The organism is Geothrix edaphica (assembly GCF_030268045.1).
Lineage (GTDB): Bacteria > Acidobacteriota > Holophagae > Holophagales > Holophagaceae > Geothrix > Geothrix edaphica.
Map to the genome: position 1 here is coordinate 390948 of NZ_BSDC01000003.1, position 114166 is coordinate 505113.

General features: G+C 69.6%; 99 protein-coding genes and 1 tRNA gene (2 of these 100 only partly in view). 54 read left to right on the plus strand and 46 right to left on the minus strand.

Annotated features, from left to right (window positions below; all coding sequences use genetic code 11):
• The 9 genes from QSJ30_RS12580 to QSJ30_RS12620 form a co-directional block, all read left to right on the plus strand.
• On the plus strand, positions 1-526 hold the end of the coding sequence (locus QSJ30_RS12580) for a hypothetical protein (RefSeq protein ID WP_285609772.1). 788 nt of this gene lie to the left of the window's left edge; 526 of the gene's 1314 nt are visible here — the last part of the coding sequence; its start codon lies off the left edge, out of view; it ends in the stop codon at positions 524-526.
• Positions 527-626: 100 nt separating this feature from the next.
• Positions 627-1196, plus strand: a complete 570-nt coding sequence (locus QSJ30_RS12585) for a hypothetical protein (RefSeq protein ID WP_285609774.1) — start codon at positions 627-629, stop codon at positions 1194-1196.
• Positions 1197-1201: 5 nt separating this feature from the next.
• A complete protein-coding gene (locus QSJ30_RS12590) occupies positions 1202-1693 on the plus strand; it encodes a GNAT family N-acetyltransferase (RefSeq protein ID WP_285609777.1) in 492 nt (163 codons plus the stop codon).
• Positions 1680-2051: a YraN family protein gene (locus tag QSJ30_RS12595; RefSeq protein WP_285609779.1), complete on the plus strand. Its 372-nt coding sequence runs from the start codon at positions 1680-1682 to the stop codon at positions 2049-2051. The genes QSJ30_RS12590 and QSJ30_RS12595 overlap by 14 nt, the downstream gene beginning before the upstream one ends.
• Positions 2052-2215: 164 nt before the next feature.
• Positions 2216-3085 carry a MinD/ParA family protein gene (locus QSJ30_RS12600; RefSeq protein ID WP_285609781.1) on the plus strand — a complete coding sequence of 290 codons (870 nt, stop codon included), beginning with the start codon at positions 2216-2218 and terminating at the stop codon, positions 3083-3085.
• 8 nt (positions 3086-3093) lie between these two features.
• Complete coding sequence (locus QSJ30_RS12605) at positions 3094-3984, plus strand: FliA/WhiG family RNA polymerase sigma factor (RefSeq protein WP_285609783.1); 891 nt, start codon at positions 3094-3096, stop codon at positions 3982-3984.
• Between the two features lie 122 nt (positions 3985-4106).
• On the plus strand, positions 4107-5939 hold the full coding sequence (gene glmS, locus QSJ30_RS12610; RefSeq protein ID WP_285609785.1) for a glutamine--fructose-6-phosphate transaminase (isomerizing): 1833 nt from the start codon (positions 4107-4109) through the stop codon (positions 5937-5939).
• A gap of 298 nt (positions 5940-6237) precedes the next feature.
• Entirely contained in the window at positions 6238-6396 is a 159-nt protein-coding gene (locus tag QSJ30_RS12615; RefSeq protein ID WP_285609788.1) for a hypothetical protein, read from the plus strand.
• A gap of 66 nt (positions 6397-6462) precedes the next feature.
• Positions 6463-6537: transfer RNA gene (locus tag QSJ30_RS12620), tRNA-Val, on the plus strand.
• Positions 6538-6808: 271 nt separating this feature from the next.
• Here QSJ30_RS12620 and QSJ30_RS12625 read toward each other — a convergent pair.
• The 3 genes from QSJ30_RS12625 to QSJ30_RS12635 form a co-directional block, all read right to left on the minus strand.
• Positions 6809-7033: a hypothetical protein gene (locus tag QSJ30_RS12625; protein ID WP_285609790.1), complete on the minus strand. Its 225-nt coding sequence runs from the start codon at positions 7031-7033 to the stop codon at positions 6809-6811.
• 278 nt (positions 7034-7311) lie between these two features.
• On the minus strand, positions 7312-10362 hold the full coding sequence (locus QSJ30_RS12630) for a BamA/TamA family outer membrane protein (RefSeq protein WP_285609792.1): 3051 nt from the start codon (positions 10360-10362) through the stop codon (positions 7312-7314).
• A 4-nt stretch (positions 10363-10366) separates the two neighbouring features.
• The gene (locus tag QSJ30_RS12635; RefSeq protein ID WP_285609794.1) at positions 10367-10696 is read right to left on the minus strand and encodes an STAS domain-containing protein; all 330 of its coding nucleotides are present in this window, start codon (positions 10694-10696) and stop codon (positions 10367-10369) included.
• Between the two features lie 167 nt (positions 10697-10863).
• Between QSJ30_RS12635 and ispG the strand changes: the two genes are divergently transcribed.
• The 4 genes from ispG (at position 10864) to ric (ending at position 15626) form a co-directional block, all read left to right on the plus strand.
• On the plus strand, positions 10864-11970 hold the full coding sequence (gene ispG / locus QSJ30_RS12640) for a flavodoxin-dependent (E)-4-hydroxy-3-methylbut-2-enyl-diphosphate synthase (protein ID WP_285609795.1): 1107 nt from the start codon (positions 10864-10866) through the stop codon (positions 11968-11970).
• 73 nt (positions 11971-12043) lie between these two features.
• Positions 12044-12268, plus strand: coding sequence for a membrane protein insertion efficiency factor YidD (yidD, locus tag QSJ30_RS12645; RefSeq protein WP_420798796.1), 225 nt, complete (start codon positions 12044-12046; stop codon positions 12266-12268).
• A gap of 41 nt (positions 12269-12309) precedes the next feature.
• Positions 12310-14769 (plus strand): SIS domain-containing protein, encoded by a 2460-nt coding sequence (locus QSJ30_RS12650; protein WP_285609799.1) that lies wholly within the window; start codon positions 12310-12312, stop codon positions 14767-14769.
• Positions 14770-14909: 140 nt separating this feature from the next.
• Positions 14910-15626, plus strand: a complete 717-nt coding sequence (gene ric / locus QSJ30_RS12655) for an iron-sulfur cluster repair di-iron protein (protein WP_285609801.1) — start codon at positions 14910-14912, stop codon at positions 15624-15626.
• Between the two features lie 13 nt (positions 15627-15639).
• On the opposite strand, the gene QSJ30_RS12660 is transcribed toward ric, so the two are convergent.
• Entirely contained in the window at positions 15640-15858 is a 219-nt protein-coding gene (locus QSJ30_RS12660) for a hypothetical protein (RefSeq protein WP_285609802.1), read from the minus strand.
• A 45-nt stretch (positions 15859-15903) separates the two neighbouring features.
• Here QSJ30_RS12660 and QSJ30_RS12665 point away from each other — a divergent pair, with 45 nt between their 5' ends.
• Complete coding sequence (locus tag QSJ30_RS12665; protein WP_285609804.1) at positions 15904-16650, plus strand: lysophospholipid acyltransferase family protein; 747 nt, start codon at positions 15904-15906, stop codon at positions 16648-16650.
• A 6-nt stretch (positions 16651-16656) separates the two neighbouring features.
• Here the strand turns inward: QSJ30_RS12665 and QSJ30_RS12670 are convergent, their stop codons facing one another.
• Positions 16657-19188 (minus strand): serine/threonine-protein kinase, encoded by a 2532-nt coding sequence (locus tag QSJ30_RS12670; protein WP_285609806.1) that lies wholly within the window; start codon positions 19186-19188, stop codon positions 16657-16659.
• 82 nt (positions 19189-19270) lie between these two features.
• Between QSJ30_RS12670 and QSJ30_RS12675 the strand changes: the two genes are divergently transcribed.
• Both QSJ30_RS12675 and QSJ30_RS12680 read left to right on the plus strand, forming a co-directional pair.
• The gene (locus QSJ30_RS12675; protein ID WP_285609808.1) at positions 19271-20836 is read left to right on the plus strand and encodes a sigma 54-interacting transcriptional regulator; all 1566 of its coding nucleotides are present in this window, start codon (positions 19271-19273) and stop codon (positions 20834-20836) included.
• Positions 20837-20865: 29 nt separating this feature from the next.
• Positions 20866-21624: a YIP1 family protein gene (locus QSJ30_RS12680; protein ID WP_285609809.1), complete on the plus strand. Its 759-nt coding sequence runs from the start codon at positions 20866-20868 to the stop codon at positions 21622-21624.
• Here the strand turns inward: QSJ30_RS12680 and QSJ30_RS12685 are convergent.
• Positions 21602-22273 carry an enoyl-CoA hydratase/isomerase family protein gene (locus QSJ30_RS12685; protein ID WP_285609811.1) on the minus strand — a complete coding sequence of 224 codons (672 nt, stop codon included), beginning with the start codon at positions 22271-22273 and terminating at the stop codon, positions 21602-21604. The two genes, QSJ30_RS12680 and QSJ30_RS12685, sit on opposite strands and share 23 nt — an antisense overlap.
• The gene (locus QSJ30_RS12690) at positions 22270-23151 is read right to left on the minus strand and encodes a tRNA (adenosine(37)-N6)-dimethylallyltransferase (protein WP_285609813.1); all 882 of its coding nucleotides are present in this window, start codon (positions 23149-23151) and stop codon (positions 22270-22272) included. Before QSJ30_RS12690 ends, QSJ30_RS12685 begins: the two co-directional genes overlap by 4 nt.
• Positions 23152-23255: 104 nt before the next feature.
• On the opposite strand from QSJ30_RS12690, the gene QSJ30_RS12695 reads away from it, so the two are divergent.
• Complete coding sequence (locus tag QSJ30_RS12695) at positions 23256-23651, plus strand: hypothetical protein (protein ID WP_285609814.1); 396 nt, start codon at positions 23256-23258, stop codon at positions 23649-23651.
• Here QSJ30_RS12695 and QSJ30_RS12700 read toward each other — a convergent pair.
• Positions 23648-23983 (minus strand): hypothetical protein, encoded by a 336-nt coding sequence (locus QSJ30_RS12700; RefSeq protein WP_285609817.1) that lies wholly within the window; start codon positions 23981-23983, stop codon positions 23648-23650. The two genes, QSJ30_RS12695 and QSJ30_RS12700, sit on opposite strands and share 4 nt — an antisense overlap.
• Complete coding sequence (locus tag QSJ30_RS12705; RefSeq protein WP_285609819.1) at positions 23980-24765, minus strand: NRDE family protein; 786 nt, start codon at positions 24763-24765, stop codon at positions 23980-23982. Before QSJ30_RS12705 ends, QSJ30_RS12700 begins: the two co-directional genes overlap by 4 nt.
• A 65-nt stretch (positions 24766-24830) precedes the next feature.
• On the opposite strand from QSJ30_RS12705, the gene QSJ30_RS12710 reads away from it, so the two are divergent.
• Entirely contained in the window at positions 24831-25535 is a 705-nt protein-coding gene (locus tag QSJ30_RS12710; RefSeq protein ID WP_285609821.1) for a hypothetical protein, read from the plus strand.
• Between the two features lie 7 nt (positions 25536-25542).
• Here the strand turns inward: QSJ30_RS12710 and purF are convergent, their stop codons facing one another.
• Both purF and QSJ30_RS12720 read right to left on the minus strand, forming a co-directional pair.
• Positions 25543-26913, minus strand: coding sequence for an amidophosphoribosyltransferase (purF, locus tag QSJ30_RS12715; RefSeq protein ID WP_285609823.1), 1371 nt, complete (start codon positions 26911-26913; stop codon positions 25543-25545).
• A gap of 86 nt (positions 26914-26999) precedes the next feature.
• The gene (locus QSJ30_RS12720; protein ID WP_285609825.1) at positions 27000-27587 is read right to left on the minus strand and encodes a hypothetical protein; all 588 of its coding nucleotides are present in this window, start codon (positions 27585-27587) and stop codon (positions 27000-27002) included.
• A gap of 35 nt (positions 27588-27622) precedes the next feature.
• Here QSJ30_RS12720 and QSJ30_RS12725 point away from each other — a divergent pair, with 35 nt between their 5' ends.
• Positions 27623-28273 (plus strand): HAD family hydrolase, encoded by a 651-nt coding sequence (locus QSJ30_RS12725; RefSeq protein WP_285609827.1) that lies wholly within the window; start codon positions 27623-27625, stop codon positions 28271-28273.
• On the opposite strand, the gene QSJ30_RS12730 is transcribed toward QSJ30_RS12725, so the two are convergent.
• A complete protein-coding gene (locus QSJ30_RS12730) occupies positions 28263-29513 on the minus strand; it encodes a tetratricopeptide repeat protein (RefSeq protein WP_285609829.1) in 1251 nt (416 codons plus the stop codon). The genes QSJ30_RS12725 and QSJ30_RS12730 overlap by 11 nt on opposite strands.
• Before the next feature lies 1 nt (position 29514).
• Complete coding sequence (locus QSJ30_RS12735; RefSeq protein WP_285609831.1) at positions 29515-30066, minus strand: TlpA family protein disulfide reductase; 552 nt, start codon at positions 30064-30066, stop codon at positions 29515-29517.
• A 92-nt stretch (positions 30067-30158) separates the two neighbouring features.
• Here QSJ30_RS12735 and QSJ30_RS12740 point away from each other — a divergent pair, with 92 nt between their 5' ends.
• The 3 genes from QSJ30_RS12740 (at position 30159) to QSJ30_RS12750 (ending at position 33591) form a co-directional block, all read left to right on the plus strand.
• Entirely contained in the window at positions 30159-30992 is an 834-nt protein-coding gene (locus tag QSJ30_RS12740; RefSeq protein ID WP_285609833.1) for a sulfurtransferase, read from the plus strand.
• Complete coding sequence (locus tag QSJ30_RS12745) at positions 30989-32173, plus strand: MDR family MFS transporter (protein ID WP_285609835.1); 1185 nt, start codon at positions 30989-30991, stop codon at positions 32171-32173. Before QSJ30_RS12740 ends, QSJ30_RS12745 begins: the two co-directional genes overlap by 4 nt.
• Positions 32174-32409: 236 nt before the next feature.
• On the plus strand, positions 32410-33591 hold the full coding sequence (locus QSJ30_RS12750) for a DUF4382 domain-containing protein (protein WP_285609837.1): 1182 nt from the start codon (positions 32410-32412) through the stop codon (positions 33589-33591).
• 73 nt (positions 33592-33664) lie between these two features.
• Here the strand turns inward: QSJ30_RS12750 and QSJ30_RS12755 are convergent, their stop codons facing one another.
• Entirely contained in the window at positions 33665-35302 is a 1638-nt protein-coding gene (locus QSJ30_RS12755; protein ID WP_285609839.1) for an acyl-CoA synthetase, read from the minus strand.
• 274 nt (positions 35303-35576) lie between these two features.
• On the opposite strand from QSJ30_RS12755, the gene QSJ30_RS12760 reads away from it, so the two are divergent.
• A complete protein-coding gene (locus QSJ30_RS12760) occupies positions 35577-37808 on the plus strand; it encodes a protein kinase domain-containing protein (protein ID WP_285609841.1) in 2232 nt (743 codons plus the stop codon).
• 46 nt (positions 37809-37854) lie between these two features.
• Here the strand turns inward: QSJ30_RS12760 and QSJ30_RS12765 are convergent, their stop codons facing one another.
• Together QSJ30_RS12765 and rocD are read right to left on the minus strand one after the other, a co-directional pair.
• A complete protein-coding gene (locus QSJ30_RS12765; RefSeq protein WP_285609843.1) occupies positions 37855-38265 on the minus strand; it encodes a hypothetical protein in 411 nt (136 codons plus the stop codon).
• Positions 38266-38365: 100 nt separating this feature from the next.
• A complete protein-coding gene (gene rocD, locus QSJ30_RS12770) occupies positions 38366-39580 on the minus strand; it encodes an ornithine--oxo-acid transaminase (RefSeq protein WP_285609845.1) in 1215 nt (404 codons plus the stop codon).
• A gap of 210 nt (positions 39581-39790) precedes the next feature.
• Between rocD and QSJ30_RS12775 the strand changes: the two genes are divergently transcribed.
• The 5 genes from QSJ30_RS12775 to QSJ30_RS12795 all read left to right on the plus strand — a co-directional run bounded on the left by QSJ30_RS12775 (position 39791) and on the right by QSJ30_RS12795 (position 45709).
• Positions 39791-40531, plus strand: coding sequence for a YIP1 family protein (locus QSJ30_RS12775; RefSeq protein ID WP_285609847.1), 741 nt, complete (start codon positions 39791-39793; stop codon positions 40529-40531).
• Positions 40532-41779, plus strand: coding sequence for an efflux RND transporter periplasmic adaptor subunit (locus tag QSJ30_RS12780; protein ID WP_285609849.1), 1248 nt, complete (start codon positions 40532-40534; stop codon positions 41777-41779).
• Positions 41779-43002: an ABC transporter permease gene (locus QSJ30_RS12785; protein WP_285609851.1), complete on the plus strand. Its 1224-nt coding sequence runs from the start codon at positions 41779-41781 to the stop codon at positions 43000-43002. The genes QSJ30_RS12780 and QSJ30_RS12785 overlap by 1 nt, the downstream gene beginning before the upstream one ends.
• A 45-nt stretch (positions 43003-43047) precedes the next feature.
• Positions 43048-44406, plus strand: coding sequence for an acyclic terpene utilization AtuA family protein (locus QSJ30_RS12790; RefSeq protein WP_285609853.1), 1359 nt, complete (start codon positions 43048-43050; stop codon positions 44404-44406).
• 103 nt (positions 44407-44509) lie between these two features.
• Entirely contained in the window at positions 44510-45709 is a 1200-nt protein-coding gene (locus QSJ30_RS12795; RefSeq protein ID WP_285609855.1) for an FG-GAP repeat domain-containing protein, read from the plus strand.
• 48 nt (positions 45710-45757) lie between these two features.
• Here QSJ30_RS12795 and QSJ30_RS12800 read toward each other — a convergent pair whose 3' ends face one another.
• Complete coding sequence (locus QSJ30_RS12800; RefSeq protein WP_285609856.1) at positions 45758-46219, minus strand: Hsp20/alpha crystallin family protein; 462 nt, start codon at positions 46217-46219, stop codon at positions 45758-45760.
• A gap of 194 nt (positions 46220-46413) precedes the next feature.
• On the opposite strand from QSJ30_RS12800, the gene QSJ30_RS12805 reads away from it, so the two are divergent.
• A complete protein-coding gene (locus QSJ30_RS12805) occupies positions 46414-47508 on the plus strand; it encodes a S1C family serine protease (protein ID WP_285609858.1) in 1095 nt (364 codons plus the stop codon).
• 6 nt (positions 47509-47514) lie between these two features.
• Here QSJ30_RS12805 and QSJ30_RS12810 read toward each other — a convergent pair whose 3' ends face one another.
• Both QSJ30_RS12810 and QSJ30_RS12815 read right to left on the minus strand, forming a co-directional pair.
• Positions 47515-47949, minus strand: a complete 435-nt coding sequence (locus QSJ30_RS12810; RefSeq protein WP_285609859.1) for an AtaL-like protein — start codon at positions 47947-47949, stop codon at positions 47515-47517.
• A gap of 54 nt (positions 47950-48003) precedes the next feature.
• Entirely contained in the window at positions 48004-48813 is an 810-nt protein-coding gene (locus QSJ30_RS12815) for an MqnA/MqnD/SBP family protein (RefSeq protein WP_285609860.1), read from the minus strand.
• A gap of 185 nt (positions 48814-48998) precedes the next feature.
• Here QSJ30_RS12815 and QSJ30_RS12820 point away from each other — a divergent pair, with 185 nt between their 5' ends.
• Positions 48999-49970: a sensor domain-containing diguanylate cyclase gene (locus tag QSJ30_RS12820; protein ID WP_285609862.1), complete on the plus strand. Its 972-nt coding sequence runs from the start codon at positions 48999-49001 to the stop codon at positions 49968-49970.
• A 33-nt stretch (positions 49971-50003) separates the two neighbouring features.
• Here the strand turns inward: QSJ30_RS12820 and QSJ30_RS12825 are convergent, their stop codons facing one another.
• Positions 50004-50525: a tetratricopeptide repeat protein gene (locus tag QSJ30_RS12825; RefSeq protein WP_285609865.1), complete on the minus strand. Its 522-nt coding sequence runs from the start codon at positions 50523-50525 to the stop codon at positions 50004-50006.
• Positions 50526-50588: 63 nt separating this feature from the next.
• Between QSJ30_RS12825 and QSJ30_RS12830 the strand changes: the two genes are divergently transcribed.
• The 11 genes from QSJ30_RS12830 to QSJ30_RS12880 all read left to right on the plus strand — a co-directional run bounded on the left by QSJ30_RS12830 (position 50589) and on the right by QSJ30_RS12880 (position 66841).
• Entirely contained in the window at positions 50589-52442 is a 1854-nt protein-coding gene (locus tag QSJ30_RS12830; RefSeq protein WP_285609867.1) for a tetratricopeptide repeat protein, read from the plus strand.
• Between the two features lie 80 nt (positions 52443-52522).
• A complete protein-coding gene (gene sufB / locus QSJ30_RS12835) occupies positions 52523-53962 on the plus strand; it encodes a Fe-S cluster assembly protein SufB (protein WP_285609869.1) in 1440 nt (479 codons plus the stop codon).
• A 14-nt stretch (positions 53963-53976) separates the two neighbouring features.
• Entirely contained in the window at positions 53977-54741 is a 765-nt protein-coding gene (sufC, locus tag QSJ30_RS12840) for a Fe-S cluster assembly ATPase SufC (RefSeq protein ID WP_285609871.1), read from the plus strand.
• Positions 54738-56018, plus strand: coding sequence for a Fe-S cluster assembly protein SufD (gene sufD, locus QSJ30_RS12845; RefSeq protein WP_285609873.1), 1281 nt, complete (start codon positions 54738-54740; stop codon positions 56016-56018). Before sufC ends, sufD begins: the two co-directional genes overlap by 4 nt.
• Positions 56015-57250 (plus strand): cysteine desulfurase, encoded by a 1236-nt coding sequence (locus tag QSJ30_RS12850; protein ID WP_285609874.1) that lies wholly within the window; start codon positions 56015-56017, stop codon positions 57248-57250. The genes sufD and QSJ30_RS12850 overlap by 4 nt, the downstream gene beginning before the upstream one ends.
• Positions 57247-57696 carry a Fe-S cluster assembly sulfur transfer protein SufU gene (gene sufU / locus QSJ30_RS12855; protein ID WP_285609876.1) on the plus strand — a complete coding sequence of 150 codons (450 nt, stop codon included), beginning with the start codon at positions 57247-57249 and terminating at the stop codon, positions 57694-57696. The genes QSJ30_RS12850 and sufU overlap by 4 nt, the downstream gene beginning before the upstream one ends.
• Positions 57697-57698: 2 nt before the next feature.
• Positions 57699-58259 (plus strand): NifU family protein, encoded by a 561-nt coding sequence (locus QSJ30_RS12860; protein WP_285609878.1) that lies wholly within the window; start codon positions 57699-57701, stop codon positions 58257-58259.
• Positions 58260-58659: 400 nt separating this feature from the next.
• Positions 58660-60417 carry a 30S ribosomal protein S1 gene (locus QSJ30_RS12865; protein WP_285609880.1) on the plus strand — a complete coding sequence of 586 codons (1758 nt, stop codon included), beginning with the start codon at positions 58660-58662 and terminating at the stop codon, positions 60415-60417.
• A 54-nt stretch (positions 60418-60471) separates the two neighbouring features.
• The gene (locus QSJ30_RS12870) at positions 60472-61635 is read left to right on the plus strand and encodes an exonuclease SbcCD subunit D (protein ID WP_285609882.1); all 1164 of its coding nucleotides are present in this window, start codon (positions 60472-60474) and stop codon (positions 61633-61635) included.
• Positions 61632-64424 carry an AAA family ATPase gene (locus QSJ30_RS12875; RefSeq protein ID WP_285609884.1) on the plus strand — a complete coding sequence of 931 codons (2793 nt, stop codon included), beginning with the start codon at positions 61632-61634 and terminating at the stop codon, positions 64422-64424. Before QSJ30_RS12870 ends, QSJ30_RS12875 begins: the two co-directional genes overlap by 4 nt.
• Before the next feature lie 50 nt (positions 64425-64474).
• A complete protein-coding gene (locus tag QSJ30_RS12880; RefSeq protein WP_285609886.1) occupies positions 64475-66841 on the plus strand; it encodes a S9 family peptidase in 2367 nt (788 codons plus the stop codon).
• On the opposite strand, the gene ggt is transcribed toward QSJ30_RS12880, so the two are convergent.
• Positions 66842-68506, minus strand: a complete 1665-nt coding sequence (gene ggt / locus QSJ30_RS12885) for a gamma-glutamyltransferase (RefSeq protein ID WP_285609887.1) — start codon at positions 68504-68506, stop codon at positions 66842-66844.
• Positions 68507-68552: 46 nt separating this feature from the next.
• On the opposite strand from ggt, the gene trhA reads away from it, so the two are divergent.
• On the plus strand, positions 68553-69314 hold the full coding sequence (gene trhA / locus QSJ30_RS12890; protein WP_285609888.1) for a PAQR family membrane homeostasis protein TrhA: 762 nt from the start codon (positions 68553-68555) through the stop codon (positions 69312-69314).
• Between the two features lies 1 nt (position 69315).
• On the opposite strand, the gene QSJ30_RS12895 is transcribed toward trhA, so the two are convergent.
• The 3 genes from QSJ30_RS12895 to tsaA are packed head-to-tail and all read right to left on the minus strand — an operon-like array spanning position 69316 to position 71242.
• Positions 69316-70080: a class I SAM-dependent methyltransferase gene (locus QSJ30_RS12895; protein ID WP_285609889.1), complete on the minus strand. Its 765-nt coding sequence runs from the start codon at positions 70078-70080 to the stop codon at positions 69316-69318.
• Positions 70081-70084: 4 nt separating this feature from the next.
• Positions 70085-70657, minus strand: coding sequence for a hypothetical protein (locus QSJ30_RS12900; protein WP_285609890.1), 573 nt, complete (start codon positions 70655-70657; stop codon positions 70085-70087).
• Between the two features lie 60 nt (positions 70658-70717).
• Complete coding sequence (gene tsaA, locus QSJ30_RS12905; RefSeq protein ID WP_285609891.1) at positions 70718-71242, minus strand: tRNA (N6-threonylcarbamoyladenosine(37)-N6)-methyltransferase TrmO; 525 nt, start codon at positions 71240-71242, stop codon at positions 70718-70720.
• A 48-nt stretch (positions 71243-71290) separates the two neighbouring features.
• On the opposite strand from tsaA, the gene rsmH reads away from it, so the two are divergent.
• Positions 71291-72316, plus strand: coding sequence for a 16S rRNA (cytosine(1402)-N(4))-methyltransferase RsmH (rsmH, locus tag QSJ30_RS12910; protein WP_285609892.1), 1026 nt, complete (start codon positions 71291-71293; stop codon positions 72314-72316).
• Between the two features lie 100 nt (positions 72317-72416).
• Here the strand turns inward: rsmH and QSJ30_RS12915 are convergent, their stop codons facing one another.
• A complete protein-coding gene (locus QSJ30_RS12915) occupies positions 72417-73946 on the minus strand; it encodes a M28 family peptidase (protein WP_285609894.1) in 1530 nt (509 codons plus the stop codon).
• A gap of 137 nt (positions 73947-74083) precedes the next feature.
• Between QSJ30_RS12915 and QSJ30_RS12920 the strand changes: the two genes are divergently transcribed.
• Complete coding sequence (locus QSJ30_RS12920; protein ID WP_285609895.1) at positions 74084-77356, plus strand: S41 family peptidase; 3273 nt, start codon at positions 74084-74086, stop codon at positions 77354-77356.
• Between the two features lie 52 nt (positions 77357-77408).
• Here QSJ30_RS12920 and QSJ30_RS12925 read toward each other — a convergent pair whose 3' ends face one another.
• Positions 77409-78167 carry a dienelactone hydrolase family protein gene (locus QSJ30_RS12925; protein ID WP_285609898.1) on the minus strand — a complete coding sequence of 253 codons (759 nt, stop codon included), beginning with the start codon at positions 78165-78167 and terminating at the stop codon, positions 77409-77411.
• Between the two features lie 132 nt (positions 78168-78299).
• On the opposite strand from QSJ30_RS12925, the gene QSJ30_RS12930 reads away from it, so the two are divergent.
• The gene (locus tag QSJ30_RS12930; protein ID WP_285609900.1) at positions 78300-80258 is read left to right on the plus strand and encodes a sensor domain-containing diguanylate cyclase; all 1959 of its coding nucleotides are present in this window, start codon (positions 78300-78302) and stop codon (positions 80256-80258) included.
• On the opposite strand, the gene dut is transcribed toward QSJ30_RS12930, so the two are convergent.
• Positions 80237-80692: a dUTP diphosphatase gene (gene dut, locus QSJ30_RS12935; RefSeq protein WP_285609902.1), complete on the minus strand. Its 456-nt coding sequence runs from the start codon at positions 80690-80692 to the stop codon at positions 80237-80239. The genes QSJ30_RS12930 and dut overlap by 22 nt on opposite strands.
• Before the next feature lie 153 nt (positions 80693-80845).
• Between dut and QSJ30_RS12940 the strand changes: the two genes are divergently transcribed.
• Both QSJ30_RS12940 and QSJ30_RS12945 read left to right on the plus strand, forming a co-directional pair.
• Positions 80846-81976: a hypothetical protein gene (locus QSJ30_RS12940; protein ID WP_285609904.1), complete on the plus strand. Its 1131-nt coding sequence runs from the start codon at positions 80846-80848 to the stop codon at positions 81974-81976.
• A gap of 138 nt (positions 81977-82114) precedes the next feature.
• Positions 82115-82657, plus strand: a complete 543-nt coding sequence (locus QSJ30_RS12945) for a metal-dependent hydrolase (protein WP_285609906.1) — start codon at positions 82115-82117, stop codon at positions 82655-82657.
• A gap of 9 nt (positions 82658-82666) precedes the next feature.
• Here QSJ30_RS12945 and rlmN read toward each other — a convergent pair whose 3' ends face one another.
• The 5 genes from rlmN to QSJ30_RS12970 are packed head-to-tail and all read right to left on the minus strand — an operon-like array spanning position 82667 to position 86004.
• Positions 82667-83743 (minus strand): 23S rRNA (adenine(2503)-C(2))-methyltransferase RlmN, encoded by a 1077-nt coding sequence (gene rlmN / locus QSJ30_RS12950; RefSeq protein ID WP_285609907.1) that lies wholly within the window; start codon positions 83741-83743, stop codon positions 82667-82669.
• Between the two features lie 29 nt (positions 83744-83772).
• A complete protein-coding gene (locus QSJ30_RS12955) occupies positions 83773-84660 on the minus strand; it encodes a DMT family transporter (protein ID WP_285609908.1) in 888 nt (295 codons plus the stop codon).
• Complete coding sequence (locus QSJ30_RS12960) at positions 84657-85097, minus strand: hypothetical protein (protein WP_285609909.1); 441 nt, start codon at positions 85095-85097, stop codon at positions 84657-84659. Before QSJ30_RS12960 ends, QSJ30_RS12955 begins: the two co-directional genes overlap by 4 nt.
• A complete protein-coding gene (locus QSJ30_RS12965; protein WP_285609910.1) occupies positions 85097-85558 on the minus strand; it encodes a GNAT family N-acetyltransferase in 462 nt (153 codons plus the stop codon). Before QSJ30_RS12965 ends, QSJ30_RS12960 begins: the two co-directional genes overlap by 1 nt.
• Positions 85555-86004: a carboxymuconolactone decarboxylase family protein gene (locus QSJ30_RS12970; protein WP_285609911.1), complete on the minus strand. Its 450-nt coding sequence runs from the start codon at positions 86002-86004 to the stop codon at positions 85555-85557. Before QSJ30_RS12970 ends, QSJ30_RS12965 begins: the two co-directional genes overlap by 4 nt.
• Positions 86005-86089: 85 nt before the next feature.
• Between QSJ30_RS12970 and pdxR the strand changes: the two genes are divergently transcribed.
• On the plus strand, positions 86090-87529 hold the full coding sequence (gene pdxR / locus QSJ30_RS12975; RefSeq protein ID WP_285609912.1) for a MocR-like pyridoxine biosynthesis transcription factor PdxR: 1440 nt from the start codon (positions 86090-86092) through the stop codon (positions 87527-87529).
• Here pdxR and QSJ30_RS12980 read toward each other — a convergent pair.
• Positions 87526-88797 (minus strand): M16 family metallopeptidase, encoded by a 1272-nt coding sequence (locus tag QSJ30_RS12980; protein ID WP_285609913.1) that lies wholly within the window; start codon positions 88795-88797, stop codon positions 87526-87528. The two genes, pdxR and QSJ30_RS12980, sit on opposite strands and share 4 nt — an antisense overlap.
• 455 nt (positions 88798-89252) lie before the next feature.
• Between QSJ30_RS12980 and QSJ30_RS12985 the strand changes: the two genes are divergently transcribed.
• Positions 89253-92219, plus strand: coding sequence for a hypothetical protein (locus QSJ30_RS12985; RefSeq protein WP_285609914.1), 2967 nt, complete (start codon positions 89253-89255; stop codon positions 92217-92219).
• Positions 92220-92265: 46 nt separating this feature from the next.
• Here the strand turns inward: QSJ30_RS12985 and QSJ30_RS12990 are convergent, their stop codons facing one another.
• From QSJ30_RS12990 to QSJ30_RS13005, 4 genes are read right to left on the minus strand one after another with little or no spacing between them, the layout of a single operon-like run.
• Positions 92266-92997 (minus strand): hypothetical protein, encoded by a 732-nt coding sequence (locus QSJ30_RS12990; protein ID WP_285609915.1) that lies wholly within the window; start codon positions 92995-92997, stop codon positions 92266-92268.
• A gap of 50 nt (positions 92998-93047) precedes the next feature.
• Positions 93048-93968 carry an ABC transporter ATP-binding protein gene (locus QSJ30_RS12995; RefSeq protein ID WP_285609916.1) on the minus strand — a complete coding sequence of 307 codons (921 nt, stop codon included), beginning with the start codon at positions 93966-93968 and terminating at the stop codon, positions 93048-93050.
• Positions 93968-94828: a hypothetical protein gene (locus tag QSJ30_RS13000; protein WP_285609917.1), complete on the minus strand. Its 861-nt coding sequence runs from the start codon at positions 94826-94828 to the stop codon at positions 93968-93970. Before QSJ30_RS13000 ends, QSJ30_RS12995 begins: the two co-directional genes overlap by 1 nt.
• 3 nt (positions 94829-94831) lie before the next feature.
• Positions 94832-95755: an ABC transporter ATP-binding protein gene (locus QSJ30_RS13005; RefSeq protein ID WP_285609918.1), complete on the minus strand. Its 924-nt coding sequence runs from the start codon at positions 95753-95755 to the stop codon at positions 94832-94834.
• Positions 95756-95915: 160 nt separating this feature from the next.
• On the opposite strand from QSJ30_RS13005, the gene QSJ30_RS13010 reads away from it, so the two are divergent.
• The 4 genes from QSJ30_RS13010 (at position 95916) to QSJ30_RS13025 (ending at position 103125) form a co-directional block, all read left to right on the plus strand.
• Complete coding sequence (locus QSJ30_RS13010; protein ID WP_285609919.1) at positions 95916-97130, plus strand: 7TM diverse intracellular signaling domain-containing protein; 1215 nt, start codon at positions 95916-95918, stop codon at positions 97128-97130.
• 71 nt (positions 97131-97201) lie between these two features.
• The gene (dnaE, locus tag QSJ30_RS13015; protein ID WP_285609920.1) at positions 97202-100834 is read left to right on the plus strand and encodes a DNA polymerase III subunit alpha; all 3633 of its coding nucleotides are present in this window, start codon (positions 97202-97204) and stop codon (positions 100832-100834) included.
• Positions 100835-100848: 14 nt separating this feature from the next.
• Positions 100849-101568 (plus strand): helix-turn-helix domain-containing protein, encoded by a 720-nt coding sequence (locus tag QSJ30_RS13020; RefSeq protein WP_285609921.1) that lies wholly within the window; start codon positions 100849-100851, stop codon positions 101566-101568.
• A gap of 66 nt (positions 101569-101634) precedes the next feature.
• A complete protein-coding gene (locus tag QSJ30_RS13025; protein ID WP_285609922.1) occupies positions 101635-103125 on the plus strand; it encodes a sigma-54-dependent transcriptional regulator in 1491 nt (496 codons plus the stop codon).
• A gap of 9 nt (positions 103126-103134) precedes the next feature.
• Here QSJ30_RS13025 and QSJ30_RS13030 read toward each other — a convergent pair whose 3' ends face one another.
• The 4 genes from QSJ30_RS13030 to QSJ30_RS13045 form a co-directional block, all read right to left on the minus strand.
• Positions 103135-105132: a transglutaminase domain-containing protein gene (locus QSJ30_RS13030; protein ID WP_285609924.1), complete on the minus strand. Its 1998-nt coding sequence runs from the start codon at positions 105130-105132 to the stop codon at positions 103135-103137.
• Complete coding sequence (locus QSJ30_RS13035) at positions 105129-106304, minus strand: transglutaminase-like domain-containing protein (RefSeq protein WP_285609926.1); 1176 nt, start codon at positions 106302-106304, stop codon at positions 105129-105131. Before QSJ30_RS13035 ends, QSJ30_RS13030 begins: the two co-directional genes overlap by 4 nt.
• A gap of 106 nt (positions 106305-106410) precedes the next feature.
• Positions 106411-108228, minus strand: a complete 1818-nt coding sequence (locus QSJ30_RS13040; RefSeq protein WP_285609928.1) for a DUF885 domain-containing protein — start codon at positions 108226-108228, stop codon at positions 106411-106413.
• 159 nt (positions 108229-108387) lie between these two features.
• A complete protein-coding gene (locus QSJ30_RS13045) occupies positions 108388-108633 on the minus strand; it encodes an ArsR/SmtB family transcription factor (RefSeq protein WP_285609930.1) in 246 nt (81 codons plus the stop codon).
• A 226-nt stretch (positions 108634-108859) separates the two neighbouring features.
• Here QSJ30_RS13045 and QSJ30_RS13050 point away from each other — a divergent pair, with 226 nt between their 5' ends.
• Positions 108860-109183: a hypothetical protein gene (locus QSJ30_RS13050; RefSeq protein WP_285609936.1), complete on the plus strand. Its 324-nt coding sequence runs from the start codon at positions 108860-108862 to the stop codon at positions 109181-109183.
• On the opposite strand, the gene QSJ30_RS13055 is transcribed toward QSJ30_RS13050, so the two are convergent.
• The 5 genes from QSJ30_RS13055 to QSJ30_RS13075 all read right to left on the minus strand — a co-directional run.
• Positions 109180-110136, minus strand: a complete 957-nt coding sequence (locus QSJ30_RS13055) for a YihY/virulence factor BrkB family protein (RefSeq protein ID WP_285609938.1) — start codon at positions 110134-110136, stop codon at positions 109180-109182. The genes QSJ30_RS13050 and QSJ30_RS13055 overlap by 4 nt on opposite strands.
• A gap of 8 nt (positions 110137-110144) precedes the next feature.
• Positions 110145-110345 (minus strand): hypothetical protein, encoded by a 201-nt coding sequence (locus QSJ30_RS13060; RefSeq protein ID WP_026852224.1) that lies wholly within the window; start codon positions 110343-110345, stop codon positions 110145-110147.
• 94 nt (positions 110346-110439) lie between these two features.
• Positions 110440-112872, minus strand: a complete 2433-nt coding sequence (gene lon / locus QSJ30_RS13065) for an endopeptidase La (protein ID WP_285609942.1) — start codon at positions 112870-112872, stop codon at positions 110440-110442.
• Positions 112873-112886: 14 nt separating this feature from the next.
• Positions 112887-114131: an ATP-dependent Clp protease ATP-binding subunit ClpX gene (gene clpX, locus QSJ30_RS13070; protein ID WP_285609944.1), complete on the minus strand. Its 1245-nt coding sequence runs from the start codon at positions 114129-114131 to the stop codon at positions 112887-112889.
• A gap of 21 nt (positions 114132-114152) precedes the next feature.
• Positions 114153-114166, minus strand: partial view of a GreA/GreB family elongation factor gene (locus QSJ30_RS13075; RefSeq protein ID WP_285609946.1) — the end only. The gene runs 457 nt beyond the window's last position; the window shows 14 of its 471 coding nt (coding positions 458-471); its start codon lies beyond the right edge, outside the window — the gene reads right to left on this strand; it ends in the stop codon at positions 114153-114155.

Below are 114166 nucleotides of genomic sequence, written 5' to 3' on the forward strand. Positions count from 1 at the left end.
GATCTTTGCCTGCATCGCGCTCGCGCTCATGGCGGCCAGGCGTCTCAACAACGCGATCCTCGCTTGGACCGATCTGATGGATCTGGCTACCTATGCCTGGCTGGCGTCAGTGATGTGGGTGCCCACGGTGGCCGCCTGGGCTCTGGCCTGGAATCGCTGGTGCCTTCCTCCGTGGCGGACCTTCGATGTGTCCGCCGCGCTGGCGGCGGTCGCCGCGATTGTCGGCGCCGTGATCCATTCGGCAAGCGTGACGAGGGGCAGCCGGCTCGCGTCCATCGCGCTGTTTATTGTGATAGGAGCGCGCATCGTTCGCAGCGGATCCATGCGGATCCTGGCGCTCGTCACGTTGGCCTCCATCATGGCCGCGCTATTCGGCGGCGAGCTGCTCGATGCGATCGGCGTACCGGGCATCTGGTTTCCGTTCGGCATCGGCGTGTCGCGGACGCAGTACGTCTACGCGTTCGCGATTCCGCTCCTGGCATTCTTGAGCGTGCGGACCTTGTTGCCAAAGGGAGCGGATCGATAGGCGATACGGCGAGGTGGTACCCGGCCTTCAGATCCTCTGCCAAGGCAGCCTCCCTCTGACCCCTTGCCGGGCCTTGGAGGGATGGCGGTACACTCGCCCCATGGACCTCACCCGCTTCCTCGATCTCGTCCGCACCCAGGGCTGGCAGGGCGCGTCCCTGTGGGCTGTGCTGCTGGCCCAGGCCCTGCTCTGGGTCGGGCTGGTGCGCCTGCACCTCTCGCTGCACCGGGAGGAGGCGCCCTGGGAGGAGTGCATCGGGAAGATCCGCAGCGCCTTCCTCCGCAAGCTGAACGGCGAGGAGGAGGTCCAGGAGCTGAAGGTCCACCGCTACGCCCCACTGGTGGACCAGCTCCTGGCCCTGCACTTCGCCGAGGAGAAGAGCGACCGCTTCGACCGGTGGCTGCTGCTGCGCTGGAAGGTGAAGGAGGGCCTGCGGCCCTTCTGGATCCGCTGGGGGCACCTGGTCATCGCCTTTGGCGCCGTGACCTGGTTCCTCCAGGGCCTGCGCCTCGACCTGGGCACGGAGGTCCTCAAGCGCACGCCGGTGGATCCCCGCATCCTGTGGGTCTGGCTGGGCTACGCCATGATCCTGGCCTGGAAGATCGTCCGCCTCCACGGCAACCTCGAGCGCGTCCAGCGCAGCCTCCTGCTGCCCCGGCGCGACGAGTAGGATCCATGGCCCTCCTGATCCAGCCTTTCCAGCCGGGCCTCGAGGACCAGGTGCTCGACCTGATCCTCCCCATCCAGCAGATCGAGTTCGGGGTGCCCATCACCGCCCGGGACCAGCCGGACCTGGCGCGGATTCCCGAGGTCTACCTGGCGGGCCGGGGCGGATTCTGGGTGGCCCTCGCGGAAGGCCGGGTGGTGGGCACCATCGGCCTCATCGGTTTCGGAAGCGGAGGCGCCCTGAGGAAGATGTTCCTCCACAAGGACCACCGGGGCAGCGGCCTGGCCCAGGCCCTCCTGGACACCCTGCTGGACCACGCCAGGAGCCAGGCCCTCCCGGGCATCTGGCTGGGCACCCTCCCCCACATGGGCGCCGCCCACCGCTTCTATGAGCGCAACGGATTCCGGCGCGTGGAGGCGGGGGACCTGCCTCGGGACTTCCCCCGCATGGCCGTGGATACCGTGTTCTATGCCCTGGACCTCCCCCATGCGCCGAGGTGAGGCCGCCCGGCGGCTGGGGCTGCGCGCCGAGCGGCTGACGCTCTGGTTGCTCTGGGCCCGGGGCTGGGACCTGGTGGCCTGGCGGCAGAAGCTGGGCCGCTACGAGCTGGACCTGCTCCTGAGCCGGGGACCCGAGCTTCGCCTGCTGGAGGTGAAGGCCCGGCGGCCTGGGGCCTGGGTCGGGGCCGACACCGCCCTGGAGCCCGAGCAGCGCCTCCGTCTCCAGCGGGCCCTCCGGACCTGGCTGGACCGCGTCCCCTGGCCCGGCCAGGTCACCTTCCAGCGCGTGAGCTGGGCCGGGCTGAGGTGCCGCTTCCACCCACCGGAGCGCTGGGACGCCCTGAAGATCCATCCCTGACAGCTGATAGCTGACAGCTTCTTTGGCACAAGCCTCGCCCCGCACCCGGCGGGTGTCGGTATGTTGACCTTCCAGGACAGTCTGCTTCCATCATGGGCCCGCCAGGCGTGGCCGCCGGACCCGGCGGTCCGGGCGTCAGCGACGGCAGGGGCGGAGGCGCCGGAATGAGTGGTCACGCGGCCCCCCGGCTCCGCAGTCTGCCCCTGGGCCAGGGCGCCGAGGCGCCCCTGTTCGCCGCCCGGGTCGTGGCCATCACCTCCGGCAAGGGCGGTGTGGGCAAGACCAACGTCACCGCCGGGTTGGCCCTGTCTCTGGCCAGGCTGGGTCAGCGGGTGGTGGTCATGGATGCGAATTTCGGCCTGGCCAACCTGGACATCCTGCTGGGCCTGTCCCCGAAATACACGCTCGAGCATGTCCTCCGGGGCGAGAAGGTGCTGGAGGAGATCCTGCTGGAGGGCCCTTCCGGTATGCAAATTCTGCCGGCCAGCAGCGGCATCCAGGAGCTCACCCGCCTCGACACCATGAGCGAGCTGCGCCTGGTCCAGGGCCTCCAGCGGGTGGCCGAGACGGTGGATTGGCTGCTGATCGACACCGCGGCCGGCATCCACGAATCGGTCCTCAAGCTCCTTCTGGCGGCCCAGGAGGTCATCCTCGTGGCCACCCCCGAACCCACGAGCCTGGTGGACGCCTACGCCATGGTGAAGGTGCTGCACCTGCGCGAGCCCTCGAAGCCGCTGTGGCTGCTGGTGAACAACGGCCAGAGCGCAGAAGAGGCCCGGGAGACCGTGGACCAGCTCCAGGAGGCCACGGAACGTTTCCTGGGCAAACAGGTTCCGGTGCTGGGCATGGTTCCCAACGATCCCCACATCCTCCAGGCGGTGCGCCAGCAGCGGGGGGTGGTGGAGCTCTTCCCCGACAGCCCGGCTTCTAGGGCCTTCGGCGCCATCGCCCAGCAATTGCTGGGCCAGGTATCCTTGCAGCCGGACGACTTTGCGGCATTCTGGAGACTGCCCGCGCCTGGTGACGCACCCTAGGAATCCGAATGGTCCTGATCCCAGACCAGCCTGTCGATTCCGGCTCGTCCATCGATGACGAACTGGCCCGGGCCGTGGCGTCCGCTCCGGCCGCCCTCCGGCCCTGGGCGGCCCTCCTGGCGGCCAGTGACCGGGCGAAGGCGGCAGCCTCCCCCGCCAGCGGTGAGGCGGAGCCTCCGGAGCCCTTCGACCGCCAGAACCGGGAGCAGATCATCAAGGACTACGTGCCCCTGGTGAAGTTCGTGGCCCACCGCATCGCCTCGCGTCTCCCCGCCCACGTCGAGCTGGATGACCTCATCAACAGCGGCATCCTCGGCCTGATGGACGCCATCGAGAAGTTCGAGCCCACCCGCAACATCAAGTTCAAGACCTACGCCGAGCTGCGGATCAAGGGCGCCATCCTGGACGGCCTGCGGGAACTGGACTGGGTGCCCCGCAGCCTCCGGCGGAAGAAGAAGGACATCGAGAACGCCTACCACCTCATCGAGCAGCAGAAGGGGCGGGCGGCCACGGACGAGGAGGTGGCGCGCCACCTGGGCCTCCCCCTCGAAGAACTGCACAAGAACCTGGATGAGCTGAAGGGCGTCACCCTCGGCACCTTCGTCGAGGCGGGCGAGGACGGCGAGGGCGAGAGCCTCATCAGCTTCGTGCCCGATCCGGACGCCGAGGATCCCCATCAGATCTTCCAGACCGCGGAGATCAAGGCCATCCTGCGCACGGCCATCGAGGGACGGCCCAAGAAGGAGAAGTTCGTCGTCCAGCTCTACTACTTCGACGAGCTGACCATGAAGGAGATCGGGATCCTCCTGAACATCACCGAGTCCCGGGTCTCCCAGCTGCACACCAAGGCCATGCTGCAGCTCCGGAGCAAGCTCCTGGAGCAGCAGATCCGGGGCTGACGCGCCGCCGGTCCACGCACCACACCTGTGGTTCCCCTGCTACCTCAGGGCGTGTGCCCCCAGCCACATTGGAACCTCAGCCCCGCCCGGCTATGGTCGGAAGCATCGGATCGGAGTCCCTCATGTGCGGAATCGTCGGTTACATCGGCCAGCAGGGCGCCGCGGGCATCCTGGTGAACGGCCTGCGGAGCCTGGAATACCGCGGCTATGACAGCGCCGGCGTGGCCCTGTCGGATCCCACGGACGGGTTCCGCATCATCCGCGCCTCGGGGAAGCTGGCGAACCTCGCGGGCAAGGTCGATCTCGCGGATCCCTCGCCGCTGGGCATCGGGCACACCCGCTGGGCCACCCATGGCCGGCCCACGGAGGAGAACGCCCATCCCCACCGCAGCGGCGACGGGCAGGTGGTGGCCGTGCACAACGGCATCTTCGAGAACTTCCTGGAGCTGCGGGCCGAGCTGAAGGCCGCGGGCGAGACCTTCCGCTCCGAGACCGACACGGAATGCTTCCCCGTGATGGTGGCCCACCTGATGAAGCAGGGCATGACCTTCCCGGACGCCTTCCGCGAAGCCGTGGGCCGCATGCGGGGCATCTACGCGCTGGCCTGCCTCCAGGCCGCAGACAAACACCGCATCCTCGCCGCCCGCAGCGGCCCTCCGCTCGTGCTGGGCCTGGGCGAAGGCGAGACCTTCCTGGCCTCGGACGTGGTGCCCCTCCTGCCCCACACCCGCCGCGTGATCTTCCTCGAAGATGGCGACCTGGTGGAGCTGACGCGCGACGGCGCGCGCATCTTCGGCCTCGATGGCGCGGAGATCCACCGGCCCGTGGTCACCATTCCCTACGACCCTGTCGCCGCGGAAAAGGGCGGCTACAAGCACTTCATGCAGAAGGAGATCTTCGAGCAGCCCCAAGCCCTCTCGAACACCCTGCTGAACCGGCTGCCGCTGGACGGGGAGGCGATCCCCCTGGATCTGCCCTTCAACGCCCAGGAGCTGGCGGACCTCAACCGCATCCACATCGTGGCCTGCGGCACCAGCTGGCATTCCGGCCTCGTGGGCAAGTTCCTCATCGAGCAGCTGAGCCGGGTGGCCGTCGAAGTCGACTACGCCAGCGAGTACCGCTACCGCGAACCCGTGATCCAGCCCGGCACGCTCATCATCGGCATCACCCAGAGCGGCGAGACCGCCGACACCCTGGCCGCCATGAAGGAAGCCGCCCTGCGCGGGGCCCGAACCCTGGCCGTCTGCAACGTCATGGGCTCCACCGCCACCCGTCAGGCCGAGGCCACCCTCATGACCCACGCCGGGCCCGAGATCGGCGTCGCCTCCACCAAGGCCTTCACCACCCAGCTGGCCGTGCTCACCCTGCTGGCCCTGAAGCTGGGCGAGGCCAAGGGCACCGTGGACCCCGTGCTCAAGGCCGAGCTGCTCCAGGGCCTGCGCGAGCTGCCCGCCCACCTGGAGCGCCTCAACAGCCTGGAACCTCAGATCATCCAGTGGGCCCAGCGCTGGAAGGACGCCACGGACTTCCTCTACCTGGGCCGCGGCCCCTGCTATCCGATTGCCCTGGAAGGAGCCTTGAAGCTGAAGGAGATCTCGTACATCCACGCCGAGGGCTACCCGGCGGGCGAAATGAAGCACGGCCCCATCGCCCTCATCGACAAGACCCTGCCCGTGGTGGCCCTCATGCCCCGGGACGCCCACCGGGAGAAGACCCTCAGCAACCTCCAGGAAGCCGCCGCCCGCGACGGCCGCATCCTGGCCCTGGTCACCGAAGGCGACACGGGGCTCTCGGGCATCGCGGAGGACGTGCTGGAGCTGCCGGCCGTCCACCCCTGGCTGGCCCCCATCGTCTACGCCGTGCCCCTCCAGCTGCTGGCCTACCACATTGCGGTATTGAGGGGCTGCGACGTGGACCAGCCGAGGAACCTGGCCAAGTCCGTCACAGTGGAATAGCGACCAGGGAATTTCCAGGAAAGTCACGGCAGTTCCGCCCGCTCGGCCCCACCTTCAAGGTGGACGGGTGTCCCCTGGATGGAGGCTGCCATGGCCGCCCACTTCCTCCGCCGCCACGATTTCGCGCACGACCCCTCGCTCGACTGGCTGCTGATCCTGGCCGGAGCCCTGTTCGCCTGGCTCTTCTGGCCGGCCGCCCATCATTGATCCGCCCGTCGAAGGCGGGGGTTGTGATGGCGCCGGGGCCTTCGCGACCCATGTTTGAGGTGGACCGTGGTCCTCAGGATCGGAGGTTCCCATGACCACCCACACCCACCCCCATCCTCATGGTCATGCCCATTTCCATCCGCAGGTGCCCCTGACGCGGTTCGCCTTAGATCATCCCTACGCCGCCGAATGGACCCTGGTGATCCTCGGCACCCTGGCCGCCCTGCTGCTCTGGTACTGGAACCGCTGAAACGACCTGCCACCCCGCCTGGAGGCTCGACAGCCGCCCCCGTTCCGCTAGAATGGAGTTTCGCGCTGGCGCGTAGCTCAGGGGTAGAGCACTACCTTGACACGGTAGGGGTCGGCGGTTCGAGACCGCCCGCGCCAACCAAGATCGGCCGCCGAAAGGCGGCCTTTTCTGTATCTCCAATCGCGCGGTCTCGGACCGCCGAGAAGCAGCGGCGGCCCGGTAGCGGCCCGGCGGAGGCGCTCCAGTGGAGCGCCGGAGACGCTTGGCCGCGGGGCCAGCCGCGCGCCGGTTCGAGACCGCCCGCGCCAACCAAGATCGGCCGCCGAAAGGCGGCCTTTTCTGTATCTCCAATCGCGCGGTCTCGGACCGCCGAGAAGCAGCGGCGGCCCGGTAGCGGCCCGGGTGGAACCGATCAGGCCCGGGTCATGGCCTGGCCGCTCTTCGCGATGACCTTGTCGGCGGCGGCCTGGATCTGGCTGCGGGACTCCGCGTCATGGAGGCCAGTGGCCAGGTCGCGGAGCGCCAGCGCAATGAGGATCTGGGTGGTGGGGCGCTTCCCCCACTCGGGGTCCTCCCAGTGGCCATGGAACCAGTCCGTCAGGCGAAGCAGGAAATCCAGGGCGGCTTTGGACAACATGGGGTCCTCCTGAAACCGGGTTGCCAGTGGGACGCCGCCATGGCCGCAACCCATTCGCGACAGCGGCGATTGGAGATCCGGACCACCCAAACCCAGGCAACTGGTCCTGGATGGATCCAGAACGAAGGCCGCCAATATGGGTCCCTGCTCAGACCTGAGAAGAAAAAACAGGTGAACGGTCGTTTTTGGGCTCCCAGCGGTAGAGGTCACCCTTCCCGGGTGGAACCACGCCCGGGGGACTGCCCTCCCGCTTCAACGGCCCGGAGCCTGGCCATCCCTCAGAACTGGAACCCCGCCGAGATCAGCAGGCTCTTCAGCTGGGTATCGCGCTCTTCCTCGCTGCGGGGGCGGCCGATGATGCGCTTCCAGTCGGCGGCGTACTCCAGCTTGAGGGGGAAGCCCAGCTTCAGGATGATGCCGACGCCCAGGGTGGTGCGGAGCGCCGGAAACCTCGACAGGGCATCCTTCTCAGGATTCAGGCTGCGGTAGACCTGGCCGCTGTCGGCGAAGACCTCGGCCCACACGCTCTGCATGCCGAAGAAGGGGAAGCGGTATTCCAGGTTCATGACCACCAGGGCCTGGCCCCCCAGCGGGATGGGATGGGCGAGCTTGTTGCCCAGCGAGTCCGTGCGCTGGATGTCCCCCAGCATGTCCGGCTCCACGCCGCGCACCGTGAAGGAGCCGCCGCCGAAGAACCGCTCGGACAGCGGCAGATCCTTGGCGGACTGCGCGGTGGGCCGGGCGAGCCCCAGGCGGGCGCTGACCATGAAGACGCCGTGCTCCGCGTGGAAGCCCACGGGCCAGTTCCACTGGTGGCGCAGGTCCAGCTTCACGAAGCTGCTGTTGGTGGAGGTCCCGAACACCTGGTTGGCCAGCTCCAGCCGCCCCAGGAAGAAGGTGCCCTGGGTGGGATCGTAGGGCCGGTCCCGGCGGTCCACCACCACCTGGAGGTAGGGCGCGGAGATGATGCTCCGGGCCGGGGTCCGCGCCAACAGGAAGAGATCCTGGTCGGCGAGCAGCGGCACGCCGTCGCTGTCCGTGTTGGAGGCCACCTCGACCCGCTCGAAGCGGTAGCCGAACTGGACCACCTGCACGGGGCTGATCTTCCATTCCAGGCTCGGCGTGAACCGCCGGCGACGGGCGAAGAAGGCGGCCTGGGCCTCCTCGATGTAGGCGCCCTCGACCCGGAAGCGTGTGCGGGGCGCCAGCAGGGAATCCAGCGACCCGGGAAGGAACCAGGGATCGGTGTAGCCGATGCTGTAGCTGTCCACGGACCGCTTGATGTCGCCGGTGGGGAAGGCCCGCCGCAGGAAGGGGCTGTCGAGGGTCTGGTCCCCGGCCCGCAAGCCGAAATCCAGGGACCGCCCCATGCCGCCCACGTTCAGGCGCTGGGCGTTCAGCCCGAAGTGATAGCCCTGCGTGTTGTCATAGCCGAACGATTCGGTGAACACCCAGGGATTCCGCTCCTGTAGGCGCAGACCCAGATCCCCGCGCTGCCAGGGCTCCTTCTCCTGGCCGGGGAGGTCCTTCAGGGTGAGCAGGTCCACCCGCTGGAAGGCCCCGAGTCCGCCGAGCTGGACCTGGCTCTCGTCCAGCTTCGCGGGATCCAGCGGCACACCCGCGGCCAGCCCGGTTTCACGCAGCACCGCCTCGGCGCGCGTCCGGTCGCTGCCCTGCACCACCAGCCGCCGCGTGCGGTCCAGGGGCTGCGTGGGCACCTGGAAGCGCACCACGGGCTGGGTTTCGTCGTCCTCGAAGGCGAGCTTCACCTTGGGGTTGGCCGAGCCCGCCGAGGAAAGGCGCTGGCGCAGGTCGGAGACCACCAGGGCCAGGTCGTTCCGGACCAGGGGCAGGGCGGGCTTGAAGGTCAGGCGGGCCCCTTCGGGCGTGGTCTCGAGGGTGCCCTCAAAGCCCTGGAGGTGGCGCCGGTCCGAGCGATAGCGGGAGGTGCCGCGCACGGCCACGGGGTGGTCCGACAGCGCCAGCAGCAGGCTCTGCGCCAGGCGATCCCTGGGAAAGGCGGGGTCCGGCGGAAGCTCCAGCACCAGGGCATCCAGGAAGCGCCGCTGCCCTTCCCGGATGATGAGGCGCACCTCCACCGCGTCGCCCTTGACACCCTCCACGCGGCGGCGCACCCGCACCTCGGGGAAGCCCCTCTGGAGGTAGTAGGCCGTGAGGCGGTCCTCCAGGGCCTTCATGGCCTCGGCCTTGGCGTGGGGCGGCAGGAGGAGGAACCGCCTGGGGAGGCGCACGGCCTTCTGCAGTTCCTCTTCGGACAGCTCCCGGTTCCCCTCGAAGCGCACCACTCCCAGGACCCGCCGGGGACCGCGGACCACCGTGTAGGTGACGGTCACAGCCTCGGGCCGCTCCGCGGTGCCCGCGGTCACGACGCGGTCGTGGGATACCTGGACCTCGGGATAGCCCTGATCGCGGTAGTAGGCGGCGATCCGGCCCTCACCCTCCTCCAGGAGGCTCGGCGCGTAGCGCTCCGCCCGGGCCAGGGGCACGAACTCCGACAGCCGCGGCCGGCCCCACAGCGGGCCGAGCAGGGGCATGCCCTTGGCCTTCAAGGTGACCTTCGGCCCCGGCCGGACTTCCAGGAGGAGGGCGCTGCCATCCCCCTCGACGGGAGCGAGGCGGATGAAGCCCTCCATGCGCCGGTCCTTCACCAGCCGCTGGCGCAGGCGGCGCTGGGCCTCCCGCTGGACCAACGGCGTCCAGTGCGTGCGGCCGGGCGCGATGCCCGCGGTCTTCAGCAGGGATTCCCGGGTGTAGGGCGCGGGGTCCCCCTCGAGGCGCACCTCCCGGATGATCCTGGGCGGGCCGAGCGTGAGCGCCAGCCTCAGCTGCCGCCCTCCCGCCTCCACGGTCGCCTTCACGTCGGCCTGACGATACCCGGCCTCCCGCAGACGCTGCTCGATGCTGCGCTCCAGGGCCGCCAGGTGCTGGGGCCCCAGACGCTGGCCCTTCCTCAGATCCGGCAGCAGGGTCTTGCGGAGGTCCCCGGGCAGGGGGTCCCCCTCCCAGCGCCACCCCGCCACCGGGGCCAGCGGTTCCAGCCGCAGGAGGATCTCGCCGTTCCCGCCGAAGGTCCCGTCCACCGTGCGATAGCGATCCACCAGGCGCACCGCCGCCAGGGCCTGCGGGAAGCCCGCCGGGTCCACCGCCTGGCCCACCTTCCAGCCGAGCGCGGCCTCCGCGAAGCGCCGGTCATCCTCGTCGCCGCCCACCACCTGGATGGAGGTGACTGTGCGGAGCGACACAGCCTCCTGGCCCGCGGCGGAAACCAGGGCCAGGAGGCTGCATCCGAAGGCGGCGCGGAGACGCACCGCGCTAGAAGCCCGCGAGGGCCTCGTCCTCGGTGTCGGTCACCTGGAAGACCGAGTGCAGACTGGTCATCTTGATGAGGCTGAAGATCTTGGAGCTCATGCCGCAGATGCGCAGCTCGCCGCCCTTGCCCTTGATCGAGGTGTAGCAGCCCACCAGCTCGCCCACGCCTGACGAATCCAGGTAGCTCACCTTGCTGAAGTTGATGACGATCTTGCGGGAGCCGTTGGTGAGCGAGGTGCGGACGGCCTCCCCCAGCTCCTGGTCGCCGTCGCCCAGGGTGATCTTCCCCTCGGGGTAGAGGATCAGCACATCGTTGTGATTTCGAGTGTTCATGATCATGGGGACCTCGGGTGAGCGGCCAGTGTAGCAAGGCTGCCAAGGCCCCGCGCAACCCACTCCTGCCTGGAATCCTCCGGCATGGATTCCCTTCCCCGGAAAACCGGCGTCCCCCGGGCCGTTTCATAGGTGGGTACACTGGAATCTTTGAAGTCCGAGGCCCCATGTCCGATCAGGAACTCCAGCCCCTCGCCCCCCGCCGGAAGACCCGCCAGATCCTGGTGGGCAAGGTTCCCGTGGGCGGGGATGCCCCCATCAGCGTCCAGAGCATGACCAAGACGGACACCCGGGACGTCGAAGCCACCGTCAACCAGATCTACGGCTACGCCAACGCCGGCTGCGAGATCGTGCGCGTGAGCGTCCCCACCAAGAAGGCTGGCGAGGTCTTCCACGAGATCTGCGACCGAAGCCCCATCCCCGTGGTGGCCGACATCCACTTCGACTACCGGCTGGCGCTGGTGGCCGCGGATGGCGGCGCCGCCTGTCTGCGCATCAATCCCGGCAACATCGGCGGCCAGGACCGGGTGAAGGCCGTGGTGGACAAGGCCGGATCCAAGGGAATTCCGATCCGCATCGGCGTCAACGGCGGCAGCCTGGAGAAGGATCTGCTCGAGAAGTTCGGCACGGCCACCCCCGAAGCCATGGTGGAGAGCGCCCTGCGCCACATTGACGTCCTGGAGCGCGAGAGTTTCCGGGACATCAAGATCAGCCTCAAGGCCAGCGACGTGGTCCGCACCGTGCAGGCCTACCGCCTGCTGGCCAAGCAGGTGGACTACCCCTTCCACCTGGGCATCACGGAGGCCGGTACGCCCTTCGGCGGCACCATCCGCTCCAGCGTCGGGATGGGCATCCTGCTGGCCGAGGGCCTGGGCGACACCATCCGCGTCTCGCTGACCGGCGACGGCGAGGACGAGTGCCGCGTGGGCCACGAAATGTTGCGGGCCCTGGCCCTGCGCTCCGGCGGCTTCCGCATGGTGAGCTGCCCCAGCTGCGGCCGGGTGCAGATCGACCTGAATCGCGTGGCGAACGAGATCGAGGAGGGCCTGAAGGCCATCAACCACGAGAACATCACCTACGCCGTCATGGGCTGCGTGGTGAACGGGCCTGGCGAAGCCAAGGACGCCGATCTCGGCGTGGCCGGCGGCGCCGGCGAGGGCCTCATCTACCGCAAGGGCGAGCTCATCCGGAAGGTGAAGGAGGAGGACCTTGTCCCCGCCTTCCTGGAGGAGGCCCGCAAGGTCAAGGCCGAAGCGGATGCGGCGAAGGCCTAGGGCGTTGGACTGGCTGGCGGCCCACCCCCTGGCGGCCATCGCGGCCTTCCTGGTGCTGGAGGCCTGCCTGCCCGTGCGCTTCCAGCCCACGGCCTGGATCTGCCGGGGCGCCATCCGCGCCTATCAGGCCACGCTGTCGGGCCACCTGCCCACCCAGTGCAAGTTCACGCCCACCTGCAGCCACTACGGCCTGGGCTGCATCCAGAAGTACGGCACCCTGCGGGGCGGCCTGCTCACCACCTGGCGGCTCATCCGCTGCTCGCCGCTGACGAGCGGGGGCAGCGACCCCGTTCCCTAACCGGCGATTCCATCCGAGGATGAAGGGTTGGAGGTCCCACCGTGTGCGGAATCGTGTCGCTTTGCTATGGATCAGACGTCGCCGCCATGGGGCACGAGGCCGGTGAGCTGCTGAAGCGGCTGGAATACCGCGGGTACGACTCCACGGGCGCGGCCTTCATCAGCGGCGACGGCGCCATCACGCTCCTCAAGCAGGTGGGCGCCCCCAGCCGCGTCGTGCCCGAGCTGGGCATCGACCGGCGGGCCGGCCAGCGCTTCATCGGCCAGGTGCGCTGGGCCACCTACGGCGCGGTCTCGGACATCAACAGCCAGCCCCATCACGTGCGCTGCAAGGTGGAGATGGTGGGCGCCCACAACGGCAACATCTCCAACACGGATGCGCTGAAGCCCGCCCTGACGGCCCAGGGCCACGCCGTGGTCTCCGACAACGACGGCGAGATGATCACCCACCTCACCGAACATGCCTATGCCGCCAACCTGGCCAGCCCCGCGCCGGCCCTCGCGACCTGCCGCGCGGCCTATGCCGCCGCCGGGCTGGGCGCGGCCATTCCGGACGGCGCCTTCCTCTTGATGGACGCCGCCCGCCAGGCAGATGCCCGCGCGGAGGGCTCCTACGCCGCCGCCTTCGCGGATCCCAGGGTGCCCGGCGTGGTGGCGGTGAAATCCGGCTCTTCGCTCTATGCGGGCATCGGCAGCGATGCCCATGGTGACTTCGTGGTGGTGTCGAGCGACCTCACCTCCGTGCTTTCGAAGACGCGCCTGCTCATCCCGCTGGCCGAAGGCGAGGGCATCTGGTTCACCGAGCGCGAGTACCTGATCTTCACCCTGGGCCGGGACCTCGCGTTCTCCCTGCCCCGCCCCAAGCGCTCCAAGCTCAATGTGCGCGACACCGGCCTCCGGGCCCCGTTCCGCTACTTCATGGAGCAGGAGATCGCCTCGACGCCGGACAACCTGGACGAGGTGCTGCGGTACTACTTCCGCAGCCCCGAGACCGAGGGCCTGTTCGCCGCCTTCGAGGACCGCCAGGACCTCTGCAAGGCGCTGGTGGGCAAGGTGCTGGCGCTGTACGAGGCCGAGGGGGAGGCGGCCCTGACGAAGGCCTTTGCGGCCCTGCTGGCGGATCCGGTCCACCGGGAGCTGGCCGCCCGCGTGCAGCCCCATGCCGAGGTGCTGCGGGCCCACCGGGGCCAGCCCGTGTCCGACGAGCGGCAGCTGCTGGCGGACCTGGGCCGCCTGGATCCCCAGGCCCTGGAGGCCCTGGCCCTCTTCGACCTGCTGATCGTGTGGAAGAAGCGGCGCCGGGTGACGGGTCACCTCCAGGGCCTGGTGCAGGCCATCCGCGAGGCCCAGAAGGAGGGCGGCCGCGTCTTCCTGGTGGCCTCGGGCACCTCGTACCACGCGGCCCTCGTGGCCGGGACCTTCTTCAACAACCTGGCGGGGGTGGCTGTCTTCCCCTGCAACCCGGGCATCTTCCGGTCCATGTACCTGAACACGCTCCAGCCCCACGACCTCCTCCTCGGCATCACCCAATCCGGCGAGACCAAGGACCTGGTGGACATCTTCACGGACGTGCGCGCCCGCGTGCCCGCCCTGCGCCGCATCTCGCTGGTGAACAACGAGAACAGCCGCATCCCCCAGGAGCTGTCCGAGTTCTACCTCCCGATCCTCTGCGGCCCCGAGATCGCCGTGGCCGCCACCAAGAGCTTCCTCAACCAGGTGGCCATCCTCTATGTGCTGGCCGCCTCCTTCTCGCTCACGGAACGCAAGATCGCCGCGAACCTGGAGCGGGCCAAGGATCTCATCACCGAGACGCTGGCCATGGTCGAGGCCGATGTGGAGGAGGCTGCGAAGCGCCTCTACCTGGAGCCCTCGCTGCACATCCTGGGCACCGGCCTCATCGGCCTGGCCCGCGAAGGCGCCCTCAAGATCCGCGAGGTGGTGCTGAACCACGCTGAGGGCTACGACGCCGCCGAGTTCAAGCACGGGCCCAACACCATCCTCGGCAAGAACACCCTGTTCTCCATCCAGGACCTGGCGGGTCTGCTGGAGGTCTACGAGCAGCGCCGGGACGGCCGCCCCTTCGCCGGCGGCATCGAGGCCCTCCAGGCCTGGCCCGAGCTGGTGGAGACACGGTTCTCCAACTACCCCCTGCTCTTCGTGTGCCCCAGCGAGGAGCGCGACATCCGCATCACCATCAGCCAGATCCACACCCACAAGATCCGCGGCGCCGACATCCTGCTCATCGCGGAGAAGAACCCGGAGCTGGCGGCGGCCGTGTCCGGCCGGCCCATGGGCCAGGACCGCTACTGGTCCAAGTACCTCGAGGTGCCCTCCAGCGGCGACGCCAACCTCTTCGTGTTCGCGGCCACCGTGGCGCTCCAGCGCCTGGCCTTCCGCATGTCGGTCCTGAAGATGGAGTACCTGGACCGGCTGGCGGTGGCGGACCATGGCGTCCATCCGGACGCGCCCAAGAACGTCTCCAAGTCCATCACCGTGGATTAAGACAAGCAAAATAAGCACTTTGATTATGAGTTTCGAGTCATTAAAGAAAATCAGACCTTTTTAGTCAAGATGTGATTCCCCTCACGCCTCCCAGGCCCCATCTTGGAAGTCCCGGGGACGTTCCCCACCAAGGAGCCGACATGAACGTGGACCTGAACACCAAGGTGGGCGAGCTGGTGCTGGCCCGTCCCGAGACCATGCGCTATTTCGAACGACTGGGCATCGACTACTGCTGCGGCGGCCACCGCAGCCTCGAAGAGGCCTGCCGCGTGGCGAACCAGCCTCCGGCCGACATCCTCGAGGGCCTGGAGACACTGGAACCCTTCCAGGCGGGCATCCCCTCCCCCCGGGACTGGGCCCAGGCTCCCCTCGCGGATCTCACCCGGCACATCGTGGCCACCCACCACGACTACCTCCGGGAGGAGATGCCCCGGCTGGAGTTCCTGCTCGAGAAGGTGCTCCGGGCGCACGGGGAGCGGCACCCCGAGCTGCCGCGCGTGGGGGAGCTCTACCGGGCCCTGGTGGCCGACCTCATGCCGCACATGATGAAGGAAGAGCAGATCCTCTTTCCCTTCATCGGTCAGTTAGAGCAGGGTCTGTCGGGATCATCCTGCTTCGGCACCGTGCAGAGCCCCATCCGTGTCATGGAGCTGGAGCACGAGGCCGTGGGCGCCCTGCTGGTCGAGCTGCGCGAGCTCACCGGCGCCTACACCGTGCCCGCGGACGGCTGCGCCACCTTCCGCGCCCTCTATGACGGATTCCAGACCCTGGAAGAGGACCTGCACCTGCACATCTACCTGGAGAACCAGATCCTCCACCCCCGCGCCGTGGCCCTGGAGTCCAGCGTCCAGGCCTGATCCCCCTCGCGGATCAGTGCGCGTCCTCGAGACTCCACCGGTCCGTGCAGCCATGGCTTTCGACCACCTGGCGCGCCCTCCGCATGCGGAGGGTGTGCTGGACGGTCTGCATGACGGTGAAGAGCTGGTCGTGGATGCCCAGCCGCGCCAGATCCGCCGCCGTGAACCAGGTGACGCCGTCGTGGTCCTTCCGGGTGGTGTGGTCGGCCAGGATCTGCTCAGTGATGCCCACGGGAAACCTCCAGAACTGCTAGCTTGAATAGCACGGAGGGGCGTCGTGGCCAACTGGCGGAACACGGGATGGGGCGCGGTTGTGATGCTCATCTGGGGCGCCCTCCTGGTGCCGGCCGTCGTGATCGGCATCCTGCTGGCGGCCCCCTTCCTGGGACGGCGGCGCGCCTTCTTCACCATCGGGCCGATGTACGCCCGCGGCATGGCCTGGTTCTGCCACATCCCCTTCGTCCTCAAGGGATGGGAGCACCTGCCGGAGGCCATCCGGGACGGGCGCCAGCCCGTGATCTTCATGTCCAACCATGAAAGCCAGATGGACCCGCCGGTCCTCATCGGCGCCCTACCGCTGCCGGCGGTCTACATCGCCAAGAAGGAAGTGAAGTACCTGCCCTTCGTGGGCTGGGCGGCCTGGATCGCGGGGGTGATCTTCATCGACCGTGGCGACCGGGAGCGCGCCATCAAGAGCATCCGCGACGCGGCCGACGAGATCCGCGGCGGCAAGAGCGTGGTGATCTTCCCCGAAGGGACTCGCAGCCGGACCGGCGAGATGCTGCCATTCAAGAAGGGCGGCTTCGCCCTGGCCATCGATGCCGGTGTGCCCATCGTGCCCATGGCCACCGTGGGGGGCCGGGAGGTGCTCCCGCCGGGCAGCGCCCGCCTGCGTCCGGGCCGGTACGTGGTGGCGGTGGGCGAGCCCGTGGCACCCGCCACCCACGCGAACCGGGACGCGCTCATGACCGAGGTCCGCACCCGCATCCAGGCCCTCGTGGCCGAGGCCCGCGGCACCCAGTAGCGGGGCTCAGCGGAAGACGGGATCCTGCTGGGCCACCCGGCGCTTGCCCGGGTGCAGGCGGTCGGCCAGGTCCAGCAGGGCCCGGCCCTCCACGGCCCCCCCCAGCTTGGCGGCCGTGCGGGCCATGAAGTAGAGGTTCACGGAGAGCACCCGCTTCTCGTTGTGCTTCTTGGCGGCGAGGTCCGAGGCCAGGAGCCGCTGCCGGTAGGCTTCGAACACGGCCAGGGTCCCGGCGGCATCGCCCCGCACGGCCTTCTTCAAGCCCGCCAGGAGCTGCGTGCTGGAGTGGTCGGCGGGCCAGGCGCCCTCCAGCTCGCGCAGGTAGCCCTCGGCGGTCCCGAGGTCCTGGTGATCCCAGGCGGCATAGGCCATGAGGCTGCGCAGGACATTGGAACCTGGCACCTCGCGGAGCCCCGCCCGAAGCCGGATCTCGGCCTCCGGGGCGCGCCCCATCCACAGCAGGGCATCCGCGGCGGTGACGTAGGCGTACTCGGCGGCGGGCCGCAGGGCGATGGCGCGGTCGGCGTGCTGGAGGGCGAGCGGCAGCTCCCCCTCGTTCTGCAGCAGCACGCCGTAGCGGTGATGGGCCTGCCATCCCTCGGGGAACAGCGAGAGCGATTTCTCGAAGTAGCGGCGGGCGGCCTGGTGGTTGTCCTCCCCCTCCAGGCCGGCGAAGACGTCCGCCAGCACGTCGTAGGCCTTGTGGTCCGCCGGGTCGAGGCGCACCGCCTGGAGCGCCGAGCGGCTGGCCCCCTCCAGATCCCCCAGCCGGAGCAGGATCGAGCCGAGGGCCCGGTAGGCCTGGGAGGCGCTGGGGTCCAGGCTGATGGCCGCCTCGGCGGCGGCCTTCCCCTGGCGCAGCAGGACCTGGCCCTCATCGAAGCGCCCCTGGCTCAGGGCCCGGGTGGCGCCCAGCTCCGCCAGCGTCCAGGCGTACTCGGCCCGGGCAGGAGCGTAATCCGGTTCGATCTCGATGGCGGATTGCAGCAGCGAGTTGGCCAACCGGACCGACTCCTGGTTGCCGTCGGTAATGACCTGGAGGGCCTTGGTATAGAGTTCCCGCGTCCTCGGATTCTTGGCCTGGACCCGCAGGGAGCCGGGATCGCTGCCCAGGCCCATCTCCTGGGGCAGCCGCTGCTGCAGCTCGTCCTCCAGCTTGAGCAGGTCCGCGACGGGGCGGTCCAGCTGGAACTGGTGCCGCGTGGCCCCCTGGACCGCGTCCACCACCCGGACGCCCATGCGGAGCTGGCCACCCACCACCTGGTAGCTGCCGAGCACCAGCAGCTCGGCCTTGAGCTGGCGCCCCAGCTCGCCCAGGGCCTTCGGGGCCCGGCCGGGTGTATCGCCCAGCGCGTTCATGGCCTCCACCACCCGCAGGCGGTCCACCACCAGCAGGTCCTCGCGCCGGACGAGCCCGTAGGCCATGGCGTCCGCGAAGCTGTTGCTCAGCCAGGCATGCTCGGCATCCGGCTGGAGCTGTTCCAGGGGCAGGATGGCCACCACCCGCCGTCCCTTGGTGAAGTCCTCGCGCGAGGCCCGCCGGGCTTCGCCCAGGCCCGTGGCCAGCGTCCGGCGGATCAGGTAGGTTCCGAGCGCCGCCCCGCCGACCAGGACCACCGCGACGGAGGCCAGGAGCCACCGGCGCCGGGGCCGCTGGAGCCGCGCCACCGACAGGCTGAGGTGGGGCACGTTCGCGGTCTGGATGTCTTCTGAGAGCCCGGCCGCCAGGGCCTGCAGGTTGGGGAAGCGATCCTGGGCGGCCTTCGCCATCAGGCGGTGGATGGCGTCCCGGAGGGTGCGGGGGAGGTCGGGCCGGAGGTCGGCCAGGGCCTTCGGCTCGTCCCGCGTCACCGAATAGAGCGTGTCCACCAGACTGAGGCGGCGGAAAGGGTGGGTCCCCGAGGCCAGCTCGTAGAGCACCACCCCCAGGCTGAACTGGTCCGACTGGCCCGTGAGCGGCTGGCCGTTGGCCTGCTCGGGGCTCATGTAGGCGGGTGTGCCCTGGCTGTACCCCGGCGCGGTCCGCTCGACGAGGGTCATGTGGTGGGAGGTCTGCCCGAGGGGGAGGTCCTCGACGCCGCGGCGGGCGATGCCGAAGTCCAGGATCTTGAGCTGGCCGTCCTCCGTGAGGAGCATGTTCTCGGGCTTGATGTCGCGGTGGACGATGCCCTTCTGGTGCGCGTGGGAGAGAGCCGAGGCCGCCTGCCGGGCCAGGTCCTGCAGGGCGGCCCCGTCGAGGGGCCGGCCCACCAGGGCGCGGAGGGTGTCGCCCTCCACCAGCTCCATGGCGATGTAGGGCGTGCCGTCCACCTCACCGGCGTCGTAGATGTGGGCGATGTTCGGGTGGTTGAGCTGGCAGGCCAGCTTGGCCTCGCCGATGAGGGCCTTGCGCCGCAAGTCGTCCGCGTCCTTGAGGATCTTGAGGGCCACCTCGCGCTCGAGGCGGAGGTCCAGGGCCTTCCAGACCTCGCCCATGGCTCCCTCGCCCAGGCGGGTGAGCAGGCGGTAGGAGCCGAAGTGGGGGGCGTCGGGGGTCAAGCGTGTCCTTGCAGGTCCAGGAAGTATACCTTTCGGACTAGGACCCCGTTTAGGTATCGGACCGCTTGACCCGATTCTCGAAATGTCGAGAATCAAGCCGGAGGTGCCCGTGGCTGCGCCGGAGCTCGAGACCGCCCTCACCGGGGCCCGCCTGGTGGAAGAGGCGGGTGCCCTGCTCACCCTCGGGGAGGAACCGGAGCGCATGGTCGCCCACGCCTTCGAGCGCCTGGGCCAGCTGGTGCCCTATGACCTGGCCACGGTGCTGCTCCGCGAGGGCGAGGCCCTGCGGGTGGCCTACGCAGTGGGACCCCTGGCCACGCCCCAGCTCGCAGAGGCCCTCATCCCCATCCGGGGGAACCTGCGCCTCCTGCACGCTCTCAAGCCCCGCTCCAAACCCGCCACCTTCGAGGAGGATGATCCGGGCGAGGATACCTTCCACGGCCTGCTGGAGATGCCCCACGGCCACAGCTGCCTGGTGGCGCCGCTCCGCAGCCGGGGCGAGACCTTCGGCCTCATGACCCTCGACGCCATGGTCTGCCGCCAGTACCCCGAGAGCGTGCTGCACCATGTGGGCGTCTTCGCCTCGCTGCTGGCGCTGGGGATCAAGCAGGCCGAGCACCTGGCGCGGCTGGCGGAGCGGGAGCGCAGCCTGGCCGAGGAGGTCAGCTACTTCCGGGAGGTCCAGCGCCGCGACGTGCTGCAGGAGCCCCTGCGGGCTGAGAGCCCCGCCATGCGCGCCATCCTGGACCAGCTGCGCCAGGTGGCCGCCACGGTGGCCACGGTGCTCATCACGGGCGAGACCGGCACCGGCAAGGAGAAGGTGGCCCAGACCCTCCACCACCTCTCACCCCGCCGCGAGAAACCCTTCATCAAGGTGAACTGCAGCGCCCTGCCCGCCACGCTCATCGAATCCGAGCTCTTCGGCCACGTGAAGGGCGCCTTCAGCGGTGCGGCCGCGGCCCGCAAGGGAAGGTTCGAGCTGGCGGACGGCGGCACCCTCTTCCTGGACGAGATCGGCGACCTGCCCCTGGACCTCCAGCCCAAGCTGCTGCGCGCCATCCAGGAGAAGGAGATCGATCCCCTGGGCGCCGAGAAGTCCCGCAAGGTGGACGTGCGCCTCGTGGCCGCCACCCACACGGACCTGCGCAAGGCCGTGGCCGAGGGCCGGTTCCGCGAGGACCTCTTCTACCGGCTCAGCGTCTTCCCCATCCACCTCCCGCCCCTGCGCGAGCGGCCCGATGACATCCCCGCCCTGGCCGAGGCCTTCCTCGACCGCTTCGCCCGGGACAACCGCCGCCCCCCCATCCACCTGCCCCCATCCGTGCGGGACCAGCTGGAGGCCTACCCCTGGCCCGGCAATGTGCGGGAGCTCCACAACGTGCTGGAACGCGCCGCGATCCTCTCGGCGGGCCGCGAGCTGCGCCTGCCCCCGGGGGCCCTGCCCGGCCGGAGCGGCAGCGAGCGGACCGGGCGCCCCCTCACCTGGGCGGCCCAGGAGCACGCCTACCTGGAGCGCCTGCTCCACCACACCCGCGGCAAGATCGCCGGGGCGGACGGTGCCGCGGCCCTGGCCGGGCTGGCCCCCTCCACCCTGCTTTCGCGCCTGGAAAAGCTCGGCTTGAGCCCCAGGGACTTCCGCGGAGCGTGATAGGTTTGAGCGCATTCCCGGAGCGATGGATGAGCGAGACTGCCGGCCCCAACGACGCCCTGCCCCCGATCATCCCGCTGGATGAGCCGCCCTCCCCGCCGCCCCCGGCCTTCGCGCCGCCGCCGCTGGAGGCGCCGCCCCTCCGCCCCATCCCCTTCGAGGACCTCGAGGCCATCCCCGGCTTCTGGGCCCGGGTGGGCGCCATGTTCCGGCTGGTCTTCAGCAACCCCATGGAACTCTTCGACCGGGTGCCCGCCACCGAGGGCCTCGGCGCACCCTGGCGCTTCCTGCTGCTGCTGTCGATCCCGGTTTTCCTCATCATGGCCCTCCTCTTCTTCTTCGTGGGCATGGGCATCATCCTCGCCGCCCTGGAACAGACCGGGAAAGGCGAAGGCCGGACCATCGCCGCCGTCATGCCCCTCATCTTCGGCGCCATCCTCCTGCTCATGCCGCTCTTCACCTTCCTGGGCATGCTCGTCGGAGGGTTGTTCAACCACGTCTTCCTCTGGATGTGGGGCGGCCTCAAGCCCGGCGCGGGATTGGGCCAGACCATCCGCGCCTACGGCTACGCCTCCGCCTTCATCCAGATCGGCGGACTGATCCCCTACATCGGCTTCCTGGTTCAGATCGCCGGCATGGTGGTCATCGGCATGGGCCTGGCCCGCATGCACAAGACCGACACCTGGCGGGGCGTCTGCGCGGCCCTGACCCCCCTCATCCTCCTCTGCTGCTGCGGCCTCATCGCGGCCATGGCCATTCCCGCGATCATCGCCGCTGCGGGACGGTAGACCCCAGCCACTCGAGAACCGCCGCCGACGCCACTTCAGGCTCGAGGACGCGCTGCACCGCCCCTGCGGCGAGCGCCTCGGCCGTGCCCCAGGTCTCGAAATGCCGGAAGAGGCGATCGGCGCCTTCGCGGCCCAGGAGCTCCGGCAGGCGCACCGTGCCTCCGAAGCCCGTGAGGATGCCGTGCTTCGCAGCAGGGTGGGCCAGGCGGAGGCCACCCTTCCCGGTGGTGGGCTCCGCGGCCACCGCCCAGCGCTCCTGGCCATGGAGGGCCAGGTCGCAGCCGCCGCCCATGGCCACGCCCGAGATCAAGGTGAGCGTGCGCCAGCCGGGCCAGAGCAGGTGTCCCATCACGCGCTGGCCCCGTCGGGCGAAGGGCTCCGCCGACACGGGATCCAGGGCGCCCACCTCGTGCAGATCCGCGCCCGCCGAGAAGTGATGGCCCCGTCCCGCCATCCAGCCGGCGTGGCTGAGGGCCACCCGGCGCACCCCGGCGGCGCGCAGCTCCATGAACAGGCGATCCAGCGCCACCAGCAGCTCGCTGTGCAGGCGGTTGAGGCCGTCGCCCGAGCGCAGTCCGATCCAGGCCCAGTCCGTGCCGCGCAGCAGGTCCAGGGAAGTGCGCCCCTCGTACCAGGCGACCAGTGTCATGGCAGCCCCAGGCGCGCGAAGGCCGCCGCCAGCGGCTCGGCGTCGGGATCCCAGGTAGGCGCGCCGGGCAACTGGTTGCGGAACCAGGTGGCCTGGCGCTTGGCGTAGGCCTGGGTCTCCTGCACCACCGTGGCCTGGATGCCGGCGGCCTCCCCATCCCCCATCCAGGCGGCGTAGCCCAGGGGCCGCAACGCCTGCAGGTCCGCGACATGGCCCGCGGCCACCAGGCCCCGCACCTCCTCTGGCCAGCCCGCCCGCACCTGGGCGGCCACCCGCGCCGCCACCCGCTCCCGCTGGCGCTCACGACCGGGCGCGACCACCAGGACCCGCCAACCAGCGGGAATGGCCGTATCCGGACCCGCCAGGAAGGTCGAAGGGGCCTGCCCGGTGCCCAGGTGCAGGGCCAGGGCCCGCTGGATCCTGGCGCTGTCGTTGGCATGCAGGGCCCCGGCCCGGGCCGGGTCCACCGCGGCCAGGTAGCGGTGCAGCACGGGCGCTCCCAGGGCGGAACCCCAGCGCCGCACCCGCTCCACCAGAGCCGCAGGCACCTCCGGCAGGTCACTGAGCTGATCCCAGATGCCCCGCAGATAGAGGCCGGATCCCGTCACCAACACGGGCTCACGACAGGCCGAGAGTCGCTCCCGCACCCAGGCCCCGAAGGCCTTGGGATTGGGACGGGTCGAGAGGGGCAGGTCGCCGTAGCCCAGGTGGGGCACGCCGCCCTGCTCGGCCGTGTCCGGCTGGCCCGTGCCGATGGCGAGGCCCGCGATGGCCTGGTAGGGATCGCCGTTCACCACGGCGCCCCCCACCCGGCGGGCCACGGCCACCGCCACGGCGGACTTGCCGGAGGCCGTGGGTCCGAGGATCGCGATGGGCATGGGTTAGAAGCTATCAGCTATCAGCTGTCGGCTGTCAGTGGAAGCAGGCGCCGATAGCTGATGGCCCCTGGGAACCTCCGTTCCAGTGACCTCATTCCAAAACCATGCGCGCCCTGCTTTGCATCTGCCTCGTCTCCGGCCTGATGGCTGGAGGGGCGCCCCATCCAGAGGCGCCGGAACCCGGGAAGGATCGCGCCTTCCTGTCCCGGATCCTGGGGGACAACGACGGCGGCACCCGGCCCTGGCGGACCTACAATCCCCCGGCGGAATCCGCCTCGGCGGTGGTGGAAGTGGTGGGGGAGCTGACGAAGGAGGAGCTGCGCCAGGTGGCCTTCCAGGAGTTCATCGTCTGGTTCCGGCAGGATCTCCGGCGCTTCCTCCGCTCCATCGGCGGCAACCTGCCCGAGCCGGTGAGCCTGGCCTCCGCCACCCTGCCCGTGGACCGCTTCGGCGGCAACCCCGTGCCCCGGAACGTGCCCCTGGTCCGGGCCAACTTCTAGTCCATCAGCCGCGGCAACAGCAGGGCGGCCTGGTCGCGGGCCAGGCGGGCGGCTTCCAGGGCGTTGCGGGCCGCGTCCTCCGGGGACTGGCGGGGCGTGAGCAGGGCCTCCAGCTGGCCCCGCAGCCTGGCGGTCTCGCCCTCGGGATCGGGCAGGTGGCGCTGGGCGGCCGTCTCAAAGACGGCCAGGAAGCACTGGATGGCATCGCAGGCGGCGGACACGATGGCGCCGCTGTGCCGGCGGTCGATGTCCAGGGCCAGGGCCGCGGCCAGAAAGCGCAGGCCGTCCTCGAAGCGGCCCTGGGAGGAGCTCGACGGCCCGGACCCGTTCATGGGACCCAGCCTTCGGCCCCGGGGGCCCACCGCGCATCCGTGCGGCCGGCCGACCGGCCGGCGGGGTCGAAGCGCCACTCGGTGAACCGTGCCGAGCCGTCCCGGCGGAGCGCGACCAGCGTCGAGCAGCGCGTGCCGTACGTGGGGCCGACGATGAAGGCCGGCGAGAGCCGGCGCTCCAGGTCGAGGCCCACGCCGGTGTCGGGCAGGTCCGCGTCGGGGGCAACCGCCCGGTCCGCCAGGGCGGCGAGGAGGGGCCCCTCGTCCCCATTCCCGGAGGCCACCCAGGCTTCCATGGCCCGGCGGAGCTTCTCGGTCTTCGGCCAGGGCGTGTCCAGGTCCGCATTTGACACCACATGCACCCCCGGCGGCACCGCCCGGGACACGAACCGCGGGTGGTTGTTCAGGTAGCGCAACTCGGACCCGTCCCAGAGCAGGAGGTTGAACCCGGCGAAAGCCATGGCCCCGGCCGCCACCTCCTCCGAGAAGGTCCGGGCCGCCTGGTCTCCCCGGACGAACCCCGACACCAGGGCCCCGCGGGAGGGCGCGCCCGGATCCGGAACCGCCATGCGCCTCACATTCGTGACGCAGGCCAGGCGGCCCCGCTGCGACAGGGCGAGCCAGCTGCCGCCCTGGGACAGATCGCGCCCGCCGAAGACGTCCGGGGCCTCCGCCCAGGGACCGGCCGGCGCCGTGGGGCGCGCGTGGTACTCATCGCGATTGGCGACGAGGAGGAGCTCGAAGTCCGGATGGGCGCGGTAGGCGAGCGCGATGAGACACATGGCTCACCATCATAGGCCCCATGCCCTCGGCTCAACCGCTGCCGGCGGAACCCGTATGCCTTCCCATGCGCCCTGCCCTCCCCTTCGCCATCCTGACCCTCTGCGGCTCTCTGCTCCAGGCCGACGGCCTCACGGACCTGAAAGCCGCCCTCAAGGGCCTGCCGGCCCCGGCGAAGGTGCGGGTGAAGGTCGAGTCCGAGAGCCTCGAACGGGAAGACGGGAAGGACAGTACCGAGCATCGGACCACCGTGGTGGAGGATGGGCCGGAGGGCACCCGCATCCTCGAGGACACCCGCCCGGCGGCAGCCCCTGCGAAGGCGAAGGGGAGCGCCAAGCCGGGAGCGGCGAAGAAGGGTTCCGGCGAATTCCACGATGATCTGCGACCCGCCGAGGGCCTCCTCGAACAGCTGGAGAAGGCGCGGCTGCTGGAGGAGAAAGCCGAGGCCTACGAGGGCCGGCCGGCCCGGCGGTTGAAGCTGGCCATGGACCTGGACCTGGATGCCGAGGCCCGCAGCCACCTGAAGAAGGCCGACTACGAGGCCACAGTCTGGATCGGCTCCGATGGCCTGCCCCTGGCCATGGTCCACCGCATCGAGATCAAGGCCCGGGTGATGCTCGTGGCCACCGTATGGACCAAGATCGACATCCGCCGCCGGTTCCAGCGCGCCCAGAACCGGCTGCTGGTGCTGGACGAGCAGGCGGACGTCCAGGGCTCGGCCCTGGGGAAGGCCTTCAGCGCGAAGGAGACGACCCGCTGCGCCGTGCTGTGAGCCCAGGCTAGGCCTTCGGTTCCGGCACCACCGGGTAGTCGCCGGTGAAGCAGGCGTAGCAGTACCCCTGCCCGTCATCGCCCATGCAGGCCTCGAGGTCCTTCAGATCGAGGTAGCCGAGGCTGTCGGCTTCCACGAAGCCCTCGATCTCCTTCAGGGACATGTACGAGGCGATGAGGTGCTGCCGCTTGGGGGTGTCGATGCCGTAGAAGCAGGAGTGCGTGGTGGGCGGGCAGGCGATGCGCATGTGCACCTCCTTCGCGCCGGCCTCGCGGACCATCTGCACGATCTTCTTGCTGGTGGTGCCGCGCACGATGCTGTCGTCCACCAGCACCACCCGCTTGCCCGCCAGCAGGTGGCGCACAGGGTTCAGCTTCACTTTCACGCCGAAGCTGCGGATGTTCTGCTTGGGCTCGATGAAGGTGCGGCCCACGTAGTGGTTGCGGATGATGCCGAAGTCGAAGGGGATGCCGGACTGCTCGGAGTAGCCGAGCGCCGCGCTCACGCCGCTGTCGGGGACGGGCACGATGAGATCCGCCTCCACGGGGTGGCGCAGGGCCAGCAGCCGCCCCATCTCGCGCCGGGCGACCATGACGCTCTTGCCGTACACCAGCGAGTCGGGCCGGGCGAAGTAGATATGCTCGAACACGCAGGGCTTCGGCTGGACCTTGGGCAGGGGGAAGACGGAGCGCAGCGGGCTGCCATCCCGGGGCACCACCACCATCTCGCCGGGGGCCACGTCGCGGATGTAGGCCGCGCCCACCAGGTCGAAGGCGCAGGTCTCGGAACTGAACACGGTGGTGCCGTTCATGTGCCCCATGGCCAGGGGCCTGAACCCGCGGGGATCCCGGGCGGCGATGAGGGTGTGCTCTGTGAGGACGAGCAGGGAGTAGGCGCCCTCGGCCTGGCGGAGGGCCGAGACCACCGCATCCTCCAGGGTGTCGGCCTGGGCCCGGTTGATGAGGGCCAGCAACACCTCGGAATCCGAGGGGCTGGTGAAGGTGTGGCCGTCGGCGATCAGGGCGGCGCGCAGCGTCTCGGTGTTGGTCAGGTTCCCGTTGTGGCAGAGGGCCACCTGGCCGAAGCGGCCGTGGATGAGGAAGGGGTGGGCCGCGGAGGCCACGTTGCCGCCGGTGGTGGAGTAGCGCGTGTGGCCGATGGCGGCGTCGCCGGGCAGGGAATCCAGCACGGCCTCGGAGAACACGTCCGCCACGTAGCCCAGGGCCTTGTGCAGGTGGAGCCCCGTCGCATCGCCGGAGCAGATGCCGGCGGCCTCCTGGCCCCGGTGCTGGAGGGCGTAGAGGCCCAGGTAGGTCTGCCGCGAAGCTTCCGTCTGGGGACAGATCCCGAATACTCCGCACTCGTCCCTGAACGGCATGATCCCTCCGAGCCTTTCAGGATAAACCCTGGGGGCCTGAAGCCCCAGCCCGGATGCCGAAAGCCACCGCTCTCAGCCGGATGCGTCTAGCGGACCGTGGCACCGTCCTCGGGGTCCTGTCGGGCCTCCTGGGCCCAGGCGCGCAGGGTGCTGAGCAGCACCGTCCCGGCCTCGGCTGGGGCCAGGGACCCGGTGCCGTCCAGGCTTTCGAGGTGCAGCTCCACGCGCGCCAGGTCGCCCTTCTCGAAGCGGGCGCTGAGGTCGCAGAGGGCCAGCAGCCCCGGGGCCACTTCCACCAGCACGGTGGAGGCGTGCAGTTCCTTGGGCATCTCCACGCTCCAGACCGGCACGCTGCGGGTGCCGAAGCGCAAGGCGATGGGCTCGGCGTGGGTCTGCGGCGAGGGCCCCGCCAGGTAGAGCAGGCGCTCGGCCCGGCCCAGCAGCATGGCCTGGGAGTAGGGCGTCCCCTGGGTGCGGTCCGCCTCCAGCCGCCAGCCGCCCATGCGGGGCTTCTTCACCCGGTTGTGGCTGGTGGTGCCCTCGGTGGCCAGTAGGCGGAACCGTGTCTCCATGGGCGCGGACTCGCCGCGCATCCAGACCTGCATGCGGTACCGCAAGCCCTCCTGCGCCGCCGCGGGAAGGGAGAGAACCAGAAGGAGCGCCAATCGGATCAAGGAACCACCATCCTCACCTTCGAGGATGCCATCTCATGCGATCCTGGGCCATGCCGCTCTGCTTTGACCTCGACGGGACCCTCGGCCACTTCAGTTCCGGTTTCGTGCTGCTGCGGGAGGCCCTGGGCGGACTCTGGGGCACCGCGCCCACGGCGGAGGATCTCGGCCGCTGCCTGGGTTCCACCGACTGGGAGATCGTGGACGAGCTGCACCGCCTGCGGTTCGGCTCCGGCCTCGATGAAACCGGCTACGCGGCCTATCAGGCTGCCTGCGTGGAGCGCTTCCAGGCGGTGTTCGCACCCGGGTGCCAGGCGGCCGTGGCCTATGGCGGCATCATCGAAGCCCTGCACCGGCTGGCGGAGCGCCACCCGGTCTGGCTGGTCTCGGGCAACGCCCCGGACCTGCTGGCCTTCAAGGCCGCCACCCTGGGCATCGATCCGGCCATCCCCCGGCTGGGCTCCCTGCCCCGCCACGACCGCACGGACCTGCTGCGCCGGGCCCTGGAGGGTGGTCCGGGCCCCCACCTCTACGTGGGTGACCGCCCGCACGACCTGGCAGCCGCGCGAGCCGCAGGGCTGCCCTTCCTGGGGGTGGGCGACGCCGTGCCCGGCGACCACCCCTGCCTGCCCAGCGATGCCGCGCCGGACCAGGTGGTCGCGTCCGTGGCCTCCCTGCTCAGGGGCTAGCGGGCTCCCGGCGCGAGGCTTCCGCCCACCGCGCCGCCTCGCGGGGATCGCGCATGACGCCATGGCCTCCCAGATAGGCCTCGCCCAGGGCCGCCATGGCCTCCCGGTGTCCCGCCTCCGCGGCCCGGCGGAACCAGACCGCCGCGCTGAGGTCATCCTTGGGCAGGCGGGCGCTCCCCTGCCGGTAGGCCAGCCCAAGGCGGTAGCAGGCCTCTGGATCGCCGCCCTCCGCCGCCTCCCGGAGCCGGTCCCGCCCGCCTCGCGGCCCCTCGCGGCGCAACCGCCAGGCCTGCCAGGCCAGCAGGAGCGCCGGCGGCCCCAGCATGATCAGGGGCAGGTGGAAGAGCCCCGAGGACCCGGCCCAGAAGAGGGTCGCGGCCGTACCCAGGGCCAGGCAGGCCAGGACCACGGTCCCCAGCCCCAGGGCCCAGCGCCCCGCCCGGCGGGCCACCACCCGCTCCGCCGCCCTCCCGACCCGGTCCGCCACCTGGGCGCCGAGCCGGATCAGCGCATCTTCCGGAGCCGCATCGTGCCGCAGGAGGCTGCGGCTCAGAGGCGGGTGGGGACGCAGGCGATCCGCGGCCTCGGCCCAGCGGCGGGCCTGCTCTCCATCCTGGGCTACGCCATCCCCCTCGGCATGGGCTCGGGCCAGCCAGGCCGCCGCGGCCCCGCATCCCGCTGCCGCCGCCCGCTGGTACCAGGCCGCGGCCTGGGCCGGATCCCGCAGGACTCCGTGGCCCGTCCGGAGGGCCTCCGCGAGCCGGAAGCCGGCCTCCGGGTGGCCCCGTTCCGCCGCCTGCCGCAGGCGGGCCACGGCGGTGGCCTGCCCCCCGGCGCCGAAGCCTCCTTCGAGGAAGACCAGCCCCTCCTGGAACAGGGCCTCGGCCCCGCCCAGGCGCACGGCCCGGTCCAGGCACCGGTGCGCCTGGTCCATGCGGTGGGCCTGCCGGGCCCAGTGGAGCCAGAGGGCTTCCGGATCCGGCGCGAAGCGGGCCACCCAGGCGCGGAGGTGAAGCTCCAGCCAGACCGTCACCGGCGTGGCCGCCCCGGCCAGGGCGCCGATGAAGGCGGCCACAAGGATGGTCCAGGCCCCAAGGATCAGCAGCACGATCCAGACACGCGCCAGGAGAGACAGCGGTGTGGGCAGGAGCGCCAGAGGACCAAAGGCGATCAGCGCCAGCCAGCCCAGGGGTCGGGCCCAGACGGCCCAGCCCTCCACCGGGGCCGGCGAAGCGGCCATGTCAGTGCCCTTTCAGGGCCTCGTCCAGCGCCCGTTTCGTCATGCCCTCGCCGTAGCCCGCCCAGCTCTTCACCACCCGGCCCTCGCGGTCGATGATGAAGGTCGTGGGGATCCCGCGGATCTCCCCCAAGGGCTCCAGGCCCTCCGCCCCGTCCGGCAGGTAGGCCGTGAGGCCCAGCTGCGGGTTCTTCGCGAGGAAGGGTTTCACATCCTCCCAGCCGCCCCGGTCCACGGAAATGGGGAGCACCACGTAGCGGTCACCGCCGGACCTCTGGAGCTCCGCCACCTCCGGCAGGGACTTGCGGCAGGGCGGGCACCAGGTGGCCCACACGTCCACCACCACCACCTTGCCCCGATAGTCCGCCAGGGTGCGCCGGGCGCCCTCCGCGTCACGGAAGGCCACCTTGCGGACATCCGCCCCCGCGGGGGCACCGCCACCACGACCGGAGAGGCCCCGGAAGGCCACCAGGCCCACCAGCAGCAGGCCCCCACCCACCAGCGCCGCCGCGCCGAGGGTGCGCCAGCGGGATTCAGGGACATAGGCATCGGACATGGGGGCTCCCGTCTGCCCCGGGCCACGGGGACCCGGGAGCGATCATCAAGTCTTCAGGTTAATGCCCCGGCCAGCCGCTTCATACTGCTCGGATGCCGCTGCTCTCCGCCGCCCACCTCCGGGAACACCTCGCTTCGGTCCGCCTGCTCGACGTCCGCCAGGACCCGGCCGGCTACGCCTCCGGCCACCTCCCCGGCGCCCTCCACGCGGACCTGAACCGCCAGCTCAGCACGGCCTCCGACCCAGGCCACGACCCGGCCCGGGGCGGACGCCACCCCCTGCCGCCCCTGGACCGCTTCGCCGCCCAGGTGGGCGCCTGGGGCATCGGACCCGACACTGAAGTGGTGGCGTACGACAGCGCCGGCGGAAGCAATGCCGCGGCGCGGCTCTGGTGGATGCTGCGGGCCCTGGGGCACGAACGCGTCGCCGTGCTCGACGGCGGCCTGCCGGCCGCGCTGACAGCCGGCCTGACCCTGACGGCGGAGGTCCCGGCTCCGGAGCCGCGGGATCCCTACCCTGCGGATCGCTGGCGCCTGCCCATGGCCGACGCGGAGGCCGTGGAGGCGATCCGCCGCGACGGCACGCGCAAGCTCCTGGACGTGCGCGCCGCGGAGCGCTGGCGCGGGGACAGCGAAACCCTCGATCCCGTGGCGGGCCACATCCCCGGGTCGGTGAACCTGCCCTGGGCCGACAACCTCCAGCCCGACGGCCGCTTCAAGCCGCCCGAGGAGCTCCGCTCCCAGTACGGGGCCCTGCTGGCCGGCCTGCCCGTGGACCGTCTCACCGTCCATTGCGGCAGCGGCGTCACCGCCTGCCACACCCTGCTTGCGCTGGAGGTCGCCGGTCTCCCTGGCGCCGCCCTCTATGTCGGCAGCTGGAGCGAGTGGTGCCGCAGCGGCCGCCCGCGGGCGGGCCGCCAGGCATGAACCCCTGGAAAGGCCTCCGCGGCCTCCCCCGCGAAGTCTGGCTGGTCTGCGCCAGCACCCTGGTGAACCGCCTGGGCACCATGGCCCTGCCCTTCCTCGTGCTCTACCTCACCCAGGGCCGCCGCTGGACGCCGGAGGAGGCGGGCTTCGGGATGATGGTCTACGGAGCCGGCGCCCTGGCGGCGGGCCCCTTCGCGGGCCGGCTGGCGGACCGGCTGGGGCATGTCCACGTGCTGAAGGCCAGCCTGTGGACCTCCGGCGCCCTGCTGCTGGTCATCCCCTTCGCCACCACGAAACCGGTGCTCTTCGCCCTGATCTTCCTCTGGGCGGGCCTCACGCAGGCCTTCTGGCCCAGCGCCATGGCCCTGCTGGCGGACCTCGCCGCACCTGAGCAGCGCAAGGCGGTCTACGCTCTGCACCGCCTCTCCGTGAACCTCGGCATGGCTGTGGGTCCGGCCCTGGGCGGCATCATCGCCCACCACAGCTACACCTGGGTGTTCTGGACCGACGGCCTCAGCACCCTGGCCGGTGCCATCCTGCTGGGGCTGCTGCTGAAGGCGCGGCCCCGGCCCGTCGTGCCCCATGGCCACGGGCCGGGCGCGAGCCCCTGGCGCGACCGCCGCCTGGCCTTCCTGCTGCTGCCCTTCATCCCCATGCTGATGGTGTTCTTCCAGATCGAGGGCACGCTGCCGCTGTGGGTGGTGCGCGACCTGGGCCTGGGCAGCCGCTTCTACGGCCTGCTGTTCACGGTGAACACCCTGCTCATCGTGGCGCTGGAAGTGGCCCTCAACCTGGCCATGGCGCGCTGGCCCCACGGCCGCCAGCTTCTCCTGGGAGCGCTGTTCTTCGCCTTCGGCTTCGGCCTCACGGCCTGGGCCACGGGACCTACCACGCTGATCCTCACCACCATCATCTGGACCTTCGGCGAGATGACCCTCTTCCCCGCCATGAGCGACGCCGTGGCCACCCTGGCGCCGCCGGACCGGCGCGGCGAATACATGGGCCTGCTGTCCCTCTGCTTCGCCGCGGCGCTGGCCCTGGGCCCCTGGCTGGGCGTGCTGGCCTACGCCAAGGTGGGCCCCCGGGCGGTGTGGCTCGCCACCTTCGGCATCGCCCTGGGCGCGGGACTGCTGCTGGCGCGGTTCCGGACGCCGGCCGTCCCGGCCCGGGCCGAGTCCTGACCTGATCGCGACCAGCTCGCTCCTTCGAATTGACGGAATGGCTGGCGTGGCCGCGTCAAATCGATCGGGCAGCCTTCCCTCGAAGGTGAGAGCCGTAAATATAAATAATAAAATAATTATACTTAATCAATGGGCTCGAAAAGTGCAATTGGGTTGACCCAGGACTTCTGGTCACCGCGGCTTGCGATTGCCGGGACCTTCGCCCTATCAACCCCGAACCCTCGAAGGAGGATGTCATGCGTCTTTTCACCCCCATCACGTCAGTGCTGGCCACCCTGGCGGCGGCCGCCCTGCTGTTCACCGGCTGTGGAGGCCGCGATCACGGCTCTACTTCGGCGGACGGCTCGGCGAACGGGTCCGTCTCGGTGACGCTTGTGGACGGCCCCACCACGGCCTACAAGGCCATCAACCTCAACGTCCAGTCAGTCCAGATCCACCAGTCCGGGACCTCGGATGACAGCGGCTGGATCACCGTGGCCAGCCCCAACAAGACCATAGACCTGCTGACCTTGCAGGGCGGAGTCGTGGAGGCCCTGGCGTCCAACCACACCATCGGCGTGGGCACCTACCAGATGCTGCGCCTCGTCCTGGGCAGTGGGAACACCCTCATCCTGGCGGATGGGACGTCGGTTCCCCTGACGGTCCCCTCGGGCATGCAGAGTGGGATCAAGATCCCTCTGACCTTCACCGTCCAGGCCGGCACCACCGCTGATGTCTGGATCGACTTCGATGGGGCCCACTCCATCCATGTCGTCGAAACGGGTTCGGCGAGCTACATCCTCCGCCCCGTCGTCCACGGCTTCATGCAGGTGGCCACGGGCTCGGTGTCGGGAACCCTGACCGGCCCTGCGGGCCTCCCGCTGGCTGGCGCCGAGGTCATGGCCCAGTCCATCGATGCCGCCGGTGAGGTCACGCTCCTCCGCACCGCCATCACCAGCGCCACGGGCACCTACACCCTGAACCTCCTGCCCATCAACCAGACCTTCTATGTGGTGAGCCAGCCCGTGGTCGGCACCGCCGTCTACAGTGCCCAGGCCAGTGGGGCCATCATCCTGTCCACCAGCCAGGCCACCGCCACCGCGAACCTGAGCTTCACTCTGGCGCTCGGCGTCGGAGGCGTGGGTGGAACCCTGAGCCCCATCGCCGCCACCACGCAGAGCGACACGGTCTACCTCCTGCAGCCGCTGCCCACGGGCCTTTCGGGGACTGCGAACCTGATGGTGGCCTCCGCCAACACGGCGGTCGGAACGGCCTCTGAAACCTATGCCTTCCTCACGATCCCCGTGGGCAGCTACCAGGTGCAGGCGCTCCGGAGCACCCTGAACACGGACGGAACCACCACCCTCACGCGGTCGGTGCACAGCGCCACCTTCGCCGTCACCAGTGGGGCGACCACCACCCAGAACCTCAGTTTCTGAGCGGACGAAGTCCCTGCCCCATTCCGGCCCCGCCGCACACTTTCCCGTGTGCGGCGGGGCCGGAGCCCTTTGGTCAGGTCAGGGCGTCTGTGGACTTCATGCGCTGGCGCAGGACGTACTTCTGGATCTTGCCTGTGGAGGTCTTGGGGATGGGGCCGAACACCACCATGGGTGGCACCTTGAAGCGGGCCAGGTGGGTCCGGCAGTGGGCGATGATGTCCTCCTCCTTCGTCGTGGCGCCCTCCTTCAGCTCCACGAAGGCGCAGGGCACCTCGCCCCACTTGGGATCAGGCTTGGCCACGATGGCGGCCACCAGCACGTCGGGATGGCGGTAGAGCACGTCCTCCACCTCCAGCGAGGAGATGTTCTCGCCGCCGGAGATGATGATGTCCTTGCTGCGGTCCTTGATCTTCACGTAGCCGTCGGGTTCCAGCACCGCCAGGTCCCCGGTGTGGAACCAGCCGCCGGCGAAGGCCTCCGCCGTGGCCGTGGGGTTCTTGAGGTAGCCCTTCATGACGATGTTGCCGCGGAACATGATCTCGCCCATGGTCACACCGTCGGCAGGCACGGGCTCCATGGTGGCCGGGTCCATCACCGTCATGGCCTCTTGCAGGAGGTAGGGGATGCCCTGGCGCCCGTTCAGGCGGGCGCGCTCCCCAAGGGGCAGGTCGTTCCACTCCTCGCGCTTCACGCAGACCCCGGCTGGGCCGTAGGTCTCCGTCAGGCCGTAGACGTGGGTGATGCTGACGCCCAGCTTCTCCATGCCCTCGATGATGGCGGCCGGCGGCGCAGCCCCGGCCACGGCGGCGGACACGGGGTGGCCCAGCCCCTCGGGGATGAGATGCGCCGAGTTGATGAGCATGCCGAGGACCACCGGGGCACCGCAGAAGTGGGTCACGCCGTGGCGCCGGATCAGATCGAAGATGGCCTTGGGCTCCACCTGCCGCAGGCAGACGTTGACGCCGGTGAGGGCGGCCACGGTCCAGGGGAAGCACCAGCCGTTGCAGTGGAACATGGGCAGGGTCCACAGGTAGACCGAGTGCGGCGGCATGTTCCAGCTGAGGACGTTGGCCACGGCGTTGAGGTAGGCGCCCCGGTGGTGGTAGACCACGCCCTTGGGGTTGCCCGTGGTGCCCGAGGTGTAGTTGAGGGAGATGGCGTCCCACTCGTCCGCCGGCAGCTGCCAGGCGAAGTCCGGGTCGCCGTCCCGCAGGAACTGCTCGTACTCGATGGAGCCCAGCAGGTCGCCCTTGGCGGCGGGATCGTCCACGTCCACCACCAGGAGCTCCCGACCTTCGAGCAGCTCCAGGGCGCGGCGGATGGTGGGGGCGAAGTCCCGGTCCGTGAGCAGCACCTTGGCCTCGCCGTGCTTGAGCATGAAGGCGATGGATTCCGCGTCCAGACGGGTGTTGAGGGTATTCAGCACGGCCCCGGCCATGGGCACGCCGAAGTGGGCTTCGAACATGGCGGGCACGTTCGGCAGCATGGCCGCCACGGTGTCGCCGGGCTGCACGCCGCGGCGGGCCAGGGCCGAGGCCAGGCGGCGGCAGCGGGCATAGGTCTCGCCCCAGGTGATGGTCCGGTCGCCGTGGACGATGGCCTTCTTGCGCGGAAAGACCATGGCGGCGCGCTCCATGAAGGTGAGCGGCGACAGCTGGACATGGTTGGCCTGGTTCTTGTCCAGACCCGTGGCGAAGGGACTGCGGCCCATGGACATCCTCCCGGAGGTCAGATCGTGGTGAGGGTTGTGGGGAGATCTTTCCCCAGGCTACTCCCGGGCCGGGACCACCACTGCGCCATCAGTCACAACTCCAGCTCGCCTCCGGGTGAAGAAATCTTCCCGAGCGTCAAGAAAAACAAGACCATATCAAATGCCGTGGCCTGTTTTTGAAAAGGGCCATCAAGGCCAGGACTGCCCCTTGACCTTGGGTATGGCCGGGCGTATGTAGGGACAGGCAACACCGTGAAGTGTCGAGGTAACCGGGATGGCGACGGACGCACTGGTCGGGAAATCGGTTTCGCACTATCGGATCACGCGCCAGCTCGGCTCCGGGGGGATGGGGGTCGTCTACGAAGCCGAGGACACCCACCTCGGGCGCCATGTGGCCGTGAAGATCCTGTCCGAAGAGCTGCAGCGGGAGCCATCGATCCTGGAGCGCTTCCAGCGGGAGGCCCGGGCGGCCTCGACTCTGAACCACCCGGGCATCTGCACGGTGCATTCGATCGAGCAGCACGAAGGGCAGCACTTCATCGTCATGGAGCTGCTCGAGGGCCAGACCCTCGCCAAGCGGATCGGGCGCCAGGCCCTGGATCTCACAGAGGTGCTCGATCTCGGCATCCAGATCGCGGATGCCCTGGAATCGGCGCACTCGAAGGGCATCATCCACCGCGACCTGAAGCCCGTGAACCTCGTCCTCAATTCCCGCGGACAGATCAAGATCCTCGACTTCGGGCTGGCGAAGATCTCGGCCCTGACGAACTACCTGGGCGCGGCGGGCCAGGACTCCCGGCTCGAGACCTCGGTGGACCGCGCCGACCTCACCGTCGCCGGGATGGTGCTGGGAACCGTGCACTACATGTCCCCCGAGCAGGCCCGCGGACAGCTGACCGATGCGCGCACGGACCTCTTCTCGCTGGGTGCCGTCCTCTACCAGATGGTCACGGGCGAGCTGCCGTTCCAGGGCGACACCCAGGCGGTGGTGTTCGACGCCATCCTCAACCGCGATCCGCAGCCCCTGGCCGAGGTCAAGCCGGAGGTGCCCGCCGCCCTGGGCCAGGTGATCGGCAAGGCCCTCGAGAAGGACCGCAACCTGCGCTACCAGACCGCCACCGACTTGAAGACCGACCTGCTCCGCCTGAAGCGCGACCTCGACTCGGGCCAGCGGCGAGCTGCCGAGCTGGCCGACTCGAAAGGCGGGACCCCGAGCCCGGCCAAGCGCTCCGTCGCCGTCCTCTACTTCCAGAACCTGAGCGGCGCCAAGGAGGACGAGTACTTCCGCGACGGGATCACCGAGGACATCATCACCGAGCTGTCGAAGATCCGGGGATTGGAGACCTTCTCGCGATCGACGGTGATCGCCTATCGCGACAAGTCCGCGACCACGGCCCAGATCGGCCAGCAGATCGGCGCGGCCTACGTGCTGGAGGGGAGCATCCGGCGGGCCGGGGAGCGCCTGCGGATCAACGCCCAGCTGGTGGACACGCGCACCGACCACCCGGTCTGGTCGGAGCGCTACGACCGCGAGATGAAGGACGTCTTCGAGGTCCAGGACGAGATCGCCCGGAAGATCGCCGAGGCGCTGCGCGTCAAGCTGACCCCGCAGGAGAAGGAGGCCCTCGCGGCCAAGCCCACCGAGAACATGCAGGCCTACGACCACTACCTGCGGGGCCGGAGCTACGCCCGCCGGCTGACCCGGCAGGATCTCGAGTTCGCGCTCGAGATGTTCGCCGACGCGGTGCGGCAGGACCCGGATTTCGCCCAGGCCCACGCGGCCATCGCGAACGTCTGCGCCCAGTGCTACTGGCTGTACGAGCGTGATCAGACCTGGATCGAGCGGGCGCGCGCCGCCTCGGAAAAGGCCGTGACGCTGCGGCCGGACCTGCCCGAGGTCATGGTGGCCCAGGCCTGGATCCTCTATTCCCGGGGCGAGAACCTCGATGCGGCCCAGATCGTCCGCGGGGTGGTCACCCGGAAGCGCGACTGCGAGGGGGCCTACTACCTGCTGCTGCGCTGCCTGTTTTCCTCGGGCCTGTATCAGGAGGTCGCAGCCCTGGCCGAAGAGGCCATCGAGGCCAGCGGGACCGACTACAACGTCTATCCGCCCATCATGAATGCCCTGGGGGCCCTGGCCAAGAAGGAGTCCCTGAGCAACCTGAGGGTCCGGGCGGTCCAGGCCTTCGAGGCGCACCTGCGCGAGGTGCCCGAGGATGCCCGGGCCCGCGGTCTCGTCGCGTCCTATTACGCCGAGATGGGGCGCTCCGAGGAGGCCAAGCGGGAGGCGACGCTGGCGATGACCCTCCGCCCCAACGAGCCCCTGATCCTCTACAACGCCGCCTGCACCTTCTGCAAGATGCACCAGAAGCCGGAGGCGCTCGACGCGCTCGCGAAGGCCTGGCGGGTGGGCTACCGCGACTCCGACTGGGCCTGGCGCGACCCGGATCTGGCCCTTCTCCACGACGAGCCCGAGTTCGAGAAGCTGTTCCCGAAGAAGGAGTAGGCGGTTCCGACGGAAGGCCCCGAGCTACCGCTCCGGCCGACCGGAATCACTCCCGGATCAGGTCGCGGCGGTCCACCAGCCGGAAGAGCCGCCCCTTCCAGCGGGCCGCCAGGGGCTCGATCTGCAGTTCGGCGGGGGCGACCCGTTCGGCCTTCCCCTTCCCCTTCACCTTCGGGAAGAGGAAGACCTGCTCGATCTCCCGGAACTCCTCCCGCTCCTCCGGGAACATCACGTACCGCACCAGCCACTGGGTGTCGCCCGCATAGACCTCGTAGGCGTAGTGGCGGCAGTCGGGATCCGCGAGGGCATGGGACTCCAGGCGCACCCAGTCCGGCGGGGCCGGATCCCCCGTGAACGGGGGGATGGCCCCGGAGGCGCGGACACCGGGTGGTTCCGGGGGCGGGGCGACCTCCCCCGGAACCAGGGCCAGCAGGAGGATCATGGGGAGCGTCAGCATGAAGGGCATCTCCGCGGGCTATGAAATTCCCGCTTAGGTCCTTCATTTTCCCATCACTTGGGCGTTCCGTCAGTCACGGGGTTGTGACTTCCCCGGAAGTTCAGGCCTGGAGCACCGCTTCCAGCTGATCCACGGCCCAGTCGATCTGCTCCTTGGTGATGACAAGGGGGGGCGCCAGGCGGATGGTGTCCACGTGGGTGTCCTTGCAGAGCATCCCCCGGTCCTTGAGCAGGTAGCAGTACTTGCGGGCGCCGCCGGCCTCGGGCTTGAGCTGCACGCCGGCCCAGAGGCCGATGACGCGCACTTCCTTGAGCTTGTCGGTCTTCATGCCCTTGAGGCGGGCCTCCAGGTGCCTGCCCAGCTCGGCGGCCTTCTCCACCAGCTTCTCGTCCACCAGCACGTCGAGGGCGGCGCTGGCCACGGCGCAGCCCAGGGGGTTGCCGCCGTAGGTGCTGCCGTGGATGCCGGGGGTGAAGACATCCATCACCTCGTCATTGGCCAGGAAGGCGCTCACGGGGTAGTAGCCGCCGCTGAGGGCCTTGCCGATGGTGACGCCGTCGGGACGGATGTCCTCGTGCTCGAAGGCGAAGAGCTTGCCGGTGCGGCCCAGGCCGGACTGGATCTCGTCCAGCACCAGCAGGAGGTTGTTCTGGTCCGCCACCTCGCGCAGGCCCTTGAGGAAGCCCTTGGGCGGGATGATGACGCCGCCTTCGCCCTGGATGGGCTCCATGAAGATGGCGCAGGTGTTCTTGTTCACAGCCTTCTTCACGGCCTCAAGATCGCCGTAGGGCACGATGACGAAGCCGGGGGTGAAGGGGCCGAACTTGCTGGTGCTGTCGGGATCGGTGCTGAAGCCCACGATGGTGGTGGTGCGGCCGTGAAAGTTGCCGTCGGCCACGATGATCTCGGCCTTGCCGTACTCAATGCCCTTCTTGTCGTAGCCCCACTTGCGCATGGCCTTCAGCGCCGTCTCCACCGCCTCCGCGCCGCTGTTCATCATCAGGGCCTTCTGGAAGCCCGTCAGCTTGCAGAGCTTCTCGAGGAGGGGCGGGAACTGGTCATTGCGGAAGGCGCGGCTGGTGAGGGCCAGGGTCTTGATCTGGGCGATCATGGCCTCGCCGATCTTCGGGTGGTTGTGGCCCTGGTTCACGGCGGAGTAGGCGGCCAGGAAGTCCATGTACTTCTTGCCGTCCACGTCGGTGAGGAAGACGCCCTCGCCCTTGGTGCAGACCACATCGAGGGGGTGGTAGTTGTGGGCGCCGTACTGGTTTTCCTGCGCGATCAGGGCTTCGGACTTGGCGGCGAGGGTGGCCATGGGATTCTCCGGAATGGGGTGGCTCGACAGGGAAAGGATCATTCTAGGCCCGGGCGGTGGACCTGCCAGGATTCCCGGAAAGGCCTTGACGAAGTGTCAGGCCCGGGAGGGCGGACCCACCCGGGCGGACAGGAATTTCCACCATCGTAAGAGGAGGTGGGAGAATGCGATCATCTATCTCTTCATGCCGTCATACCTTTGGAGCCTCCCATGACTGAGCAGCCCGCCTCCCTGTATGGCCAGCAGCCCGAGAACCCGCGGCCACAACCGCCGGGACTGATGGACCAGATCGCGGGTGTGTTCACGGCCCCCGTGGAGCTCTTCCAGCGCCTGAACAAGGCGCCCAGCTGGGCCTGGGCCCTGGGCGCCATCATCGTCGCAAGCCTGGTGGTCGCGGTGATCTGGGGCCTGAAGGTGGACATTGACGAGATGCTGCGGCCCATCCTGGAGCGGAACCCCCAGATCCAGTCCGCGCAGATCGACACGATCATCGAGGTCCAGAAGAAGTTCATCATGCCCTTCGGCATCCTGGGCTCCCTGTTCGGGACACCTGCGGTGCTGGCCGTGCTGGGCCTCTTCTACTGGCTGGTGGGCAAGGCCCTGCCCGAGGGCGAGGCCCCCAGCTACCTCCAGGCCTTCAGCGCCGCCGTGGTGCCGGGCCTGGTGAAGCTGCCCCTCCTGCTCCTCATCGCGGTGATCTGCCTGATGCGGCCCATCGGTGGCCTCACGCCCGACCGGATCGCGCCCACCTCCCTGGGCTACTTCCTCCATCCGGAGAGCCTGCGGCTCCAGGCCTTCTTCTTCAGCCTGGAGATCTTCCGCCTGGCCGAGGCCGCCCTGGCCTTCCTGGCCCTCCGGCATCTGGTCCGCATGAAGACCACCGGGGCCCTGATCTGCGCCCTGCTGCCCCTGCTCCTCGGCCTCGGCTTCAGCCTCCTCAGGGCCAGCTAGATGGCGTCCCGGAACACCAAGCTCCTCCTCGGCGGCGCCGCCGCCCTCGTCGTCCTGATCATCCTGGGCATCGCCTTCGGCGGCGCCCGGGACGAGGACAGCGCCTTCTCCTGGGACGCGATCGGCCGCGGCGACATCCGCGAGACCATCAGCGCCAGCGGCGAGATCCGCGCCAAGACCCAGATCAACATCGGCACCTCCGTGGCCGGCGAGATCAAGGCCATCCACGTGAAGGACGGCCAGGACGTGAAGGCCGGCGACCTGCTCGTCACCATCGACCAGGAGCGGCTCAAGCAGGCCCAGGCCCAGGCCCAGGGCGCCCTCGACGCGGCCCGGCAGGACGCCTCCCGCCTGGAGGCCGCCATGAAGCGTTCCGTGGACAGCTTCCCCCGGTACGAATCGCTCCGCCAGCAGGGCCTCATGTCAGATGAGGACTTCCGCCAGCAGAAGCTCGTCAAGGAGAGCGCGGTGCTGTCCTACAGCAGTGCGCGGGCCGCCGTGGCCCAGAGCGAGGCCAACCTGAAGGCCATGCGGGATGGCCTGTCCAAGGCCACGCTGCGCGCGCCCATCACGGGCCGGGTCACGAGCCTGAAGGCCGAGAAGGGCGAGACCGCCATCCCCGGCATGAGCAACCTGCCGGGCGCCACGCTCATGATCATCTCCGACATGAGCGAGATGCAGGCGGAGATCAAGGTCAACGAAAGCGAAGTGGTGCGCACCAAGGTGGGCCAGACCGCCCAGGTGACCGTGGAGTCCCTGCCCGGCAAGGTCTTCCAGGGCTCGGTCATCGAAGTGGCCACGGGCACCGAGAAGGTCGGCACCGACGCCAACCTCTACAAGGTGAAGGTGGTGCTCGCGGGGCAGCGCGCGGACCTGGACAACCTGCGGCCCGGCATGAGCGCCCGCGCCGTCATCCTCACCCACGAGGTCAAGGGCGTCCTGCGGGTGCCCCTCCAGGCCGTGCTCGAGCGCGAAGGCAGCCTGGAGGACGCCCAGAAGCAGGGGCTCCTGGCGCCGGCCTCCCGGAACATCGTCATGGTGTTCAGGAACGGGAAGGCCGAGGAGCGCACCGTGCAGGTGGGCATCGCGAACACCCAGTTCTTCGAGCTGAAGGAGGGCCTGGCCGAGGGCGACAAGGTGCTCACGGGCCCCATCCGGAAGCTGAAGGAGCTGAAGTCGAAGGCCTCCGTGAGCCTGCGGGCCAGGTCCGACAGCGAGCTGGCGAAGACCAAGGACACGAAGAAGTAATGGACGTCCGCGAACCCCTCTCCGCCGCCATCCGGGCCCTCAAGGCCAACAAGATGCGCTCGGCACTCACGACGCTGGGCATCATCATCGGCGTGGCCGCGGTCATCGTGGTGGTGAGCCTCGTCCAGGGCCTCAAGACCAGCGTGCTGAAGCAGGTGGAGCGGGCCGGCAGCCAGACCATCTTCATCCGCCCCGTCTTCCCCATGGACATGCCCTTCGCCGAGTACACGAAGATCAAGAACAAGGACATGACCCTGGATGAGATGCGGCGGCTGGCCCGGTCCGTGCCGCAGATCACCCAGGTGACGCCCCTCTTCTTCAACGGCACCGAGGTGAAGGCCGAGGGCCGCAGCGCCAACGTCAACCTGATCATGACTGACGAGACCTACCTGGAGCTGAACAGCATCGCCCTGGTGGGCGGCCGCAACTTCGTGCCCTCGGATCTGCGCCTGGGCAACAAGGTGGCCATCATCGGCCCCCGCGTCATCGAGAAGCTGGGGCTCAAGGGCAACCCCCTGGGCAAGATCATCAGCACGCCCACCCTCAGCCTGGAGATCATCGGCGTGCTGGAGGAACAGGGCGCGCAGCTGGGCAACGACCCGGACCAGAACATCCTCATCCCCCTCACCACCGGCATGGCCCAGCTCACAGAGGCCCAGCGGCGGCAGCTCTTCTTCCAGGCCCGCGTGGATCCCCGCCTCTCCGCCGACGACGGCGCCGAGCTGGTGGAGGAGTCCCTGCGCCGCATCAAGGGCCTGCGCGGCACCGAACCCAGCGGCTTCAAGGTCTTCAGCCCCAAGCAGATCACCGGCATCATCAGCGGCATCACCGGCACCATCACCGCCGTGGCCGGGGGCATGGTCTCCATCGCCCTGCTGGTAGGCGGCATCGGCATCATGAACATCATGCTGGTGAGCGTCACCGAGCGCACCCGCGAGATCGGCGTGCGCAAGGCCGTGGGCGCCAAGCGCCACGACATCATGCTCCAGTTCCTCATCGAGGCCGCCTTCCTCTGCATCATGGGGGGCGCCATCGGCGTGGGCCTCGGGTTCGTCCTCGGCGCCGCCATCGGCAAGGCCCTGCTGGGCACCATGGGCGCCGTGCCCCTCTGGGCCCTGGTCAGCGCCCTCGCCGTCCCCGCCGCCATCGGCCTCATCTTCGGCCTCTACCCCGCCGCCAAGGCCAGCAAGCTGGACCCGATCGAGGCGCTCCGGTACGAGTGACCGCTCCTCAGATAGACTGGTCATCCGTCTCGATCGGAGTTTCATATGTCGAAGGTTGTGCGCATTGCCAACGGGCAGGGTTTCTGGGGCGATAGCATCGACGCCCCCGTCCGGCTGGTGGGGGCTGGCGGCATCGACTACCTGACGCTGGACTACCTGGCGGAAGTGACCCTCTCCATCATGCAGAAGCAGCGGCGGAAGGATCCGCAGCTGGGCTATGCCACCGACTTTGTGGATCTCATGAAGCGCGTGCTGCCGCAGCTGAAGGCCAAGAATATCCGGGTGGTGGCGAACGCCGGGGGCGTGAACCCCGAGGCCTGCCGTGCCGCGGTGCTGGAAGTCGCCAAGAAGCTGGGTGTCACGGGCCTCAAGATCGCCACGGTCACGGGCGACGACGTGCTGGCGCGGCTGCCCGAGTTCCAGGCCCAGGGGCTGAAGCTGGCCAACATGGATACGGGCGAGGGCCTCTTTGACGCGCCCCGGGAGATCCTCAGCGCCAACGTCTACCTCCAGACCCAGGCCATGGTGGAGGCGCTCGATACTGGCGCCGACATCGTGCTGACGGGCCGCTGCACGGACCCGGGCCTCACCCTGGCGCCCCTCATCCACGAGTTCAAGTGGGCTGCGGACGACTGGAACCGGCTCGCTGCAGGGACGGTGGCGGGTCATATCCTGGAGTGCGGCGCCCAGAGCACCGGCGGCAACTTCACCCGCTGGTGGGAAGTGCCCGAGCTCTGGAACGTGGGCTACCCCATCGCCGAAGTCGCCGAGGACGGCACCTTCGTCATCACCAAGCACGCGGGCACCGGCGGCATGGTCACCGTGGACACCGTCAGCGAGCAGCTGGTCTACGAGATGGGCGATCCCCACAACTACATCACACCGGATGTGGTCGCCGACTTCACCAGCATCCGCCTCGAACAGGCCGGACCGGACCGGGTCCGCGTCTTCGGCATCACCGGCAAGCCCCGCACCCCCTTCCTCAAGGTGAGCGGCGCCTACCTCCGGGGCTACAAGGCCACGGGCCAGCTGACCCTCTGCGGTCCCCGGGCCCTGGAGAAGGCCCGTCTCTGCGCGGACATCGTCTGGAAGCGCCTGAAGGCGGCGGGCTTCGAATACGAGCACACGGACGCCGAGTTCCTGGGCGCCAGCACGGTCCACGCGGGCATCGCGCCCGCCCCCGACGATCCCGCCGAGATCGTCCTGCGCTTGAGTGTCAAGGATCCGGATCGGAAAAAAGTGGAGCGCTTCGGGCGGGAGATGGCCCCCCTGGTCACCGCCGGCCCCGCCGGTGTCACCGGCTTCGCGGGGGGACGGCCCAAAGCCCAGGAGATCGTGGCCTACTGGCCGGCCCTCCTGCCCCGGGAGCTGGTCAGCTGGCAGGTGAGCGTCGAATCGGTCTGACCGCGCCTCAACCCGGGGACCCGTCTCCGGGTCCAACCTCCTGCCTTCTTGCGGCTCCCGGTCCAACAGCACATCCTTGTTTCCACAGGTTCACGGAGCAGCCATGCGCCCACGCACCTCTCTCCTCCTCGGATCTCTCGGCCTCCTGGCCCTGCTGGGCTGCTCGGGATCGGACTACCACGACGGCCCCATCTCCGGCTATCTGGTGAACGCCATCGCCGTGGCGGACATCGACGGCAACGGCCAGCCCGACATCCTGGGCCTGGTCTCCACGGACTTCGGTGGCGTGGCCACCCAGGGCTATGTCTCCACGCGCCTCCAGGGGCCTGCGGGCGCCTTCGCCATGCCCACCCGCTTCGGCGTGGGCACCGAACCCGCCAACCTGGTGGTGGCGGACGTGAACGGAGATGGCCGGCCTGACCTTGTGGTGGCCAATGCCCAGGACCAGACCGTGAGCGTGCGGCTGGCCGATCCGGCCCGGCCGGGCTTCTTCCAGCCCGCCATCGTGCTCGCCACCCCTGGCCGCACCCCGCTGGACGTGGCCGTGGGTGACGTGAACGGCGACGGGAAGGCGGACATCGTGGTGGCCGCCAGCGGCGCCAACAACGTCATGGTCTTCCTCCAGGGAGCCACCGCGGGAACCTTCCCGGCCCCCTTCACGTTCCCCGTAGGCGGCGATCCCCAGGCCGTGACGGTGGCGGATCTGGACGGGGACGGCACGCTGGACATCGCCGTGGCCACGACCGCGAACACCGTCTCCGTCCTGCGCCAGATCCAGTTCTCCCCGACCCTCGTCGCCCAGAGCGCCGTGGACTACCCCACCGGCGTCCAGCCCGTGGCCATCAAGGCTGCGGATCTCAACGGGGACGGCAAGCTGGACCTGCTCACCGCCAACTACGGCGCCACCCTCAGCCCCGGCACCCAGGGCCTGAGCGTGCTGATCCAGGGCGCCACCGCGGGCACTTTCCTGCCGCCGGTCCACTACACCACCGGCTATCGCTCTGCCGCCCTGGCCGTGGGGGATCTGAACGGGGATGGCAAGGTAGATGTGGTCGTGGCGAATTCGGGCCTGCCCGGCGACCCGGGCAGCGTGACCGTGTTCCTCCAGGATCCCGCCACGGCCGGCGCCCTGCTGACGCCCACGACCTACCGGGGCGTCTGGGGGCCCATGGGCGTGGCCATCGGCGACATGGACGGGGACGGCCGCCCGGACCTGGTGCTGGCGGACGGCGACATCGTGGTGCGCTTCAATCAAGCCAGCAGCCCCGGGACCTTCGGCCCCCCCCAGTTCTTCTACAACTGACACGAAAAGGCCCCGGAAACCGGGGCCTTTTCGTGTCTGGCGACGACCTTATCCGAGGCTGACGTTGATCTTGCGAGGCCGCACCTCGGGGCGCTTGGGCACCATGAGGGTGAGCACGCCGTTGCGGAGCTCGGCCACCACCTTCTCGCCCTCCACATCCTCCGGGAGCGTGAAGGTGCGGCTGAACTGGCCATGGCTGCGCTCCGCGAGGTGGACGCGCTCGCCGTCCTTCAGGGCCTCCTCCTCGCGCTTGCCGGCGACGGTGAGGCGGGTGCCTTCCAGGCTGATCTCCAGGTCAGCCTCGAGGATGCCGGGCAGGTCGGCCTTGAACTGGTAGGCATCCGGGGTTTCCTTCACGTCGAAGCTGGGCATGAAGGCGGCCGCCGGGGTGGCCAGATCGTAGTCCCGGAGCGGATCCCAGCGCATGAAGTCGCGCATGAGGCGGAAGGGCTCCAGGCTGGCGGCCGTGGCCGGCAGGGTCTGGGGGTTGCGGGTGCGAAGGATGGTCATGAGTTCCTCCTTGTGAATGGGGTCCCGTGCAATCACGCGCCTGTGATACAGGCCATGATGACGTTTCCGAATAAAATCTTAGTGTATATGAGTCATGTGTCAAGCCGGGGTTCAACAAAAATCATAAACACTCGATTGCAAGGGGTTGACCTGACCTTGGAAGCAGATAGATTGAGTTCCGCCCTGGAGGTCCCATGCGACGGAGCGTCCTCATCCTCGGCCTGTTATCCGCGGGCCTGCTGGCCGGGTGGTGCGGCCATGCCCTCACTCCCAGCCTGGCGAAACCTCGTTCCGTGGAGACCCGGGGACCCCTCTACGAATGGGAGCGGATCCAGGCTCAGCGATTCAAGGAGACGGCACCCAGCGTGGTCTACATCACCACCACCGAGGAGCGCGCCCGGGACTTCTTCGGGCTGGATGTGGTGGAGGTCCCGGCGGGTTCCGGCACCGGCTTCATCTGGGACGCCCAGGGCCACGTGGTGACGAACTTCCATGTGATCCAGGGCGCCACCCACGCCTTCATCACCCTGGCGGATGGCAGCCGCCATGAGGCCGCCTATGTGGGTGGGGCCCCGGACAAGGACCTGGCCGTGCTCGTGCTGACGAGGACCCCGCCCAAGCTGCGGCCCATCCCCCTTGGCACCAGCGCCGACCTGCAGGTGGGCCAGGCCGTGCTGGCCATCGGCAACCCCTTCGGTCTGGACCAGACGCTGACCACCGGCGTGGTGTCCGCCCTGGGCCGGGAGATCCAGAGCGTCACCCGGCGGCGCATCAGCGGCGTCATCCAGACCGACGCCGCCATCAACCCCGGCAACAGCGGCGGGCCATTGCTGGACAGCGCCGGACGGCTCGTGGGCGTGAACACGGCCATCCAGAGCCCCAGCGGGGCCAGTGCGGGCATCGGGTTCGCCGTGCCCGTGGACACCGTGAACCGCGTGGTGCCCCAGCTCATCGCCCGGGGAAAGCTGGAGCGGGCGGACCTGGGCTTCGAGCCCGTGGCGCCGCGGCTGGTGGAGCGGGCCTTCGGCCCCCAGAAGGGCGTGATGGTGGGGAAGGTCTACCGCGGCGGTCCCGCCGCCCGGGCGGGCCTCCAGGGCGTGGGTTCCGAGGGCCGCCGGGTGTTCCCAGGCGACCTCATCCAGGCCGTGAATGGCCGCGCCATCGAGGACTGGGACTCCCTGCTGGACGCCATCGAGGCCCTGCCCCTGGGTGGCAGCGCCCAGCTGGATATCCAGCGCCAAGGCCGGACGATGCGGGTGCCCATTCGGCTGGAGGCGATGCGGGAATAGGTGTCCTCAGCGGCCGTTCTCGAGCGCCTCGGCGATCCGCTTGGTGTGCATCACCGAGCTGCGGATGAGGGCCAAGGGCTCCTGGGGATCCCGATCATCCACACAATCCGTACGGATCGTCCAATCGAGTTCAAAGGTCAGTTCCACCTCGCCCTCCGGCGAGACCTGGAGCCGGTTCACCACCGTCCCTTCGTAGACCGGGTGATCCAGCAAGGTGAAGGTGACGGTCCCCCTGCGGGAATCCGCGGTGATGCGCTCCCGGAAAGCCACGCCCCCGGGCAGCACCAGCCGCCGCACCACCCCTGAGGTGCCCCGCTCCAGGATCTCGGCATCCAGCGCGTCCTCGATGTAGCGCTGGGGATGCACCATCTTGTCCAGCAACACGGCCCACACCGTTTCAGGTGAGGCGTCGACGCGGCTGTGGACCGTGTGCCTGGGCATGGGATCCCCGGAAGGGACCCCAGGCTACGCCCACCGGTCTCAGAGTGCCAGGGTCTATCCCTGGATCCACACAGGCTCGAGCCCCAGCAGCTTCTCCACGGCCTCGCGGCCACGGGGCCCGGGATCCACGGTGAAGTCGTTCACCCAGGCGTTCACGTAGCGCCCGATCATCTCGCGGTCCATGCCGCGGCCGAAGGACTGGCTGTAGTCCACGCTCTCCCAGTGCCGGGCGCGGGCCATCTCCACGCTCTTGCGCATGAGGACGGCGAAGCGCAGCTTCACCTCCCTGGGCAGGTCCCGGCGGATGGCGTTGCCACCCATGGGCAGGGGCAGATCGTAGGCGTGCTTCCACCAGGCGCCCAGGTCCACCACCAGGCGCAGGCCCGCGTCGTGGTACATGAGCTGGCTTTCGTGGATGAGCAGGCCCGCCTGGAAGCGGCCCTCGGCCACGGCGGGCAGGATCTGGTCGAAGGGCAGCAGCTCGACCTTGGGCTCGAAGCCCAGGGACTTGCACCAGATCCGCATGGCCAGGTAGGCGCTGGTGCGCCGGCCAGGAATGGCGATGGTGAGCCCCTTCAGCCCTGCCGGTTCCAGGGGCTTGCCGCTCACAACCAAGGGGCCGGTGCCCTCCTGGATGCTGGAGCCGGCGGTGAGCAGGTCGTAGCGGCCCAGCAGCTCCGGGTAGGCGCCGAAGCTGATGGCGGTGACGTCGTAGCGGCTTTCGGTGGCCTCGGCGTTCAAGGTCTCGATGTCCTTGCGGACGAAGGTGATCTCGAACTCCTCCGGGTCCAGCCACCCGAGGGCCAGGGGGGCCATCATGTAGGCGTCATCGGAATCGGGGCTGTGGGCGATGGTGAACTTCATGGCGGACCTCCCCTCCAGTTCAGCACAGATCCGGCGGCGAAGGAGGCCTCTATCGCCTCCCGGAGAACGGGGGCCGGCTCGGTCCCGGATCCGGCATCATGGTCGAGGCCTGGAAGGCCGGACCGGCGCAAACCAACCGGCCGGCACCTGTCCATCCCACCAACCGTCCGAGTGGAGGATTCCCCGTGAAGGCGCCTGAGATCCCCCAGGATGAAGACCGCCGACTGCAGACCCTCCGGGCCCTGGATGTCCTGGACACCCCCGCCGAGGAGCGCTTCGACCGGCTGACCCGCATGGCGAAGCGGATCTTCCGGGTTCCCATCGCCCTGGTGAGCCTCATCGATGAGAACCGCCAGTGGTTCAAGTCCTGCGACGGCCTCGGCGCCGCCGAAACACCCCGCGACATCTCGTTCTGCGGCCACGCGATCCTCGGGGACGACATCTTCGTCATTCCCGACGCTGCCGGGGACAGCCGCTTTGCCGACAATCCCCTGGTGCTGGGAGCTCCCCACATCCGCTTCTACGCGGGCTGCCCCCTCCGCGCCTTCAATGGCCAGAAGCTGGGGACGCTCTGCATCATCGATCAACAGCCGAGGAGCTTCGACCCGGATGACGCGCAGACGCTGAGGGACCTCGCGGCGATGGTGGAGGCCGAGCTGGCGGCCTTCCAGCTGGCGACCCTGGACGAGCTCACCAGGATCCTGAACCGGCGGGGGTTCATGCTGCTCGCCCAGCACAGCCTCAACACCTGCGCCCGCCAGGGCGAGCCGGCGGCCCTGGCCTTCATCGATCTGGACAAGTTCAAACCGATCAACGATGCCTTCGGGCACGCGGAGGGCGACTTCGCCCTGACCGTCTGCGCGGACCTGCTGAAGCGGTCCTTCAGGAATTCAGACCTCTTCGCGCGGCTGGGAGGCGATGAGTTCGTCGTGCTGCTCACCCACACCTCCCGGGAGTCCGCCGAGGGCGTGATGGCGAAGTTCGCACAGGCCGTCGAAGCCCACAACCGCGAGGTGGACCGCGGCTACGACATCGCCTTCTCCTGCGGCATCGTGAGCTTCGACCCGGCCAGGCACACCTCCATCGAGGCGCTGCTGGCGGAAGGGGACGCGCTCATGTACGAGGTCAAGCTCGCCAAAAGCACCGGCGGCTCCTGAGCCGACGGTCCCGGAACACCCCGGAGACGGGCTTCAGCCGATCTTCTCCGGATCCCTGGGCGCCAGCTTGTCCTTGATTCGCTCCACGGCCTTGGCGGCGAGGGCGTAGCGGGGGTTCTCGTCCAGGGACTTCCGGAAGTGCTCGAGCGCCTTGTCCAGCTGGCCCTTGGCCTCGTACACGCGGCCCAGGTTGAAATGGGGATAGCAGTAGCTTTCGTAGCGCTGGGCCTTGAGGGCCATGCGCAGCCAGGGGATGGCCTCGTCGGGCTCGCCCTGCTCCACGTAGTAGGCGCCGATGTCGTTGTAGGGATTCCCGAACTCGGGATCCAGGTCGATGGCCCGGTGGCAGTCCTCGATGGCCGAGGCGTAGTCCTTCTCGAAGGAGCGGGCCCAGCCACGGAAGGTGTAGGCCTCGGCCGTGGGGCAGATCTCGATGGACTTGGTGTAGAGGCCGATGGCCTTGGCCACCTCGCCCTTCATGTGGAGCTGGTAGGCCTTCCCCACCCACTCCATGGCCTCCTGCCGCTTGTCCTGGCGTTCCTGCTCGTCACTCATGGGCCGCCCTCGCGGGCCTCAGGATAAAACCTTCAGCCCCCCAGGGCCAGCTATCCTGGAATCATGGCCAACGATCTGCCTGGTTCCTACTGTCAGAACTGCCTTTCCTGGAACCCCGGGGACCGGGAGACGTGCGTGAAATGCGGCACGCGTCTCCTCATCCTGGCCGGGGACCAGACCTGGGAGGACGAGCCGGACGAGCCGGAAGGCGGCGAGGACCTGGAAGAGCACCTCCTGGAGCGCATCACCGGGCTGGAGGAGACCCTGCGCCGGGTGGAGACCTACCTGGAGACCGTCTCCGACCAGCTGGGCAAGCTGGAGCGCAGCGAGGTGATGCTCCGCAACGGCCTCATGGCCCTGGTGCAGGAGATGGAGCAGAAGCGCCAGCTGGACGCCCATGCCTTCTCCGAGCGCTGGGAGCAGCTGGTGGAGGAGAACCTGCACCTCATCAGCGCCCGCGAGCTGTTCACCCGCTATCGCGCCCGCATCCTGCCCATCGCCCGGCCCAAGTCCATGTCCCAGCTCAAGCGCGCCCTGCTGGAGACCACCGCCCTGCTGGAGGCCGCCGACCTGCCGGGCGCCGCCCAGCGCCTGGGCCAGGCCCTGCCCCTGGACCCCAAGAACTACGAGCTGATCTTCACCGCCGCCTCCCTGCATGAGGCCGCCCAGAACTTCGAGGAGGCCGAGGGCCTGGTCCGCAAGGCCGTGAGCCTGAGTCCCCGCCACTTCGAGGCCTGGATGCTGCTCGCCAAGCTGCTCCAGGAGCTGCCCGACCAGGCGGATCAGGCCATCGAGGCCCTGCACCAGGCTTCGGACCTGCGCCCCGAGGATCCCGAGCCCCGCATGCTGCTGGCAGAGCTGCTGCTGGACGAGGAGGATCTCCAGGGCGCGCTGGAGGCGGCCCAGGAGGCCGTGGCCCGTCGCAAGGATGGCGAGACCCTGGTGCTGCTGGGCCAGGTCCACCTGGCCCGGGGTGAGAGTGCCCTCGCGGTACCCATCCTCAAGGAGGCCAGCGCCTACCTGCCCGGCGACCTCCACGTGCGGGAGTCCCTGGCCGAGGCCTACCTCCAGCAGGGCGACCGGTCCAAGGCCTTCGCCATCCTCCAGGAACTACTCATGCAGAATCCCGGCGACCCCCACCTCCTGCTCATGGTGGACGCCGAGGACCACCAGCAGCTGCGGGAGGCCCGGGACGGCAAGACCGGCACCCAGACCCTGCTGGACGAGGTCGAGACCCTGCTGGACGAGGAGCAGCTGGAGCCCGCCACCCTCCTCCTCAAGCGGGTCCGGCGCAAGGGCAAGAGCCAGCGCTCCGAGTGGCTGGACCTGCGGCTGGCCTTCCTCCGGAACCCGGAGAAGACCCTGAAGGCGGCCCTGGACTTCGCCTGCTCGGACCGGCACCCGCGCCTCTGCTTCCTGGCCCTGCGCCTGGCCCTGGAACACCTCATGGCCCAGAAGCGCGAGGCGGAGATCGCCCGGATCCTGGATGCCTTCCTCACCCGCCATCCGAAGAGCACCGGCGCCTGGGAGGCCGCGCTCATGCGCCAGGCCTACCGCCTCATGAACGGCCAGATCACGGACCAGGACCTGGTCGAGGTCCGCCGCCTCCACGCCCATCCCCTGCCGGGCATGGAACCCCGCGCCCGCACCCTGCTGGGCCAGTACCTCCTGGCCCTCAAGCGGCACCAGGAGGTGCTGGACCTGCTGGACCCCCTGCTGGAAAAGGAGCCCACCCTCATCAACCACTTCCAGCTGGGCGCCGCCCTGGCGGGCCTGGGCGAGCGGGAGGAGGCCCGGGCCCTGCTCAAGGCCGGGCTGGACGCCGAGCCCGGCGATCTCAACGATTCCCAGGCCAAGGGCGTGAAAAACCAGATCCGGGGACTTCTGAAGGAGCTGGACGGGGCTACGGAGGCCTGAACCAGGCGTGATCGACTGCACTGCGTATTAAGTTGACAATTTTAGTCGAGATTCCAGAATAGAACCCACGGGAGGCGGGCATGAGCACCACCTTGAATGCGGTCACCAGCCAGGAATACAAGTACGGCTTCGTGACCGACATCGAGGCGGACAGCGTCGCGCCCGGACTCAACGAGGACGTCATCCGGTTCATCTCGGCCAAGAAGGGGGAACCCGAGTGGCTGCTGGCGTTCCGCCTCAAGGCCTACCGCCACTGGCTGACCATGGTCGAGCCCGAGTGGGCCAAGGTGGAGTACCCGAAACCCGACTTCCAGAAGATCGTCTACTACAGCGCCCCCAAGCCCAGGAAGCCCCAGTACGCCTCCATGGATGAGGTGGATCCCGAGCTGCGGCGCACCTTCGAGAAGCTGGGCGTGCCCATCCACGAGCAGGAGGCCCTGGCGGGCGTGGCCGTGGACGTGGTCTTCGACTCCGTGAGCGTGACGACGACCTACCGGGAGAAGCTGGCCGCCGTCGGCATCATCTTCTGCAGCTTCAGCGAGGCCGTGAAGTCCCACCCGGACCTGGTGAAGCAGTACCTGGGCAGCGTGGTGCCCTCCTCCGACAACTTCTACGCGGCCCTCAACAGCGCGGTGTTCACGGACGGCAGCTTCGTGTTCATCCCCAGGGGCGTGGCCTGCCCCATGGACCTGAGCACCTACTTCCGCATCAACAACAAGGAGTCGGGCCAGTTCGAGCGCACCCTCATCGTGGCCGAGGAAGGCGCCAGCGTGAGCTACCTGGAGGGCTGCACCGCACCCCAGTTCGACACCAACCAGCTGCACGCGGCCGTGGTGGAGCTGGTGGCCCTGGACCGGGCCTCCATCAAGTACAGCACGGTGCAGAACTGGTACGCCGGCGACAAGGACGGCGTGGGCGGCATCTTCAACTTCGTGACCAAGCGCGGCCTCTGCAAGGGCAAGGGCTCGCACATCAGCTGGACCCAGGTGGAGACCGGCAGCGCCATCACCTGGAAGTACCCCAGCTGCATCCTGCTGGGCGACGACAGCATCGGCGAGTTCTACAGCGTGGCCCTCACCAACCACAAGCAGCAGGCCGACACCGGCACGAAGATGATCCACATCGGCCGCAACACGAAGAGCACCATCATCAGCAAGGGCATCAGCGCCGGCGACAGCTCCAACAGCTACCGCGGCCTGGTGAAGGTGCAGCCCAAGGCCGAGGGCGCCCGCAACTTCAGCCAGTGCGATTCCATGCTCATCGGGCAGTCCTGCAGCGCCAGCACCTTCCCCTACATCGAGGTGCAGAACCGCAGCGCGCGGGTGGAGCACGAGGCCACCACCAGCAAGATCGGCGAAGAGCAGCTGCTCTACTTCCAGCAGCGCGGCATCCCCGCCGAGGAAGCCATCAGCATGATCATCAACGGCTTCTGCAAGGACGTCTTCCGCGAGCTCCCCATGGAGTTCGCCGTCGAAGCCACCAAGCTGCTGTCGCTCAAGCTCGAAGGAAGTGTCGGATGACCCCCGGAGTGCCCATGCTTTCCATCAAGAACCTCACCGCCTCGATCAACGGCACGCCGGTGCTGAAGGGGATCGATCTGGAGCTCAAGGCGGGGGAGATCCACGCCATCATGGGCCCCAACGGCTCGGGCAAGTCCACGCTGGGCAAGGTGCTGGTGGGCCACCCGGCCTACGAAGTCACAGGCGGCGAAGTGCTCTACGAAGGCAGGAACCTCTTCGAGCTGGAACCCGATGCCCGGGCCCGGGCCGGGATCTTCATGGGCTTCCAGCACCCCATCGAGGTGCCGGGCGTGAGCAACGCCGCGTTCCTGCGGCTGGCCTACAACAAGAAGGCCGAGGCCGAGGGCCGCGACGAGCTGGATCCGCTGGAGTTCGACGACTTCATCCACGAGAAGATCAAGCTCGTGGCCATGAAGGAGGAGTTCCTGGACCGCAGCCTCAACGAGGGCTTCAGTGGCGGCGAGAAGAAGCGCAACGAGATCCTCCAGATGGCCGTGCTGGAACCCAAGCTGGCCATCCTGGATGAGCTGGACAGCGGCCTGGACATCGACGCCCTGCGCGTCCTGGGCGACGCCGTGAACAGGCTCCAGCGCCCCGATCGCGCCCTGCTGATCATCACCCACTTCCCCCGCATCCTGGAGACCATCCAGCCCCAGTTCGTGCATGTGCTCTCCGGCGGCCGCATCCTCAAGAGCGCCGGCAAGGAACTGGCCACGGAGCTCGAGGACCGCGGCTACGACTGGGTGCTGGAGGAAGCCGCCGCCGGGGGCACCCGATGACCACGGCCACAGTCGGCTCTAGCCTGCTGCCAGACCTGCTCAGCGGTCCCAGACCCGCCGAGTGGGCTTCGCTGCGCGAAGCGGCGGAACGGCGGCTGGCGGGCCGCGACCTACCCACGTCCTCCGACGAGGACTGGAAGTACACGGATCTGAAGGCCCTGGCCGCCACCGGCTTCGGCCCCGCGCCCCGGGCCACCGTGGACATCGCCGGGCACCTGCTCCCCGAGATGGTGGGCACGCGTCAGGTCTTCGTGAACGGCCACCATGCCTCCCACGCCAGCTGCGCCTCGGCCGTCCCCGCCGGGGTGCGCTACTTCCCCATGTCCCACGCCAGCGAAGCCTGCCATGCGCTGGGCAGCATCGGGAACGGCGCTGCGAAGTGCGTCTTCGAGGACCTGAACACCGCCCGCTTCGAGGATGGCGCCGTCATCCTGGTGCCCAAGAACCTGAAGGTGGCCCTGCCCCTGCACCTGCTCTTCATCACCAAGGCCGAGACACCCATCGCCGTCTTCCCCCGGATCCTTGTGATGCTGGAGCGCGGCGCGGAACTGGAGCTGGTCGAGGAGCACCACGGCGAGGGCACCTACCTGAGCTGCCCAGTGGTTGAAGTCCATGTGGCGGAAGGGGCCGTCCTGCGCCACGAGCGCGTGCAGCGCGAGAGCAGCGAGGCCTTCCACCTCGGAACCCTCAAGGCCGAGGTCGGCAAGGGCGCCCAGTACCATTCCCGCACCCTCAGCTTCGGAGCCCGCCTCTCCCGCCAGCAGCCCTGGGTGCGCCTGGCCGAGGGCGCGGAGGCCAGCCTCGATGGCCTGGCCCTGCTGGATGGCGCCCAGGTGGCCGACACCCACAGTTTCCTGCACCACGCCGAGCCGGGCGCCTCCAGCCACCAGCTGCACAAGTGCATCGTGGACGGGAAGGCCCGGGCCGTCTTCAACGGCCAGATCCTCGTGGCCAAGGGCGCCCAGGGCACGGACGCCCGGCAGCAGAGCCGCAACCTGCTGCTCTCGGAAGCCGCCCGGGTGGACACCAAGCCCCAGCTGGAGATCTACGCCGACGACGTGAAGTGCAGCCACGGCGCCGCCGTGGGCCAGCTGGATCCCGAGGAGCTGTTCTACCTCCAGAGCCGCGGCATGAACGCCGACGATGCGCGCAACCTCCTCACCTACGGCTTCGCGGCGGACGTGCTCACCCACATCCCCGTGGCCAGCCTGCGCCGCGCCCTGCGGCAGGTCGTCATGGCCCGCACCCAGGCCACCTCGCTGGGGGACCTCACATGAGCACCGCCCTCCAGCCCCTTGACGTGGCGGCCATCCGCAAGGACTTCCCCCTGCTCTCCCGCGTGCTGAACGGCAAGCCGGTGGTCTACCTCGACAGCGCCGTGAGCGGCCAGATGCCCGTCCAGGCCATCGAGCGCATGACGAAGTACCAGCGGGATGAGCACACCAACGTCCACCGGGGCGTGAGCACCCTCAGCCAGGAGGCCACCGATTTCTACGAGGCCGCCCGCGAGAAGGTGCGCCGGTTCATCGGCGCCGCCTCCATCAAGGAGATCGTGTGGACCCGGGGCACCACCGAGTCCATCAACCTCGTCGCCCAGACCTTCGGCCGGATGATGGTGAAGGAAGGCGACGAGATCCTCCTGTCCGCCATGGAGCACCATGCCAACATCGTGCCCTGGCAGATGCTGGCCCAGGAGAAGGGCGCCACCCTCAAGGTCATCCCCATGACCGATGCGGGTGAGCTGATCCTGGATTCCCTCGATGAGCTCATCACCGAACGAACCAGGCTCCTCGGCGTGGTGCATGTCAGCAACGTCCTCGGCACCGTGAACCCCGTGAAGGAGATCATCGCCAGGGCCCATGCCAAGGGCGTGCCCGTGCTGGTGGATGGCGCCCAGGCCGTGCCCCACCTCCAGGTGGACGTGCAGGACCTGGATGCCGACTTCTACGCCTTCAGCGGCCACAAGCTGTCCGGTCCCACGGGCATCGGTGTGCTCTACGGCAAGCTGGCGCACCTGGAGGCCATGCCCCCCTGGCACGGCGGCGGCAACATGATCCGCTCCGTCAGCTGGGAGAAGACCACCTACATCGCCGCGCCAGGCAAGTTCGAGGCGGGCACCCCGCCCATCGCCGCCGCCATCGGCCTCGGCACCGCCCTCGACTACGTGACGGCCCTGGGCCTGGACCGCATCGCCGCCCACGAGCACGAGCTGCTGGCCTACGCCACGGAGCGCCTGGAGGCCATTCCCGGCCTGCGCATCCTGGGGAACGCCAAGGAGAAGGCGAGCGTCCTGTCCTTCGTGGTCGAGGGCATCCACGCCCACGACATGGGCAGCCTGCTGGATGGCGAAGGTGTCGTGGTCCGCGCCGGCCACCACTGCGCCCAGCCCGTCATGACCCGCTTCTGCGTACCCGCCACCACCCGCGCCTCCTTCGCCTACTTCAACACCCGCGAGGAAGTGGACATCCTGGTATCGGCCGTCGTGAAGGCCATCGAGCTGTTCAAATGACCGACCCCCGCGAGCTCTACCAGCAGGTGATCCTGGAGCACAACAAGAAGCCCCGGAACTTCGGGAAGCTTGAGGCCTGTACCCATCACGCCGAGGGCTTCAACCCCCTGTGCGGCGACCAGCTCGACCTGACCCTGGTCATCGAGAACGGCGTGGTGCAGGACATCAAGTTCCAGGGCAGTGGTTGCGCCATCGACACGGCGAGCGCGAGCCTCATGACCGGGGCCGTGAAGGGGAAATCCGTCGCCGAGGCCGAAGCCATGGCCGAGCAGTTCCGCGGCATGGTGCGCGGCGACCTGGACCCCGCCACCCAGGCGCCCCTGCTGGGCAAGCTCACCCTCTTCAGCGGCGTCAGGGACCTGCCCAGCCGCGTGAAGTGCGCCGTCCTCCCCTGGGCCACCCTCCACGCCGCGCTGAAAGGCGAGGAAGAAGCGAGTACGGAATAGCCATGCCGAAGATCGCCGAGATCGAATACACCCCCAACCCCAACGCCGTGAAGTTCGTGCTGAAGGAAGCCGTGGCCCTGGGCTTCCCCAAGTCCTTCCCCAACGCGGAGACCGCCGAGCACGACGAGCTGGCCAAAGGCCTCTTCGCCGTGGGGAACGTCACCTCGGTCTTCATGCAGGACAAGTTCCTCACCGTCACCAAGACCGACGACAAGGGCTGGCCCGAGATGCTGCCCTTGCTGGCCGCGCCCATCCGCGCTGCGGCGGGTGCCGGTGGCGGGCAGGCCCCCGCGGCCGGAGGACCCCGGGTCTTCAGCAAGGTGGACGACGAGAACGACCCCATGCTCAAGGACATCCGCATGGTGCTGGAGAGCGCCATCCTGCCCGCCCTGGCGGCGGACGGCGGCGGCCTCGAGCTGATCGGTCGCCACGAGAAGCAGGTCATGATCCGGTATATGGGCGCCTGTGGCAGCTGCCCCGCCAGCCTCACCGGCACCCTGGTGGCCATCGAGGGCATGCTCCAGAAGGAAGTGGACCCCGAGATCGTGGTCATCTCGGTCTAAGAGTGCGTTTTAGAATTCCCGCGAGCCGCGACGGTGGTCAGCCGCGTGATCCAGCAAGGAAGCGTGCGCAGGGCGATGCGGGACATCGTCCAAGCGCGGTGACACAGCTGGGCGCGCGGCTGGCCGCCGTCCCTCCGGGCTGGGCCGGCGGGCGTCGCCTGGCGTCGTCCCGGGCCCTAAGCATGGAACCACCATGCCTGCGGGCCCTCTCCTAGCCATGCTCGCCCGGCGCTCCCAGCGCGGTCCGTGCGAATTCTAAAACACACTCTGAAGGCTGCCCGGCCCTTTTTCCTGGCCTCTCAAGGCATTCCCCGATAACCTGTCCGTTCTGCCGGACTTCGTGTGCCGGGATTCCAGCGCACCACCAGAGCGTGGGCGCAACCAAAAGAGGTGGACTTACATGTCCAAGTTAGAAGCAATCATCAAGGGCCTGGGCTCCAAGCAGATGGGCCGCATCACCGTGCTCGACTCGGGGTATATCGAGGACGGCACCGAGGAAGGCCAGGAGTTCATGGCCGCGCTGCAGGGCGAGACCCGCGGCCTGCGTGAGGAAGAGGTCGTGCGTGGCGTCGTCGTGGAGATCCGCGGCAAGGACGTCATCATCGACATCGGCTACAAGGGTTCGGGCACCGTCAATCTCGACGAGTTCAACAACCCTGACGGCACCCAGGGCGTCCAGGTGGGCGACGTGGTCGAAGTGCTGCTCGAGATGCTCGAGGACGCCAACGGCAACGTGCGCCTCAGCCGCGAACGCGCCGAGAAGATGAAGATCTGGGACGAGGTCGAGAAGGCCTTCCGCTCCAACATGACCGTGCACGGCACGGTGCTCGAGAAGGTCAAGGGCGGCCTGGCCGTGGACATCGGCATCCGCGCCTTCCTGCCCGGCAGCCAGGTGGACATGAAGCCCGTCCGCAACCTGGATCCCTACCTCGGCAAGTCCTTCGACATGAAGGTCATCAAGGTCAACCGCCGCCGGGGCAACATCGTGCTGTCCCGCAAGCTGTTCCTCGAGACCATCAACGCGAGCCTGAAGGAAGAGACCCTCGCGGGCCTCGAGGAAGGCAAGCTGGTCGAGGGCACCATCAAGAACATCACCGAGTACGGCGCCTTCGTCGACCTCGGCGGTGTGGACGGCCTGCTGCACATCACCGACATGTCCTGGGGCCGGCTCAACCACCCCAGCGAGATGTTCCAGGTGGGCGACAAGGTCGAAGTGGCCGTGCTCAAGTACGACAAGGACACCGAGCGCGTCAGCCTCGGCTACAAGCAGAAGTTCCCGGATCCCTGGCTCTCCGTCGAGGAGCGCTACCCCATCCAGGCCACCGTCAAGGGCAAGGTCGTCTCGATCACCGACTACGGCGCATTCGTGGAGCTGGAGCCCGGCATCGAGGGCCTGGTCCACGTCTCCGAGATGAGCTGGACCAAGAAGGTCAAGTCCGCCAAGGGCATGGTCAACCTGGGCGACCAGGTCGAGGCCCTGATCCTGCAGGTGGACAGCGAGAACCGCCGCATCAGCCTCGGCATGAAGCAGATCACCCCCAACCCCTGGATGGCCATCGCCGAGAAGTACCAGCCCGGCATGATCGTCACGGGCACCGTGCGCAACATCACGGAGTTCGGCGCCTTCGTCGAGCTGGAAGAGGGCATCGACGGCCTCATCCACGTGTCCGACTTCAGCTGGACCAAGAAGATCAAGCACCCCGGCGAGATCGTGAAGAAGGGCGACGAAGTCACCGCCAAGGTCCTCAACCTGGACCCCCTGGCCCAGCGCATGAGCCTCGGCGTGAAGCAGATGGAGCCCAATGTCTGGGAGATCTTCTTCGAGAACCACAATGTGGGCGCCGTGCTCACCGGCAAGATCGCCCGCCTGACCGACTTCGGCGCCTTCGTCGACCTCGGCGACGGCATCGAGGGCCTGGTGCACGTCTCCGAGCTGAGCCGCAAGCGGGTGGAGGACATCCAGAAGGAGTTCGCCGCCGGCCAGGAGCTCACCATGAAGATCGTGAAGCTCGATCCCACCGAGCGCCGCATCGGCCTCTCCGTCAAGCAGCTGGAGCAGGACATGGAGCGCGGCGACATGGAAGCCGCCAAGGCCCGTCAGCCCGAGTTCAAGAAGGCGACCCTGGCTGACGCCTTCAACAAGGCGGAACGGGAGTAGTTCCTTCCCCGACCTGCAGACGAGGCCCCCGCAAGGGGGCTTCGTCGTTCTGGGATGCAATACTCGGAAGACGACACCACCTTCCGGAACCCCATGCGCTTCCTCCACACCTCCGACTGGCACCTCGGCAAGACCCTCTGCAACGCCAACCTCCTGGAGGACCAGGCCCACGCCCTCGACCAGGTGGCGGCCATGGCCAGGGAGACCCGTGCCGAGGCCCTGGTGGTGGCCGGGGATGTCTACGACCGCGCCGTGCCCCCGAAGGAGGCCGTGGCCCTGCTGGATGATGCCCTCGACCGCCTCGTGCGGGGCCTGGGCGTGCCCGTGCTCCTCATCGCCGGCAACCACGACAGCCCCGAGCGCCTGGGCTTCGCCTCCGGCTTCCTCGGCGCCCAGGGCCTCCATGTGGCGGGCACCCTGGAGGCGGCGGCGCCCGTCCTCATCGGCTCCGCCGCCTTCCACCTCCTGCCCTACGCGGATCCCGTCATGGCCCGCCACGCGCTCCAGGACGAGGGCATCCGCACCCACCAGGACGCCCTGGCGGCCCAGCTGGCCCGGGCCCGCGCCGCCCACCCGGAGGGCCGCCGCTTCATCGCCGTGGCCCACGCCTTCGTGGCCGGAGGCGAAGGTTCGGACTCGGAGCTGGGCCTGGCTGTGGGCGGCACCGGCGAGGTGGACGCGGCCCTCTTCCGGGACTGCGACTACGCGGCCCTGGGCCACCTCCACCGGCCGCAGGTGGCCGGGTTTCCCCAGGTGCGCTACGCCGGGAGCCTGCTCAAGTACAGCGCCTCCGAGGCCACCCACACCAAGGCCCTGACCCTGGTGGAGCTGCCGGAGCGCGGCCCCGCCCACACCGAGTCGCTGCCCCTCACGCCCCGCCGCGACCTGCGGCGCCTGCGCGGGCACTTCGATGACCTCATGCGCGGACCCCAGGGGAACCCCGACGACTACCTGTTCCTGGATCTGCTGGACGAGGGCCCGGTGCTGGACGCCATGGCCCGCCTGCGCCAGATCTACCCCAACATCCTCGGCATCCAGCCCGCTCCGCCGGCCGCACCGGCCCAGGACATCGTGAGAACCGCAGATCGAGACCTGGATCCCGCGCTCCTCTTCGAGACCTTCTTCCAGGACACCGCGGGCCGTGGGATGGATGACGAAGAGCGCGCCCTCTTCCACGCCGTGGCCGGACGGCTGCTGTCCGGGGAGGCCGCCGAATGAAGCCCCTGCGCCTCAGCCTGGACGCCTTCGGTCCCTACGCGGGACTGCAGGAGCTGGACTTCGCGGACCTGGGCGACCAGTCCTTCTTCCTCATCCACGGCCCCACGGGCGCGGGCAAGACCAGCCTCCTCGACGGCATCAGCTACGCCCTCTACGGCCAGACCAGCGGCGGCCAGCGCGAGACCCGCGACCTGCGCAGCCACTTCGCCGCCGCGGACACCCCCACCCGCGTGACCTTCGACTTCGCCCTGGGCGGGAAGACGTACCGGGTGGAGCGCACGCCGGAACAGCAGGTGCCGAAGCAGCGGGGCGGCGGCACGAAGAAGCAGCTCTATGCTGCCCACCTGTGGGAGCTGGTGGACGGCGCCGAGGTGCCCCTGGCCACGGAAAAGCCCACGGTCGTGGATGCCAAGGTCGCGGACCTGCTGGGCTTCAAGGCCAGCCAGTTCCGGCAGGTGGTCCTGCTGCCCCAGGGCCGCTTCCAGGAGTTCATGCTGGCAGGCTCCGCCGAGCGCCAGGCCATCCTCCAGACCCTCTTCCAGACCGGCCGCTACGCCGCCATCGCCGAGGCCCTGGCGGAGGAGGAGAAGACCCTGCGCGGCTCGCTCCTCACAGCCCAGGCCGAGGCCCGGCAGCTCCTTGAGCAGGCTGGCGTGGCAACCACCCAGGAACTGCCTGACCGCCTAGCGGCTGCGGCCCAACGCGTGAAGGACCGAAGCCAAGAACAGACGGAAGCCCGGGTCGCCTCCGACCAGGCCGAGGCGGTCCTGCGCGAGGGGAAGCATCTGGAGGCGGCCCTCGCCCGGGTCCACACGCTGGAACAGGAGGCCATCCGCCTGGCGGAGGCCGCGGATTCACGGGCCCTGGCCCTCACCAAGGCCGAAGGTACTCTGGCCGAGGCCGAAGGCGAGGAGCCCCGCCGCGAGGACCTGCGCCGCGCCATCGACCGCCTGAAGGAACTTGAACCCAGGCTGGTGGCCCTGGAACAGGCCAGGCAGGAAACTGCGGAGGCCGCCCGGCAGGGCCAGCACCTCAAGAAACTGGCCGAGGAGCAGACCCAGCGCCGCGATGCCGCCGGACAGGAGGCCACGCGCCAGAAGGCCCTCCTGCAGCAGCTGCAGACCGAGGCCTCCCAGTTGAAAGGCCGCGACGGCCTGCTCCGCCTGGCCCGCCAGAAGCGGGCGCAACGCGAGCAGTTCGACCAGGCGAAGCAGCTGGCCGAGCACGCCTCGGCCGTCCATGACTCGGCCCAGGCCCGGTTGAAGGCCGCCGAACAGTCGGTCCAGGCGGCCCGCGCCCAGCTCCGGAACCTCCAGGAACGGCAACTCGCCGCCCAGGCAGCCCACCTGGCCCAGAACCTGAACCCCGGCGAGCCGTGTCCCGTCTGCGGCAGCGAGACCCATCCCCGGCCCGCGGCGCCTTCCTCGGACCATCCGGACGACCAGGCCCTCCGGCGGGCCCAGACCCAGCAGGACGAGGCCGAGGCGGCCCTGGGCCAGGCCCAGAAGACGGCCGCCGCGCGCTTCTCGGATCTGGAGACGGCCCGTGCCCGCCGCGAGGATCTCGCCCACCACTTGGGCGAGGACGCACACGCCGATCCCGCCACCCTGGCGGCCGAGGAGGCGCGATCCCTGGAAGCACTGGAACGCAGCCGCCAGGCCGAGACCAGCCTGACCAGGGCCGAGCGGATCCAGGCCGAGGCGGAAGAGGCCCAGAAGCTGGCGGAGGCCCAGCTCGCCGCCACCGCCCAGCGCCAATCGGAGGTGGCGTTCCAGGCAGCCGGGGCCCAGGCCAGGGTGAAGGTCCACGAGGAGGCCCTGTCGGAGGACCTACGCATTCCCGGAGCGCTCGCGGCCCGGCGGCGGAAGGCGGAGGAAGCGCTGGCCCAATCTGAATCCAGTCGGAAGGCGGCCCGCGCAGCCCGGGACGCGGCCCAGACGGTGGCCATCGAGGCGGAGGCTGCCCTCAAGTCGCACGGGAACCGCCTGGAAACTGCCCGGGTGGAGGTCCGGAAAACCGAAGCCGAGTTCACGGCGGCCCTGGCGGCGGCCGGTGACGAATCTCAACCCGAAGGAATGGCCGTGCCGGACCTGCCTTCCCTTCAGATCGCCCGGGACCGCGCCCAGGCCCGCTTCTCCCAGGCCGGCGAGGCCCTGGGCCAGGCGCAATCCGAGCAGGCCTCGCTCCAGCGCCTCGCCACGACCTTGGCCGCGCTGGAGGCCCGACAGGGCGCGGAGGAACGCCGCCACCGCGCCGCCGCCAGTCTGGCCCGCGTGGCCCGGGGCGAGGATGGCGCCCGGGTCTCCTTCGAGCGCTACGTCCAGGGCGCTCTCCTGGACGAGGTGCTGGTCTCAGCCTCGGAGCGTCTGCGCCGCATGAGCAAGCAGCGGTACGCCCTGCAGCGGGCCACAGGTGGCGGCGATCTGCGGCGGGCCGGGGGCCTCGAATTGGAGATCACGGACAGCCACACGGGACGCGCCCGGGCCGTGAGTTCCCTGTCCGGCGGCGAAGGCTTCCAGGCCAGCCTGGCCCTGGCGCTCGGCCTCTCCGATGTGGTGCAGCGCCACGCCGGCGGCATCCGCCTCGACACCGTTTTCATCGACGAAGGCTTCGGCAGCCTCGACTCCGAGGCCCTGGACCTGGCCCTCCGCACCCTGGAGGAACTGAACCAGGGCGGCCGCCTGGTGGGCCTCATCAGCCACCTGGACGATGTGAAGGCCCGCATCTCGGCCCGGCTGGAAGTGACGCCAGGCCCCGGCGGGAGCCACGCCCGGTTCCGGATCGACTGAGTATTTACATCGCATGGCGTGGTATGCTCCCGGAAATCCCCGGAGTGCCCATGCTGCGTCCCCTCGCGCCCTTCCTGTGCCTGGCCCTCGCCGCCCAGCCGACGCCCTACCAGAAGGCGCCCAAGGCCATCCAGGCCGTGCTGGACGCGCCGGGAACGCCCTCTCTGATCGCCAGCCCCGTGGGCGACCGCTTTCTGCTGGCCGAGTTCGAGCGCCATCCTCCCATCCGGGCCCTGGCCCAGCCCATGGCGAGGCTGGCGGGCCTGCGCCTGGACACCCGCACCCGCGGACCCCACCACCCGCCGCAGCTGAAGAGCCTCGCCATCCAGGCTCTGAAGGGCGGTCCGGCCACCTCCATCGCCCTGCCCGCCGGCGTGGCCCTGGGCCAGCCGCGCTGGTCGCCCGACGGCCGGCGCTTCGTGCTGACCGGCGCCGGCGCCCGGGCCACCGAGCTGTGGGTGGGCGAGGCCGCCACAGGGAAGCTCCATCGCGTTCCGGGCCTGAGCCTCAATGCCGTGCTGGGCCAGCCCCTGGACTGGCTGCCAGACGGCAGCCTGATCGCCAAGGCCGTGCCCGCGAACCAGGGTCCGGTCCCCCAAGCCCCCGAAGTGCCCGTCGGTCCCCGCATCCAGGAGACCGAGGGCAAGGCCGCCCCCGCGCCCACGTACCAGGACCTCCTCCAGAACGCCTTCGACGAGACCCTGTTCGAGTTCCTGGGCCAGTCCCAGCTGGTGCGCGTGGACCTGGCCACCGGGACGGTGAAGCCCATCGGCAGGCCCGGCCTCTATGCGGAGGTGCAGCCCTCGCCGGATGGGAAGCTGCTGCTGGTGGCGCGCCTCCAGCGCCCCTTCTCCTACCTGGTGCCGGTCTTCCAGTTCCCCATCCGCGAAGAGGTCTGGGACCGCGCCGGCAAGCTCGTCCACACCGCCGCGGACCTGCCCCTGGCTGAGGGCATCCCCCTCGAAGGCGTCCGCACGGGGCCGCGGCACCTGCACTGGCGGCCCACGGAGCCGGCCACCCTGGCCTGGGCCGAGGCCCTGGACGGCGGCGATCCCAAGCAGAAGGCCGAGTTCCGCGACCGCGTGCTGACCCAGGCGGCACCCTTCAAGGCTGCTCCGACTGAGCTGATCCGCCTCAAGGCCCGCCTCGCGGGCCTCGAGTGGGGCGAGCGCGGCGACCTGGCCGTGGTGCGGGAGCATGACCGGGACCGCCGGTGGAACCGCACCTGGCTGATCGCTCCCGCGAAGCCCGCGGAAGCCCGCCTGGCCTTCGACCTCAGCGCCAACGACCGCTACAAGGCTCCCGGCACGTTCCTGACCCGCCTGCTGTCCAACGGCCACACGGCCCTGCGTGAAGAGAGCGGGAAGCTCTTCCTCACCGGCGCCGGCGCCACGCCCTCCGGCGACCGGCCCTTCCTCGACCGCTTCGATCCCGCTTCGATGAAGTCCGAACGCCTCTTCCGCTGCGGCGAAGATGTCTATGAGTCTCCCCTCGCCCTGCTGCCGGATGGCCGCTTCATCACCCGGCGCGAGAGTCCCACCGAAGCGCCGAACTACCTCCTGCACGGCTCCGCCCAGGACGCCCCCACGAAGGCCCTCACGACCTTCACGGATCCCCTCCCCGAGCTCCGGAAGATCCAGAAGAAGCTCGTGAAGTACACGCGGCCCGATGGCGTGGCCCTCAGCTTCACCCTGTACCTGCCGCCGGACTACAAGGCCGGCGAGCGGCGCCCCGCCGTGGTCTGGGCCTATCCCCTGGAGTTCACGGACGCCGGCACCGCCGGCCAGGTGAGCGGCTCCGCCAACCGCTTCACCACCATCAGCGGCATGTCCCACCTGTTCTTCCTGCTCTCGGGCTACGTGGTGCTGGACAGCGCCACCATGCCCGTGGTGGGCGATCCCAAGACCGTGAACGACACCTACCTGGAGCAGGTGGTCGCCAGCGCCAAGGCCGCCATCGACAAGGCCGACGAGCTGGGCGTCATCGATCCCAAGCGCGTGGGCGTGGGCGGCCACAGCTACGGCGCCTTCATGACCGCCAACCTGCTGGCCCATTCCACCCTCTTCAAGGCCGGCATCGCCCGCAGCGGCGCCTACAACCGCACGCTGACGCCCTTCGGCTTCCAGAGCGAGCGGCGCACGCTGTGGGAGGCGCCGGAGATGTACCTGAAGGTGTCGCCCTTCATGGCCGCCAACCACTTCAATGCGCCCATCCTGCTCATCCACGGGGAGGCCGACAACAACCAGGGCACCTTCCCCATCCAGAGCGAGCGCCTCTACGCCGCCCTCAAGGGCAACGGCCAGACCGCCCGCTACGTCACCCTGCCCCTGGAGAGCCACGGCTATGTGGCCCGCGAATCCGTGGAGCACACCCTGTGGGAGATGCTCCACTGGTTCGACAAGCACCTGAAGAACTGATCACTCCACCGCCACGCCGCTGTCCGGCCAGCGCTTGGTGTCGGCGGCACCTTCGGCTTGGCCCGCGCGCACCAGGATCACCTGGGCGCAGCCCTGCTTCGGGACGCCCTTGAGGGCATGGCCCAGGTTCTTCAGGGCCTCCTGAGTAGCTGCGGGGATGCTGGCCTCCACCTGGATGCGGTCCGGCAGCCACTGGTGGTGGAAGCGGGGGGCATCCACGGCGGCCCGGACGCCCATGCCGAAGTCCACCACGTTGAGCACGGTGTTCAGCACGGTGGCGGGAATGGTACGCCCGCCGGGGCTGCCGCTCACCATGAACACCGCCCCGTCCTTCACAAGGATCACAGGGCACATGCTCGACAGCGGCCGCTTGCCCGGCTGGGCCAGGTTCGGCGCCGTGCCGATGCGGCCCGTGGCATCCGTGAGCCCAGGTCCGGCGTTGAAGTCGCCCAGCTCGTTGTTCAGCAGGAAGCCGGCGCCAGGCACGATGCGGCGTAGGCCGTAGCTCTCCTCCAGCGTGTAGGTGAGGCTCACGGCGTTCCCGTCGCGGTCGAGGACGGACAGGTGGGTGGTGTGCGGGCGATCCGGCTCCCAGGAGAACCGGGCCGGATCCGAGGCCGAGGCCCGGTCGGGCCGGATGGTGGCGCGCAGCTCTGCCGCGTAGGTCTTGGAGAGCAGCCGCGCCATCGGAATATCCGGATTGAAGCCGGGATCGCCGATGAACTGGGCGCGGTCCGCAAAGGCGCGGCGCAGGGCCTCCGCCGTCAGGTGGACCGCCGCCGGCGAACCGGGGCCCGTCGCCTTCAGGTCATAGCCTTCGAGGATGTTCAGGGCCTCGATCAGCACCTGGCCGCCGGAGCTGGGCGGCGGCGCGGCCAGCAGCTCGTAGCCCCGGTAGGTCCCGCGCAGGGGCTCGCGCCGCACGGGCCTGTAGGCGCGCAGGTCCGCCGCCGTGATCAGGCCGCCATTCGCCTTCATGTCACGCACCACGAGCCGCGCGGTTTCGCCCCGGTAGAAGTCGGTCCAGTCCTTCGAGAGCCGGACGAGGGTGCGGACCAGGTCCCGCTGCACCAGGCGATCCCCGGCGCGGAGGGGCGCGCCCTTCCGGCTGAACTGGGCCAGAGTCGGCGCGTGGCGGGCGAAGGCGGGCAGCTGCTCCGCGAGGCTGGCCGCCTGGTTCTCCGTCAGCACGAAGCCCTCGCGTGCGAGGCGGATGGCGGGTGAGACCAGCCGCGCCCAGGGCAGGCGCCCTTCACGCTTCCAGGCCTCGCGCAACCCCGCGACGGTGCCCGGCACGCCCACGCTGGCCAGGCTGTCGTGATGCTTCGCCTCGTCGTAGGTCCCGTCCGCTTTCAGCCACAGGCGGGGGTGGGCCACGGCCGGGGCCGTCTCGCGGAAATCGATGAAGGAGGCCTGACCCGAGGTAGGGCGGGAGAGGAGGAAGCCGCCGCCGCCCAGGTTGCCTGCCGCCGGATGCACCACCGCCAGGGCGAAGGCCGTGGCCACGGCGGCATCGACCGCGCTGCCGCCCTCGCGCAGCACCTGCGCGCCAGCCTCCGAGGCCAGCCGCTCCTGGCTGACCACCAGGCCGCGGCGCAGGGGCTGGGGCGTTTGGGCCAGAAGCGCCAGGGCGCTGAACAGGAAGAGAAGGGACCGCAGGCGCATGGAAGCTCCGGGAAACGACCTCCCTTGAGTCTGTCATCCTTGAGCCATGTCCCCCAGCGCCGTCATTCCCGACTCAGCCGCCCAATCCCGCCGCGAGGAACTGGCCAACAGCCTCACGCATGGCCTGGGCGTGGCCCTGGCCATCGCGGGACTGGTGGTGATGGTGGTCTTCGCGGCGCTCCGCGGCACCGCCCGGGACGTGGTGGGCGCCTCCATCTTCGGCTCCAGCCTCATCCTGCTCTACCTCATGTCCACGCTCTACCATGCCTTCCGCGGCCCCCGGGTGAAGCTGGTCTTCAAGGTCTTCGACCACTCGGCCATCTTCGTGCTCATCGCGGGGACCTACACGCCCTTCTGCCTCTCGGCCCTGGGTCGGGTGAGCCCGGCCTGGGGCTGGACCGTCTTCGGGCTGGTGTGGGGCCTCGCCGTAGCGGGGATCACCTTCAAGGCCATCTTCTACGCCCGGATCGCCAAGTCGGCCCTGCGCCCGCCGCCGGTGGACCACCTGCACACGCCGCTGGTGACGCCCGTGGATCCCACTTTCGTGAAGCGCATGGGCTGGATCTCCACGGGCATCTACCTGCTCATGGGCTGGATCATCCTCATCGCCGCCGCGCCCCTGGGCCGCTCGCTGTCCACCCCCGGCCTCTACTGGCTCTTCGGCGGCGGGGTGTTCTACAGCCTGGGCGCCGCCATCTACAGCCTGAAGAAGCTGCCCTACCATCACGCCCTCTGGCACCTCTTCGTGGTGGGAGGCAGCACCTGCCACGTCTTCGCCGTGCTCTTCCACGTGATCCCGAAGGGCTGATTCAACTTCTCGCGGCCACCACAACCAGGTCCGCCGAGGTGGGATTCCAGGGCTCGCCGGTCATGGCGCCGAGCGTCTCCCGCACCGCGAAGCCCGCGGCGGTGAGCAGGGTTTCGATCTCGGCGCGGCGCCAGCCGCGGAGCTGCACCTCCTCGGCGGAGACCAGCTCCAGGGGCGGCTCGGCGCCCGGGCGCCAGCGCAGGTGGGCAGGCGTGAAGGTCACGCGCCCGTCGGCGTGGGGCGTCATCAGCCGCAGGAAGACCGTCTCGGCCCCCTCCTCGCCGGGCCGCACCATCACCGGGAAGGTGCGCTCGCCGCGGTCCAGGATGCGGTCGTAGTTCAGGACCTGGAGCAGGAAGACGCCGCCGGGAAGCAGGCGGCTCGCCAGCCCCTCGAAGCAGCGGCGCAGGTCGTCCTCCTCCGTCAGGTGGGGCAGCGTGTTGCCCACGCAGAGGGCTCCGCCGAAGCCCGGCTCCACCAGGTCGGCCAGGGCCGTGAGGCTGCCCAGCACGTAGCGGCCCTCGGGGTCGGCCTCGCGGGCGGCTTCCACCTGCGAGGGGGAGGCGTCCACACCGGTGGCCTCGAAGCCGAGGGCGGCCAGGAAGCGGGCGTGCTCGCCGCTGCCACAGCCCAGATCCAGCACGCGGCGCGAGGGCCCTCCCTCCAGCACCCGCCGGAGGAGCGGTTCCTCGCGCTTCAGGCGCTCCGGCCAGGCGATGAGGCTCCGGTACGAGAGGCGTCCGTAGCGGTCGCGGCCGGGTTCCATGGGCTCAGAACTTCGGCCAGAGCCAGCCGAAGGCGCCAGCGCTCACCAGGCCGTAGATGAGGCCATCGAGGAGATCCTTGAAGACGCTGCCCCAGGGCTTGCCCATCCAGATGCCCGCCTGCACGCTGCCGCCGGCGTAGGTGAGGAAGGACACGGTGCCCACGATGCGGAACACCTGGAGGTAGTGCGCGCCAGCGCCCAGGGTGTGTCCGGCCACATAGGCGGCCATGAAAGCCACCGCCAGGGAGTAGAGGAACCACATGCCCAGGGATTTACCCATGTTGGGAACCCCGTTGGGGCTCAGCACCAGGAAGCCCACGGGGCCGTCCTTGTACTTCTGCTGGACCTCGGGCTTGCCCATTTCCTTCATGTCGCCGCAGTGGGGGAGCACGTACTGGCCGGGAGCAGGCGAGCCCTTGCGAATGGCGGCGCGGACCTCTTCCTCGTTGGACAGGGCCCGGTAGTCCGAGTTGTGCCACTTCAGCACCATGTGGATGAGGCTGCTGGCCACGAAGACCAGCACGGCGGACAACACGATGGGCAGCCAGAGATGGGCCAGCGAAACAGTCGACACCATGGGGAGACTCCTGGGTTGGGGTTGGGGGCGTCCGTAGGGTGGACTGGCCCCGCCAGCCCGTCAAGCGCGGCGGGGCTTCTTCGGACCCGGCGCCGAGTGGGTGCCCGTGGCCGCATCCACGGCGTCGATCCATCCGGCGCGGGCCTGCGGGAAGGCATCGGCGTAGGGCACGTAGGGCTTCAGGTCCAGCACCGGCGTGCCGTCCAGCAGGTCCACGCCCCGCAGGCGGAGGGTGCGGCCCTCCACGGCCACCAGCTCCACGCAGGAGAGGCCGATGGCGTTGGGCCGGTGGGGCGAGCGCGTGGCCAGCACGCCTCGCTTGGCCCGGGGCCCCCGGGGCGGCTGCACCAGCGGCGCCCAGCCCTCGCTCAGGTGGAAGGCGAAGATGAGCCAGACGCGCTCGAAGCCCGCCAGGTCCCGCAGCACCGTCTCCGGCAGCGTGGGCTCCAGCTCCAGCGTGGCCTCGACGGGGGTGCCCGTCTCCGTGCCCGCCACCACCGTGGGCTGATGCGGCGCGTCGATGCGCTTCGCGTAGGGCGAGCGCACGACGCCGATGGGGCGATAGGTGAAGGCGGGGACGTCCATGCTGGAAGGGTAGCGCTCCGGGTGGCGTCTGCGGCGATCATGGAACCCATGGACGATGCGAACACCCCCCGCCAGCGCCGCCCCCGCTACAAGGGCACCCACCCGCGGCGCTTCGAGGAGAAGTACAAGGAGCTGGCGCCGGAGCGCTATGCGGAGGAGCAGGCCAAGGTGGCGGCCCGGGGCCACACGCCCGCCGGCACCCACCGCTCGATCATGGTGGACGAGATCCTCGAGGTGCTGGCGCCCCAGCCCGGAGAGGCGGCCCTGGACGCCACCCTGGGCTACGGCGGACATGCGCGCGAGCTCCTGATCCGGCTGCTGCCGGGCGGCCGTCTCGTGGGGCTGGACGTGGACCCGCTGGAGCTGCCGCGCACCGAGGCGCGGCTGCGGGCCCTGGGCTTCGACGAGGCCGCGCTGGCCGTGCGCCGCACCAACTTCGCAGGCCTCGCCAAGGTCGCGGCGGAGCTGGGCCCCTTCGACCTGGTGCTGGCGGATCTCGGCGTGTCCTCCATGCAGATCGACAACCCGGCCCGGGGCTTCACCTGGAAGGCGGAGGGCCCCCTGGACCTGCGCCTCAACCCCCAGAAGGGCCGCCCCGCCGCGGACCTGCTCGCCGCGCTCGATGCGGCCGCCCTGGCGGAGCTGCTGGTGGAGAACGCCGACGAGCCCCATGCCGACGCCATTGCCCTCGCGGCGGCGGGCCAAGCCCTCCGCACCACGCGGGAGCTGGCGGACCGCGTGCGTGGGGCCCTGCCAGGCCTGGAGGATGACGAGCTCAAGAAGGCCCTCCAGCGCACCTTCCAGGCCCTGCGCATCGCCGTGAACGACGAGTTCGGCGTGCTGGACCGCTTCCTGGCCCAGCTGCCGGGCGCCTTGAGACCCGGCGGCCGCGCGGCCATCCTCACGTTCCACTCCGGCGAGGACCGGCGCGTGAAGAAGGCCTTCCAGCAGGGCCTCCGCGACGGCACGTACTCAGCCGTCGCCCCCGAGCCCCGCCGCGCCTCGCCCGAGGAGCGCCGCGCCAACCCACGCTCCACCAGCGCCAAGCTGCGCTGGGCCGTGCGGGCTCTCTAACATGAAGGGGGACCGCCCCGCTCACTGAAGCTCGCTCTGCGTCCCCCCTTTGACCCCCACGCGATGTCCGGGCAGAGCCCGGCCTCCGCCTCTGAATCCCTCAGCGCTCCGAACCCGCCAGGCGCCCCAACTCCAGCGCGAAGCGCACCTGCTGCATCAGGCCCGCCAGGTTCCAGTCGGCATGGTAGCGATCCGACGGCCGGTGGTAGTGGTTCATGAAGTCCGCCGCCTTGGCCTGGGCCGCGGCCTTGTCGCCCAGGTAGTCCCAGCCGCCGTCCAGCGAGAAGCCCGGCGACAGGGCGGGCACGCCGGCCTGCATGAAGGGGAAGTGGTCCGAGCGGAAGCAGAGGCCCGCGGGATCGGGCTTCGCCGGCGTGATCACCAGGCCCGAGGCGGCCGCCGCCCGGCTGCAGAGCGCGCGCGTGGCGGGATCGTCCGAGCCGAGGAGGCCGATGTCGCGGGTGGGCCCGACCACGTTGAGGCTCTCGAGGTTGATGACGAGCCGGGTCTGCGCCAGTGGCCGCAGGGGCGAGGCCACGTAGGCCGAGGAGCCCAGCAGCCCCTGCTCCTCCCCGCAGGGGAAGAGGAACAGCACGCTGCGCGGGAGTGGCCGGGCCGCCAGCGCCTCCGCCAGGGCCAGGACCGCCGCGCAGCCGGAGGCGTTGTCCACGGCGCCATGGTAGATCGCGCCATCCGGCCCCGTGCCGAAGTGATCCCAGTGGGCCGAGTAGATCACGCACTCGGCCCGGAGGGCCGGGTCGGTACCCGGCAGGAGCCCGGCCACGTTCCACTGCTCCAGCGACCGCACGGCGGAGCGCAGCGTGCCCCTGGCCCGGATGGGCAGGGACACGGGACGGAAGGCCCGGTTGTCGGCCCCGGCGGCCAGGGCCCGGAAATCCTGCCCTGCCGCGGCGAAGAGCCGGAGCGCGAAGGCCTCGGTGATCCAGCCCTGCATGGCGCCGGCCTGCCCCGAGCCCGCCCGCTGGAAGCGCTCCCCGCTCCAGCTGTTCCGGACCACGGTCCAGCCGTAGCCGGCGGAGGCGTCCGTATGCACCAGCAGGGCGCCGGCGGCCCCGCGGCGGCGGGCCTCCTCGAACTTGTAGGTCCACCGGCCCTGGTAGTTCTCGGGCTGGCAGCAGAGAGGCATGGGGGCCTCCCCCTTCCGGTCGCCCACGAGCATCACGAGCACCTTCCCCCGCACGTCCAGGCCCTTGTAGTCGTCCCGCCCTCCGGCCGCGATGCCGTGGCCCACGAAGACCAGGGGGGCATCCACGGCCAGGACGGGCTCGGCACTGGCGGCGCCCATCACGAGATCCGTGCCCAGCGCCGGCACCGACACCTGGCGGGGCCCCTCGAAGGCCAGGGTGCTGACGGCCGGATCCAGGCGGATGCCCGCCAGCCGAACCGCCTGGCGGTAGCTCGATCCATTCGCCGGCTGGAGGCCCAGCACCTGCAGCTGGGTCTCCAGGTAGCGCACGGCCAGTTCCCCGCCCCGCTGGCCGGTGCCCCGGCCCTCCAGCACATCGTCGGCCAAAAAGGCCAGGTGGGCCCGGAGGGCTCCTTCATCCACCGCGGACCGCTGGGCCAGCAGGGCGGAACAGGCGAGGGCAAGACAGAGGATGGTTCGCACGGCGGCCTCCGGAACCCACCATACTTCAGCGGAAGCGGGAGCGATCAGGTTGTCCAAAGCAAGTGAACATCGGCCCTCAACCTTCCCGGCGGCTCGTGCGTAAGATGCCTGGACCCCTCAGGAACCCGGAGAGCCGTATGCGCCTGTTGCCCTTCTTCGCCACTGCCCTCGTCGTGGCAGCCTCCGTCAACGCGGCGGCCCAGATCGACGCCCGCCTGATCCGCTACCCCGATGTGTCGGCCACGCAGATCGTCTTCACCTACGCGAACGACCTCTGGCTCGTCCCCAAGGCCGGCGGCGTGGCCCAGCGGCTGTCCACACCCAAGGGCGAGGAGTCCTTCGCCCGCTTCTCGCCGGACGGCCGGGAGGTGGCCTTCAGCGGCAACTACGACGGGAACCTGGACGTCTACACCCTGCCCGTGACCGGCGGCGTCCCCACCCGGATCACCCACCACCCCATGCCCGACCGCATGGTGGACTGGGCGCCGGACGGCAAGGCCATCCTCTTCGCCTCGGGCATGGAATCCGGCAAGGACCGCTTCAACAAGCTCTTCACAGTGGCCAAGGGCGGCGGCCTGCCCCAGGCGCTGCCCCTGCCCTACGCCGAGTTCGGCGCCCTGTCGCCGGATGGGAAGGTCCTGGCCTACCAGCCCGTCGCCACGGACTTCCGCACCTGGAAGCGCTACCGCGGCGGCATGGCCTCGGAGATCTGGTTCTACGACCTGGCGAAGAAGACCGCCAGCCGCCTGCCCAGCGAGGGTGGCTCCAACGACTCCCAGCCCATGTGGCACGGCGGGAAGCTCTACTTCCTCTCGGACCGGGACAGCGCCAAGCGGGCGAATGTCTGGTCCTACGACCTGGCCACAAAGGCCTTCAAGCAGATCACCTTCTTCAAGGACTACGACGCCCACTTCCCGGCCATCGGTCCCTCCGACATCGTGCTCGAAGCCGGCGGGCGGCTCCACCGCATCGAGCTGCCCTCCGAGAAGCTCGTGGAGGTGAAGGTCGAGGTCGTGACCGACCGCGCCACGCTGCGGCCCCGGGAGGAGAACGCCAGCAAGCTCATCAAGCACCCCACGCTCTCGCCCCAGGGCAAGCGCGTGCTCTTCGAGGCTCGCGGCGAGGTCTTCTCCGTGCCCGCGGAGAAGGGCTACGTCGTCAATCTCACGCGCACCTCCGGCGCCGCGGAGCGCCACCCCGCCCTCTCGCCGGACGGCAGGCAGTTGGCCTACTTCAGCGACCGCACGGGTGAGTACGAGCTGTACGTGCGGCCCGCGGACGGCTCCGGCCAGGAGCGCCAGGTCACGCACCTGGGCCCCGGCTTCCGCTACCGCATCACCTGGTCCCCGGATGGCAAGCAGGTGGTCTTCGCCGACCAGGCCATGCGCATCAACCTCTGCGACCTGACCACCGGCAAGGTCCAGGCCGTCGACAAGGGGCTCTTCCTGTCCGAGGGCCCGCTTGAGGACTTCCGCGCCAGCTGGTCGCCGGACAGCCGCTGGTTCGCCTTCCCGCTCGACACCCCCAACCGCAACAGCGTGATCGTCCTCTACGACACGAAGACGGGCCAGCGGCACCAAGTGACCTCGCCCTTCTACAACGCCGGCGATCCCGCCTTCGATCCCGAGGGCAAGTACCTCTTCCTCAGCACGGGGCAGCAGTTCGCTCCCACCTACAGCGACCTGGACGGCACCTGGATCTACGCCGCGACCACCCGGCTGGCGGCGATCCCGCTCCGCAGGGACGTGACCTCGCCCACGGCCCCCCGCAACGATGCGGACGCGGCGAAGGACGACAAGAAGGAGGAGAAGAAGGAAGGCGGCAACGGCGCCGACAAGAAGGAGGAGGCCAAGAAGGAGGCCCCCAAGGCCGTGGAGATCGATCTTGAGGGCCTGGAGGCCCGGATGGTGCTGCTGCCCCCCGCCGCGGGCTACTACGCGGATCTGGCCGCCACCAAGGGCAAGCTGGTCTACCGCCGCGCCGCCCACATCAATCCCATGGCCGAGAGCGTCACGGCCACGCTGTACACCTACGACCTGGAGGAGCGTGAGGAGAAGGCCGTGCTGGCGGATCTGGATGGCGCCATGCTCAGCGGTGACGGCAAGAAGGTGCTGGTCAACCGGAAGCAGGAGTACGCCCTCATCGACCTCAAGCCCGAGCAGAAGTTCGAGAAGAAGCTCCCCACCACCGAGCTGATGATGACGGTGGACCCCCAGGCCGAGTGGCAGCAGATCTTCAACGATGCCTGGCGTCTGGAGCGCGACATGTTCTACGACCCCGGCATGCACGGGGTGGACTGGAAGGCCATGAAGGCCCGCTATGGCCAGCTCCTCAAGGACTGCGTGACCCGCGAGGACGTGAACTTCGTCATCGGCGAGCTCATCGCCGAGCTGAACGCCTCCCACGCCTACCGGGGCGGCGGCGACCAGGAGCTGCCGGCCCGCCTCGGCGTGGGCCTGCTGGGCGCGGACTTCACCCTGGAGCACGGCGCCTACCGCTTCAAGACCATCCTGCGCGGCGCGCCCTGGGATGCCCAGACCCGCGGCCCCCTGGCCCAGCCCGGCCTCCAGGTGAAGGAGGGCGACTACCTCCTGGCCGTGAACCGCACCCCGCTCGATCCCCGCACGGATCCCTGGGCGGCCTTCCAGGGGCTGGCGGGCAAGACCGTGCTGCTCACCGTCAATGACAAGCCCTCCCTGGACGGCGCCCGGGACCTCCTGGTGGAGACCGTGGCCAACGACTACCCGCTGCGCTACTGGGCCTGGATCGAGGCCAACCGGAAATACGTGGAGAAGGCCTCCGGCGGCCGCATCGGCTACGTCTACGTGCCCGACACGGGCATCGGCGGCCAGAACGACCTGGTGCGCCAGTTCCGCGGCCAGTGGGACAAGGCCGGCCTGATCATCGACGAGCGCTTCAACAGCGGCGGCCAGATCCCGGACCGGTTCATCGAGATGCTGGGCCGCAGGACCCTGAACTACTGGGGCGTGCGCGACGGCAAGGACTGGCAGTGGCCCCAGATCGCCCCCAACGGCGCCATGGCCATGCTCATCAACGGCTGGAGCGGCTCCGGCGGCGACCTCTTCCCCCACTACTTCCGCCAGGCCGGCCTCGGTCCCCTCATCGGCCGCCGCACCTGGGGCGGACTCATCGGCATCAGCGGGGCTCCCGCCCTCATCGATGGCGGCAACGTGACCGTGCCCACCTTCGGGATCTACTCGAAGGAAGGCAAGTGGATCGTCGAGGGCCACGGCGTGGAGCCCGACATCGAAGTGATGGACGATCCCGCGCTCCTGGCCCAGGGCCGGGATCCCCAGCTGGACCGTGCCATCCAGGAAGTGGAAGCGGCAATCAAGAAGAACCCGCCCATGGCCACGCCCAAGCCCAGCTATCCCAACCGCGCCAACTAGCTCCTTCTCAGGCTGCGCCCCGCGACCGCGGGGCGCAGCCCTGTACGGACGGCTAGAAGATCTCCTTGAAGAGGTCCTTCATGTGCTGCCAGCTGCGGCGATGGGCGGCCTCGTTGTAGGCGGCGCCCTTCGAGTTGTCGCTGCCGGCCTCCTTCTGCGTGAAGGCGTGGACGGCGCCCGCATAGGCCACGAACACGTAGTCGGCCTTGGAGGCGCGCATCTCCTCCTGGAAGGCGGCCACATCCTTGGCGGGCACGAAGGGATCGTCCGCACCGTGGCAGACCAGCACCTTGGCGGTGACGGGACCGGGCTGGAAGCCCGCGGGCACATCCAGACCACCGTGGAAGGACACCACGCCCTTCACGGGCAGGCCGGCCCGCGCAGCCTCCAGGGCCCCGGTGCCACCGAAGCAGAAGCCGATGACAGCCAGGCGCGAGGCATCCACGCCCTTCTGGGCCTTCAGCGCGTCGAGGGCCGCGGCGATGCGACGCCGGTAGAGCGCCCGGTCGCCCTTGTAGGCGCCGGCCAGCTTGCCGGCCTCGGCGGTGCTCGCGGGGCGCACGCCTTCGCCGTAGATGTCTGCCGCCAGGGCCACGTAGCCCAGCTTGGCCAGCTCATCCGAGACCTTGCGCTCGTGGTCCGTGAGCCCCATCCACTGGTGGATGACCACCACGCCGGGCGCCTTGCCCTTCGCGGCGGCGGCCTTCGACAGGTAGCCCGCCAGCTTCGTGGCGCCGTCCGAGTAGGTGAGCGGCTGGCCCGCGAACACGGGCAGGGCGGCGAGGGAGAGGGCGAGGGCGGCAGCGCGCATGGGACCTCCGGGATGGGAGACCGATCCTATAGCTGTTTGAACTGGAATTCCAGGCCGGAGGGTTTCCGGCCGAAGAGAGAGGGGTGGTCCATTCGCGGCCCCTCCGCGGAACCGGCCTCTCAGGACCCAAGCATGGCAACCTCCCTCCTTTCCGACGTCGAATGTGAAACCCAACGGCGGCTGACCGATCAGCTCTTCAGGAACGCCCCTTTCACCTGGGCCGCCCATCTGGTCAACGCCGCCCTGCTGGCCGGGGTGAACGCCACCCAGGGCGCCCCGCCGTGGCTGGCCGCGGGCTGGTGGGCGCTGATCGCTGCAGCGGGCACCGCCCGCTACGCGCTGGCCCGGCACCACGCCATCTCCCCGAACGCCGAGACGCCCCTGGCCTGGCAGCGGCGCTATGTGCGGGCCACGGCCTTCCTGTCCGCCAGCTGGGGCGCGGGCGCCCTCCTGTTCGTGTTCACCGGCGGCGAAGGGGCGCGGTTGTTCACGGGCCTGGTGGTAGCCGGGATGGTCGCCGGCGTGATGCCGCTCCTGGTCTCCGTCCCGGCGGCCCTCCGGACCTTCGTGGCGCTGGCCGGCCTGCCCATGGCGGCCGCGGTCCTGATCAAGGCCCACACCCCCGTCCAGTGGGCCTTCGGGTTCACGAGCCTCGTCTTCATGGGCTACATCCTCTCGGGAGCCAAGCACCTGCACAGGATGCTCGAGGTCTCGATCCGGCTGGGTCTGGAGCAGGGCCGCCTCGCCGAGAGCCTCGAGCAGGCCCACGCGGCCGCGGCCCGGGCCCTCGCGGATCGGAAGGACCTGGAAGAGGCCATGCGCCGGGAGCGTGATTTCGCGGAAGGGCTGATCGACACGGCCCAGGCCATCGTCATCGTCCTCGACCTGGAGGGGCGGATCCTCCGCCTCAACCACTTCATGGAGGAGCTCTCGGGCTACGCCCGATCGGAACTCCAGAACGCCGACTGGTTCGCCATCTTCCCGCCGGAGTCGGAGCAGGACGAGGCCCGGGCGCGCTTCCTGGAGGCGGTCGCCGGAGGGCGGAGCACCGCGAACACCAGCGAGATCATCGCCCGGGATGGGCACAGGATCCTGGTGGAGTGGCACGACAAGCCCCTCAGGGATGCCGACGGCGCCATCATCGGTCTGCTGGCCCTCGGCCAGGATGTCACCGAGCGGGAGAGGCTGGCGGAGTCCCAGCGCCTCCTGTCCGCCGCGGTCGAGCAGAGCGTCGCCTCCATCGTCATCACCGACACCCACGCCGACATCCAGTTCGTCAACGCGGGCTTCACCCGGTCCACGGGCTACACGCTGGCGGAATCGATCGGCCAGAATCCCCGCATCCTCAAGTCCGGCCACACCCCCCGGAAGACCTTCGAGGACATGTGGGCCGCCCTCGACCGGGGGCTTCCCTGGGAAGGGGAGCTGGTCAACCGGAAGAAGAACGGCGAGGAGTATTGGGAGCTGGCCCGCATCTCCCCCGTCGTGGATGCCAGCGGCCGGACGACGCACTACCTCGCCGTCAAGGAGGACATCACCCAGCGCAAGGCCATGGAGGCGGAGCTGCAGCGCCTGGCCACCACGGATCCCCTCACGGGCGTGGCCAACCGCCGCCGCTTCCTCCAGGAGATGGACCTGGAGCTGGCCCGCCACAAGCGCTTCCATAAGCCCGCAGCCTTCCTGCTGCTGGATCTCGACCACTTCAAGCAGGTGAACGACACCCACGGCCACGCCACCGGGGACCTCGCGCTCAAGCACCTCGCGGAGCTGGCCCGCCTGCGGCTGCGCCGGCTGGACCTCTTCGGCCGCCTGGGCGGGGAGGAGTTCGGCATCCTGCTCCCGGGCACAGGCCAGGCGGGCGCCATGGCCTTGGCCGAGCACTTCCGGAGCCAGGTGGCGCACACGCCGGTCCAGTCCAGCGCGGGTCCCATCACCCTGACGGTGAGCATCGGCCTGACCACCTTCGACGCAGGCGATGCCGCTCCCGATGCCATCCTGGCCCGGGCCGACGCCGCCCTCTACAGCGCCAAGGAGGGCGGTCGGAACCGGGTGGTGGAAAATCCGGCGGGTCAGCGCCCCGTGCTGCCGTAGCCTCCAGCGCCGCGCCCGGTGTCGCCCAGGGCTTCGACGCTGGGCTCGGGGAGCCAGGTCCAGCTCTCCACCGGGGCCACCAGCAGCTGGGCGATGCGCTCGCCCCGGCGCAGCTCGAAGGGGGCCTCGCCGTGGTTGATGAGCAGCACCTGCACCTCGCCGCGGTAGTCGGCGTCGATGGTGCCGGGGGCGTTCAGCACCGTGAGGCCGTGGCGCAGGGCCAAGCCCGAGCGGGGCCGCACCTGACCCTCGAAACCCGGGGGGATGGCGAGCACCAGCCCCGTGGGCACCAGCCGTCGCTGGCCCGGGGCGATCGTCCAGGTCTCGCCCTCGGGGACCGCCGCCCGCAGGTCCATGCCCGCCGCGTGGGCCGTGGCCGCCACCGGCAGGTCGAGGCCGAGGCCGTGGGGGAGCTGGTGGACGGGGATGCGCATGGTCCCAGGTTCCCAGGCGGGGACGGGGCGGCGCAAAGGGAAATCCCAGGTCCGCTGCCGGGCGGGACCCTGCGCTTCCTTGGCCGGGGCCCGGGCCCCGCGTAGACTCGACCTCTGGCCCGGGCATCCCGGGCCGTCCTGTTCAGGAGGGTCATGGCCCGCGCCGGCCAACGATGGTCCGTACCGCGCCTCCTGGTGCTCGCTCCAGCCGCCTTCCTGGCCTGCCAGCGCGAGGATCCGCAGATCCGCGTCCTGACCGAGCAGGCGGCCCAGGCCGACGAGGCGGGCCGGCAACTCCGGCAGGCCTGGAGCGCCCAGTTCCGGCGGCTGGCCCTGGTCGGGGTCCGGAACCTCCGCCTGGATGCCAGTCCCATGCTGCTGACGGCGGAGCAGAAGCACGCCCTGGAGGCGCGGCTCCGCACCGAGCGGGACAGCTCCCGACGGGGCCTCCTCCAGGAGATCCTGGACAAGGAGGCGGAGCTCCAGGCGCTGAGCGACCGGCTCATGGGCCTCAAGACGGCGCTCCCCCCGCCGGAGATCGCCCGGGCCAACGACAGCCACTACGGGCTGGCCCTGCGCTTCCTCAAGGGCCGGGGCCTCCCGGAGGAGGCGGCCCGGCAGGCGCTCAGCCATGTGCCCCTGTCCGAGCGCCTGGCTCCGGGCTTCGAGGTCTACCACTTCTACGTCCACGGCGAGTACGGCACCTGGGTCTCCCAGGGCGGGGCGGCGATCGCGCCCCGGGACCTGGACCGCCAGGAGCCGGACCCCCTCCCGCGCCAGCGCGACGCCGCGGTGGCCGCCAGCCGGCGACTCCAGAGACAGCTCGGCGTCCTGGAGAACCAGAAGCGGGAGATCGAGCGGGAGATCTCCAGCATCCAGGCGGAGCGGCTGGGCTTTCTCGAAGGCCAGGCCCGGCTCCAGTGGGAGAACGCCGACCAGCTGGCCCGGCTGAATTCCCTGCACTACCGGGTGGGCGGACGGGCCGCGCTGGAGGCGGAGGGGATCATCGAAGTCCCCCTGTTCGGTCTCGACCACTCGGGCCCGAAGTGGCGGGATGCGGACTTCACCCAGCACCTGGACCTCCGCACCGGCGCCTCCCTCGTCATCCGGGCCCAGGACCTGGGCCTGAAGCGCATCGGCAAGGTGATCGTCGTTCCGGGCTCCCTCCTTGCCGGCGAGCACTACCGCCTGACCCTCGGGGCCGACGGTCAGACCGCCACGGTGGACCTCCTCGCCCCCTCCCGCTTCAAGAACGAGAAGGTGGTGTTCGCCGTCGAGGAGTGACCCCCCGCTGGCTGGGCCGGGATGGAGCGGATACCCTGGAGGCTCGCGCTCCCTGCCGGCGGACATGCACCCGATGCGGGTCCGGCCAGGCGCCTTCCGAGCGGGCCCCAACCCGCTCCCGACCTCAGGGATCCCCCCATGTCCTCCGTCTTCGGCCACGCCCTGGCCGGCCTCACGATCAGCGCAGCCTTCCACCAGGGCCGACCGCCCCGCCGGGTCCTGGCTTTCGGAACGGCCTGCGCCGTGGCCCCGGACCTGGACTGGTTCACCACCTTCCTCGGGCTCGATGGCACCAGCCTGGCCCACCGGGGCATGAGCCACTCCCTCCTCGCCCTGCTGCTCCTGGCCGCCACGGCCATGCTGATGGGGTTCCGGTCCCAGCTCCGCAGCCCCCGCCTCTGGGCCTGCCTGCTGTCCGCCGCCCTGTCCCACAGCCTGCTGGACGCCTGCACGTTCGGGGGGACCGGCGTGGCCTTCCTGCTGCCCTTCTCCGAGGCGCGGTTTGTCTGCGTCTGGCAGCCCATCTTCGTGTCGCCCATCCCCCTCTCGGGAAAGCTCCTCGACTGGCTGCTGTTCTCCCTGGGCACCGAAGTCGTGTGGATCGGCGGCCCGGCCCTGCTGGTGCTCGGCGTGCCCCGGGCCTTCCAGTGGCTGCGGAGGCGCTCCGAGGAGACGCCCTGATCCAGCCGCTCAGCGGCCCTTCACCAGCTGCCCGCAGGCGCCCTGCACATCGCGGCCGCGGCTGCGGCGGACGGTGACGAAGCAGCCGCGGGCCTTCAGCCACTCGGCGAACTGCTGCACGCGATCCTCGCCGGGCTCGCGGAAGGCGCTGGCGGCATGCTCGTTCATGGGGATGAGGTTCAGGTTGTGGCCGCTGCGCAGGTCGCCCAGCCAGTCCGCCAGACGTTGCGCGTCGGCTTCGGTGTCGTTTTCGCCGGCGATGAGCACGTACTCGAAACAGAACTTCTCGCCGCGCTTGGGGCCCCAGTCGTCCAGGGCCCGCCGCAGCCGCGCCAGGTTCCAGACGCGGTTCACGGGCATGGTGCGGCTTCTCGACTCGTCGGTGGTGGCGTTGAGGCTGAGGGCCAGCAGGGGCCGGGGCTCCAGCTTCGCCAGCTTCTCGATGCCGCTCACCAGGCCCGAGGTGCTCACGGTGATGCGGTTCTTCCCCAGGCCCAGGCCCGCCGGGTGGCACATGAGGCGGATGGCGCGGTGCAGGTGGTCGAGGTTGTGCAGGGGCTCGCCCATGCCCATGAACACGAGCGTGAGCTCATGGCCGCGGTCGGGCCCGAGGGCTGACATGAGCGCCAGCACCTGACCCAGGATCTCGCCGGGCTGGAGGTTGCGCAGGATGCCCATGCTGCCGGTGGCGCAGAAGGTGCAGCCCATGGCGCAGCCCACCTGGCTGGAGATGCAGTAAGTCACGCGGGGATTCCGCACCTTGCGCGGCATGTGGACGGCCTCGATGCGCTTGCCGTCCGCCAGCTCCAGGGCCAGCTTGGTGGAGCCGTCCGACGAGGGCTGCCGTTCCGCGAGGCGCGGCAGGCGCAGGTCCGCCACGCCCTCCAGCCAGCGGCGGATGCCCGAGCCCAGGTCCGGCGCGCCGTCCCTCCAGGTCCAGGGCCGGTGCAGGCGCTTGAAGGTCTCCAGCGCGCTGCCCGGGCACCCGAGCGCAGCCAGATCCTCAGGGAACAGCGACCAGGCCGAAGGAAGCCCCTCCCGCTCGGGGGCGGGGCGGTCCCAGGGCATGGGCGCGGTGTTCGTCATGCCTCCAGTCTATCGGTTCGGATGATCTCTCAGGCCCGGGCCAAGCGGGGGCGGCGGGTCCCAGGCAGTACGAGGAGGTTGCCCGCCAGGCAGAGGGCCGCGCCCAGGGCCAGGCCCCAGTGCCACCGGAGGCCCTCCATGGCCGTGGAGAGGGCCAGGGCCACCACGGGGATGGCGACCATGGCGTAGCCCGCCCGACCCGCCCCGATGCGGCCCACAAGCGTGAGGTAGGCGCCGAAGGCCAGGATCGACCCGAACACGGACAGGAAGGCCAGGGAGCCCAGGTAGTGGAGCGAGGCATCGAAGGTGAAGGACCGGCCCGCCAGCGCGCAGTAGAGGGCCACGAAGGCCGCGCCGTAGGCCATGCTCACCGCGTTGCCCTGCATGACCGGGATGCCGTGCCGCTGGTTGCGCTGGGAGACCAGGTTGCTGAGGCTGGCGGCCACGGTGCCGCCCAGCGCCAGGCCAAGCCCCGCCTGGAGGGACCCGGCGCCGTAACCCGTACCCGGCAGGCACACCAAGCCCACCCCGGCGATGCCGAGCGCGACCCCCGCGAGGGCCTTCCGCGCCACCGGCGTCCCGAAGAAGAGCCGCGCGCCGAGGAGGTTGAGGATGGCCAGCAGGGAGAAGATCACCGCCATGAGGCCCGAGGGGATCCGCTGCTCCGCGAGGTACACGCAGACGTAGTTGATCCCGAACATCAGGGCGCCCTGGAGGGCCAGCCAGCCGTGCTCCCGCCGCGTGAAGCGGAGCTTCAGCCCCCGCAGGAGGCACCAGGCCGCCAGCAGGAGGGCGGCGAGGGCGAAGCGGTAGACCACGGAGACTTCAGGGGCCACCCGCCCGTACTGGAAGGTGATGGCGATCCAGGTGGAGCCCCAGATCAGCACGGACACGAGGTAGAGGGACAGGTCGTTCATGCAGCCTCGGATTCAGGGCGGCGCGCCAGGAGCAGCGCCGCTGCGGACGCGGAGAAGACAGAGTAGTCGAGGGGTTCCTTGGGACCGAAGGACACCGCCATGGCGAGACCGAAGACCGCCAGGAGGGCCGCGCTGGCCAGGGCCACGCCCCGGGCGGCCCGGTCCCGCAGCGGCAGGAGCAGCGCCAGGCCCAGGCTGGCTTCCGCGACGGTGGCCGCCCAGGCCAGGAAGGGGATGGTGCGGGCCGGCATGAAGCTGTTCACCTGGGCCGTGTACTTCATGAAGTTGGCGAAGGTGCCGTAGCCCCGGCCCGGCCCCCACCACCCGAACCGGGAGGCGATGCCCGAGAGGAAGGCCAGGCCCAGGGCCCACCGCGCGTAGTGGCGCGCGTAGCGGGGGGCCCAACGGTCGAAGGCGCGGGAGGCGGGGCTGGTCATCAGGCCCTCGCCGCCAGGTCCGCGTGCTCGGCCTGGTAGGTCTCGTAGGAGGTGGGAGTCCAGCCCGCGCGGTTCATCTTCCAGGCGTTCTCGATCTTCTCCCAGCCCACGTGGGCGTAGTAGTCCCGGGCCAGCGGCGCGGCCTGGAGCACCCACTGGATGCCCTCGCCCAGGCCCACCGCCAGGTCCAGCAGCTGGCGTCCCACGCCTGCCTTCTGGAAGGCCGGATGCACGGCGAGGTCGCAGACATAGCCATCCCAGACGAAGTCCGTCCAGCCGCGGAGCAGGCCCACGAGTCGGTTCCCGTCGTAGGCGGTGATCACCACGTTGGAGTCCTGGAACATGCGGCGGATGCGCTCGGGGTCGTGGATGGGCCGGCGCAGGGGCGCGGCGGCGTAGAGGGCGCGGATGGCGTCCACCGGCGGGATCCGGTCCAGGCGGTAGGTCAGGGCGGCGCTCATGCGGGCACCCCCGGAAGATCAGGCTGCAGGCCCACGCCCAGGCGGTTCCAGGCGTTGATGAGGGCGATGGCGTAGGTCAGGTCCACCACCTCCTGCTCGCTGAAGTGCTCCCGGGTGGCCGCGTAGAGCGCGTCGTCGACCCCGTGCCGGCCCAGCTCCGTCAGCGCCTCGGTCCAGGCCAGGGCGGCCCGCTCCCGGGGCGAGAACCCGGGTGCCTCGCGCCAGGCGGCCAGGAGGTTCAGGCGGCGCTGGGACTCGCCCCCCTCGAGGGCCGCGGTGGCGTGCATGTCCATGCAGTAGGCGCAGCCGTTCAGCTGGGAGGCCCGCACTTCGAGGAGGTGCAGCAGGCCGTGGTCCAGCCCCGAGGCGCTGACATGCCGGACGACCTGCAGCAGGCCCTGGAAGCCCTTGGGGGCGAGTTCGGGATGGGGTTTCGAGGTGCGCATGGGGACTCCGAGGCCGGGTGGCCATCTCCAGGATCGGGCGGCATGGCACATTGAAAAGATCCATTTTTGTCATTACAACTAGACCATGCGCCCCTGGACCTTCCCCGTCGCCCTCCAGACCGGCCCCTCGCGGGAGCCGGTCTTCCAGCAGATCGCCCAGGCCATCCGGGCGGACATCCGGCGCGGCCGGCTGCGTCCGGGAGACCCCCTGCCCGGCTCCCGCACCCTCGCCGACACGCTGGGCGTCCACCGCAACACCGTGCTGGCCGCCTACCGGGAGCTGGAGGCCGAGGGCTGGACCGTGGCCGAGCAGCGCACCACCCGGATCGCCCGGGACCTGCCCCAGGCCCCGGCCGGCCCGCGGGCCGACGCGACGGGCCGGCCGGGCTACGACCTGCCGGCGCCGCGCCCGCGGAGGAGCCTCCGGGAGCCGGGCCTCCTGGCCTTCGGCGGCGGCGTGCCGGACCTGCGCCTCGTGCCCACGGACCTGCTGGCCCGGGCCTACCGCCGCGCCCTCGGCGCCCGGGAGCTGCTCGGCTACGGGGATGCGCGGGGGGAGCCGCGGCTGCGCGCCGCGCTGGCCCGGCTCCTGTCCGAGATGCGCGGCCTGGCCGTGGACGAGGGTCGCCTGATGATCACGGGCGGCAGCCAGGGCGCCCTCGACCTGGTGGCCCGGACGCTGATCCGGCCCGGCGACCGGGTGGCGGTGGAGGACCCCGGCTACCCCGCTACATGGGCCACCCTGCAGGCCGCGGGGGCGGAGCTGGTGCCCGTGCCCGTGGACGAGGCGGGCCTCCGGGTGGAGGCCCTGGCGGCGAGGCTGGCCGACGGCCCGATCCGCGCGGTCTACCTGACCCCCCACCACCAGTTCCCCACCACCGTGACCATGGGCGCCGCCCGCCGCATGCGCCTGCTCGACTTGGCCGCGCGCCACCGGATCGCCCTCCTGGAGGATGACTACGACAACGAGTTCCACTTCGAGGGCCGCCCCGTGCTGCCGCTGGCCTGCGAGGACCCGGACGGCGTGGTGATCTACCTGGGGACCCTGTCGAAGATCCTCGCCCCGGGGCTCCGCCTGGGCTTCGTGGCGGGCCCCCGCGCCCTGGTGGAGCTCCTGGCCGCCCGCCGGGAGGCCGCCGACGGCCAGGGGGACCAGGTGCTCCAGCGGGCGGCGGCGGAGCTCCTGGAGGACGGCCTGCTCCAGCGGCATGCGCGGAAGATGCGGCGGATCTACCAGGCCCGGCGCGAGGCCCTGGCCGGAGCGCTGCACCGGCACCTGGGCGGGGCCGTGACCTTCGACCTTCCGGCCGGGGGCATGTGCCTCTGGCTGCGCGTGGACCCGGCGATCGATGCGGAAGCCTGGACGGTGCGGGCGCGACGGGCAGGCGTGAGCCTCATCACGGGCCGCGCCTTCGACTTCCAGGGCCGGCCCCTGCCCAACCTGCGCCTCGGGTTCTCGGCGCTGGACGAAGGGGAGCTGGAAGAGGCCGTGAGGCGGCTGGCCCGGGCCCTGCCCAGCTCCTAGGCCACCAGGTCCTGGGGTCGGATGTCGCAGCCGCGCCGCGTGCCCAGGGCACTGAGGCCGACCTGGGCCGGGTCGAGCAGATCCTGCGCCACGCTCAGCAGGTCCTCCGGCGTCACCCCCTCGATCTCGGCCATCTGCTGGTCGAGGCTGCGCAGCTCGCCCTGATGGATCGCCTGGTGGGCCAGGTTGAACATGCGGCTGCTGCTGCTCTCCTGGCTGAACACGAGGCTGGTGCGGGCCTGGAGCTTGGCGCGCTCCAGCTCGTCGGCCGCCACGCCCGTCTGGCGGATCCGCGCGCACTCGACCATGGTGCGCTGCACCAGTTCGCGCAGCTGCGCGGGCGCGCAGCTGGCGCTGATCTGGAGGGCGCCGGTATCGGCATAGGGGCTGAGGTAGCTGCCCACCTGGTAGCAGAGGCCGCGGCGCTCGCGCAGCTCCATGAAGAGCCGGGAAGCCATGCCCCCGCCCAGCACGTAGCTGAGCAGGTGCGCCGCGGCCCGGTCCGGCGAGCGGTGATCCGGCGCCGGGAAGCCCATTACGAGGTTGGCCTGCTGGAGGTCCTTCCGGGGCACGTTCAACAGGAAGGGCTGGGTGCGGGCCGGCTTGGGGGGAGCGTGGTCCGTCCCCTTGGGCAGGCGCTCCAGGATGGGCTTCAGCAGGTCCTGGAAGGAATCCGGTTCGATGGCCCCCGCGGCCACCACCACGAGGTTCGGCGCGCGGTAGGTGTGGTCGAAGAAGGCGCGCGCCTCGGCGGGCCCGTAGCCCGACACCTGGTCGCGGCGGCCCAGGATGGGATGGGCCAGGGGCGTGCCCTCCCAGAAGCCGCCGTAGAAGAGCTCGCTCACCCAGTCGTCCGCCTGGTCCTCGCTCTGGGCGATCTCCTCCAGGATGACGCTGCGCTCCCGGGCCAGTTCCTCAGCCTCGAAACGCGGCGAGGTGACCAGCTCCCCCAGCAGGTGGATCAGTTCGGGCAGCTGGTCCGCCAGCACCTTGCCGTAGAAGCACGCCACTTCCTTGCCCGTGAAGGCGTCCAGGTGGCCGCCCAGGCGGTCTGTGGCCGCGGCCACTTCATCCGGAGTGGGGTAGGCCTCGGTGCCCTTGAAGACCGTGTGCTCCAGGAAGTGGGCCAGGCCCTCCTCCGCCGGCCCCTCGTGGCGCGAACCCCGGCGCACCCAGAACCCCACCGAGCAACTCCGCACATGGGAGATGGGTTCGATCAGGATCTCGGTGCCTTCGGGGGTGAGGGTGTGATGCAGAGCATGCGGCATCCTTGCAGTTTACAGGCCGGAACCGTGGACCGCCGAAGGTAGGAGTTGCGCACCCCTGGGAGAGGAAGCTGAACGGACAGTTCAACCTGGAAAAGTTCATCACGAACCCCTGACGCTGCTGCATCCAGCTCTTTCAAGGCATCTGAAAAAACAGTCATTTTGCATTGATTCAATCTTGCTTTGACCAGTGAAGGTCCTACATTGCTCAACAGGCCATTCGAGCCGTTCACATCATCAATGGAGGTCCACCTCTTCAGGCAAGGGGCGTGAACGTCGGCACAGTCCTGAACCATCCCGACGAGCGGCCTGCTCGCTGGGTTCCCGAGCGTTCTGGAACCGCCACCTGGGGGCTGGACTGGAACCGAGTCTCCCGCGCCGACCTTCGCCGCCTCGCCCGGAGAGGCCCGGGCCGTCCATCCGAACGGTGGATCCACCGTCATGATCCGGGAGCGCCCATGAACTTCAGCCCGTTTGTTTCAACCGAGCAGCCCACCGCGCACAGCCAGTCAACCCGCGGCACGGATCTCCGCCCTGAACCTGGTTATCCGAGCCTCAAGGCCCGCGTCCTGCGGCTCCTGGGCTGCACGGCCTGGCTGCTGTGGACCGCCCTCCCCGCCCGGGCGCAGGCCGTGGTAGGCACCATGCCCGCAGGCAACGGCGCCGGCGCCGTGGCGGTGAACCCTGCGACAAACAAGATCTACGTGGTGAACAGCGCCAGCGACACCCTGACCGTCCTCGACGGCGCGAGAGGCGCCGGGGTCACGGTGGCCGTGGGCCACCAGCCCATGGCCCTTGCCATCAACCCGGTGACGAACCGGATCTATGTGGCGAATGCCCTCGATGGCACCGTGACCGTCATCGATGGTGCCACGAACGCCACCACCACGGTGCCCGTGGGCGTGTCCCCTGCGGCCGTCGCCGTGAATCCCGTGACCAACAAGATCTATGTGACCAATTACGGCCCCGAGCCCCCCTATCGATCTCCAGATCCCCGGCCTGCCTACACCGTGACGGTCATCGACGGGGCCTCGAACGCCACCGCGACGGTGATCGTGGAGAACCGGCCCAGGGCCGTGGCCCTGAACCCGGTCACGAACAAGATCTACGTGGCCAACTTCGGGGACCTCGATCCAAGTGGGGGCCGCATTCCCGGACACACCGTCAGCGTGATCGACGGGATCTCGAACACCGCAAGCACCGTCGAAGTGGGCCTCCATCCCACGGGGATCGCCGTGAACCCGGTGACCAACAAGATCTACGTCTCGAATTACGATGATCAGACCGAAACGGTGATCGACGGGGCCACCCAGGCCACGGTCACCCTGGCATTGGACCAGCGCCCCCAGCGGGTGGCCGTCAACCCCGTGACGAACAAGGTCTACATCGCGGGCGTCACCGCCATGATGGTGATCGACGGCACGACCCTGGCCCTTGCCGCGATTCCCGTGGATTCAAACCCCTCGGACATCGCTGTGAACCCCTTGACGGACAAGGTCTACGTCACCCACGGGACCAGCGACACGCTGACGGTGATCGATGGGTCCACCCAAACGGTGGCGACCTTGACCGTGGGCGGCGGCGCCGGCATCGCGACGAACCCCATCACGAATCGGATCTATGTGACCCATGGCGGCTCGAGTGGCGGCTCAGGCGGCACCGTGTCGGTCATCGACGGCGCCGTGAACCTCAAGCAGGTCCTGGACATGGGCTCCTGGGTCAGTGCTCCGGTCCTCAATGCCGTGGCGAACAGGCTGTACGTGAGCGAACCCGGCCGGGTGAAGGTCATCGATCTCCGCGCCAACACCACCTCGACCGTGAGCCTAGGGGGCTTCCCCGGCAACCCCGGAGCGCCCCTGGTGAACCCCGTCACGAACAAGATCTATGTGGCCCATGGCGCCATGAATGGGGAATCAGGCGGCACCGTGGCGGTGATCGACGGCGCCACCCATGCCACGGTCACCGTGCCCGTGAGCGGCCACCCGGGCGCCCTGGTCCTGAACCCTGTGACGAACAAGATTTACATTCCCAACGTAGGCTCCGACGACAACACCATCACGGTGCTGGACGGAGCCACCCTTGCCACCTCGTCGATCCTGGTGAGCCCCGGTCCACTGGCGGTCAATCCTGCGACGAACCGGATCTACGTGGGCAACTCTCCCCCTCCAGCCCTGACCATCCTCGACGGCGAGAGCCTGGCCGCCACCACCCTGCCCTTGACGGGGAGTTCCCCCTACGAGTCGACCCCACCCTTTGCCATCGCCGTGAGTCCTGCTCTCAACAAGGTCTTTGTGACGGATGGAAGGGGTCGGACCCTGTTCGTGCTCGATGGCGCGACGAATGCCCTGACGCCGATCGTGGCGGATGGCAACGTGGAGAGCCTCGCCGTGAACCCTGGAACGGACCGGGTCTATGCCACGGACTTCTTCGGAAGCGACCTCCTGGTCTTCGACGCAGCGACCCACGCTCAAGTAGCACGGGTCCCCGTGGGCCTGTACCCCCAGACGATCGCCGTCAACTCCGTGACCAACCGCATCTACACCTTCGTGGAGCGCCAATCTAATAACCCGATGGTGGTTCTCGACGGCATGACGAACGGTACGCAGACGATTGACGTCGGCTGGTATCCCTACGCCTTGACCCTGAATCCCTTGACCAACCAGGTCTACATGGTGGATTACTTCGGGCCCCTGTGGTCCCTCGACGTGGATGGCGCCCGGCCCACCCCCGTGGCCATCGCCGCTTCAGGCGTGGTGGACCGCTGGACCGTAGCCAACGACAACCTCTACGCGACCACGAACCCAAGCCCCTCCTTCAAGGCCACTGTGACCAGCGCCTTCTCGACCTCGGCGGCCTACGGGAGCGCGAACGGCCTCAGCGACCCGGCGCCCACCGCCCTCTACCATTGGGTGGATGACGGCGGCACAGGCTGGGAGCAGGCCACACGCACCAGCGCGGCGGGCGCCAACCCTGCCGAGTTCAGCCTCACCTTGCCACCGACCGGCCTCGGCGTTCACACCCTGTACCTGGTCGCGGCATACGGCGACGAAGGTGGAGCCGTCAGCGGCCATTCGCCCAGCCTCAGCCACCTGCAGGCCCTGCCCTTTTTCATCACCCAGCCCACGCCGCCGGGCACGCGCGTCTCCTTGGATCCAGACAGGAACGGACCCTACACCGTGGGCCAAGAGGTCACCTTCACCGCGGTCGGCCATGGGGCCTCCGGCTACCAGTACCGCTTCTACCTCCACCACGGCCACGACCGGACCCTGGTCCAGGACTACAGCGCCGTGGCCACCTGGTCCATCCCCGCGAATCTCGAGCCCGGCGACTACCGGCTGGAAGTCTGGGTCCGCACCCCCAACAGCACCCAGGACAAGGACGCCACCGCCAACCGCGCCTTCCTCCTCCGGACCGGAAAGAGCTAGGGCCCCACCCGACCTCTCCTTTTGCCGTTAGAAGCCGATCGAGTCCCTAGCCCTCCGCTTCGCTTCCCGCCAGTCCGATGGGCGTGCGCTGGAGCTTCCAGCCGGCGAGGGCCCAGCAGAGGGCGCCGAAGGCCAGGAGGGCGAGGAGGGCCAGGGCCGGGTGGGTCGTCACCTGCTCCTGGGCCAGCAGCTGGTTGGCCTGCACCTGGGCCGCGCGGCTGCCGGCGAGGCTCTCGATGTGGTGGGTGAAGGTGAGGCGCTGGAGGAAGGGCGGGAAGATCCGCACCAGCGGCTCCCACAGGAAGAAGTACAGGGCGCCCCAGAGCGTGCCCCGCTTGAAGACCAGGCCCACCAGGGTCATGAGGGCCAGCTCGCCCCACCAGGCGCTCACCAGCGCGAGGATGCGGCCCGGCAGCAGGGCGGGATCGCCCCCCACCAGCTGAAGGCCGAGGGCTCCGAGGATGAGCCAGGCGGCCCCCCAGGCGAACCAGGGCAGGCCCTTCCCCAGGGGCAGGGCCCAGGCGGGCGCGGGGCGCACCAGCAGCAGGGGCAGCGTGCGCTGCTCCAGGTCCTCGCGGATGCCCGCCGGGGCCGCCACCAGGGCCATGATGGGCAGCATCATCTTCACCAGCCCCTCGTGGAAGATGCGGAGGGCTTCGCCGGGGTTCGCGTCGAGCCCCCGCATCCGGCTGATGGTGAAGATGAGGAGGCTGAGGCCCACGGGCGCCATGACCAGGGCCGCCAGCACCCAGCCCCGGCCCTGGAGAACGCGGGGCATGTATCCCCGCGCCGTGGCGCGGATCGTCGTCAGAGGAGAAGGGGCGGCGGTCATGCGTGGTCCCTCGTCAGATACTGGAAGACCGCGTCGAGGTTGAGATCCAGGGGATCGAGGGCGCGGAGCGGGATGCCGCCCTCGGCCGCGGCCTTCTGGAGGCGGGGCAGGATGTCCCGGGGCGAGCGCACCGAGATCACCACGGCGTCCTCCTCCATGCGCAGGGCCGCCAGTTCCGGCTGCTCCACGGCCCAGCGGGCCAGGACCTGCGCCTCGCCCGTAAGGCGCAGCTCCACGGGATGGCGGTCCAGCAGCTGGCGGATCTCGGTGACGGTGCCTTCCGCCAGCAGGCGGCCCCGGAACAGGAGCAGGATGCGGTCCGTGAGCTGGGCGATCTCGCCGAGGATGTGGCTCGACACCAGGATGCGTGTGCCCTTGGCGGCCAGGTCGCGCAGCAGGGCCATGAGCGTGAGGCGGGCCTCGGGGTCCAGGCCGTTGAAGGGCTCATCCAGAATGAGCAGCTCCGGCTCGTGCAGCAGCGCCTGGGCGAGGCGGATGCGCTGCCGCATGCCCTTGGACATGCGCGCGAAGGTGAGGTGGGCGCGGTCGCTCATGCCCACGGTGGCGAGGGCCCGGATCACGGCGGCCTTCAGATCGTCCCCCGACAGCCCCGAGAGCTCACCCATCATCCGGAGCCAGCGGTCGGCCCGCAGACCCGTGGGCAGGCGGTCGCCTTCGGACACGAGGCCCAGGCGCGCGAGCACGGCGGGGTTCCGGAACGGGGCTTCGCCGAAGACCTCCACCTCGCCGCCCGAAGGCGGCAGCAGGCCTGAGAGCAGCTGCAGCAGCGAGGACTTGCCGGCGCCGTTGGGGCCCAGCAGGCCCGTGATGCCGCCGCCGTCCGGCAGCTCGAAGGTGGTGGGGCTGAGGCCCAGGATGGGGCCGTAGCGGAGGGAGGCGCGGTCGAGAGAGATCATCAGATGACCGCCTCCGAAGGCATGGTCCGCTTGGCGGCCACGAAGGTCCACAAGCCCAGGTGGAAGGCCGTGCCGAGGAGCGCGGGGCCCCAGCCCATCAGGGGGTGGTCCACGCCGACGAAGAGCTGGGGCCATGTCTCCGCGAGCAGGATGGGGTTGATGGCCTGCACCGTGGGGATACCCGTGAGGCCGTGGATCATGGAGGCGAGCGTGGCGGCGCCCAGCACCAGACCCAGCACCCAGCCGATGCCGGCCCGGGGTGTGGCGGCCATGCTGGAGGCGCCCACGGCCAGGGAGCCCATCAGGGTCGAGCTGATGGCCATGGCGGGCAGCAGGCGCAGGGGCGCGGTCACCCACACGGGGCCGCTGGCGCCGGCGAGGATCAGGGACATCAGCCAGGGCAGCAGGGCGAAGGGGAGCAGGATCGCGAAGGGCAGGGCCGAAGCGAAGCCCAGCTTGGCGAGCAGGTAGTCCCTCGGTCCCACGGGGTGGGCGTACATGAGGGGCCGCACGCGGTAGAGGGTGTCCCGGGCCACCAGGCCGCCGCCCACCAGGGCCACCAGGAACCAGAGCAGGTAGCTGGCGGGGTTCAGCAGATCCGCCTGGAAGTCCGCGCCCTGGGTGAGGATGGTCTTCGCGAAATCCTGCATGGGCTTGAAGGTCTGGTTGGTCTGCAGGAGGTGATCCACGTAGATGCGGGCCACCTTCCAGAGCAGCACCAGGAGGAAGGCGAAGCCGAAGAAGCGGCCGATCTTCTGGCGCCAGAGCCGGGCGAGATCGAAGCGCATCAGCACCAGGGCCGGGGGATGGCCGTGGCTGAGGTCCGGCGCGGGCGGCAGGGTGGGGGCGTAGATGGGCATGGGCTAGGCCCCCATCTGAGGATGCAGCGCCCGGAGGAGCACTTCATCGAGGCGGTCGTGGCGCGGCGTGAGCTGGATCAGGGTGGCGCCCCTGCCCTCGGCCCAGCGGAAGGCGGCTGTGGGATCGGCTTCGGCCAGCTCCAGATCGTAGAGCCCGTTGCGGGCCTCCAGCACGGCCCCCAGCTCGGTCAGGGCGGCCTCCTGGCCCGCGTCCAGCGGATCGAGGAAGCGCAGCTCCACGCGCCGGGCCAGGGCCTTGCGCAGTCCGGCCATGGAGCCCGCGGCCTTGATCTGGCCCTGGTCGAGGATCACCAGCTGGTCCGCCACGCGCTCCACGTCGCCCAGCAGGTGCGAGGCCAGGATGACGCCCGTGCCCAGTTCCGCGTGGACCCGCAGCACCAGGTCCAGCATGCGGCGCCGGCCGTCGGGATCCAGGCCGTTGGTGGGTTCGTCCAGGAAGATCAGCTCCGGGCTGTGCACCAGAGCCTGGGCCAGCTTCACCCGCTGGCGCATGCCCGTGGAATAGCCGCTGACGGGCCGGTAGCGGGCCTCGTCGAGCCCCACGAAGTAGAGCACCTCATGGGCGCGGTCCCGGGCCGCCTCCGGCGCCAGGCCGCTCAGCTCGCCCCAGAAGGCCACCTGCTCGTAGGCGGAGGCGTCCTCGATGAGGGCGTCGTACTCCGGCATGTAGCCGATGCGGGCCCGCAGCCGCGCGGCCGCGGGGGCCCCCAGGGGCACGCCCAGCACCGTGCCGCCGCCGCCGGACGGCTGCAACAGGCCGAGCAGGGCCTTCAGCAGGGTGGACTTGCCCGCGCCATTGGGGCCCAGCAACCCCACGATGCCGCGGTCGAGGGTGAGGGTCAGACCCTTCAGGGCGGGCGCCGCCGTGGCGGCGTAGCGCACTTCCAGGTTCTCGAAGGCGATCAACGGAGCCTCCAGGTGGCGGTCACGGCATTCTCCAGGATGTTGACTGCTACGAACGGCGCGGGGAATGGATTAGGGGCCCGCGACCATCGCGGAATGGATTGTTCGGGGAAAGCGACTTAGGCTGGTGGCAACCATCCTCCCATCCCCCGGGGACTTCCGCATGCAACTCCTGGACTGGCCCTTCCTCGATGCGCTCCAGGCCGGGGCGTTGGCGGCCCTGTTCATCAGCTTCGGCACGGACGCCCTGTCCCGGCGGGACCGCATGATGGGCTGGATGGCCTTCACCTGCCTGCTGGTGGGCCTCCGGCATGGCGTCCTGGCCATCGGCACCCTGTCCTCCTGGAACCCGGACCTGGTGGACCGGGCCCAGAGCCTGCTGGTGGCCCTGGGCTTCATCAGCCTCTGCACCGCCCTCGCCGAGCTGTTCCCCCGCCACATCCCCCGGCGCTTCCCGGCGTGGATCGCCCTGGGCATGATCCCCAACTACATCCGCAACCTCCTCCTGCCGCATCCAGGCCAGGCGGAGATCTGGACCCACCACCTCTACAACCTCACCTACCTCGTGGGGTGCGGTTTCATCATCTACTGGTCCCTTCGGGCGCGGCAGGACGGCGATCCCATGGGGCGCCGGCTCTTCCTCGGCTTCCTCGGCCTCACCATCCCCGTGGTGGTCGAGATCGCCGCCCAGAGCTTCTTCGACATGAAGGTCCGCCTCTCCGGCTTCAGCCTCGTGGTCCTGGCCATGGCCATTGGCACGTCGTGGCAGTGGCTCGTGGTCCGGACCATGGAGTCCCGCATCCACCGGGCCGAGACCGAGGTGGAGATCTGGCGCAGCCTGGTGCCGGGCAACGCCTTCCGCACGGACCGGCCCTCGGCCCTGATGGAAGGCCTGTTCGGAAGCGGCTGGGCGGACCGGGTGCGCGAGAATCCCGAGGCGCCCCTGATGGCCCTGGATGGCGCCTCCTACCGCCTGCGCACCCGGCTCCTGCACCACCACGAGCGGCTGGGCTGGTACGAGCGGGAGGAGGACTCCCAGCCTGGCGCCCGGGGGTTCCTGGCCGGCTGGACCGTGGCGCTGGGCATGGATGATCCCGCGGCCAGCGTCCGCATCCAGGAATGGCTCCGCAGCTGGGGCGCCGACGTGCACCTCTGGGGCACGGTGCCACCCCGGGAGGGGCCCTATCCCAGCGTCCTCATCTGGGCCCGGGAGCCCAGCATCCTGGCCGTCTGGCGCGAGGACGACCTCCTCCGCCGCCGGCCCCGCTGGGTACAGCTGGGCGGGCCCATCACCGCCGGGCCCCATGCCCGCATGGACCTGGACCTGGACGCTGCCAGCCTGAGGAACGTGCTCCGGGAGCTGCTCTCCCGGCACTGATCTCCGCGGGGACCGGGTATTGATCCCCGGGCACTTGCCCGGCCGCGCGCGATCCGTCGGAGAATGGGGGCATGAGCTTCGCCCATCTCCATCTGCACACCGAGCACTCGCTCCTCGACGGCCTGACCCGCATCCCGGATCTCATCAAGAAGTGCCGGGCCTCCGGCATGCCGGCCGTGGCCGTGACAGACCACGGGAACATGTTCGGCATGATGAAGCTCTTCGACGCCTGCGAGAAGACGAAGGACGCCGAAGGCAACTGGGCCGTGAAGCCCATCCTGGGCTGCGAGGTCTACGTGGCCCCCAAGACCCGCTTCGACCGCAAGCTCGAGGCGAAGAACGCCACGGGCGAGGAGGGCCTGGAGGACTGCGTGGATCCCAGCGGATCGCGCGACGCCGGCTACCACCTGGTGCTGCTGGCCAAGAACCCCGTGGGCTTCGCCAACCTCTCGAAGCTCGTGTCCGCGGGCTTCACCGAGGGCTTCTACTACAAGCCCCGCATCGACAAGGACATCCTCCGGGAGCACAGCGAGGGCCTCATCGCCCTGTCGGCCTGCCTGGGCGGCGAGGTGCAGGCCCGCATCCTCCAGAACCGCCTGGACCAGGCCGAGCGGGTGGCGCGCGACTTCCGGGACATCTTCGGCGAGGACTTCTACCTGGAGATCCAGGACCAGGGCTTCGACAAGGAGAAGGAGATCATCCCCTTCCAGCAGGAGCTGGCCGCGCGGCTGGGCATCCCCCTGGTGGGCACCAACGACGCCCACTACCTCAACCACGAGGACGCGGACCTGCACGACACGCTGCTGTGCATCGGCACGAAGACCACCAAGGCCAAGGAGAAGCGCATGCGCTTCTCCACGGACCAGTTCTTCGTGAAGACGCCCGAGGAGATGCGGGCCGTGTTCCCCGATCATCCGGAATACCTGGAGCGCACCCTGGAGATCGCCGCCAAGGTGGACCTGTTCCCCATCACGCGGAAGCCCGTCACGCCCCGCTTTCCCGTGCCCGAAGGCTACGATCTGGAATCGTACTTCATGCACGTGGCGAAGGAGACCTTTGAGCAGCGCGTGGCGGAGTGCCGCCCGCTGTGGCAGGCGGGGGCGCTGAAACACCCGGAGGCCAGGTATCGCGAGCGTCTGGCCTTCGAGCTGGACATGATCCTCAAGATGGGGTTCCCCGGCTACTTCCTGCTGGTCTGGGACTTCATCCGCAAGGCCCGGGAGATGGGCGTGCCCGTGGGCCCGGGCCGCGGTTCCGCGGCCGGCAGCATCGTGGCGTGGTCGATGATGATCACGGACATCGACCCCATGCAGTACGACCTGCTGTTCGAGCGCTTCCTCAACCCGGAGCGCGTGTCCATGCCCGACGTGGACATCGACTTCTGCCGCGACGGGCGCCAGAAGGTCATCGACTACGTCACCGAGAAGTACGGCCAGGACAAGGTCAGCAGCATCGTCACCATCAACCAGCTCAAGACCAAGGCCGTCATCAAGGACGTGGCGCGGGTCTTCGAGAAGGACTTCGCCTTCGCCAACAACCTCACCAAGCTGGTGCCCCAGGAGCCCGGCAAGCCCATCACCGTGGGCGAGGCGCTGGAGAAGAGCGACAAGCTGCGGGAGCTCTACGAGTCCGATCCCGAGGTGAAGAACATCCTCGACATCTCCGCGCGGCTGGAGGGCCTGGCCCGGAACACCGGCGTCCACGCGGCGGGCGTCATCATCGCGCCCGATGAGCTGACCCAGTTCGCGCCGCTGTCCATGGACAAGGACAAGAAGGTGATGGTGCAGTACACCATGGTCGAGGCCGAGCGCGCGGGCCTCCTGAAGATGGACTTCCTCGGCCTGGAGACCCTCACCCAGATCGCCAAGACCCAGGAGGTCATCGCCCGGCGCCACGGCGCGCCCAAGGACATGACCACCATCCGCACCTTCGACGACAAGAAGACCTTCGAGCTCTTCGCGGCGGGCGACACGGACGGCGTCTTCCAGTTCGAGTCGGGCGGGATGAAGCAGCTGCTCCGCCAGCTGGGGCCCGACCGCTTCGACGACCTCATCGCGCTCAACGCCCTCTTCCGCCCGGGCCCCCTGGGCGCGGGCATGGGCACCACCTACGTGGAGCGGCGCCACGGCCGCGAGCCCGTGACCTACATGTTCCCGGACCTGGAGCCCATCCTCTCCCCCACCTATGGCGTGATCCTCTACCAGGAGCAGGTCATGCAGATCGCCAGCCTCGTCGCCGGGTACTCCCTGGGCGAGGCGGACATGCTGCGCCGGGCCATGGGCAAGAAGGACAAGGAGAAGATGGCCAAGGAGAAGACCAAGTTCATCGAACAAGGCGCTTCCCGCGGCTACGACCGGGCCAAGGTCGCGGAGATGTTCGACCTCATCGAGTACTTCGCGGGCTATGGCTTCAACAAGAGCCACAGCGCCGCCTACGCCATGGTGGCCTACGAGACCGCCTACCTGAAGGCGAACTACAAGGTGGAGTTCATGGCGGGCCTGCTGTCCACCAAGTCCGGCCGTACGGACGACGTGGCCAAGTACGTGCAGAACTGCCGGGAAGGCGGCATCGAGGTGCTGGGGCCGGACATCAACGAGTCGGCGCTCGATTTCACGGCCACCTCGGACCGGCAGATCCGCTTCGGCTTCGCCGCGGTCAAGGGGCTGGGCGAGGCGGCGCTGCAGGCCATCCTCGAGGCCCGGCAGGCCGAGGGCCGCTTCAAGGACCTGTTCCACGCCCTGAAGAGCACCGATCTCCAGAAGGCCAACCGCAAGGTCTGGGAGTCGCTCATCAAGGCCGGGGCCTTCGACAGCCTGGAACCCAACCGGGCCGCCCTGCTCCAGGGCCTGCCGGACGCCGTGGCCGCGGCCTCCCGGGGCGGCGAGGACTCGGGCATGACCAGCCTCTTCGACGACGCGGAGCTGGCCAGCCTCAGCGAAGACTGGCGCGTGCCCGAGAACGTCGAGCCCTGGGACCGCAAGACCCGCCTGGCCGCCGAGCGCGAGGTGCTGGGCCTCTTCGTCAGCGGCCACCCCCTCGAGGAGTTCGCCGACGCCATCCAGGTGCACACCCACGGCACCCTGGCCAAGATCCTGGAGGACGTGGCTTCGGGCAGGCTGCGCGACCGCAACGAGGTCACCCTCGGCGCCATGGTCTCCACCGTGGCCTTCAAGACCAACCAGAAGGGCGAGCCGTGGGCCATCCTCCAGGTGGAGGACCTGGCCGGCAAGATGGAAGTCCTCCTCATGGCCAGCAAGTGGGATCCCGTCACCAAGCGGAAGGACGCCCTCCGTCCCTTCGACCGCTACCGGCACCTGGCCGTGCCCGAGGCCATGCTGCGTATCACGGGCGAGCTGCGGGTGGAGACCCTCCAGGCCAACGGGAACGGCAACGGCGAGGGCGAGGAGGAGGAGGAACAGACCGTGGTGAAGGTCTTCGCCACGCTGCTGGAGCCCCTGGAGTCCTTCCAGGGCCAGGGCTTCTCGGGCGCCCTGGTGCGCCTGCCCGTGGGCGAGTGCCCGCCCCGCCTGGAGACCCTCCTCAAGGAACACCCGGGCGACCTGCCCGTGACCTTCGAGTACCGCTCGAAGGAGGGCCTGGTGGCCCGGGTGCGGGCCGGCCGGGACCTGCGCCTCAGACACGACCCTGACCTGGCGGAGAAGCTCGCCAAGGACACGGGCTGCACCCTGACCTGGACCTACTGAGACCCGGTGCCACCGTGATCCCCCTTCCCCTCCTCCCCGGCTTCGGCCGCTGGGGCGCCCACCTGGAGGCCCTGCTGGCCCGGCCCGAAGGCCTGTGGATCCAGGGTCCCGCGGGATCGGGGGTCTCCACGCTGGCGGCGGAAATCGCCCGGCGCCGGGGGTGCGACGGCGCCGAATTCGATGATCCGGGGGCAGGGGCTGCCTGGCTCGCCGCCCACCCCGGGGGCGTGGTGGCCGCCCGGGGCCCCATGCCCGGCACCCTGGCCTGCCTGGAGCTGCGCCTGCCCGCCCTGGAGGAGGATCCCGACAGCATCCCCGGCCTCCTGGCGGCCCTGGCCGCGGAGGAGGGGGTTCCGGCCCCCTGGCCCCCGGCCCTGGAGGCCCTGCCCTGCCCCGGCAACCTGCGGGAGCTGCGCAACCGGCTGCTGCGCTGGAAGCTGCTGGGCCAGCTGCCAGAGCCCGAGGTCGCGGGCCCGCCCCGGTTCGAGGCCGAGGACCTGGCCACCAACCTGCACGAGCTGGAGCGCTTCCTCCTCCACCGGACCCTGCGCCGCGCCTATGGCAACCGGGTGGAGGCCGCCACCCGCCTGGGCGTGAGCCGCCGCCAGCTCTACCTGCTCATCCGCCGCCACGGCGACCCGGTCCGGGGCGAATCTGCCTCCGGGGACCTGCCCCAGCGGCTGAGGAAGCGGAGACCGGCACAAAACTCCAGTCCGGCGTCTGGAACCCGATAACGGGAGAGCGGTCAGTCGGCCGCCTCACGGATGTCCAAGACTATGGCGACTCGCCTTCGGGTACTGATGGTGAACGATGATCCCGGCGCGCGGGATGGCATGGCCCTGAACCTGAAACGTTCCGGGGCCTCCGTGGACCAGGCCCCGACCGGCGAGGAGGCCCTGCGCCTGGTGCGGCCCGGCGGCTACGACGCCGTGGTGGCCAGCCTCCGCCTGCCCGGCATGGGCGGCCTCCAGCTCACGGCCCGCCTCCGGGCCGTGGACCCCGCCCTGCCCGTCCTGCTCATCGCGCCCGCCGGCGCCCCCGAGGCCCTGCTGCAGGCTCCGCCTCCGGGCGCCTTCGATGTCCTGGCGAGCCCCTTCAGCCCCGAGGAACTCAGTGCCGCGCTGCAGGAGGCCCTGAAGGCCGAGGGCCACCTCCGGACCGCGGAACCCGCCGAAGCGCCCCTGACCCTCACGCAGGACCCGGCCCTGAGCGAGACCTTGGCCCTGGCCCGGCGCGCCGCGGACAGCCGCGCCACCATCCTCATCCAAGCCGAGAGCGGCACCGGCAAGGAGTCGCTGGCCCGGCTCATCCACGGATCCAGCTCGCGCCGCAGCGGCCCCTGCGTGATCGTGAACTGCGCATCACTGCCGGAGAACCTGCTGGAGATCGAGCTCTTCGGCCAGGCGAGGGGCCCCCAGAACGGTCCGGCTCCGAAGCCCGGCGGCTTCGAGCAGGCCGCCAACGGCACCCTGGTGCTCGACGCCGTGGACACGCTGCCCCAGGGCCTCCAGGGCCGGCTGCTGCGGACCCTCCAGGAACGTGCGGTGGAGCGGGTGGGCGGCGACCACGCCATCCCCGTGGACGTCCGCCTCATCTCCCTCACCAGCCGCGATCTCCTGGCGGAAGTGAAGGCAGGCCGGTTCGCCGAGGATCTCTACTACCGCCTGAACGTGATCCCCCTGAACCTGCCGCCCCTGCGCGACCGGCCGGGCGATCTGGAGCTGCTGGCCTCGTACTTCGCCGAGCGCTGCGCCCGGGAGAACGACCGCACCGTGCCTGAGCTGAAGCCCAGCTTCTTCGCCGCCCTGGCCCGCCACCCCTGGGCCGGCAACCTGCGCGAGCTGGAGAATGTCATCCAGCGCTGCGTGGTGCTGAGCCAGGATCACCGCCTCAGCCAGCAGGACCTCCGCTGGCTGCTGCCCGCCGAGGCCTTCGAGAGCCTGCCCGGGGACCCCCCCGGAGCCGGCGCTCCCGGATCCGCGGCCACCGCCTTCCCGGACGCGGCACGCCGCGCCGCCGGGGCGCCGCCTGCCGAGGCCGCGATGGCAGATCCCCGCGAGCCCCTGACCGGCCTGCCCCTGGGCACCCCCGTGGTCCTGCCCCTGGGCCTGAGCCTGCCCGAGCTGGAGCGCTTCTGGCTGCTCTCCACCCTCAGCGCGCTCAAGGGCAACCGCACCCACTGCGCCGCCCAGCTGGACATCGCCCTCCGCACCGTGCGCAACAAGATCAACGAGTACAAGGCCGACGGGTTCGCCATCCCTGCCAGTCAGCGGGGCCGCGACGAAGACTGAAGGCCGGGCCTACTTCAGATCCTCGCCATATCGGCTGGCTTTGAGGATCCCTTCGAAGTCGCTCGAGGTCAGGAGGTCGCGGACGGCCTGCTTCTTGTCCTTCGCCCGGTCGTAGTAGGCCTGGGCGATGCGGAACCCCATGAAGTAGCCGAGATCGGCGGGGCGTCCGTCGCGCCGGCTGCTGCCGTAGAGCCATCTCGAGGCGTCCTCGCCTCCCATCTCCGCCCGGAACTGCCTCCACAGCTCAGCCTCGTGGGCGTAGCCGTAGTCGTAGGTGGCCTGGTTGAAGTTCCCCTCGGCGATGAGCGAAGCGAGGAAGTCGGCGGAACCCTCGTGGAAGGCCTTCGCGAGAAGGGTCCGCGCCTCGTGCCTCTGCTGGAAGTGGATCAGCTCGTGGGCGATGATGCTGGGCAGGTCTGTGTGGGCGTGGATGACCCCCCGATGCCAGTCGTCCATCTCGTCCAGAGGCACGCCCGGCCCACCCCCGAACAGGTCGACACCGATCAGCAGGCCGTTGGAGGACGAGGTCCCACCCGAGTCCAGGGCGCCCACGACGAAGGTGACGTCGGGAAACATCGCGTCGGCGTAGAGCGCCTTGAAGGCCCGGAAGGAGCGCCGCGCGGCGGCCTCCACCCCGGCGGCCTTCAGGGTGTTCTCGCGGATGGCGGCGAAGTAGCGCGGGTGCCGCCGGATGACTTCGAGGAGGTTGGCGGCGCTTCGGATGCGGTTCGGGATGAAGTCCTGCAGCCCGGCGCTGCCCTGGTCGAGGTACTCCCGCCTCAGGAGGCCCACGGGATCCGGGGCGGCCGGGAGCTTGGCGTAGGCCTTCCAGAAGAGATCCACATCGGTGGCGATGAACCTCGCGCCGTCGGGGTCCGAGTGGACGGCCCGGAAGCGCCGCGCGTTGGCCTCCGCCGCGGCCAGCACCCCAGGCCAGCGCGGATCGGCGTGGAGGGGGGCCAGATCGGCGTCCTCCCGGAGGGCGGCCTCCTGATGGAAACCCTGGTCCAGGGCCTTCCGGAGCAGGCCGAAGGCGGCATCCCCGTGCCCCGCCAGGGCGTGGGCGCAGGCTCCCTGGTAGGGGTGCTGGGCGCCCTTCAGCCCCGCCGCGAGGGCCCGGTCGTAGAGGTCGGCGGCGCGGGCGGGCTCCTTGGCGAGGAGGGCCCGGTAGCCCTGCTGCGCGAGCTCCGCCGCGGAGGGGGACAGCAGGGCCTGGGCTTGGCCCCGCAGGGCGGCGTAGGCCTCCGCGAGGGCCGCCAGGGTCCCGGCCTGGGCATGGAGGTCCTCCGTTCCCCGGAAGGCGCCCGACGCGTGGGGCTCCAGGGCCCGGACGGCCCGCTCCCAGGCGGGCCAGGCCGGCAGGGTCCGGATGCGTCCGCCGGCCATGGCCCCGAAAGCATGGAGGAGGTAGGCCTCGCTGCGGGGCTCCCGCGGACGGCCCGGCTGGACGGCCTCCACGAAGACCGGGGCGATCATGTCGGCCACCGCCGCGGGCCGGGGTCCGAAGCCCAGCCGGGCCGCGACCCAGGCCTCGCCGCCCACCACGCCCAGCGAGGAATCCGCCGGGAACCAGGCCGCGCTGGCGGGATCTCGGACCTCCAGCCAGCGGTGGTCGTTGTGCCGGTACCCGAAGACGCTGAAGCGGGGCCCGCGCTCGGCCACCTTGGCCCGGGCCGAGACCTGGCGCCGGTCCGAGGGTACCTGCAGGTTGATCTCCTGCACCCAGCGGGCCTCGAAGCCCCCGGCCCTCAGGAGATCCTGGAGCACCTTCGCGTGGTCCGCGCAGTTGCCGCTGCCCCGGGCCAGGATCTCGTCCACGCTGCGGTTACGGTAGTCGGTAGCCACCCAGGGCAGGCGCCGGTGGAGGTGGTCCACCAGGGCCCGCACCCGGGCCTCCGCCGTCCCCGGCCTCGCCAGCACGGCCAGGGCCTCGGCCCGGGACAGGCCAGGCGCCGCCTGGGCGGCCAGCAGCGCGGGCAGGAGCAGCAGGAAACCAGGGTGCTTCACGGCCGGACCCAGAAGGCGGCGGGATCATGCACGATGAGGCCCCCGGCCGCATCACGGGCGGGCCGGGCCGGGAAGCCGAGGCCGTCCAGGGTCACGTAGCGGCGCCCCGGCCGGGACTCGTAGCCGAAGGCGCTCTCCACCGGGCAGGTGATCCGCACCAGGTTCTTGGCCATGTAGGCCTTGTACGTGGCCGGGTTCTCGGGGCGCCCGTTCCAGTTGGCGCCCTTGGCCAGCTCCAGGGGTCCGCCGGAGATGAGGCGCTCGCGCACCTCGGCAACGGAGAGCGGGTGGCCCTGGCCGTCCGTGAACCAGGCCTCCATGGTGGGGTCCATATAGAGCCACTTGCCCAGGTCGTTGGACCACACGGTGGTGATCACGTGGCAGTCCGGGTCCTTCTCGTCCAGGGGCTGGCAGGTGACCTGGCGGGACTTGAAGCCCAGGGAGAGGTAGGCCTCGTTCAGGATGGTGGCCATCATGCGGCAGTTGATCCCCCGCTTCTCCGCGCGGCAGACCTCCAGCAGGTGCAGGGCGTTCATGGGCTCGGGGTTCTTCGAGCTGCCGTCGTGGCGCACCTGGGCGTGGACCCAGCGCATGAGGTTCACGATCCGCTCGAACTCCGGGCCGTTGCCGGCCACCTCGTCCAGGCGGCAGGTCTTCCGCAGGGCCGCCAAGTCCGGCGCGTCCTGGGGCTGGTACGCGAAGGCCGGAGCCGAGCCATCGGTAGGCCCGTAGTCCTTGAAGCGCCTGAGAATGCCGACGAAGTCCCCCCGCTGGCGCACGATCCCCTCCAGCCAGAGGAAGCCGGGGTCCTTCCGCACGGGATCCAGGTCCGTATCCGCGCTGAAGGTTGTCCAGTCCTTGAGCCCTTCCCCCACGGCCACGCCCAGGTAGGCCAGGGCCTCGCCGGGACGGCCCAGGAGCGACGCCGCGCAGGCCATGTTGTAGTGCACGCCAGCCCGGGTCTCGGCGGCAAGCTGGCCGAACGTCGCGGACTGGCCCCGGGCGGTCAGGATCGCCAGGGCCTCTTCGAACTTGCGCCCCTTCCAGAGCTCCTGGATGCGGGCGTTCTCGGCCTGGAGCTCCTGCGGAGGCGGGGGCGCCTGGGCTCGCAGGCGCGGAGTGAGGTGGAGGGCGAAGGCGAGGCACAGCGAAGCCAGCTGGAGTCGGCGCATGGGTTCCTCCCGGTCATGGGATCGATGAGCGGAATACGGAGGGGAGCGGCCATGGATTAGGAGGGGACCTTGCATCGCATGCCGAGTGCTGGTGGCCGCGCCACGCTCAATGCTTCTGTTCGGCCACCCAGGCCTTGATGCGCCGGTCGAGCACATCCAGGGGCAAGGCCCCGGCGCCGAGCAGTTCGTCATGGAATTTTCGGATGTCGAATTTCGCACCCAATTGGCGCTTGGCCTCGTCACGCAGCTCGAGGATCTTGAGCTGGCCCACCTTGTAGCCCAAGGCCTGGCCCGCCCATGAGATGTACCGATCCGTCTCGCTTTGGACGACGACTTCCTCGATGCCCGAATGGGCGTGGAAGAACGACACGGCTTGCTCGCGTGTCCACTTCTTGTGATGGAGGCCGGTGTCCACCACCAGGCGGATGGCCCGGAGCATCTCATCCTGCAGGTGGCCGTAATAGCTGTAGGGATCCTGGTAGAAACCCGCCTCCTCTCCCAGCAGCTCGGCATACAGGGCCCAGCCCTCGAGGTAGGCCGTGTAGTCGCCCTGCTGGCGGAAGGGGGGGAGCTCGGAGAGTTCCTGGGCGATGGCGAACTGCATGTGGTGTCCCGGAACGCCCTCGTGAAGCGCCGAGGTCTCGATGCTGATGGTGCGGCGGCTGGCGAAATCACCCGTGTTGACCATGATGTGGCCGGGGCGGGAACCATCGGGCGTGCCCTGGTCGTAGGCCGCCGCTGGCGCTTCCTTCTCCCGGAACCTCGGCACAGGCATCACCACCACGCCGGCCTTTGGCAGCCGTCCGAAGAGCTGGGGCAGCTTCGCATTCATCTGGGTCGTGTATCTGGCGTAGAGGTCCACGATCTCCTGGCGGGACTTCGGATGGACCGCGGGGTTGGTCTGAAGGGAGGCATTGAAGCTCTTGAGATCCTGGAACCCGAGCTTCCTGGCCGTATCGAGCAGCCGGCCTTCGATGCGGCGCACCTCCTTCAACCCGATCTGATGGATCTGATCGGGACTCAGGTCCGTCGTGGTGGATGCCTTCACCTGGTAGGCATAGCGTTCCCCGCCCTGCGGCAGAGACCAGAGCCCCGCGTGAGCGCGCCCTTTGGCAGCGTATTCGTTGCGGATGAACGCCGCGAAGGTCCGGTAGGCGGGCACGACTTCCTCAGCGATCGCGTGCAGGATGCCTTCCTGGAGCCGGACCTTGTCGGCCTCGGAGAAGGTGGCGGGAAATTTGGCCAGCGGCTGGGCGAAGGGAGAATCCTCCCGTCGGACGGCGATGAGGTTCTCGCACTGCTGGACCACCTTGGGCAGGAGGAAGGCCGGAGGCATGAGGCCATCCCGCATGCCGTTCCGCATCTGGGCCACCGTCTGATCGAAGGCGCGGGGGAGCTGGTGGAGGCGGGCCAGGTAATCTTCGTAGTCCTTCACCGTCTCGAAGGACAGCTGCGACACGAGCTGGGGCGCATCCAGGTGGATGCCCGCGTTCTGGAATACGGGCATCTCCCAATCCTTGAAGCGCGCGCCTTCCAACTCGAGGCGCAGCCGGCGCACCATCAGCTCCTGGTTCAGCCGTTCCTGGGCAGGGAAGCCTTCGGTATCGATGGCCTCGAAGCGCCTGAGAAAAGCCGCGGCCTGCTCGAGGTTCCGGTCGACGGCAGCTTGCGAGAAGTCCGAGAGCTTATCGTTGTACCGCTTGTCGCCGATGATCGACGCGAATTCCGGATGAGAGCGGAGATGGTGTTCCCACTGCTCGTGGAGCAGGGCAGCAAGGGCTCTTCTGCGGACATCCACATCCGCGCGGGAGATGACCCGGGTTGCGGGTGGCCGCCTCTCCTGAGGTGGACGCCCCGCCTCCTGGGCCTGGAGGCCCACGGCGGAAAGGACGATGGTGGCTAGGAAATACGGCTTCGGACGCATCGCGGCTCCTTGATGAGGGTGGGTTCTGGATCGGGCTGGGCTGTTCCACCAGCGGAGGCAGCCACCGCCCGCGGCAACGGAGGAGGGGCCCTGGATCCGGTCCATGCCGGTTTTTTTATCGTAGAATTACGATTTAGTAAGCCAAAAAAATTGAACGTTCTAGAACACTCGTCCCACCAGGGTCCGGAACCATGCTGTGTTCTCCGGAGAGAGCTCGTAGCACACCGATGGGCCATCCACTTCACCCTTGATCCAGCCGGCCTCCCGAAGAACCTTCAAGTGCTGGGAGACCGTGGCCTGGGCGATGGGCAGGTGATCCACGATCTCTCCGGTGATGCAGCCCGGATGGGTGACCAGGAACTTCAGGATCTGGAAGCGCAGCGGGTTTCCGGCAGCTTTCATCATCTGGATGAAACGGACCTCGTCCTTTTCCCCGATCGCGAGGTTGCAGCAGCGAGGAGGGACGAACCCCCGGGTTCGGTTCATATCGTAATAATACGATATAAAAAGCACGTGTCAAGATGGGCGCCCGGCCAGCAGGACGGTTCGCCCCGCTTCGGAAGACACCCTTCAGGGGGTTGACGATCCGCCCGGCTGCGCCTTTCATCGGGGGACCAGCCAGGAGGCCCCCATGATCGCCCGCCTGTGGCACGGCCGCATCCCCTCCGCCCGGAAGGAGGCCTACCGGGACTTCCTCCGCGCCCGGGCCATCCCCGACTACCAGTCCACCCCCGGGAACCGCGCCGTCTTCATCCTGGAGCGCGAGGAGGAGGGGGTCGCGCACTTCCAGACCCTCACCTTCTGGGAGGATCTCGACGCCATCCGCCGCTTCGCGGGCGATCCCGTGGAGACGGCGAAGTACTACCCCGAGGACCGGGACTTCCTGCTGGAGTTCGAGCCCACGGTGACCCACTGGGAGGTGGCCGGCCAGTCCGGGCCGGGCCTGGTTCCCTAGGGCCGCCCGATCGGCTCCCCCTTCGCCCGCAGCCACGACGGCACGGGGGTGGCGCCGGTCTCGTGGCGGTAGAAGGCGGCGGTGATCTCGGCGCCGAGCAGCAGGATGGCGCAGCTGTAGTAGAGGAAGGTCAGGCCGGCGACGATGCCCAGCAGCGAGCCGTACATGATGCCCCAGGTCATGGTGTGCTTGAGGTAGACGCCGAAGCCCCACTTGGCCAGCCACCACATGGCCGTGGAGATGCCCGCGCCCAGGAAGGCGTGGCGGAACTTCACGTGCAGGCGGGGGAGGTGCTGGAGCACCACCGTCACCACGACCAGCCCGATCAGGGGGGCCAGGTAGGGCAGGAAGTCCGTCTGCTTCAGGGGCATGAACCGCCGCAGGGCGCCGCCGAGGAGCACGGCCAGGAAGACGACCGTCGACAGCAGCCCGCCCACCAGGAAGGTCACCTGGCGCAGCAGGTGGTTCTTGCGGGTCTGCCGGTGCTTCTTGATCCGCAGGCCGAAGACATGGGCCAGGCTGGTGTCCAGCTGGCTGATGCCCCAGTAGCTGCCGAAGAGCAGCACGCCCCAGGAGAGGCCCATGCCGCCGATCTTCTGGCTGTTGGCCAGGGCGTCGATGACGAACTCCCGGGGCAGGTAGGGCACGATCTCCTGCAGCGTCCTCAGCGTGCCGGGACCGTAGGCGCGGCTGCCCAGGATGGCGCCGAGCAGCTTGAAGAGCAGCGTGGACAGCGGCACCAGGCTGACGATCAACCAGAAGCTGAGCCCTGCTGCATAGCTCAGGCAGTCGTCCTTGTGGTACTTACCCAGCACCTCCACGGTGAAGGCTCCCGCCCGGCCCAGAGGCGGCACCGCCCGGGCGACCTCGTGCCAGAGCACCCCCAGGCCGCGGCAGATCCGCTCCAGGGTGGCGACCAGGTTGGCCCAGTGACCCAGGACCTTCTCGACCACGGCGGCTCCTAGAAGCGGACGGGATGCCGGGGCAGCAGGTACATCAGCCAGGCCAGCACCAGGCCGATGCCGATGAGCCCCGCCGCATGCTTGAGGATCGAGGCCCGCGTCCGCTCCGGCCGCGTCGTCGGATGCAGGAGCCCCAGCACTAGTGAGATGCCGAGCCCCATGACGACGAAGTGGATGACATGGCTGGAGAGAAAGCGCATGGCATCAGGCTATCAGCTATCAGCTGTCAGCTGTCAGCCTCCCAGCGGTCGCCTCGCCCCAAACTGATAGCTGAAAGCCGACAGCTGACAGCCCTTACTGCGTTGCCGGATTCTCCCGGGCAGGACCCGGGGAGGCCGGAGCGCTCGCCTCGGGACCGAGGGGTACCGGCATGCGGGTGAGGGCCAGCTGGATGACCTCGTCCATGTGGCTCACGAGGTGGATGCTGAGCTGTTCGCGGACCTCGGCGGGGATCTCCTCCAGGTGGCGGGCGTTCCCGCTGGGGATGAGCACGGCCGTGCGGCCCTGGCGGTGGGCGGCCAGGAGCTTCTCCTTCAGCCCGCCGATGGGCAGCACGCGGCCCCGCAGGGTCAGCTCGCCGGTCATGGCCAGGTCCGCCCGGGCGGGGATGCCCGTCAGCACGGAGATCAGGGCCGTGGCCAGGGTGATGCCGGCGCTGGGGCCGTCCTTGGGGATGGCGCCCTCGGGCACATGGACGTGGAGGTCCACGGTGTCCAGGAAATCGCGCTTCAGGCCCAGCCGCTCGGCCCGGGCGCGGACGTAGCTGAGGGCCAGGTTGGCACTCTCCTGCATGACCTCGCCCAGCTTGCCCGTAAGCTTGAGGACGCCCTTGCCCGGCAGCACGGCAGCCTCGATGGTGAGCAGATCGCCGCCCGTGGGCGTCCAGGCCAGGCCATTCACCAGGCCGGGCGGGGCCGAGTCCTCGGCGCGGGTCTCCAGGAACTTCTCGGGCCCCAGCAGCTTCGGCACGCGCTCGGCGGTGATGAGGGGATCGAAGGCCTCGCCCGCCGCATCCGACAGGTGGGGCTGGAGGGTGTGCCGCGCGAGCTTGCGGAGGATGTTGGCGATCTCGCGCTCCAGCTGGCGCACGCCCGCCTCGCGGGTGTAGGCCTGCACCAGCTTCTCCAGCGCGGCCGGCTCGAAGTGCACGCCCATGTCCTTCATGCCGTGGCCCTCGAGGGCGCGGGGGAGGAGGTGCTGCTCGGCGATGGCCAGCTTCTCCTTGGTGGTGTAGCCCGAGAGCTCCAGCACCTCGAGGCGGTCGTCCAGGGGTTCGGGGATCTGGTGGCGCATGTTGGCCGTGGCCAGGAAGAGCACCTGGCTGAGGTCGAAGCCCACGTCCAGGTAGTGGTCCTGGAAGGCGGCGTTCTGCTCGGGGTCCAGCACCTCCAGCAGGGCGCTGCTCGGGTCGCCGCGGAAGTCCGAGGCCATCTTGTCGATCTCGTCCAGCAGCATGAGCGGGTTCCGCACCTTCGCCTTCTTCATCAGCGCGATGATGCGACCCGGCATAGAGCCGATGTAGGTGCGCCGGTGGCCGCGGATCTCGGCCTCGTCGCGCACGCCGCCAAGGGAGAGCCGCACGAACGGCCGGTTCAGGGCCCTGGCGATGCTGCGGGCCAGGGAGGTCTTGCCGACGCCCGGGGGGCCCACCAGGCAGAGGATGGGTCCGCGGAGGGGGGGGCGGGCGCCTTCCACCCCGTTCTCGCCCTTCTGCAGCCGCGCCATGACGGCAAGGTGCTCGAGGATGCGGGCCTTGATCTTGTCGAGGCCCGAGTGGTCCTCGTCCAGCACCCGCTCGGCCTCCATGAGATCCAGGCGCTCGTCGGCCAGGGCCTTCCAGGGCAGGGCCAGCAGCCAGTCCAGGTAGGTGCGGCTCACGGTGGCCTCGGCGCTCTGGGGCGGCATGGCGTCCAGGCGCTCCAGCTCCTCCAGGGCCTTGGCCTTGGCCTCGGCGCTCATGCCCGCGGCCTCGATCTGGTCCTTGAGGCGGGCGGACTCGTCCTTCTCTTCCTTCTTGCCCAGCTCCTGCTGGATGACGCGCATCTTCTCGTTCAGCACGTACTGCTTGTGGTCCTGGTCCAGGCGCTGCCGGGTCTTCTCGTCGAGCGTGCGATCCACCTCGGAGCGGGCGGCATCCAGCTCCAGCAGCCGCATCAGGGCTTCGAGCCGGGGCCCGATCTCAAGCTGCTCCAGGATCTCCTGCTTCTGGCTCACCTCGGCGGGCACCAGGCCGGCCACGGTGTCGATGGCCTTGCCCAGGGGCAGCTCGCGGATCTGGTCCAGGCTCAGCAGCCGCGAGGCGTCGGGATTGCGCCCCAGGAAGGCCTCGACCGCCTGGTGGAAGGGCTGGAGGGACTCCCCGGCCGGATGGGTGGGCTCGGCCAGCAGGTAGGCCTCGGCCTGGATGACCTCGCCGCTGTCGTCGTAGCGGCGCAGGTTCACCCGGGCGATGCCCTTCACGCCCACCTTGTAGTAGTCCTTGGGCAGGGCGATGACGGATTCCACCAGGGCCAGCGTGCCGATGGCGAAGAGGTCCTCCTGGCCCGGCGCCTCCACCTTGGCGTCTTTCTGCGTGAGCATCAGGAGGTGGTCGCCGGCCTTGATGGCCAGTTCCAGCGTGCGCACCGAGGGCGAGCGCCCCACCACGAAGGGCACCCGCGCTCCGGGGAACAGCACCATGTCCCGGATGGGGATGGCCGGCAGGGTGAGGGTCTTCGGTACCGCCAAAGGTATTCCCTTCTTCAGCCGGCGGCGGAGATGGGCTGGGAGGGCAGGCCCAGCACTTCTTCCACCTTCTGGCGAGTGATGCGCAGGGACTCGCGCGAGGTGCGCTTGTCCGAGGGCAGCTCGTACATGGGTTCCAGCAGGATCTGCTCCACCAGGCTGCGGAGGCCGCGGGCGCCCAGCTTGCGGGTGAGGGCCTGCTCGGCGATGGCGTCGATGGCCCCGTCCTCGAAGCTCAGGTCCACGTCATCCATGTCGAAGAGCTTCACGAACTGCTTGGTGATGGCGTTCTTGGGCTGGGTGAGGATGGCCACCAGGGCCTCGCGGTCCAGGGGCGACAGGCCCGCCACCACGGGCAGGCGGCCCACCAGCTCGGGGATGAGGCCGAACTTGATGATGTCCTCGGGCTCCACCAGGCGCAGCAGGTTCTCCTTGTCCTCTTTCGACGAGGGCGTGGAGCCGAAGCCCACGGCCTTGGCGCGGATGCGCTGCTTGATGATGTCCTCGATGCCCACAAAGGCGCCGCCGCAGATGAACAGGATGTTGCTCGTGTCCAGCTGGATGAACTCCTGGTGCGGGTGCTTGCGGCCCCCCTGGGGCGGCACGTTGGCAACGGTGCCCTCCACCAGCTTGAGCAGGGCCTGCTGCACGCCCTCGCCGCTCACGTCGCGGGTGATGCTGGGGTTCTCGCTCTTGCGGCCCACCTTGTCGATCTCGTCGATGAAGACGATGCCGCGCTGGGCCCGCTCCACGTCGTAGTTGGCGGCCTGGAGCAGCTTGGTGAGGATGTTCTCCACGTCCTCGCCCACGTAGCCGGCCTCGGTCAGCGTGGTGGCGTCGGCCATGGCCAGGGGCACGTCCAGGAAGCGCGCCAGGGTCTGGGCCAGCAGGGTCTTGCCCGTGCCCGTGGGGCCCAGCAGCAGGATGTTGCTCTTGGAGAGCTCCACCTCGGGGCCGCCCAGGGCCTTCCGGGGGGTGACGATGCGCTTGTAGTGGTTGTAGACCGCCACGCTCAGGCGCTTCTTGGCGGATTCCTGGCCGATGACGTAGTCGTCCAGGAAGCCCTTGATCTCCTTGGGGCGGCTGAGCCGGGCGTCGGGCTTGCCCAGGGGCTTGCCCTGGCGGCTCATGCGCAGCTGGAGCTGGCCCGCCTCCAGGCATTCGTTGCAGATGAAGGCCTCGGGTCCGGCGAGGAGCTGCTCGACCTCGTGGGGCTCCTTGCCGCAGAAAGAGCATTTCTGCTCGCGCTTGTACTTATTCACAGTTCCCCCCCTGGGGCTCGCTTAGGCTACATCGT

Coding starts and splice junctions, on each gene's coding strand:
- QSJ30_RS12760 (WP_285609841.1), top strand. CDS start 35,577: ATGGCGACGGACGCACTGGTCGGGAAATCGGTTTCGCACTATCGGATC.
- ispG (WP_285609795.1), top strand. CDS start 10,864: ATGTCCGATCAGGAACTCCAGCCCCTCGCCCCCCGCCGGAAGACCCGC.
- QSJ30_RS13040 (WP_285609928.1), bottom strand. CDS start 108,228: ATGCGTCCGAAGCCGTATTTCCTAGCCACCATCGTCCTTTCCGCCGTG.
- ggt (WP_285609887.1), bottom strand. CDS start 68,506: ATGCGCCTGCGGTCCCTTCTCTTCCTGTTCAGCGCCCTGGCGCTTCTG.
- QSJ30_RS12705 (WP_285609819.1), bottom strand. CDS start 24,765: ATGTGTCTCATCGCGCTCGCCTACCGCGCCCATCCGGACTTCGAGCTC.
- QSJ30_RS12825 (WP_285609865.1), bottom strand. CDS start 50,525: ATGAGTGACGAGCAGGAACGCCAGGACAAGCGGCAGGAGGCCATGGAG.
- sufC (WP_285609871.1), top strand. CDS start 53,977: ATGCTTTCCATCAAGAACCTCACCGCCTCGATCAACGGCACGCCGGTG.
- QSJ30_RS12805 (WP_285609858.1), top strand. CDS start 46,414: ATGCGACGGAGCGTCCTCATCCTCGGCCTGTTATCCGCGGGCCTGCTG.
- QSJ30_RS12925 (WP_285609898.1), bottom strand. CDS start 78,167: ATGCGCGCTGCCGCCCTCGCCCTCTCCCTCGCCGCCCTGCCCGTGTTC.
- QSJ30_RS13035 (WP_285609926.1), bottom strand. CDS start 106,304: ATGCGCCGACTCCAGCTGGCTTCGCTGTGCCTCGCCTTCGCCCTCCAC.
- QSJ30_RS12755 (WP_285609839.1), bottom strand. CDS start 35,302: ATGGGCCGCAGTCCCTTCGCCACGGGTCTGGACAAGAACCAGGCCAAC.
- sufD (WP_285609873.1), top strand. CDS start 54,738: ATGACCACGGCCACAGTCGGCTCTAGCCTGCTGCCAGACCTGCTCAGC.
- QSJ30_RS12810 (WP_285609859.1), bottom strand. CDS start 47,949: ATGCCCAGGCACACGGTCCACAGCCGCGTCGACGCCTCACCTGAAACG.
- QSJ30_RS12965 (WP_285609910.1), bottom strand. CDS start 85,558: ATGAGCGCCGCCCTGACCTACCGCCTGGACCGGATCCCGCCGGTGGAC.
- QSJ30_RS13060 (WP_026852224.1), bottom strand. CDS start 110,345: ATGCGCTTTCTCTCCAGCCATGTCATCCACTTCGTCGTCATGGGGCTC.
- QSJ30_RS12790 (WP_285609853.1), top strand. CDS start 43,048: ATGTCGAAGGTTGTGCGCATTGCCAACGGGCAGGGTTTCTGGGGCGAT.
- QSJ30_RS12750 (WP_285609837.1), top strand. CDS start 32,410: ATGCGTCTTTTCACCCCCATCACGTCAGTGCTGGCCACCCTGGCGGCG.
- QSJ30_RS12930 (WP_285609900.1), top strand. CDS start 78,300: ATGGCAACCTCCCTCCTTTCCGACGTCGAATGTGAAACCCAACGGCGG.
- QSJ30_RS12625 (WP_285609790.1), bottom strand. CDS start 7,033: ATGTTGTCCAAAGCCGCCCTGGATTTCCTGCTTCGCCTGACGGACTGG.
- QSJ30_RS12800 (WP_285609856.1), bottom strand. CDS start 46,219: ATGACCATCCTTCGCACCCGCAACCCCCAGACCCTGCCGGCCACGGCC.
- QSJ30_RS12690 (WP_285609813.1), bottom strand. CDS start 23,151: ATGCCCATCGCGATCCTCGGACCCACGGCCTCCGGCAAGTCCGCCGTG.
- QSJ30_RS12605 (WP_285609783.1), top strand. CDS start 3,094: ATGGTCCTGATCCCAGACCAGCCTGTCGATTCCGGCTCGTCCATCGAT.
- trhA (WP_285609888.1), top strand. CDS start 68,553: ATGTCCCCCAGCGCCGTCATTCCCGACTCAGCCGCCCAATCCCGCCGC.
- QSJ30_RS12685 (WP_285609811.1), bottom strand. CDS start 22,273: ATGACACTGGTCGCCTGGTACGAGGGGCGCACTTCCCTGGACCTGCTG.
- QSJ30_RS12675 (WP_285609808.1), top strand. CDS start 19,271: ATGTCGAGAATCAAGCCGGAGGTGCCCGTGGCTGCGCCGGAGCTCGAG.
- QSJ30_RS12970 (WP_285609911.1), bottom strand. CDS start 86,004: ATGCGCACCTCGAAACCCCATCCCGAACTCGCCCCCAAGGGCTTCCAG.
- QSJ30_RS12955 (WP_285609908.1), bottom strand. CDS start 84,660: ATGAACGACCTGTCCCTCTACCTCGTGTCCGTGCTGATCTGGGGCTCC.
- pdxR (WP_285609912.1), top strand. CDS start 86,090: ATGCGCCCCTGGACCTTCCCCGTCGCCCTCCAGACCGGCCCCTCGCGG.
- QSJ30_RS12875 (WP_285609884.1), top strand. CDS start 61,632: ATGAAGCCCCTGCGCCTCAGCCTGGACGCCTTCGGTCCCTACGCGGGA.
- ric (WP_285609801.1), top strand. CDS start 14,910: ATGAACGTGGACCTGAACACCAAGGTGGGCGAGCTGGTGCTGGCCCGT.
- QSJ30_RS12680 (WP_285609809.1), top strand. CDS start 20,866: ATGAGCGAGACTGCCGGCCCCAACGACGCCCTGCCCCCGATCATCCCG.
- rsmH (WP_285609892.1), top strand. CDS start 71,291: ATGGACGATGCGAACACCCCCCGCCAGCGCCGCCCCCGCTACAAGGGC.
- QSJ30_RS13025 (WP_285609922.1), top strand. CDS start 101,635: ATGGTGAACGATGATCCCGGCGCGCGGGATGGCATGGCCCTGAACCTG.
- QSJ30_RS12985 (WP_285609914.1), top strand. CDS start 89,253: ATGAACTTCAGCCCGTTTGTTTCAACCGAGCAGCCCACCGCGCACAGC.
- QSJ30_RS13050 (WP_285609936.1), top strand. CDS start 108,860: ATGATCGCCCGCCTGTGGCACGGCCGCATCCCCTCCGCCCGGAAGGAG.
- dnaE (WP_285609920.1), top strand. CDS start 97,202: ATGAGCTTCGCCCATCTCCATCTGCACACCGAGCACTCGCTCCTCGAC.
- QSJ30_RS12585 (WP_285609774.1), top strand. CDS start 627: ATGGACCTCACCCGCTTCCTCGATCTCGTCCGCACCCAGGGCTGGCAG.
- QSJ30_RS12995 (WP_285609916.1), bottom strand. CDS start 93,968: ATGATCTCTCTCGACCGCGCCTCCCTCCGCTACGGCCCCATCCTGGGC.
- sufU (WP_285609876.1), top strand. CDS start 57,247: ATGACCGACCCCCGCGAGCTCTACCAGCAGGTGATCCTGGAGCACAAC.
- QSJ30_RS12990 (WP_285609915.1), bottom strand. CDS start 92,997: ATGCCCCGCGTTCTCCAGGGCCGGGGCTGGGTGCTGGCGGCCCTGGTC.
- QSJ30_RS12895 (WP_285609889.1), bottom strand. CDS start 70,080: ATGGAACCCGGCCGCGACCGCTACGGACGCCTCTCGTACCGGAGCCTC.
- QSJ30_RS12635 (WP_285609794.1), bottom strand. CDS start 10,696: ATGAACACTCGAAATCACAACGATGTGCTGATCCTCTACCCCGAGGGG.
- QSJ30_RS12700 (WP_285609817.1), bottom strand. CDS start 23,983: ATGAACGGGTCCGGGCCGTCGAGCTCCTCCCAGGGCCGCTTCGAGGAC.
- QSJ30_RS12900 (WP_285609890.1), bottom strand. CDS start 70,657: ATGGTGTCGACTGTTTCGCTGGCCCATCTCTGGCTGCCCATCGTGTTG.
- QSJ30_RS12590 (WP_285609777.1), top strand. CDS start 1,202: ATGGCCCTCCTGATCCAGCCTTTCCAGCCGGGCCTCGAGGACCAGGTG.
- QSJ30_RS12785 (WP_285609851.1), top strand. CDS start 41,779: ATGGACGTCCGCGAACCCCTCTCCGCCGCCATCCGGGCCCTCAAGGCC.
- QSJ30_RS12940 (WP_285609904.1), top strand. CDS start 80,846: ATGGCCCGCGCCGGCCAACGATGGTCCGTACCGCGCCTCCTGGTGCTC.
- QSJ30_RS12615 (WP_285609788.1), top strand. CDS start 6,238: ATGACCACCCACACCCACCCCCATCCTCATGGTCATGCCCATTTCCAT.
- QSJ30_RS12725 (WP_285609827.1), top strand. CDS start 27,623: ATGCGATCCTGGGCCATGCCGCTCTGCTTTGACCTCGACGGGACCCTC.
- QSJ30_RS12830 (WP_285609867.1), top strand. CDS start 50,589: ATGGCCAACGATCTGCCTGGTTCCTACTGTCAGAACTGCCTTTCCTGG.
- sufB (WP_285609869.1), top strand. CDS start 52,523: ATGAGCACCACCTTGAATGCGGTCACCAGCCAGGAATACAAGTACGGC.
- QSJ30_RS12780 (WP_285609849.1), top strand. CDS start 40,532: ATGGCGTCCCGGAACACCAAGCTCCTCCTCGGCGGCGCCGCCGCCCTC.
- QSJ30_RS12730 (WP_285609829.1), bottom strand. CDS start 29,513: ATGGCCGCTTCGCCGGCCCCGGTGGAGGGCTGGGCCGTCTGGGCCCGA.
- QSJ30_RS12860 (WP_285609878.1), top strand. CDS start 57,699: ATGCCGAAGATCGCCGAGATCGAATACACCCCCAACCCCAACGCCGTG.
- QSJ30_RS12775 (WP_285609847.1), top strand. CDS start 39,791: ATGACTGAGCAGCCCGCCTCCCTGTATGGCCAGCAGCCCGAGAACCCG.
- rocD (WP_285609845.1), bottom strand. CDS start 39,580: ATGGCCACCCTCGCCGCCAAGTCCGAAGCCCTGATCGCGCAGGAAAAC.
- QSJ30_RS12945 (WP_285609906.1), top strand. CDS start 82,115: ATGTCCTCCGTCTTCGGCCACGCCCTGGCCGGCCTCACGATCAGCGCA.
- QSJ30_RS13045 (WP_285609930.1), bottom strand. CDS start 108,633: ATGATGAAAGCTGCCGGAAACCCGCTGCGCTTCCAGATCCTGAAGTTC.
- QSJ30_RS12710 (WP_285609821.1), top strand. CDS start 24,831: ATGCGCCCTGCCCTCCCCTTCGCCATCCTGACCCTCTGCGGCTCTCTG.
- QSJ30_RS12960 (WP_285609909.1), bottom strand. CDS start 85,097: ATGACCAGCCCCGCCTCCCGCGCCTTCGACCGTTGGGCCCCCCGCTAC.
- glmS (WP_285609785.1), top strand. CDS start 4,107: ATGTGCGGAATCGTCGGTTACATCGGCCAGCAGGGCGCCGCGGGCATC.
- QSJ30_RS12815 (WP_285609860.1), bottom strand. CDS start 48,813: ATGAAGTTCACCATCGCCCACAGCCCCGATTCCGATGACGCCTACATG.
- QSJ30_RS13000 (WP_285609917.1), bottom strand. CDS start 94,828: ATGCCCATCTACGCCCCCACCCTGCCGCCCGCGCCGGACCTCAGCCAC.
- QSJ30_RS12740 (WP_285609833.1), top strand. CDS start 30,159: ATGCCGCTGCTCTCCGCCGCCCACCTCCGGGAACACCTCGCTTCGGTC.
- rlmN (WP_285609907.1), bottom strand. CDS start 83,743: ATGACGAACACCGCGCCCATGCCCTGGGACCGCCCCGCCCCCGAGCGG.
- QSJ30_RS12865 (WP_285609880.1), top strand. CDS start 58,660: ATGTCCAAGTTAGAAGCAATCATCAAGGGCCTGGGCTCCAAGCAGATG.
- QSJ30_RS12765 (WP_285609843.1), bottom strand. CDS start 38,265: ATGCTGACGCTCCCCATGATCCTCCTGCTGGCCCTGGTTCCGGGGGAG.
- purF (WP_285609823.1), bottom strand. CDS start 26,913: ATGCCGTTCAGGGACGAGTGCGGAGTATTCGGGATCTGTCCCCAGACG.
- QSJ30_RS12795 (WP_285609855.1), top strand. CDS start 44,510: ATGCGCCCACGCACCTCTCTCCTCCTCGGATCTCTCGGCCTCCTGGCC.
- dut (WP_285609902.1), bottom strand. CDS start 80,692: ATGCGCATCCCCGTCCACCAGCTCCCCCACGGCCTCGGCCTCGACCTG.
- QSJ30_RS13010 (WP_285609919.1), top strand. CDS start 95,916: ATGCAACTCCTGGACTGGCCCTTCCTCGATGCGCTCCAGGCCGGGGCG.
- QSJ30_RS12880 (WP_285609886.1), top strand. CDS start 64,475: ATGCTGCGTCCCCTCGCGCCCTTCCTGTGCCTGGCCCTCGCCGCCCAG.
- QSJ30_RS12600 (WP_285609781.1), top strand. CDS start 2,216: ATGAGTGGTCACGCGGCCCCCCGGCTCCGCAGTCTGCCCCTGGGCCAG.
- QSJ30_RS12850 (WP_285609874.1), top strand. CDS start 56,015: ATGAGCACCGCCCTCCAGCCCCTTGACGTGGCGGCCATCCGCAAGGAC.
- QSJ30_RS12980 (WP_285609913.1), bottom strand. CDS start 88,797: ATGCCGCATGCTCTGCATCACACCCTCACCCCCGAAGGCACCGAGATC.
- QSJ30_RS12745 (WP_285609835.1), top strand. CDS start 30,989: ATGAACCCCTGGAAAGGCCTCCGCGGCCTCCCCCGCGAAGTCTGGCTG.
- QSJ30_RS12870 (WP_285609882.1), top strand. CDS start 60,472: ATGCAATACTCGGAAGACGACACCACCTTCCGGAACCCCATGCGCTTC.
- tsaA (WP_285609891.1), bottom strand. CDS start 71,242: ATGGACGTCCCCGCCTTCACCTATCGCCCCATCGGCGTCGTGCGCTCG.
- QSJ30_RS12735 (WP_285609831.1), bottom strand. CDS start 30,066: ATGTCCGATGCCTATGTCCCTGAATCCCGCTGGCGCACCCTCGGCGCG.
- QSJ30_RS12595 (WP_285609779.1), top strand. CDS start 1,680: ATGCGCCGAGGTGAGGCCGCCCGGCGGCTGGGGCTGCGCGCCGAGCGG.
- QSJ30_RS12695 (WP_285609814.1), top strand. CDS start 23,256: ATGCGCGCCCTGCTTTGCATCTGCCTCGTCTCCGGCCTGATGGCTGGA.
- QSJ30_RS12920 (WP_285609895.1), top strand. CDS start 74,084: ATGCGCCTGTTGCCCTTCTTCGCCACTGCCCTCGTCGTGGCAGCCTCC.